The 113298-nt window shown below is 61.7% G+C and carries 113 protein-coding genes, 2 tRNA genes and 1 other RNA gene (1 of these 116 running past the window's edge); 69 read left to right on the forward strand and 47 right to left on the reverse strand.

The window, feature by feature from the left end; translation table 11 throughout:
- Window positions 1-93: 93 nt before the first annotated feature.
- The 3 genes from J2045_RS06535 to J2045_RS06545 form a co-directional block, all read right to left on the reverse strand.
- Window positions 94-552, reverse strand: coding sequence for a helix-turn-helix domain-containing protein (locus J2045_RS06535; RefSeq protein WP_307370728.1), 459 nt, complete (start codon window positions 550-552; stop codon window positions 94-96).
- Window positions 549-953: a helix-turn-helix transcriptional regulator gene (locus tag J2045_RS06540; protein WP_307370730.1), complete on the reverse strand. Its 405-nt coding sequence runs from the start codon at window positions 951-953 to the stop codon at window positions 549-551. The genes J2045_RS06535 and J2045_RS06540 overlap by 4 nt, the downstream gene beginning before the upstream one ends.
- A gap of 221 nt (window positions 954-1174) precedes the next feature.
- Window positions 1175-1264 (reverse strand) — tRNA-Ser (locus tag J2045_RS06545).
- Between the two features lie 173 nt (window positions 1265-1437).
- Between J2045_RS06545 and J2045_RS06550 the strand changes: the two genes are divergently transcribed.
- The 10 genes from J2045_RS06550 (at window position 1438) to deoA (ending at window position 10818) form a co-directional block, all read left to right on the forward strand.
- Window positions 1438-1755, forward strand: coding sequence for a hypothetical protein (locus J2045_RS06550; RefSeq protein WP_307370732.1), 318 nt, complete (start codon window positions 1438-1440; stop codon window positions 1753-1755).
- Between the two features lie 193 nt (window positions 1756-1948).
- Window positions 1949-2608: a peptide-methionine (S)-S-oxide reductase MsrA gene (msrA, locus tag J2045_RS06555; protein ID WP_307370734.1), complete on the forward strand. Its 660-nt coding sequence runs from the start codon at window positions 1949-1951 to the stop codon at window positions 2606-2608.
- Window positions 2609-2863: 255 nt separating this feature from the next.
- A complete protein-coding gene (locus J2045_RS06560; RefSeq protein WP_307370737.1) occupies window positions 2864-3856 on the forward strand; it encodes a BMP family lipoprotein in 993 nt (330 codons plus the stop codon).
- Window positions 3857-3922: 66 nt separating this feature from the next.
- Window positions 3923-5443, forward strand: coding sequence for an ABC transporter ATP-binding protein (locus J2045_RS06565; protein WP_307370740.1), 1521 nt, complete (start codon window positions 3923-3925; stop codon window positions 5441-5443).
- A 7-nt stretch (window positions 5444-5450) separates the two neighbouring features.
- Complete coding sequence (locus J2045_RS06570) at window positions 5451-6554, forward strand: ABC transporter permease (RefSeq protein ID WP_307370742.1); 1104 nt, start codon at window positions 5451-5453, stop codon at window positions 6552-6554.
- 10 nt (window positions 6555-6564) lie between these two features.
- On the forward strand, window positions 6565-7536 hold the full coding sequence (locus J2045_RS06575; protein WP_307370744.1) for an ABC transporter permease: 972 nt from the start codon (window positions 6565-6567) through the stop codon (window positions 7534-7536).
- Window positions 7537-7539: 3 nt separating this feature from the next.
- The gene (locus J2045_RS06580) at window positions 7540-7932 is read left to right on the forward strand and encodes a cytidine deaminase (RefSeq protein ID WP_307370747.1); all 393 of its coding nucleotides are present in this window, start codon (window positions 7540-7542) and stop codon (window positions 7930-7932) included.
- The gene (locus J2045_RS06585; RefSeq protein ID WP_307370749.1) at window positions 7929-8735 is read left to right on the forward strand and encodes a purine-nucleoside phosphorylase; all 807 of its coding nucleotides are present in this window, start codon (window positions 7929-7931) and stop codon (window positions 8733-8735) included. Before J2045_RS06580 ends, J2045_RS06585 begins: the two co-directional genes overlap by 4 nt.
- Window positions 8722-9498, forward strand: a complete 777-nt coding sequence (gene deoC, locus J2045_RS06590) for a deoxyribose-phosphate aldolase (protein ID WP_370873006.1) — start codon at window positions 8722-8724, stop codon at window positions 9496-9498. Before J2045_RS06585 ends, deoC begins: the two co-directional genes overlap by 14 nt.
- Before the next feature lie 3 nt (window positions 9499-9501).
- On the forward strand, window positions 9502-10818 hold the full coding sequence (gene deoA / locus J2045_RS06595) for a thymidine phosphorylase (protein ID WP_307370755.1): 1317 nt from the start codon (window positions 9502-9504) through the stop codon (window positions 10816-10818).
- Between the two features lie 278 nt (window positions 10819-11096).
- Here the strand turns inward: deoA and J2045_RS06600 are convergent, their stop codons facing one another.
- From J2045_RS06600 to J2045_RS06630, 7 genes are all read right to left on the reverse strand, one after another.
- Window positions 11097-11615 (reverse strand): TIGR02281 family clan AA aspartic protease, encoded by a 519-nt coding sequence (locus J2045_RS06600; RefSeq protein ID WP_307370757.1) that lies wholly within the window; start codon window positions 11613-11615, stop codon window positions 11097-11099.
- A 124-nt stretch (window positions 11616-11739) separates the two neighbouring features.
- Window positions 11740-12369 carry a uracil phosphoribosyltransferase gene (upp, locus tag J2045_RS06605; RefSeq protein ID WP_307370760.1) on the reverse strand — a complete coding sequence of 210 codons (630 nt, stop codon included), beginning with the start codon at window positions 12367-12369 and terminating at the stop codon, window positions 11740-11742.
- A 106-nt stretch (window positions 12370-12475) separates the two neighbouring features.
- Complete coding sequence (locus J2045_RS06610) at window positions 12476-13444, reverse strand: adenosine deaminase (RefSeq protein WP_307370762.1); 969 nt, start codon at window positions 13442-13444, stop codon at window positions 12476-12478.
- The gene (locus J2045_RS06615) at window positions 13441-14661 is read right to left on the reverse strand and encodes a phosphopentomutase (RefSeq protein ID WP_307370765.1); all 1221 of its coding nucleotides are present in this window, start codon (window positions 14659-14661) and stop codon (window positions 13441-13443) included. Before J2045_RS06615 ends, J2045_RS06610 begins: the two co-directional genes overlap by 4 nt.
- 93 nt (window positions 14662-14754) lie before the next feature.
- Window positions 14755-15351, reverse strand: coding sequence for a TadE/TadG family type IV pilus assembly protein (locus J2045_RS06620; protein WP_307370768.1), 597 nt, complete (start codon window positions 15349-15351; stop codon window positions 14755-14757).
- A 23-nt stretch (window positions 15352-15374) separates the two neighbouring features.
- The gene (locus J2045_RS06625; RefSeq protein WP_166600105.1) at window positions 15375-16013 is read right to left on the reverse strand and encodes a TadE/TadG family type IV pilus assembly protein; all 639 of its coding nucleotides are present in this window, start codon (window positions 16011-16013) and stop codon (window positions 15375-15377) included.
- 109 nt (window positions 16014-16122) lie between these two features.
- Window positions 16123-16494, reverse strand: coding sequence for a pilus assembly protein N-terminal domain-containing protein (locus J2045_RS06630; protein ID WP_166600260.1), 372 nt, complete (start codon window positions 16492-16494; stop codon window positions 16123-16125).
- Between the two features lie 511 nt (window positions 16495-17005).
- Between J2045_RS06630 and J2045_RS06635 the strand changes: the two genes are divergently transcribed.
- From J2045_RS06635 to J2045_RS06675, 9 genes are all read left to right on the forward strand, one after another.
- A complete protein-coding gene (locus J2045_RS06635; protein ID WP_307370772.1) occupies window positions 17006-17191 on the forward strand; it encodes a Flp family type IVb pilin in 186 nt (61 codons plus the stop codon).
- Window positions 17192-17334: 143 nt separating this feature from the next.
- Window positions 17335-17847 (forward strand): A24 family peptidase, encoded by a 513-nt coding sequence (locus J2045_RS06640; RefSeq protein WP_307370774.1) that lies wholly within the window; start codon window positions 17335-17337, stop codon window positions 17845-17847.
- 114 nt (window positions 17848-17961) lie between these two features.
- On the forward strand, window positions 17962-18774 hold the full coding sequence (cpaB, locus tag J2045_RS06645; protein ID WP_166600108.1) for a Flp pilus assembly protein CpaB: 813 nt from the start codon (window positions 17962-17964) through the stop codon (window positions 18772-18774).
- A gap of 13 nt (window positions 18775-18787) precedes the next feature.
- The gene (locus J2045_RS06650; RefSeq protein WP_370873008.1) at window positions 18788-20344 is read left to right on the forward strand and encodes a type II and III secretion system protein family protein; all 1557 of its coding nucleotides are present in this window, start codon (window positions 18788-18790) and stop codon (window positions 20342-20344) included.
- 59 nt (window positions 20345-20403) lie between these two features.
- Entirely contained in the window at window positions 20404-21081 is a 678-nt protein-coding gene (locus tag J2045_RS06655; protein ID WP_307370776.1) for a CpaD family pilus assembly protein, read from the forward strand.
- Between the two features lie 32 nt (window positions 21082-21113).
- On the forward strand, window positions 21114-22403 hold the full coding sequence (locus J2045_RS06660) for a CpaE/TadZ family protein (RefSeq protein ID WP_307370779.1): 1290 nt from the start codon (window positions 21114-21116) through the stop codon (window positions 22401-22403).
- A gap of 26 nt (window positions 22404-22429) precedes the next feature.
- Window positions 22430-23914: a TadA family conjugal transfer-associated ATPase gene (locus J2045_RS06665; protein WP_307370781.1), complete on the forward strand. Its 1485-nt coding sequence runs from the start codon at window positions 22430-22432 to the stop codon at window positions 23912-23914.
- A gap of 5 nt (window positions 23915-23919) precedes the next feature.
- The gene (locus J2045_RS06670; RefSeq protein WP_307370784.1) at window positions 23920-24936 is read left to right on the forward strand and encodes a type II secretion system F family protein; all 1017 of its coding nucleotides are present in this window, start codon (window positions 23920-23922) and stop codon (window positions 24934-24936) included.
- Between the two features lie 10 nt (window positions 24937-24946).
- On the forward strand, window positions 24947-25933 hold the full coding sequence (locus J2045_RS06675) for a type II secretion system F family protein (protein ID WP_307370786.1): 987 nt from the start codon (window positions 24947-24949) through the stop codon (window positions 25931-25933).
- A gap of 17 nt (window positions 25934-25950) precedes the next feature.
- Here J2045_RS06675 and J2045_RS06680 read toward each other — a convergent pair whose 3' ends face one another.
- The 11 genes from J2045_RS06680 to J2045_RS06730 all read right to left on the reverse strand — a co-directional run bounded on the left by J2045_RS06680 (window position 25951) and on the right by J2045_RS06730 (window position 36295).
- A complete protein-coding gene (locus J2045_RS06680; protein ID WP_307370789.1) occupies window positions 25951-26106 on the reverse strand; it encodes a hypothetical protein in 156 nt (51 codons plus the stop codon).
- A gap of 95 nt (window positions 26107-26201) precedes the next feature.
- Complete coding sequence (locus J2045_RS06685; protein ID WP_307370791.1) at window positions 26202-26666, reverse strand: SRPBCC family protein; 465 nt, start codon at window positions 26664-26666, stop codon at window positions 26202-26204.
- A 103-nt stretch (window positions 26667-26769) separates the two neighbouring features.
- Window positions 26770-28074, reverse strand: a complete 1305-nt coding sequence (pncB, locus tag J2045_RS06690) for a nicotinate phosphoribosyltransferase (protein WP_307370793.1) — start codon at window positions 28072-28074, stop codon at window positions 26770-26772.
- Window positions 28075-28255: 181 nt separating this feature from the next.
- On the reverse strand, window positions 28256-28552 hold the full coding sequence (locus J2045_RS06695; RefSeq protein ID WP_307370795.1) for a hypothetical protein: 297 nt from the start codon (window positions 28550-28552) through the stop codon (window positions 28256-28258).
- Between the two features lie 94 nt (window positions 28553-28646).
- Complete coding sequence (locus tag J2045_RS06700; protein WP_307370797.1) at window positions 28647-29609, reverse strand: 2-hydroxyacid dehydrogenase; 963 nt, start codon at window positions 29607-29609, stop codon at window positions 28647-28649.
- 13 nt (window positions 29610-29622) lie between these two features.
- Window positions 29623-31251 carry an ABC transporter ATP-binding protein gene (locus J2045_RS06705; protein ID WP_307370800.1) on the reverse strand — a complete coding sequence of 543 codons (1629 nt, stop codon included), beginning with the start codon at window positions 31249-31251 and terminating at the stop codon, window positions 29623-29625.
- A complete protein-coding gene (locus J2045_RS06710) occupies window positions 31248-31751 on the reverse strand; it encodes a type II toxin-antitoxin system VapC family toxin (protein WP_307370803.1) in 504 nt (167 codons plus the stop codon). Before J2045_RS06710 ends, J2045_RS06705 begins: the two co-directional genes overlap by 4 nt.
- Window positions 31748-32005: a hypothetical protein gene (locus tag J2045_RS06715; RefSeq protein ID WP_307370805.1), complete on the reverse strand. Its 258-nt coding sequence runs from the start codon at window positions 32003-32005 to the stop codon at window positions 31748-31750. Before J2045_RS06715 ends, J2045_RS06710 begins: the two co-directional genes overlap by 4 nt.
- 66 nt (window positions 32006-32071) lie before the next feature.
- Window positions 32072-33208 carry an ABC transporter permease gene (locus tag J2045_RS06720; RefSeq protein WP_112247118.1) on the reverse strand — a complete coding sequence of 379 codons (1137 nt, stop codon included), beginning with the start codon at window positions 33206-33208 and terminating at the stop codon, window positions 32072-32074.
- Window positions 33208-34302 carry a microcin C ABC transporter permease YejB gene (locus tag J2045_RS06725; protein ID WP_307370809.1) on the reverse strand — a complete coding sequence of 365 codons (1095 nt, stop codon included), beginning with the start codon at window positions 34300-34302 and terminating at the stop codon, window positions 33208-33210. Before J2045_RS06725 ends, J2045_RS06720 begins: the two co-directional genes overlap by 1 nt.
- Before the next feature lie 142 nt (window positions 34303-34444).
- Window positions 34445-36295, reverse strand: a complete 1851-nt coding sequence (locus J2045_RS06730; RefSeq protein WP_307370812.1) for an extracellular solute-binding protein — start codon at window positions 36293-36295, stop codon at window positions 34445-34447.
- 200 nt (window positions 36296-36495) lie between these two features.
- Here J2045_RS06730 and mepA point away from each other — a divergent pair, with 200 nt between their 5' ends.
- The 6 genes from mepA to J2045_RS06760 all read left to right on the forward strand — a co-directional run bounded on the left by mepA (window position 36496) and on the right by J2045_RS06760 (window position 42484).
- Window positions 36496-37557 carry a penicillin-insensitive murein endopeptidase gene (gene mepA / locus J2045_RS06735; RefSeq protein WP_307370815.1) on the forward strand — a complete coding sequence of 354 codons (1062 nt, stop codon included), beginning with the start codon at window positions 36496-36498 and terminating at the stop codon, window positions 37555-37557.
- 90 nt (window positions 37558-37647) lie between these two features.
- Window positions 37648-38028: a methylglyoxal synthase gene (locus J2045_RS06740; RefSeq protein ID WP_307370818.1), complete on the forward strand. Its 381-nt coding sequence runs from the start codon at window positions 37648-37650 to the stop codon at window positions 38026-38028.
- Between the two features lie 28 nt (window positions 38029-38056).
- Entirely contained in the window at window positions 38057-39097 is a 1041-nt protein-coding gene (locus tag J2045_RS06745) for a glucokinase (protein WP_307370820.1), read from the forward strand.
- 135 nt (window positions 39098-39232) lie between these two features.
- Complete coding sequence (locus J2045_RS06750) at window positions 39233-40996, forward strand: ABC transporter ATP-binding protein (RefSeq protein WP_307371163.1); 1764 nt, start codon at window positions 39233-39235, stop codon at window positions 40994-40996.
- A 6-nt stretch (window positions 40997-41002) separates the two neighbouring features.
- Entirely contained in the window at window positions 41003-41827 is an 825-nt protein-coding gene (gene dapB / locus J2045_RS06755) for a 4-hydroxy-tetrahydrodipicolinate reductase (protein ID WP_370873011.1), read from the forward strand.
- Between the two features lie 21 nt (window positions 41828-41848).
- On the forward strand, window positions 41849-42484 hold the full coding sequence (locus J2045_RS06760; protein ID WP_307370824.1) for a 2,3-bisphosphoglycerate-dependent phosphoglycerate mutase: 636 nt from the start codon (window positions 41849-41851) through the stop codon (window positions 42482-42484).
- Window positions 42485-42615: 131 nt separating this feature from the next.
- Here J2045_RS06760 and pcaD read toward each other — a convergent pair whose 3' ends face one another.
- Complete coding sequence (gene pcaD / locus J2045_RS06765; RefSeq protein ID WP_307370827.1) at window positions 42616-43404, reverse strand: 3-oxoadipate enol-lactonase; 789 nt, start codon at window positions 43402-43404, stop codon at window positions 42616-42618.
- Between the two features lie 62 nt (window positions 43405-43466).
- A complete protein-coding gene (gene polA / locus J2045_RS06770) occupies window positions 43467-46448 on the reverse strand; it encodes a DNA polymerase I (protein WP_307370829.1) in 2982 nt (993 codons plus the stop codon).
- Between the two features lie 425 nt (window positions 46449-46873).
- Here polA and J2045_RS06775 point away from each other — a divergent pair, with 425 nt between their 5' ends.
- The 7 genes from J2045_RS06775 (at window position 46874) to dnaJ (ending at window position 55850) form a co-directional block, all read left to right on the forward strand.
- Window positions 46874-47320, forward strand: coding sequence for a MarR family winged helix-turn-helix transcriptional regulator (locus tag J2045_RS06775; protein ID WP_102020580.1), 447 nt, complete (start codon window positions 46874-46876; stop codon window positions 47318-47320).
- A 106-nt stretch (window positions 47321-47426) separates the two neighbouring features.
- Window positions 47427-48815 carry a dipeptidase gene (locus tag J2045_RS06780; protein WP_307370832.1) on the forward strand — a complete coding sequence of 463 codons (1389 nt, stop codon included), beginning with the start codon at window positions 47427-47429 and terminating at the stop codon, window positions 48813-48815.
- Window positions 48816-49129: 314 nt separating this feature from the next.
- On the forward strand, window positions 49130-49588 hold the full coding sequence (locus J2045_RS06785; RefSeq protein ID WP_307370834.1) for a YbaK/EbsC family protein: 459 nt from the start codon (window positions 49130-49132) through the stop codon (window positions 49586-49588).
- 180 nt (window positions 49589-49768) lie between these two features.
- A complete protein-coding gene (locus J2045_RS06790) occupies window positions 49769-51997 on the forward strand; it encodes a transglycosylase domain-containing protein (protein WP_307370836.1) in 2229 nt (742 codons plus the stop codon).
- A 289-nt stretch (window positions 51998-52286) separates the two neighbouring features.
- On the forward strand, window positions 52287-54200 hold the full coding sequence (gene dnaK, locus J2045_RS06795) for a molecular chaperone DnaK (RefSeq protein WP_307370838.1): 1914 nt from the start codon (window positions 52287-52289) through the stop codon (window positions 54198-54200).
- Window positions 54200-54691 (forward strand): hypothetical protein, encoded by a 492-nt coding sequence (locus tag J2045_RS06800; protein ID WP_307370841.1) that lies wholly within the window; start codon window positions 54200-54202, stop codon window positions 54689-54691. Before dnaK ends, J2045_RS06800 begins: the two co-directional genes overlap by 1 nt.
- A 4-nt stretch (window positions 54692-54695) precedes the next feature.
- The gene (gene dnaJ / locus J2045_RS06805) at window positions 54696-55850 is read left to right on the forward strand and encodes a molecular chaperone DnaJ (protein ID WP_307370843.1); all 1155 of its coding nucleotides are present in this window, start codon (window positions 54696-54698) and stop codon (window positions 55848-55850) included.
- A gap of 65 nt (window positions 55851-55915) precedes the next feature.
- Here dnaJ and J2045_RS06810 read toward each other — a convergent pair whose 3' ends face one another.
- A complete protein-coding gene (locus J2045_RS06810) occupies window positions 55916-56065 on the reverse strand; it encodes a hypothetical protein (protein ID WP_307370846.1) in 150 nt (49 codons plus the stop codon).
- Here J2045_RS06810 and J2045_RS06815 point away from each other — a divergent pair.
- Entirely contained in the window at window positions 56059-56673 is a 615-nt protein-coding gene (locus J2045_RS06815; RefSeq protein ID WP_307370850.1) for a TetR/AcrR family transcriptional regulator, read from the forward strand. The genes J2045_RS06810 and J2045_RS06815 overlap by 7 nt on opposite strands.
- Here the strand turns inward: J2045_RS06815 and J2045_RS06820 are convergent.
- Both J2045_RS06820 and J2045_RS06825 read right to left on the reverse strand, forming a co-directional pair.
- Entirely contained in the window at window positions 56667-56876 is a 210-nt protein-coding gene (locus J2045_RS06820) for a SlyX family protein (protein WP_307370853.1), read from the reverse strand. The two genes, J2045_RS06815 and J2045_RS06820, sit on opposite strands and share 7 nt — an antisense overlap.
- A gap of 77 nt (window positions 56877-56953) precedes the next feature.
- On the reverse strand, window positions 56954-57241 hold the full coding sequence (locus tag J2045_RS06825; RefSeq protein ID WP_307370855.1) for a hypothetical protein: 288 nt from the start codon (window positions 57239-57241) through the stop codon (window positions 56954-56956).
- Between the two features lie 159 nt (window positions 57242-57400).
- Here J2045_RS06825 and recF point away from each other — a divergent pair, with 159 nt between their 5' ends.
- The 3 genes from recF to J2045_RS06840 are packed head-to-tail and all read left to right on the forward strand — an operon-like array spanning window position 57401 to window position 59802.
- Complete coding sequence (gene recF, locus J2045_RS06830; protein ID WP_307370857.1) at window positions 57401-58528, forward strand: DNA replication/repair protein RecF; 1128 nt, start codon at window positions 57401-57403, stop codon at window positions 58526-58528.
- Between the two features lie 42 nt (window positions 58529-58570).
- On the forward strand, window positions 58571-59329 hold the full coding sequence (locus tag J2045_RS06835) for a molybdopterin-synthase adenylyltransferase MoeB (RefSeq protein WP_307370859.1): 759 nt from the start codon (window positions 58571-58573) through the stop codon (window positions 59327-59329).
- Entirely contained in the window at window positions 59326-59802 is a 477-nt protein-coding gene (locus J2045_RS06840) for a GNAT family N-acetyltransferase (RefSeq protein WP_307370861.1), read from the forward strand. Before J2045_RS06835 ends, J2045_RS06840 begins: the two co-directional genes overlap by 4 nt.
- A gap of 5 nt (window positions 59803-59807) precedes the next feature.
- Here J2045_RS06840 and J2045_RS06845 read toward each other — a convergent pair whose 3' ends face one another.
- Complete coding sequence (locus J2045_RS06845; RefSeq protein ID WP_307370864.1) at window positions 59808-60812, reverse strand: 2-hydroxyacid dehydrogenase; 1005 nt, start codon at window positions 60810-60812, stop codon at window positions 59808-59810.
- A gap of 200 nt (window positions 60813-61012) precedes the next feature.
- On the opposite strand from J2045_RS06845, the gene J2045_RS06850 reads away from it, so the two are divergent.
- On the forward strand, window positions 61013-61555 hold the full coding sequence (locus J2045_RS06850; protein WP_307370867.1) for an SH3 domain-containing protein: 543 nt from the start codon (window positions 61013-61015) through the stop codon (window positions 61553-61555).
- Here the strand turns inward: J2045_RS06850 and J2045_RS06855 are convergent.
- Complete coding sequence (locus tag J2045_RS06855) at window positions 61548-62540, reverse strand: adenosine kinase (protein ID WP_307370869.1); 993 nt, start codon at window positions 62538-62540, stop codon at window positions 61548-61550. The genes J2045_RS06850 and J2045_RS06855 overlap by 8 nt on opposite strands.
- 322 nt (window positions 62541-62862) lie before the next feature.
- Between J2045_RS06855 and J2045_RS06860 the strand changes: the two genes are divergently transcribed.
- On the forward strand, window positions 62863-63807 hold the full coding sequence (locus tag J2045_RS06860; protein WP_307370871.1) for an AEC family transporter: 945 nt from the start codon (window positions 62863-62865) through the stop codon (window positions 63805-63807).
- A 66-nt stretch (window positions 63808-63873) separates the two neighbouring features.
- Here J2045_RS06860 and J2045_RS06865 read toward each other — a convergent pair whose 3' ends face one another.
- Window positions 63874-64431, reverse strand: a complete 558-nt coding sequence (locus tag J2045_RS06865; protein ID WP_307370873.1) for a c-type cytochrome — start codon at window positions 64429-64431, stop codon at window positions 63874-63876.
- A gap of 155 nt (window positions 64432-64586) precedes the next feature.
- Between J2045_RS06865 and J2045_RS06870 the strand changes: the two genes are divergently transcribed.
- Window positions 64587-65351 carry a 3-deoxy-manno-octulosonate cytidylyltransferase gene (locus J2045_RS06870; protein WP_307370875.1) on the forward strand — a complete coding sequence of 255 codons (765 nt, stop codon included), beginning with the start codon at window positions 64587-64589 and terminating at the stop codon, window positions 65349-65351.
- A gap of 4 nt (window positions 65352-65355) precedes the next feature.
- On the forward strand, window positions 65356-66207 hold the full coding sequence (locus J2045_RS06875; RefSeq protein ID WP_307370877.1) for a prephenate dehydratase: 852 nt from the start codon (window positions 65356-65358) through the stop codon (window positions 66205-66207).
- A gap of 113 nt (window positions 66208-66320) precedes the next feature.
- On the opposite strand, the gene nudC is transcribed toward J2045_RS06875, so the two are convergent.
- Both nudC and J2045_RS06885 read right to left on the reverse strand, forming a co-directional pair.
- A complete protein-coding gene (gene nudC, locus J2045_RS06880) occupies window positions 66321-67280 on the reverse strand; it encodes an NAD(+) diphosphatase (protein WP_307370879.1) in 960 nt (319 codons plus the stop codon).
- Window positions 67277-67684 (reverse strand): HIT family protein, encoded by a 408-nt coding sequence (locus tag J2045_RS06885; protein ID WP_307370882.1) that lies wholly within the window; start codon window positions 67682-67684, stop codon window positions 67277-67279. The genes nudC and J2045_RS06885 overlap by 4 nt, the downstream gene beginning before the upstream one ends.
- Window positions 67685-67776: 92 nt before the next feature.
- Between J2045_RS06885 and ffs the strand changes: the two genes are divergently transcribed.
- The 3 genes from ffs to J2045_RS06900 all read left to right on the forward strand — a co-directional run bounded on the left by ffs (window position 67777) and on the right by J2045_RS06900 (window position 70207).
- Window positions 67777-67873: signal recognition particle sRNA small type (gene ffs / locus J2045_RS06890), an RNA gene on the forward strand.
- Between the two features lie 80 nt (window positions 67874-67953).
- Complete coding sequence (locus tag J2045_RS06895; protein WP_307370884.1) at window positions 67954-69834, forward strand: DNA polymerase III subunit gamma/tau; 1881 nt, start codon at window positions 67954-67956, stop codon at window positions 69832-69834.
- A gap of 49 nt (window positions 69835-69883) precedes the next feature.
- Window positions 69884-70207, forward strand: coding sequence for a YbaB/EbfC family nucleoid-associated protein (locus J2045_RS06900; protein WP_102020558.1), 324 nt, complete (start codon window positions 69884-69886; stop codon window positions 70205-70207).
- 22 nt (window positions 70208-70229) lie between these two features.
- Here the strand turns inward: J2045_RS06900 and J2045_RS06905 are convergent, their stop codons facing one another.
- A complete protein-coding gene (locus J2045_RS06905) occupies window positions 70230-71120 on the reverse strand; it encodes an alpha/beta hydrolase family protein (RefSeq protein WP_307370886.1) in 891 nt (296 codons plus the stop codon).
- An 80-nt stretch (window positions 71121-71200) separates the two neighbouring features.
- The gene (locus J2045_RS06910; RefSeq protein ID WP_307370888.1) at window positions 71201-71821 is read right to left on the reverse strand and encodes an MOSC domain-containing protein; all 621 of its coding nucleotides are present in this window, start codon (window positions 71819-71821) and stop codon (window positions 71201-71203) included.
- Between the two features lie 56 nt (window positions 71822-71877).
- Here J2045_RS06910 and recR point away from each other — a divergent pair, with 56 nt between their 5' ends.
- Window positions 71878-72483 (forward strand): recombination mediator RecR, encoded by a 606-nt coding sequence (gene recR / locus J2045_RS06915; RefSeq protein WP_307370890.1) that lies wholly within the window; start codon window positions 71878-71880, stop codon window positions 72481-72483.
- Window positions 72484-72540: 57 nt separating this feature from the next.
- Window positions 72541-73770: a lytic murein transglycosylase gene (locus tag J2045_RS06920; protein ID WP_370873031.1), complete on the forward strand. Its 1230-nt coding sequence runs from the start codon at window positions 72541-72543 to the stop codon at window positions 73768-73770.
- 9 nt (window positions 73771-73779) lie between these two features.
- Here the strand turns inward: J2045_RS06920 and J2045_RS06925 are convergent, their stop codons facing one another.
- Window positions 73780-75414, reverse strand: a complete 1635-nt coding sequence (locus J2045_RS06925) for an MFS transporter (protein ID WP_307370893.1) — start codon at window positions 75412-75414, stop codon at window positions 73780-73782.
- 242 nt (window positions 75415-75656) lie between these two features.
- Here J2045_RS06925 and rimP point away from each other — a divergent pair, with 242 nt between their 5' ends.
- From rimP to J2045_RS06980, 11 genes are all read left to right on the forward strand, one after another.
- Window positions 75657-76253 (forward strand): ribosome maturation factor RimP, encoded by a 597-nt coding sequence (gene rimP / locus J2045_RS06930; protein ID WP_307371170.1) that lies wholly within the window; start codon window positions 75657-75659, stop codon window positions 76251-76253.
- 56 nt (window positions 76254-76309) lie between these two features.
- The gene (gene nusA, locus J2045_RS06935) at window positions 76310-77929 is read left to right on the forward strand and encodes a transcription termination factor NusA (protein WP_307370894.1); all 1620 of its coding nucleotides are present in this window, start codon (window positions 76310-76312) and stop codon (window positions 77927-77929) included.
- On the forward strand, window positions 77926-78612 hold the full coding sequence (locus J2045_RS06940; protein WP_370873013.1) for an RNA-binding protein: 687 nt from the start codon (window positions 77926-77928) through the stop codon (window positions 78610-78612). Before nusA ends, J2045_RS06940 begins: the two co-directional genes overlap by 4 nt.
- Before the next feature lie 101 nt (window positions 78613-78713).
- Window positions 78714-81416, forward strand: coding sequence for a translation initiation factor IF-2 (gene infB / locus J2045_RS06945; protein WP_307370896.1), 2703 nt, complete (start codon window positions 78714-78716; stop codon window positions 81414-81416).
- 160 nt (window positions 81417-81576) lie between these two features.
- Window positions 81577-81981: a 30S ribosome-binding factor RbfA gene (rbfA, locus tag J2045_RS06950; protein ID WP_102020550.1), complete on the forward strand. Its 405-nt coding sequence runs from the start codon at window positions 81577-81579 to the stop codon at window positions 81979-81981.
- 12 nt (window positions 81982-81993) lie between these two features.
- Window positions 81994-82923: a tRNA pseudouridine(55) synthase TruB gene (gene truB / locus J2045_RS06955; protein WP_307370902.1), complete on the forward strand. Its 930-nt coding sequence runs from the start codon at window positions 81994-81996 to the stop codon at window positions 82921-82923.
- Window positions 82924-83073: 150 nt separating this feature from the next.
- Window positions 83074-83343, forward strand: a complete 270-nt coding sequence (rpsO, locus tag J2045_RS06960; protein WP_112795577.1) for a 30S ribosomal protein S15 — start codon at window positions 83074-83076, stop codon at window positions 83341-83343.
- Between the two features lie 316 nt (window positions 83344-83659).
- Window positions 83660-85798, forward strand: a complete 2139-nt coding sequence (gene pnp / locus J2045_RS06965) for a polyribonucleotide nucleotidyltransferase (RefSeq protein ID WP_307370907.1) — start codon at window positions 83660-83662, stop codon at window positions 85796-85798.
- 75 nt (window positions 85799-85873) lie between these two features.
- Entirely contained in the window at window positions 85874-86890 is a 1017-nt protein-coding gene (locus tag J2045_RS06970; RefSeq protein WP_307370909.1) for a class I SAM-dependent methyltransferase, read from the forward strand.
- Between the two features lie 124 nt (window positions 86891-87014).
- Window positions 87015-88043 carry an AraC family transcriptional regulator gene (locus J2045_RS06975; RefSeq protein ID WP_307370911.1) on the forward strand — a complete coding sequence of 343 codons (1029 nt, stop codon included), beginning with the start codon at window positions 87015-87017 and terminating at the stop codon, window positions 88041-88043.
- A gap of 212 nt (window positions 88044-88255) precedes the next feature.
- Window positions 88256-88519, forward strand: a complete 264-nt coding sequence (locus tag J2045_RS06980) for a helix-turn-helix transcriptional regulator (RefSeq protein ID WP_307370914.1) — start codon at window positions 88256-88258, stop codon at window positions 88517-88519.
- Between the two features lie 87 nt (window positions 88520-88606).
- Here the strand turns inward: J2045_RS06980 and fabB are convergent, their stop codons facing one another.
- Entirely contained in the window at window positions 88607-89830 is a 1224-nt protein-coding gene (gene fabB / locus J2045_RS06985) for a beta-ketoacyl-ACP synthase I (RefSeq protein WP_307370916.1), read from the reverse strand.
- Window positions 89831-89873: 43 nt separating this feature from the next.
- Window positions 89874-90389, reverse strand: coding sequence for a 3-hydroxyacyl-[acyl-carrier-protein] dehydratase FabA (gene fabA / locus J2045_RS06990; RefSeq protein WP_307370919.1), 516 nt, complete (start codon window positions 90387-90389; stop codon window positions 89874-89876).
- Between the two features lie 300 nt (window positions 90390-90689).
- On the opposite strand from fabA, the gene irrA reads away from it, so the two are divergent.
- Complete coding sequence (irrA, locus tag J2045_RS06995; protein ID WP_166600165.1) at window positions 90690-91106, forward strand: iron response transcriptional regulator IrrA; 417 nt, start codon at window positions 90690-90692, stop codon at window positions 91104-91106.
- 7 nt (window positions 91107-91113) lie between these two features.
- Here irrA and J2045_RS07000 read toward each other — a convergent pair whose 3' ends face one another.
- Window positions 91114-91749 carry a trimeric intracellular cation channel family protein gene (locus J2045_RS07000; protein ID WP_307370922.1) on the reverse strand — a complete coding sequence of 212 codons (636 nt, stop codon included), beginning with the start codon at window positions 91747-91749 and terminating at the stop codon, window positions 91114-91116.
- 177 nt (window positions 91750-91926) lie between these two features.
- On the opposite strand from J2045_RS07000, the gene J2045_RS07005 reads away from it, so the two are divergent.
- Window positions 91927-92349 carry a hypothetical protein gene (locus J2045_RS07005; protein WP_307371172.1) on the forward strand — a complete coding sequence of 141 codons (423 nt, stop codon included), beginning with the start codon at window positions 91927-91929 and terminating at the stop codon, window positions 92347-92349.
- Window positions 92350-92355: 6 nt separating this feature from the next.
- On the opposite strand, the gene J2045_RS07010 is transcribed toward J2045_RS07005, so the two are convergent.
- Complete coding sequence (locus J2045_RS07010; protein ID WP_307370924.1) at window positions 92356-93147, reverse strand: YdcF family protein; 792 nt, start codon at window positions 93145-93147, stop codon at window positions 92356-92358.
- A 138-nt stretch (window positions 93148-93285) separates the two neighbouring features.
- Between J2045_RS07010 and J2045_RS07015 the strand changes: the two genes are divergently transcribed.
- A complete protein-coding gene (locus J2045_RS07015; protein WP_307370926.1) occupies window positions 93286-93483 on the forward strand; it encodes a hypothetical protein in 198 nt (65 codons plus the stop codon).
- A 98-nt stretch (window positions 93484-93581) separates the two neighbouring features.
- Here the strand turns inward: J2045_RS07015 and J2045_RS07020 are convergent.
- A tRNA-Ala gene (locus tag J2045_RS07020) sits at window positions 93582-93657 on the reverse strand.
- Window positions 93658-93812: 155 nt separating this feature from the next.
- Complete coding sequence (locus tag J2045_RS07025; protein WP_307370929.1) at window positions 93813-94199, reverse strand: TIGR02300 family protein; 387 nt, start codon at window positions 94197-94199, stop codon at window positions 93813-93815.
- A gap of 193 nt (window positions 94200-94392) precedes the next feature.
- Between J2045_RS07025 and cmk the strand changes: the two genes are divergently transcribed.
- Together cmk and rpsA are read left to right on the forward strand one after the other, a co-directional pair.
- Window positions 94393-95046, forward strand: a complete 654-nt coding sequence (cmk, locus tag J2045_RS07030) for a (d)CMP kinase (RefSeq protein ID WP_307370931.1) — start codon at window positions 94393-94395, stop codon at window positions 95044-95046.
- A 152-nt stretch (window positions 95047-95198) separates the two neighbouring features.
- Entirely contained in the window at window positions 95199-96902 is a 1704-nt protein-coding gene (rpsA, locus tag J2045_RS07035; protein WP_102020538.1) for a 30S ribosomal protein S1, read from the forward strand.
- Between the two features lie 73 nt (window positions 96903-96975).
- Here rpsA and J2045_RS07040 read toward each other — a convergent pair whose 3' ends face one another.
- On the reverse strand, window positions 96976-98673 hold the full coding sequence (locus J2045_RS07040; RefSeq protein WP_307370934.1) for a hypothetical protein: 1698 nt from the start codon (window positions 98671-98673) through the stop codon (window positions 96976-96978).
- A 240-nt stretch (window positions 98674-98913) separates the two neighbouring features.
- Here J2045_RS07040 and J2045_RS07045 point away from each other — a divergent pair, with 240 nt between their 5' ends.
- Window positions 98914-100311: a nicotinate phosphoribosyltransferase gene (locus J2045_RS07045; protein ID WP_307370937.1), complete on the forward strand. Its 1398-nt coding sequence runs from the start codon at window positions 98914-98916 to the stop codon at window positions 100309-100311.
- Here J2045_RS07045 and J2045_RS07050 read toward each other — a convergent pair whose 3' ends face one another.
- Both J2045_RS07050 and J2045_RS07055 read right to left on the reverse strand, forming a co-directional pair.
- Window positions 100312-100641, reverse strand: a complete 330-nt coding sequence (locus tag J2045_RS07050; protein WP_307370942.1) for a hypothetical protein — start codon at window positions 100639-100641, stop codon at window positions 100312-100314.
- A gap of 321 nt (window positions 100642-100962) precedes the next feature.
- Entirely contained in the window at window positions 100963-101586 is a 624-nt protein-coding gene (locus tag J2045_RS07055; RefSeq protein WP_307370945.1) for a ribonuclease D, read from the reverse strand.
- 608 nt (window positions 101587-102194) lie between these two features.
- Between J2045_RS07055 and J2045_RS07060 the strand changes: the two genes are divergently transcribed.
- Together J2045_RS07060 and J2045_RS07065 are read left to right on the forward strand one after the other, a co-directional pair.
- Window positions 102195-103619 (forward strand): phosphomannomutase, encoded by a 1425-nt coding sequence (locus tag J2045_RS07060; RefSeq protein ID WP_307370947.1) that lies wholly within the window; start codon window positions 102195-102197, stop codon window positions 103617-103619.
- Between the two features lie 52 nt (window positions 103620-103671).
- Window positions 103672-104427: an SDR family NAD(P)-dependent oxidoreductase gene (locus J2045_RS07065; protein WP_307370949.1), complete on the forward strand. Its 756-nt coding sequence runs from the start codon at window positions 103672-103674 to the stop codon at window positions 104425-104427.
- Between the two features lie 135 nt (window positions 104428-104562).
- Here J2045_RS07065 and J2045_RS07070 read toward each other — a convergent pair whose 3' ends face one another.
- The 3 genes from J2045_RS07070 to J2045_RS07080 are packed head-to-tail and all read right to left on the reverse strand — an operon-like array spanning window position 104563 to window position 107926.
- Window positions 104563-105780 (reverse strand): SAM-dependent methyltransferase, encoded by a 1218-nt coding sequence (locus J2045_RS07070; protein WP_307370951.1) that lies wholly within the window; start codon window positions 105778-105780, stop codon window positions 104563-104565.
- Window positions 105777-106571, reverse strand: coding sequence for a DUF1365 domain-containing protein (locus J2045_RS07075; RefSeq protein WP_307370953.1), 795 nt, complete (start codon window positions 106569-106571; stop codon window positions 105777-105779). Before J2045_RS07075 ends, J2045_RS07070 begins: the two co-directional genes overlap by 4 nt.
- Complete coding sequence (locus J2045_RS07080) at window positions 106568-107926, reverse strand: NAD(P)/FAD-dependent oxidoreductase (RefSeq protein WP_307370956.1); 1359 nt, start codon at window positions 107924-107926, stop codon at window positions 106568-106570. Before J2045_RS07080 ends, J2045_RS07075 begins: the two co-directional genes overlap by 4 nt.
- Before the next feature lie 242 nt (window positions 107927-108168).
- On the opposite strand from J2045_RS07080, the gene J2045_RS07085 reads away from it, so the two are divergent.
- From J2045_RS07085 to J2045_RS07105, 5 genes are read left to right on the forward strand one after another with little or no spacing between them, the layout of a single operon-like run.
- Entirely contained in the window at window positions 108169-108738 is a 570-nt protein-coding gene (locus J2045_RS07085) for a sigma-70 family RNA polymerase sigma factor (RefSeq protein WP_166600269.1), read from the forward strand.
- Window positions 108735-109412 carry a ChrR family anti-sigma-E factor gene (locus tag J2045_RS07090; RefSeq protein ID WP_307370960.1) on the forward strand — a complete coding sequence of 226 codons (678 nt, stop codon included), beginning with the start codon at window positions 108735-108737 and terminating at the stop codon, window positions 109410-109412. The genes J2045_RS07085 and J2045_RS07090 overlap by 4 nt, the downstream gene beginning before the upstream one ends.
- Window positions 109413-109452: 40 nt before the next feature.
- Entirely contained in the window at window positions 109453-109854 is a 402-nt protein-coding gene (locus J2045_RS07095; RefSeq protein ID WP_166600181.1) for a DUF2177 family protein, read from the forward strand.
- 39 nt (window positions 109855-109893) lie between these two features.
- Window positions 109894-110907: a ligase-associated DNA damage response exonuclease gene (locus tag J2045_RS07100; RefSeq protein ID WP_307370963.1), complete on the forward strand. Its 1014-nt coding sequence runs from the start codon at window positions 109894-109896 to the stop codon at window positions 110905-110907.
- Between the two features lies 1 nt (window position 110908).
- On the forward strand, window positions 110909-112528 hold the full coding sequence (locus tag J2045_RS07105; RefSeq protein WP_307370965.1) for a cisplatin damage response ATP-dependent DNA ligase: 1620 nt from the start codon (window positions 110909-110911) through the stop codon (window positions 112526-112528).
- A gap of 1 nt (window position 112529) precedes the next feature.
- Here J2045_RS07105 and glpK read toward each other — a convergent pair whose 3' ends face one another.
- Window positions 112530-113298, reverse strand: the 3' portion of a protein-coding gene (gene glpK / locus J2045_RS07110) for a glycerol kinase GlpK (protein WP_307370967.1). 725 nt of this gene lie beyond the right edge of the window; 769 of the gene's 1494 nt are visible here — the last part of the coding sequence; the start codon falls outside the window, past its right edge; its stop codon occupies window positions 112530-112532.

Raw genomic sequence — 113298 nt, forward strand, 5'->3', positions numbered from 1 at the left:
ATGGTGTGGCTGGAATGCGGTGCGAGCGCTGAGACGGCCCCGGATTCGAGACCGCCCGATTTGCACAAACGCGGAGTGAACTAGCGAAACATATTAGTCGCGAGTCTCGCGTCCGGGATTAGCTTCACGAAGCTTCCGGATCATATCGACCTCTTCGCTGCAAACGTATCTGTTGGCCCGTACCCCCGTGTCTGGACACGGGGTGGAAGCGCGGAACATCCCAGAGCTCCTGCCGGGATCGATCGAGATCTCGCCATCGATCAGCGAGTGGGCGCCCTTGCAGCCGAAGCAGTTGGCCATGAAGGGGGGAAGTGGCGCGCCCGAAGCCCTCTGTCTGCGACGCGCGTGAAACGCGTTGAGGTCTTTTCCGCGAAACAGGCGCACCTCGCCGTCGATGAAAGCGAGACCCGCGGCGATCCAGTTCCTGAGCGTATTGCGCGAGATCCCATAGAGCTTGATGACATCATCGCTTGAATAAAGCCGATGGCACCTTGCCTTCCGCTCACTCTGGAGATTGCGACGCTTCCTGCGAGGAGTGACGGGCGCGCTCATCGGCTAGCCTCCCCGCGCGAGACTTTAAAGGCGAGCACATCGGTCAGCCGCCAGCGGGTCGAACCGTTCAGGATCTTTATCGGCTTCGGAAACGCAGGATTCTGCTTGGTGTGGCGCCATACGGTCTGAATGCTGACAGCATAGCGGCGCGCGACGTCCTGCACGGACAGATAGCGCTCTTCAGCGCCGGGGTGGGCCGGCAAAAAAATCTTGCTCTTGCGCTGAGTATCAGCGCTTCCTGTGGCAAGCGGCTGCGAGACTGGAGTGCTCTCGGAGACTCCAGCAGAACTTGCGCCAGTAGCTTCTTCAGACTTTTGTGGATGTGTTGCTACACCATTTGATGGCGTAGCTTCGGAGATATGCGGACCATTGAATAGGCCCAACTGCGTATTTGAAGACATAACTGTCCCTTTTTGAAAGAGACCGCACGTCTTGCGCAGTGATTTCTGTTAACACGTCTTATGTAGCCGAATGAGATGACTATTGGCAACAGAGCGATTTGCATTTTTTTTGTTGGGGGAATATGAAAAAGTCGAGCCAAAATATCGTGGCGGGCTGACTGGCGGGCCGGAACAGTGGCGCCGAAAATAACCTAGTAAACTCAGATAGTTATCTGATATAGTGGCGGACAGGGTGGGATTCGAACCCACGGTACGCTTTCACGCACACACGCGTTCCAGGCGTGCGCCTTAAACCACTCGGCCACCTGTCCAGGGGGATCGCGGGGAAAACCACCGCGGTTGGTCGGGCGCGATATATACCGAGGAATTTCGAGGGATCAACCGAAATCTATCAGAATTTTGACATCGGTCGACAATTCCCTATTTATAGGGTCGCGCGCGGCGGATTGGAGGCCGTGGCGGGCTTCAGCCGGAGACATTGGTGGTGCGGTTCCTGTTCAGGGTCTTGAGTTTGCTTGCGCTTTGCGTCGGTGTTGTACTCGGCGTCATCGACGCGATCGCTTCAGTGTCGGCGTCGCAGGTTATCATGACACCGCTTTCGGTGGCCTGGATCAGCGCACACCCCGGTTCGCTGATGGCTCTTGAGGGTCTGGTGGTCACGCGGCTCGGTGATGGGGCCTGGCTTGCATTGCGAGACGTGGTCCTGCCGCAGCCAGCCTTTGCCGCGATGCTCCTCCTGTCGCTTGTGTTCTGGGTGATCGGCTACAAGAAGCCGTCGCCAGCCGGGCGATTTGCAGCCTAAGGGGACGGGACTGCCCGATACTGCGCCATTGCGGGTTGCATGAATGATCCGGCGGTTGGCGTAAGTCCGGGCGGGTTTCCGCGACAGATGGAATACAGACCGGCGCTCGCGGCCCACGCGGCCTTCGGTCACCGCCGCAAAGGCGGGTCTCTACACATCGTACAGGCCGACAAGCGGCCGCAGGAGGTTTCAAGTGTTCCTGATCGACATGTTCAACAAGAAGACAGTGATGCCCACGGCGGAAAATGCCCTGCCCGGGCGGCCAGAGCCGATCCCGACGGCTTCCACACATTTCGTCTCCGGCCTGCCGCTCAAAGGGCCGGCGCCGGACGGTATGAAGACGGTCTATCTCGGCATGGGCTGCTTCTGGGGGGCGGAGCGACTGCTCTGGCAGACGCCGGGTGTCTATCTCACGGTGTCCGGCTATCAGGGCGGAATCACCCCCAACCCGACCTACCAGGAGACCGTGACCGGCCTTACCGGCCATACAGAAATGGTCAAGGTCGTCTATGATCCGGCGACAATCTCGCTCGAAGGGCTGCTGAAGGTGTTCTTCGAAGCGCATGACCCGACCCAGGGCATGCGGCAGGGCAACGATATCGGCACCACCTATCGCTCGGCCATCTATGTCGAGGATGAGGCAGACATGGCGCTCGCGATCTCCGTTCGCGATCGTTTCCAGGAAGCGCTGGTAAAAGCCGGGCGCAACAGCCGGATCACGACGGAAATCACCAATGCGGGTCCGTTCTATTATGCCGAGGATTATCACCAGCAATATCTGGCGAAGAACCCGAATGGCTATTGCGGGTTGCGCGGCACGGGCGTCTCCTGCCCGATCACACCCGCAGCCTAGGGGCAATTGCTCAAAGCGACAGCATAAATCCCATTGATCTGACTGATTTTTCAGCGCCCGGCGCTGAAAAATCAGCAGCCGTGTGAATCTTTACCAGATGAAAAAAATCTGGTGAATTTTTGAACGAGCCATGCAAGGATGCCCCCAGCCAGGACCTCCGGAACAGGGGGCGGCGGTTCCGCAGACATGTCTTTCCCCAACGGAAAGGCTTGCGGGAGGACCCAACAAGATCAATAGAAACAACAGGGCTGCACAATGAAGAAAACCCTCCTCAGTCTCTTTGCCTTGGCCGCGATGTCGACGACCGCGCTTGCGGCCGATATCAAGCCGGCGCTGGTCTACGGCACGGGCGGCAAGTTCGACAAATCCTTCAACGAAGCCGCCTATGGTGGCGCCGAGAAGTTCAAGGCCGAAACCGGCATCGACTACCGCGATTTCGAGCCGACCAGCGACACGCAGGGCGAACAGGCGATCCGCAACTTCGCCTCGCGCGGTTTCAACCCGGTCGTCGCCGTTTCCTTCGCCTGGACGTCGGCCATCGAAAAGGTCGCCGCCGAATTCCCGGACACCCAGTTCGTGATCGTCGATTCCGTCGTTGACAAGCCGAATGTCCGTTCGGTTGTCTACAAGGAGCATGAGGGTTCCTACCTCGTCGGCCTGCTCGCAGGTATGGCTTCGACTTCCGGCAAGGTCGGCTTCGTCGGCGGCATGGACATCCCGCTGATCCGCAAGTTCGCCTGTGGCTACGAGCAGGGCGCTCGCGCTGCCAAGGCCGACATCGAAGTCTTCCAGAACATGACCGGCACGACGGGCGCTGCCTGGAACGACCCGGTTCGCGGCGGTGAGCTTACCAAGAACCAGATCGACCAGGGCGCGGACGTCGTCTACGCAGCTGCCGGTGCGACCGGCCTCGGCGTTCTCCAGACCGCTGCCGACAACGGCAAGCTGTCGATCGGCGTCGATTCCAACCAGAACCACCTACATCCGGGTTCGGTCCTGACCTCGATGGTCAAGCGCGTCGACCTCGCCGTCTACAACGCCTATGCCGATTCCAAGGGTGACAAGTTCACCCCCGGCCTGCAGGCGCTCGGCGTTGCCGAAGATGGCGTCGGCTACGCGCTCGACGACAACAATGCCAAGCTGATCACCGCCGACATGAAGGCTGCCGTTGAGAAGGCCAAGGCCGACATCATCGCCGGGACCATCAAGGTGCATGACTACATGTCGGACAATTCCTGCCCGAAGTGAGTGCAAATCCGGGCGCAGGACGGCTCATTTGTCGTCCTGCGCTTTTTTTATGTCTGGGAGACCGGAATGAGTACAGCGAGCCAGGCACCCGCGATCGAACTGATCGGCATCGACAAGAAGTTCGGTGCGGTGCATGCCAACAAGAATATCAATCTGACGGTCGCCAAGGGCTCGATCCACGGCATCATCGGTGAAAACGGCGCCGGAAAATCGACGCTGATGTCGATCCTTTACGGCTTCTATCAGGCCGACCATGGATCCATCCAGATCGACGGCAAGCCGATCACCATCAAGGACAGTCAGACCGCCATCAATTCCGGGATCGGCATGGTGCACCAGCACTTCATGCTGGTCGAGAATTTCACCGTGCTCGAGAACCTGATGCTCGGCGCCGAAGGCGGCGCCCTGCTCGGCAAGGGCACGGATGCGGCGCGCGCGGCGCTGAAGAAGCTGGAAGAAGACTATGAACTGGAAGTGGATCCCGATGCGATCATCGAGGAACTGCCTGTTGGTCTGCAGCAACGCGTCGAAATCCTGAAAGCGCTTTATCGCGGCGCCGAGATCCTGATCCTCGACGAGCCGACGGGCGTGCTGACGCCGGCGGAAGCCGATCACCTGTTCAAGATCCTCGGCGTGCTGCGAGACCAGGGCAAGACGGTCATCCTGATCACCCACAAGCTCCGCGAGATCATGGCAATCACCGATACGGTGTCGGTCATGCGCCGGGGCGAGATGGTTGCGACCCGCAAGACCTCGGAGACCACGGTCGAAGAGCTCGCCGAGCTGATGGTCGGTCGCCGCGTGCTGCTGCATGTCGAGAAGAAGCCGGCCAATCCGGGCGATGTCTTCCTCTCCGTGCGCAACCTGACGGTCAAGGACAACCGCGGCGTCGTCATGGTCGACAATGTCTCCTTCGACGTTCGCGATGGCGAGATCGTCGGGATCGCGGGTGTCGCCGGCAATGGCCAGAGCGAGCTTCTGGAAGCGATCACCGGCATCCGCAAGCCGACCTCGGGCGAGATCTGGATCAATGGGAAAAACGTCGCCGGCCTTGATCCGGCGGAACTGCGCGGCATCGGCGTGGCGCATATCCCCGAAGACCGCCATCATATGGGCTTGGTGCTTCCCTTCGAGGAGAGCCAGAATGCCATTCTCGGCTATCACCGCGACGAGCGCTACGGGAAAGGGCCGTTCCTAAACCCAGACCTGATCCGCAAGGCGGCGGTGGAAGAGATCGAGAAATACGACATCCGTCCGCCGAACCCGCGATTGAAGACGGCCAACTTCTCCGGCGGCAACCAGCAGAAGATCGTCGTTGCGCGCGAAATCGAGCGCGACCCGAAGCTTCTGATCGTCGGGCAGCCGACACGCGGCGTCGATATCGGGGCGATCGAATTCATTCACAAGCGGATCGTGGAAACGCGCGACGCCGGCAAGGCCGTGCTGCTCGTCTCCGTCGAACTCGACGAGATCCGCTCGCTCTCCGACCGCATTCTGGTGATGTTCGCCGGCAAGGTGGTCGGCGAGAAGACGCCTGACACAGGCGAACAGACACTCGGCCTGATGATGGCCGGTATTGCCGCTTGAGGATTTGATGAGCACTGCATCCGTACCCCTTCCGAACTGGATCAACTATGCGCTGCTGCCGCTGATCAACCTCACGCTCGCTTTTCTGATGTCGGGCCTCGTGGTCTGGATCATCGGGGAAAACCCGTGGGAAGCACTGAAGCTGATGATCGAGGGCGCACTCGGCAGCGGCGAAGGCATCGGCTTCACTCTGTTTTATGCGACGAGCTTCATTTTCACCGGGCTTTCGGTGGCGGTGGCCTATCATGCCGGCCTGTTCAACATCGGCTCGGAAGGCCAGGCCTATCTCGGTGGTCTCGGTGCAGCCCTCGCGGCACTCGCGCTCGATCACTATGTGCCGTGGTATGTCACCATGCCGTTCGCCATCATGGCGGCGGCACTCTTCGGTGCTGCCTGGGCGCTGATCCCGGCCTGGCTGCAGGCCAAGCGCGGCAGCCACATCGTCATCACCACGATCATGTTCAACTTCATCGGCGCAGCGCTGATGGTCTATCTGCTGGTCAACGTGCTGATCGTGCCCGGCAAGATGGCGCCGGAGACCCGCACCTTCCTCGAAGGCGGCCAGCTGCCGAAGCTCGACTGGCTGATCGCGATGTTCGGCGGCACGCTCGGGCCTGCCCCGTTCAACGTGTCCTTCCTGATCGCGCTCGTGATGTGCGTCGTCGTCTGGGTGCTGATCTGGCGCACGAAGCTCGGTTATGAGATGCGCACGCTCGGCATCAGTCGGTCGGCAGCCGCCTATGCGGGCATTCCCTATGTGAAGATTGTCATGATCACCATGCTGATCTCGGGTGGTCTGGCCGGCATGATGGCGCTCAATCCGGTGCTCGGGGCCTCTGCCCGCCTGCAAGTGGAATTCGTCGCCGGTGCCGGCTTCGTCGGGATTGCCGTGTCGCTGATGGGGCGCAACCATCCGCTCGGGATCGTGCTCGCCGCCATCCTATTCGGCGTGCTGTATCAGGGGGGCGCGTGGCTCTCCTTCGACATGCCGAACATCACCCGCGAAATGATCGTGGTCATCCAGGGTCTGGTGATCCTGTTTGCCGGCGCGCTGGAATTCATGTGCCGCCCGATGATCGTGCGGATCTACCAGACACTGACCAAGGCCTGAGGACGCGACCATGGAATCCTTTGACATGCTCATCAGCATCCTCGGCTCGACGATCCGTCTGTCGATACCGTTGATCCTCGCGGCACTCGCCGGCCTCTATTCGGAACGCGCCGGTGTCTTCGACATCGGGCTTGAGGGCAAGATGCTGGCGGCCGCCTTCGCGGCGGCCTGCGTCGCCTATCTCACCGGTTCGGCCTGGCTGGGTCTGTTCTCCGGCATCGCCGTTTCGCTGGTATTCTCGCTGATCCATGGCTTTGCCTCGATCACCAATCGCGGCAACCAGATCGTCTCGGGCGTGGCGCTGAACTTCGTCGCAGCGGGCCTGACCGTCGTGCTCGGCCAGGCCTGGTTCGGCCAGGGCGGCCGCACGCCGCAGATTTCCGGCGAAGCCCGTTTCGCACCGATCACCCTGCCGGGTGCCGACATGATGCGCGACGTGCCCTTCATCGGGCCGATCTATTCGAACGTGATCTCCGGCAACAACATGCTCACCTACATCGCGTTCCTCGCCGTTCCGATCTCCTGGTGGGTGCTCTATCGTACACGCTTCGGCCTTCGCCTGCGCGCCGTGGGCGAGAACCCGGGTGCTGTCGATACGGCCGGCATTTCGGTGACCTTCCTGCGCTACCGTGCAGTGCTGGTGGCGGGTCTGCTCTGCGGCATCGCCGGCACCTATCTCGCGATCGCCCAGTCGGCGGCCTTCATCAAGGACATGTCGGCGGGCAAGGGCTTCATCGCGCTTGCAGCCCTCATCTTCGCCAAGTGGAAGCCGGTGCCGGTGATGTTCGCCTGCCTGTTGTTCGGTTTCCTCGATGCGCTCGCCAACTTCATGCAGGGCAAGGAGATCCCCGTGATCGGCGAAGTGCCGGTGCAGCTCTTCCAGGCCCTGCCCTATATCCTGACATGCATTCTGCTTGCGGGCTTCATCGGCTCTGCCAACCCGCCGAAGGCCGGCGGCGTGGCCTATTCGAAGGAGCGTTAATCCATGGCTCACGACCTGTTTGAAGCGGCGCACGGCGCGATGAAATTCGCGCATGCGCCCTATTCCAAGTTCCCGGTCGGTGCTGCGATCCGAGCCGATGACGGCCGGATCTATACCGGCGCCAATATCGAGAACCTCTCCTTCCCGCAGGGCTGGTGTGCCGAACCGACGGCGATCGGCTGCATGATCATGGGCGGGGGGAAAAAGATCGTCGAGATGGCGGTGATTGCCGAGAAGCTGGCGCTTTGCCCGCCCTGTGGCGGCTGCCGCCAGAAGATCTCGGAATTCGCATCCGCTGACACGAAGATCTACCTCTGCGACGAAGTGGGCGTGCAAAAGACCATGACGATGGACGAACTGCTGCCGCTCAGCTTCAAGACGGACATCCTCGGATGAAGGCGGCCGTGGATCTGCTCGTCGAGCGGCTCAAAGGGCTCGTTCCGCGCCATGCGATCGTGCTCGGCTCGGGCCTCGGTTCGCTGGTCAACGAAGTCCGCGATGCGGTGCGCGTGCCCTATGCGGAGCTTCCCGGATTTCCGTTGAGCGGCGTGTCGGGCCATGCGGGCGAGATCGTTGCCGGCTATCTGGGACGCACGCCTGTCATCATGCTCGCCGGACGCATGCATTACTACGAACACGGCGATGCGAATGCGATGCGCAAGCCGATCGAGGTGCTGATGGGGCTTGGCGTCAAATCGCTGATCCTCACCAATGCGGCCGGATCGCTGCGGGAAGACATGCCGCCTGGTTCGGTCATGCAGATCACCGATCACATCAACTTTTCCGGCAAGAACCCGCTGATCGGCGAGCCGAGTGATGGGCGCTTTGTTGGCATGACCTCGGCCTATGATGCCGAGCTGCAGGCAGCCATGCGGGCGGCAGCGGAGGCAGAGGGCGTGCCGCTGTCGCAGGGCGTCTATATGTGGTTCTCCGGCCCGAGCTTCGAGACGCCGGCGGAGATCCGCATGGCGCGTGTGTTGGGCGCCGACGCCGTCGGCATGTCGACCGTGCCGGAGGTCATTCTGGCCCGTTTCTATGGCCTGAGGGTTGCAGCTGCCTCCGTGATCACCAATTATGGGGCAGGCATGACCGGTGGCGAACTCAGCCACGAAGAAACCAAAGACATGGCGCCGATCGGCGGCAAACGTCTGGCCACCATCCTGAAACGGATGATCGGCGGAGGAAATGACATTGGATAACCACGAACTGCGCGCTGTCGCTTCGCGGGCGCTTTCGCTGCTCGACCTCACCAACCTCAAGGACGACTGCACGCCCGAACAGATCGTGACGCTCTGCGGGCGCGCCCAGAGCGTCTTTGGACCGACGGCCGCCATCTGCATCTGGCCACGCTTCGTCATGCAGGCGCGCACCCTGCTTGGCCCCGATAGCCCGATCCGCATTGCGACCGTCGTCAACTTCCCCTCGGGCGAGATGAAGACCGAGGACGTGCTGGCCGAGACGCGCGATGCCGTGGCTGACGGCGCAGACGATATCGACCTCGTGATCCCCTATCGCGCGTTCGCCAAGGGTGACGAGAAGGCCGTGAGCGAGATGGTCGCGGCGGTCAAGGGCGCCTGCGGTCCGGCGATCCTGAAGACGATCCTGGAAACCGGCGAGCTCAAGGATATCGCACTGATCCGCCGTGCCTCGGATCTGGCGATCGCGGCCGGTGCCGACTTCATCAAGACCTCGACGGGCAAGGTTGGCGTGAATGCCACGCTCGAAGCCGCCGACATCATGCTGCAGGCGATCCGCGACAGCCGCAAGAACGTCGGCTTCAAGCCGGCGGGCGGGATCTCGACGGTAGCCGATGCCGCCCTTTACCTCAGCCTTGCCGACACGATCATGGGCGAGGACTGGGTGATGCCGTCGACCTTCCGCTTCGGTGCTTCGGGCCTTCTCGACAACATTCTTGCAGTCCTCTCGGGCGAGCGCTCGACCGCTGCTGCGTCGGGGTATTGAGCCATGCTTCCCCAGGAGATCATCCGGCGCAAGCGTGATGGCGCGACCCTCAGCCGCGAGGAGATTGCCGGCTTCATCGAGGGGCTGTCCAAGGAGACGATTTCCGAGGGGCAGGTCGCGGCATTTGCCATGGCTGTGTTCTTTCGGGGCATGACACCAGACGAGATCGTGGCCCTGACGCTTGCCATGCGCGATTCCGGTGACGTTCTCTCCTGGGCAGGCGTTGGCAAGCCGGTGGCGGACAAACATTCGACCGGCGGCGTCGGTGACAATGTCTCGCTGATGCTGGCGCCGATCGTGGCGGCCTGCGGGCTTGCCGTGCCGATGATCTCTGGGCGCGGGCTCGGCCATACCGGCGGCACGCTCGACAAGCTGCAGTCCATCCCCGGCTATGACGTGATGCCCGACAATGTCACCTTCCGCCGGACGGTGGACCGGGCCGGCTGCGCGATCATCGGCCAGACGGGCGATCTCGCGCCTGCCGACAAGCGGCTCTATGGGATCCGCGATGTGACCGCGACGGTTGAATCCATTCCGCTGATCACGGCCTCCATCCTGTCCAAGAAGCTAGCAGCCGGACTTGAAAGCCTTGTGCTCGACGTGAAGGTCGGCAATGGCGCTTTCATGGCGAAGAGCGAGGATGCGGAGGCCTTAGCCCGCTCGCTGGTTCGGGTCGCCAATGGTGCCGGCGTGAAGACCACGGCGCTTTTGACCGACATGAACGAGCCGCTCGCCGACTGTGCCGGAAACGCGATCGAAGTGCAGAATGCCGTCGATTTCCTGCAGGGCAAGAAGAGCGGCACGCGTCTCGAAGAGGTGACGCTCGCCTTAGGCGCCGAGATGCTGGTCAATGCAGGTGTCGAAACCGACCAGGCGGTGGCACTCGCCCGCTGCAGCGAGGCTCTTGCCTCCGGCAAGGCGGCCGAGATCTTCGGGCAGATGGTCAGCGAGCTCGGCGGACCCAAGGATTTCATGAAGAAGGCGGAAGGCTATCTGCCGCGCGCCAAGGTCGAAGTGGGCGTTCTTGCCGAGCAGGACGGTTATCTCAGCGGCTGCTACACGCGTGGGCTAGGGCTTGCCGTTGTCGCGCTTGGTGGTGGTCGTCAGCGTCCGAGCGACACGATCGATCACGGCGTGGGTCTCTCCGGCTTCAAGCCACTGGGAACGAAGGTCGCGAAGGGTGAGCCGATCGCCTTCGTTCAGGCCAATGACGAGGCATCTGCCAAACAGGCCGCGAAGACCGTCTCCGACTGCTATCGGATTTCGGAAACGAAGCCGGCTGCCACACCAGTCATCGGGCTCAGGATTGGCGCAGAGTAAAGGCCAAAGGCCTTATGCCAAATCTCGGTGATAGGAACCTATAGGATGGCTTATGGCGGGGCGCTGGTTAGGCGCGACGCGCCGGGCGATGCTGTCGCATCGACCAAGCGGCGCAACAACGTCAGAGGCCTGCCATAAGCCACCTTCGGTCGGCTACTCGTCCCTTCTGGCGTCGTCGAGATCCTCGACCAATGCGCAAAGCATCGCTCTTCGAACCTCTCCTAGCCAGCAGGAACGATCGAGCCGATCCTATAGGTCACTATCATCGAGACTTGGCATCACTGGATCATCCGCAGCGTGCGGTTCTCGGCCGTGTAGGACTTCAGCTTCTTCATGAAGCTCATCCCGACCAGTGTGGATGACAGCGCCTGATCGGAAAGCACGAAGGCATCCACCTCACGGACCCGGATGCTGCCGATCTCGATGCGGTCAAGCACGACATGGGCGGCCTTGATCGAGCCGTTGGCCGTGTTGACGTCGTAGCGGAAATCGAGTGCTGCCGGGCTGAAGCCGAGGCGACGGGCGGTGGAGACATTGATCGCGACCAATGAGGCGCCCGTGTCGACCATGGCGTCAACGGGCTTGCCATTCATCTTGAACGTGCCCTGGTAGTGGCCGCCCGGCCCCATCGTCAGCACTGTCTGGCCTGATGTTGTGTTGGAGGACTTGGCCGCGACTTCGTCGGGAGCAGTGGCCTCGCGCTCATCCAGCATGACCTGAACCTTCTCCGCGATTGTCGGCCACTGGCTGGCAGACAAAGCGAGCATCAGGACTGTGAACAGCGTGCGAGCGAACATCCGTTATCCCCGTGAGCGATCCGCTGATCGTAACAGGCGCTGATCAGAAATTGGATAAGGCACCACGCAAAACGGCCCGAAACCAGGGTTTCGGGCCGTCAAAGCTTGCGATCTGGTTAAGAAATCACTTCGTTCCGTACATGCGGTCGCCGGCATCGCCGAGGCCGGGCATGATATAGCCCTTGTCGTTGAGATGGCTGTCGATGGAGGCCGTGAAGATCGGCACATCAGGGTGGACGGCGTGGAAGTTCTTGATGCCTTCGGGGGCGGCCAGCAGGCAGAGGAAGCGAATGTTCTTCGCGCCGCGCTCTTTCAGCTTGTCGATGGCGGCGATCGAGGAATTGCCGGTGGCGAGCATGGGATCGACGACAATGACCAGGCGCTCGGCAAGTGCTTCGGGCGCCTTGAAGTAGTATTCGACGGCCTGCAGGGTCTCGTGATCGCGGTAGACGCCGACATGGGCGACGCGGGCGGCCGGAACCAGTTCCAGCATGCCTTCCAAGAGGCCGTTGCCGGCGCGCAGGATCGAGGCGAAGACCAGCTTCTTGCCCTCGAGGATCGGCGACTGCATCTCGGTCAGTGGCGTCTCGATCGTCTCCATGGTGAGCTCGAGGTCGCGGGTGATCTCATAGCAGAGGAGCGTCGAGATTTCGCGCAGCAGACGGCGGAAGCTCGAGGTCGATGTTTCCTTGCGGCGCATGATCGTCAGCTTGTGCTGCACGAGGGGGTGATCGATGACTGTTACGCCGTCCATGGTCGAGCCTTCTTTTCTTGTTTTCTGAGGTTCTTCTATTTTCACGTTCTCGGGCGGAGCCGCAAGAGCGATGCCGGATTTTGCCCGGTCTTCAACAGATGCGGTGTCACAACCGGGCGAGAAGCCGCGCGCGCGTCTCCTCATCCACGAAGGCCGCCTCGATGGCTGTGCGCGTCATGCCGTCGATCTCAGCATCCGTGAAGCCGAATTCGCTCGAAGCCCAGTCATATTCCTGGGCGAGTGACGTGTCGAAAAAGGGCGGATCATCGGAATTGATGCAGACCCTGACGCCAGCTTCGTGGAATTTCACGAGCGGGTGGCTGGCGAAATCGGGGAAGACCTTCAGCGCGATGTTGGAGCCCGGGCAGACTTCGAGCACTGTGCCCAAATCGACGAGGCGGCGGACGAGCTCGGGGTCCTCGATCGCGCGCACACCATGGCCGATGCGGGCGGGCTTTACGAGGTCGAGCGCATCGGCAACGCTGAAGGCGCCGCAGACTTCGCCCGCATGGATGGTGAGGCCAAGACCGGCTTCACGGGCAATATCGAAAGCACGGGCATAATCCGCGACGCGGCCCATGCGCTCCTCGCCGGCCATGTTGAAGCCTGTCACCAGCGGATTGTTGCTGCGGGCGGCATATTCGGCGGCCGCGATCACGCTTTCCGGGCCGAAGTGACGCTCACCGGTGACGATGATGCGCGCCTCGATGCCGGTTGCCGCTCTGGCGGCTTCGATGCCGGCGGTGATGCCCGCGAGATAGGTGTCGGCACCAAGACCGATACGGTCGCCATGATCCGGCGAGACGATGATCTCGCTGTAGATGGTGTCGACATCCGCGAGTTCGCGCAGGTAGGTCTCCGTCAGTAGGGCGTAGTCCTCCTCCGTGCGGAAGAGAGCCGCCACACGGTCATAGGCCTTGATGAACTCGGCAAAATCATTCCAGGCATAGCTGCCATCGCGCATGAAGGTCGCAGGGTCCACGCCATATTTTCCGGCCTGGGACAGCGCCAGCGCTGGCGCCGCCGCACCCTCGATGTGACAGTGCAGTTCGGCCTTCTTCAATCGTCTCGTCACAGGAAACTCCGTCCGATGCGGCCCGGTGCAATGCCCAGATGCGCCGCGATGGTTTCGCCGATGTCGGCATAGGTATTGCGCACGCCGATGTTGCGCGAGCGCACGCCCGGACCGAAGCACATGATCGGCACGCGCTCGCGCGTGTGGTCCGTGCCGCGCCAGGTGGGATCACAGCCGTGGTCGGCGGTCATGAGAACCATATCGCCTGGCTTCAGCTTGCGGTGGACTTCGGGCAGGCGGCGATCGAAGGCTTCGAGCGCAGCCGCATAACCCGGCACGTCGCGGCGGTGACCGTAGAGCATGTCGAAGTCGACGAAGTTGGTGAACACGAGGTCGCCGTCCTCGGCCTCGTCCATGACCTTCAGCGTCGCGTCCATCAGGGCCATGTTGCCGTTCGCCTTGATCACACGGGTCACGCCCTGGTGGGCGAAGATGTCGCCGATCTTGCCGACGGCATGGACCTTACGGCCCTGATCAACCAGGCGATCAAGCAGGGTCGGTTCGGGCGGCAGGACGGAATAGTCACGGCGATTGCCGGTGCGCTCGAAGCTCTGGACCGTCTCGCCGATAAAGGGGCGAGCGATGACGCGGCCGATGTTCAACGGGTCCACGAGACCGCGCACCGTCTCGCAGAGCTTCAACAGCCGATCCAGACCAAAATGGGTTTCATGCGCGGCAATCTGGAAGACGGAGTCGGTCGAAGTATAGCAGATCGGCTTGCCGGTTCGGATATGCTCCTCGCCGAAACGGGCGATCACTTCGGTGCCAGACGCATGGCAATTGCCGAGGATGCCGGGAAGGTGTGCTTCGCGACAAATGGAATCGACGAGGTCGGCAGGGAAGGCTTCTTCGCCTTGTGGGAAATAGCCCCAATCGAACATGACAGGCGTGCCTGCGATCTCCCAGTGACCCGACGGCGTATCCTTGCCCCTGGAGATCTCGCTTGCCGCCCCATGCAGGCCAAAGACGCGCTCGGGCACGGGCATGCCGTCCGGCGTCTTGCCGGTCGCAAGCTTTGCGGCTGCAAGAAGGCCGAGAGCAGACATGTTGGGGAGAACGAGCGGGCCCTGGCGCAGGCCCTTCCTGTCGCCGGCGCCGGCGGCACAGAACTCTGCGATGTGTCCGAGGGTATCCGAGCCGTCATCGCCGTAAGCGGGCGCATCCGGGGCGCCGCCGATGCCGAAGGAATCCAGAATGAAGAGAAAAGCGCGTGCCATGTCTGCGTACCATGGCCGGGTCAGGTTTGCTTGTTATGCCGGCCGTTGACAGCATCCATAGCGCCTGGGCGAGGCCTTGGCAAACGAAGGGCGTCAGCAGTCCGTGCAGGTCACTTCCGTGCCCAGACGCTGACGGAAATAGAATTCGCGTGCCAGGGTGAGGCTCTTGGCATCGGTGCCGGAAAGACCGGGAAGATACATCATCAATTCGTGCGAGATACTGAGTTCGCTGCGGATCAGGAAGGTATCCGCCACCAGCATGTCAGCCGGCACGGGTGCCGTTGTGCCCACGGCATAGGGTGCCACGCCGGTTGTCGACCAGGACCAGGTGACCTTGGCAGCCTTGGCCGAATCGATCTTGATCGCGCTCACCTTGATCAGCAGATTGTTGGAGGGATAGGGCACGAAGATGGCGCCGGTCACATCCGACATGGTCGTCAGGAAGGCCTTGTTGACCTTTTCCTGGCGGGCAATCAGATCGGCGACCGTGCTGCTGGCCATCGAGGTCTTCTTGGCGGCGCTGAGCCCCATGGTGAGCTCGAAAGCCATCAGGTAGAGAACGATCAGCATCGGCGCGACGATGGCGAACTCGACACCGCCGACACCCTGCCTGTCCCGCGCCAGACGGCGCAGTCCACGACCGGTGGCGATGGCAACCCGGTTTGCGCCGTCCACTGCCCTGCCGAACAAGGATCTCTCTTTGCCTCTTTCGGTCATGGATAATTCTCGTTCTGGAAGGCCGTCGTTGCCACGATCAGGAAGTCGGAGGGCATCGAACCATCGGAAGGCCGGATCGTCGTGATATAGGGGCGGACGAGGTCCGTGATCACCTGCCAGCGATAATAGGCGCGCAGCATGTTGATCGTGTCGGGCCCTCCGGGCGTGAATTTGAAGCTCGTCGGATCAATGTCGGCAAAGGTGGCCGAGGAAACGCGCGGTATGGTTTTCGGAATGGCGCCGAAACTGGCAAAGGTCCGCGCGTCGATATAGAGCTTGCTCGGCGTAGAGATCTCCGTCTCCGAGCACTGGATCATGATGTTCACTTCATCACAGAAGGCCTTGCGGAACTTCGTGACGTCCATGTCCGTGGTGCGGTTCAGCTGGTAGGTGATCTGGCCGGTCCGCAGCTGCCGTCCCAACGTATTGACCGCGTTGGTCACCAGCTGCTCGGCCGCGAAGGCGACGAAGGTTTCGATGATCGCGAAGATGATGATGAAGTAGGGAACCGCGAGGATGGCGAACTCGATGGCCGCGGCGCCGTCACGGGATCGCGCCAGTTTTGTCCAGAGACGAAACCGCGTCCTTCGGACGCGTTCAACCCGATGATGTTGATCGACACTCTGGCTTGTCATAGCCTCATCCATCTTCAAAGATGAGGAGAAGCTACGAGCCAAGTGTTGATTTTCCGTTTCCGGAATCTTTACACTTTGCTGCGGCGGAGAAACGCAAACGTGGCGTTTGTCACTGCGTGGCGCCGGTCTGGGCGTGTTCCTCGCAATTGGGCGTGCAAGACAGGACCGTGCGTGCAGTCGATTTGAAGACCCGGACCGTGCTCGATTCGTCGATGGATACCAGGATGCGCTCGTCAACGATGGCGTTGCCGTCCGCATCGAGAAGCACCAGATTGGTGGTTCCATAGGCCCGTCCGGTCAGCACAATGGTCTTTGCGTCGGCCACGGTTGCATCCGCGACCTCGGCATTGCCGACGATCACCTTGCTGACGGGGCGGTCGAGCTTCAGTACGCGCGCGCTGTTCATATAGACGCGCAGGATCCCTTCATCTTCCGCATGTGCGACGGGCGCGACCGAGACCGTGGCGAAGGCCAGGATCATGGTGGCGGTGGCGGCGAGACGACGGTGGAACATGGACATGCCTTTGGGTGCACGCGTGGAGGCTGGCCAAAAGGATGCCGGCTTTAGGTGAATGAAGAGTTAAGGGGGCATGAGAGCGCTTTTCATAGGCGCTCTGGCTGCGATTGTTTTCCGTCCTTGACCTGAAAACGGCTCCCTGCGGAGCAAACTGTCCCAATCGGATACATTTTTGCGGGCTTACACGGAGTTTTCAGGCCATGGCCGGCGGTCGAAGCCGTGCCCGCGCTTCACCGATTACGCGGGCGCTCCCGGCAACGCTTGGCCAAGGGCCTGCTTTCCTCGACAGAACCTCCATATTTTAGTGGTTTGCAGCGTCATTCGTTTACCACGCGAATGGCTTGCGGCGTTTCACGATCTGGTAACTCTTTTTCTTAAGTCGATGGCAATAGGCCGCCGTTTAGGTTGGCTTCATCCGAGCAACGGCAAACAGTTGCCGGCAGTGCTGATCAACCTCGCGGAGTAGGAGAATAACATGACCAAGCTTTTCGCACGTTTCGTCAAGGACGAGTCCGGCGCAACCGCCATCGAATACGGCCTGATCGCCGCCCTCATCTCGGTCGCCCTGATCACCGGCGCGACGACCTTGGGCGGCGCCCTGAACAACACGTTCGTCAACGTTGGCGCCAAGATGGGCCAGGGCGTGACGGCCAGCCAGTAATCTGCTGGCGGATCTTTCGGGATCAGAAGAAGCCGCCAGCTCATGGCGGCTTCTTCGCATTGCGGGATTAGCTAGATCTTAGCGTCGTCGGAAACTTCGCGACAAGAGATACGATCAACTCGAGCGCCACCGGAAAGTGAACAATGTACTTTGCGACCGTTTTCCTCGTGTTGCCGATCTGTCTGGCGCTTGCGGCGCTGACGGATTTCCTTGAGATGACCATCCCGAACCGCATTCCAGTCATCCTAGTCACAGCCTTCCTGGTCGCCGCGCCCTTCAGCGGGCTCAGTCTCGGTGATCTTGCCTGGCATTTTGCCGCCGCAGGCTCCGTCTTTGTCGTCGTCTTCGCGTTGTTCGCCCTGAATGTGATGGGCGGCGGGGACGCAAAGCTTCTTTCAGCAGCAGCGCTTTGGTTCGGGTTCAATGCGTCTCTCGCCGAGTTCCTGATCCTGACCGCCTACATTGGCGGCGCACTGACGATCCTCGTCATACTCGCCCGGGCTCACTGGCTGAAACTCGAGTTCGTGGGCATCAGGCTTCCACAGACACTGATGGTCGCCAACAAGATCCCTTATGCGATCGCCATTGGCGCTGCTGGACTGATCGCCTATCCCAGCTCTCCACTGGTCATGGCCGCCATCCGCAATCTCGGCTGACACGCCGGAGAAACTTTGCGTTAACCACGAACGTAAGCGGCTTATTAACCATAAGTACACCAATTCCTGATCAACCTTGCCGGCAGCACCTATTGCGTCGCCGAAGGATCGATCATGAAACCCGCCCGTCTCATCATACTCGCTGTCGCCGTCGTGGCTGCCGGTATGGCCGGTCTGCTCGCCATGCGGCTCACCGGCAACCAGACCGTGATCGTCCAGGATTCGGTTGTCGAGAAGGAGCCAACCGTCGACGTTCTGGTTTCGGCCCAGAATCTTCCCGTTGGTGCCCGTCTCGATGAAAACTCCATGCGCTGGATGCCCTGGCCGCAAGGCAGCGTGGTCGACGGCTTCATCACCTCCTCGACCCGGCCCGACGCATTGACCGAGCTCAACGGCGTGGTGGTACGCCTGCCGGTCTTCGAAGGCGAACCGCTGCGGCGCGAGAAGATCGCCGATTCCTCCTCCCGTATCCTCTCGGCGCTTTTGCCTTCCGGAAAGCGGGCGGTCTCGACCGAAATTTCGGTCGCCACAGGCGCCGGCGGCTTCATTCTGCCGAACGACCGGGTCGACGTGATCATGGTCCGCAAGGGTGACGAAGACAATTTCCTGACAGAGACCGTGTTGTCGAACGTGCGTGTTCTCGCCATCGACCAGCAAATCGAGGAAGCCCCCGACGGCTCCAAGTCCGTGATCGGCACCACCGCGACCCTGGAACTGACGCCGGAGCAGACAAAGGTGATGGCCGTGGCCCAGCAGATGGCCGACCGCCTGTCGCTCGCGCTGCGGTCGGTCGCTGATGCGCAGGAGGAAGACACTTCGGCTGCCGACCATCTGCTCAGTGGCGGAGATGGCCAGCCGACCATCCAGGTCATCAAGTCCGGCGAGGTCGTCAAGTCGACCTCATCGACCGCCAATTCCATGCAGTGAGTGGGGACACATCGTGGCCAGCCTGATGCAAACATTCCGTGTATCCCTGACAGGCAGCATCGCCTTTGCGATGGCCTTGACCGGATCGCCGACAGCCTTCTCCAGCCATGGCAGCCCGTTTACGGCAGCGGAAGCCGCGCAGGAGACGGTGCTCCGGATCACCAATAGCGGACCAGGTGCCCGCAGAACCGTCAAGCTCGGGCTGAACAAGGCGCTGGTCGTGGATCTGCCGGCGGACGCACACGACATTCTGGTCGCAGATCCGGTGATGGCGGATGCCGTGACGCGCTCCTCGCGCCGTATCTACCTGTTCGGCAAGATGGTAGGCCAGACCAATATCTTCATTTTCGGCGCAAATGGCGAGGAGATCGTCAGCCTCGACATCCAGATCGAGCGCGACATTTCGGGCCTGGAAGCCAATCTGCGCCGCTTCATTCCCGAATCCGACATCAAGGTCGAGATTGTTTCGGACAACATCGTTCTGACCGGCACAGTGCGCACGCCGCAGGACGCAGCCCGTGCAGCCAGCCTTGCCGAAGCCTTCCTTAAAGGCGGTGAAGCAACCACCCGCAATACGACCGCGACAAGCGAGAGCAGCGGCGACGGCGCCGTGGCTATCTACGCCGAACAGAGACAGACGTCGCAGATCGTCAACCTGCTGACCATCGAGGGCGAGGATCAGGTCACCCTGAAGGTCACTGTGGCAGAAGTCAGCCGCCAGGTTCTGAAGCAGCTCGGCTTCTCCGGCAGCATTTCCGATGGTTCGACCGGCATCAGCTATGCCAACCCGTCGAACCTCGGCAATGCAATCGATCCAACCGGGACGGCGACGATTTCGGCCGGCATCGGCGGTCTGGGGATCAACACCTATATCAATGCCATGGAACAGGCCGGCGTGATGCGCACGCTGGCAGAACCAAGCCTGACTGCGATCTCCGGCGAACCGGCGAAATTCTATGTCGGCGGCGAATTCCGTCTGGCAGGCGCCCAGGAAGTCAGCAGCGACGAAGAAGGCACGTCGATCGAACGAACCACGCAGACGGTCGACTACGGTATCGAGCTGAACTTCCGTCCGGTCGTGCTGGCTCCGGGCCGCATCAGCCTGCAGATCGAGACCAATGTCTCCGAACCCACCTGGGAATCGTCCCAGGTCACGGGCAACATCCTGAACCAGGTTCCTGGTTCCACCTTCCTTTCGATCCGCAAGCGCGAAGCATCGACCACGGTGGAACTGCCATCCGGCGGCTCGATCGTGATCGCTGGCCTGGTGCAGGACAACATTCGCCAGGCCATGTCCGGCCTGCCGGGGCTTTCGAAGGTTCCGGTGCTCGGCACGCTGTTCCGCAGCAAGGACTTCCAGCGCAATGAGACTGAACTGGTCATCATCGCGACACCCTATCTGGTGCGCCCTGTGGCGCGCGGGGCCTTGTCGCGACCGGATGACAACTTCAACCCCGAAAACGACGGCGCGACCTTCTTCCTGAACAAGGTGAACAAGGTCTACGGCCGCCGCGAGAACCCAGTTCCGCCCGGTCAGTACCATGGCGCGGTGGGCTTCATCTACAAATGAACGGCGCGAGGATCACGATGGAACACTCGTCACGTCAAGTCAGGGAAAGTTGGCCAGCCATGGCATCCGCACGTCATTCAGTCCAGCGTCTCGTCATCTCCAGCGTCCTCCTCGGTGCAGTCGCGGTGCTCAGCGGTTGCGGGGGCATGAAGGACCAGATGTCCACCTCGGCGATCCCGGACGACTACCGTACCCGACATCCGATCATGCTGAGCGAAGTCGAGCATACGCTGGATATACCGATCGCCTCCGGTGACCGGCGGCTGACCTTGAGCGTGCAGGATTCGATTGCCGGCTTTGCGGCCGACTATCTCTCGGCATCGACCGGCACCCTCCAGATCATCATGCCGCACGGATCGCCCAACAGCGGTGCCGCATCGGCCATGCGCAAGCAGATCCGTCAGGTCCTGACCACCCGTGGCGTGCCGTCCAACCGGATCATCGAGACGACCTATCAGGCAGAGGCGAACAGCAATGCCGCGCCGGTGCGCATCAGCTATGTGGCGATCACGGCGATGACCAACCCTTGCGGCGAATGGCCCGAAGATCTGCAGAACAACACTTTCAGCAACAAGAACTACCATAATTTCGGCTGCGCGACGCAGAGCAATCTCGCCGCACAGATCGCCAATCCGATGGATCTCGTCACGCCTCGCGACATGGCCCCGATCGATGCGACCCGGCGGTCGACCGTGATCGGCCTCTATCGCAGAGGCGCCGACACCTCCACGAACTGATGCGGGCGGGTCCAAAAGGACAGGATGAGAGCATGAACGCGATCGACTACGAAATCGGCGAAACCAATGGCGGACATCGCGGGACTTCCGAGGCGGTGATCGCTGGCGATGTCGAAAACCTGCGACCACTGCCGCGGATCTCCGTTCACGCCTTCTGCGTCAGCGATGCCGTGTATCGCGTGATGGAGCAGTGTGCGGCTGACCGGCGCCTGGCGCGGGTCAGCATGCGCATCACACACGGCAATATCGCGGCGGCGGCGAACATGTTTTCGTCCACGCCAACGCCGAACCTGATCATCCTTGAGACCGATGCCGGCCCGCGCGATCTGATGACCGAACTCGCGCCTCTCGCCGAGGTCTGTGATCCGAGCTCTCGTGTCATCCTCATCGGCCGGCACAACGATATCTCGCTCTATCGCGAACTGATCCGCAGCGGCATTTCCGAATACATCGTAGCCCCGTTCAGCATGGCCGACATCATGGCGGCGATGGCGTCGATCTTCGTCGACCCCGAGGCCGAACCGCTGGGGCGCAGCATCGCCTTTATCGGCGCCAAGGGCGGCGTGGGCTCGTCGACGATTGCGCATAACTGCGCCTTCGGCATCGCCTCGCTGTTCTCCACTGAAACCGTGCTCGCGGATCTCGACCTGCCATTTGGAACCGCCAATATCGATTTCGACCAGGATCCGGCACAGGGCATGGCCGAGGCGGTATTCTCTCCGGAGCGCCTGGATGAAGTCTTCCTGGACCGCCTCCTGACGAAATGCGGACAAAACCTCTCCCTGCTCGCAGCCCCCTCGATCCTCGACCGGGGCTATGACTACGAGCGCGGCGCGTTCCAGCCGATCCTCGACGTCCTCCAGCGCAGCGCGCCGGTCACCGTGCTCGACCTGCCGCATAGCTGGGCCGACTGGACACGTGCGGTATTGGCTGACGTCGATGAGATCGTCATTACCTGCGCACCCGACCTCGCAAACCTGCGCAACATGAAAAACATGATCGACGCGCTGAAGAAGCTGAGGCCGCAGGACAAGCCGCCGCATCTGATCCTGAACCAGGTGGGCATGCCCAAACGGCCGGAGATCGCGCCGTCTGATTTCTTCGAGCCGCTCGAGCTCGAGCCGGTCGCGATCATTCCCTTCGATGCTCAGTTGTTCGGTACGGCGGCCAATAGCGGCCGGATGATCAGCGAGATGGATGGAAAGTCACCGACGGCGGAGACCTTCTCGCAGCTTGCCCATCTCGTCACGGGCCGTGCGACGATCAAGAAACCCAAGAAGGCGGGCCTCGGCTCGTTCATCGAGAAACTGCGCAAGAAGTAGACCGGTAACAGGAACAGGTAGAGCTCATGTTTGGCAAACGCGGAAACGACGGTTTCGGCAAAGGCGGGGCGGGCGTCGGCACGATCCCGGCACAGCCCGCTGCTGCCGCGCCTGCGGCGCGTTCCAGCACGCTCATCGAACCCGGCAGCCCTGAGGTCAGCAGCCGACAGCAGGTTACCCCGCCGTCGATGCAAACCCCCGGGCGCAAGAAGCCGCCGCGGACGGAAGATTATTACGACACGAAAAGCCAGGTCTTCTCGGCACTGATCGACACGATCGACCTGTCGCAGCTGGCCAAGCTCGACGGCGAAAGCGCGCGCGAAGAAATCCGCGACATCGTCAACGATATCATCACGATCAAGAATTTCGCGATGTCGATCTCCGAGCAGGAAGAACTGCTCGAAGACATCTGCAACGACGTTCTCGGCTATGGTCCGCTTGAACCTTTGCTGGCCCGCGACGACATCGCCGACATCATGGTCAACGGCGCCGGCCAGACCTTCATCGAAGTGGGCGGCAAGACGATCGAGTCGGAAATCCGATTCCGCGACAATTCGCAGCTTCTGTCGATCTGCCAGCGTATCGTCAGCCAGGTCGGTCGCCGCGTCGATGAATCCAGCCCAATCTGCGACGCGCGTCTGCCCGATGGTTCGCGTGTCAACGTCATCGCCCCGCCGCTGGCCATCGACGGGCCGGCGCTGACCATTCGTAAGTTCAAGAAGGACAAGCTGAACCTCGCGCAGCTGGTCAAGTTCGGCGCGATCACGCCTGAAGGTGCCGAGGTTCTGCAGATCATCGGCCGCGTTCGCTGCAACGTCGTCATCTCTGGCGGTACCGGCTCGGGTAAAACCACGCTTCTCAACTGCCTTACGGGCTTCATCGACCAGGACGAACGCATCATCACCTGCGAAGACACGGCGGAACTGCAGCTGCAGCAACCGCATGTGGTACGTCTTGAAACGCGCCCGCCGAACATCGAAGGCGAAGGCGAGATCACCATGCGTGACCTCGTCAAGAACTGCCTGCGTATGCGCCCCGAACGCATCATCGTCGGTGAAGTGCGCGGACCTGAAGTTTTCGACCTTCTTCAGGCAATGAACACGGGTCACGACGGCTCGATGGGCACGATCCACGCCAATACGCCACGCGAGTGCCTGAGCCGTATGGAATCGATGATCGCCATGGGCGGCTTCTCGCTGCCGGCCAAGACCGTGCGCGAGATCATCTCCGGCTCCATCGACGTCATCATCCAGGCGGCCCGCCTGCGCGACGGTTCGCGCCGCATCACGCACATCACCGAGGTCATCGGGATGGAAGGCGACGTGATCATCACCCAGGACCTGATGCGCTACGAAATGGAAGGCGAGGACGCCAACGGCAAGATCATCGGCCGACACATGTCGACCGGCATCGGCAAGCCGCATTTCTGGGACCGTGCGCGCTACTACAACGAGGACCGTCGCCTGGCCGCAGCACTTGATACCATGGAACAGAAGTCAAAGGGGATCTGATCATCATGTTCGGCATCGATCCCACCGTCCTCGCCATCGTTGCTCTGGTCGCCGTCTCGACCGGTGCCGTGGCCTATGGTGTGCTCTATTCGAAGATCGAGACCGAGAAAAAGACGGCAACCCGCATCAACCGCGTGCGGTCTGCCGAAACCGACACCAACCAGATGAAGGCCGCCCGCGACCGCGTGCAGGAGATTTCCAAGCGACGCAAATCGGTGCAGGACTCGCTCAAGGAACTCGAGAAGAAACAACAGCAGGACAAGACCAAGAAGGCCAATGCCGCCAGCCTGAAGGCGAAGCTGGTGCAATCGGGCCTGGCGATTTCCCTGCCCCAGTTCTATATGGTGAGCGTGCTGATAGGACTGGTCGTGCTGGCGGTGACATTCCTCGCGGGCATGGGGCCGCTGGTGATCGCAGGTGCCACATTCGTCGCCGCTTTCGGCCTACCCCGCTGGTTCGTCGGGTTTCTCGTCGGCCGTCGCCAGAAGAAGTTTCTCGAAGAATTCCCCAATTCGCTCGACGTCATGACACGTTCCATTCGCTCGGGCCTTCCGCTGAACGACGCGATCCGGATGATAGCCTCGGATGGCCAGGACCCGGTCAAAACCGAGTTTCGGCGCATCGTCGAGTCCCAGCAACTCGGCCTGAGCGTGCCCGATTCCGTGGCCCGCATGCACCAGACCATGCCGCTGAACGAAGTCAGCTTCTTTGCCATCGTCATCGCGATCCAGGGCCAGGCGGGCGGCAACCTCTCCGAAGCGCTCTCCAACCTCTCGCGCGTCCTGCGTGACCGCAAGAAGATGAAGGCAAAGGTCAACGCGCTGTCGATGGAAGCGAAGGCCTCGGCCGCGATCATCGGCGCACTGCCCTTTATCGTGGCCCTGCTCGTCTACCTGACGTCACCGGGCTACATCATGATCCTGTTCACGGATTCCCGCGGACACCTGATCCTCGGCGTCTCGGCCGTCTGGATGAGCATCGGCCTTCTGGTCATGCGCAACATGATCAACTTCGAGATCTGAGGAGCGGGCGATGACGGAAGACTGGGCCGCACAACTGACAGATCCGACGCTGGTGATCGCCGTTCTCGTGGCGCTCGCGGTGTTCGGCACGTTCTACACGTTCGCCATGCCCTATCTGGAACGTGGCGACCTGAACAAGCGCATGCGTGCGGTCTCGACCGAGCGCGACCTGATCCGCGCACGCGAGCGGGCAAAGCTGAACGCCGAAGCTGCCCAGAGCCGCGCATCGCTCAGAACGACGAACAACAAGTCGGTGCGGCACATCGTTGAACGGTTCAACCTGCGCAAGGCGCTGGTGGACGACAACACGGTCGACAAGCTGAAGGCTGCAGGCCTGAGATCACAGAACGCGTTGAACATGTTCCTCGTGGCGCGTTTTCTCCTGCCTTTCGCGACACTGGCACTCACCGCCTTCTGGATCTTTGCTCTGGGAAATCTCGCAGAGAAGCCGCTTCCGATCCGGCTGTTTGCCACGATCGTCGGCGGCTATATCGGCTTCTATCTGCCGAACATCTATATCTCGAACCGCATTTCGAAACGCCAGCAATCAATCCGACGTGCCTGGCCGGATGCGCTGGACCTGATGCTGATCTGCGTTGAATCCGGTATTTCGCTGGAGGCATCAATGCGGCGGGTTTCTGAGGAGATCGGCGAGCAATCACCTGAACTGGCCGAGGAAATGGTGCTGACAACCGCAGAGCTGTCGTTCCTGCCCGACCGCCGACAGGCGCTCGAAAACCTGGGGACACGAACCCAGCTCGATGGCGTCAAGAATGTCGTCCAGGCGCTGATCCAGGCGGATCGCTACGGGACGCCCGTGGCTCAGGCCCTGCGTGTTCTGGCCCAGGAAGGCCGTGACGAGCGCATGAACGAAGCCGAGAAGAAGGCAGCAGCCCTTCCGCCGAAGCTCACCGTGCCGATGATCCTGTTCTTCCTGCCGGTGCTGATCGCGGTCATCCTGGGCCCTGCGGGCATCCAGGTCTCAGACCGGTTCTGATCCGGCGGAGCCGGACCTCAGTGAACGGTGGCGAGTTCTTCTTCGAGAAGCTTCAGCGCGTCCTGCAAGGCTTCCACCAGGATGTCTGTGAGTTCGTCGGACTTGTGTTCGAGAAGCATCAGCTTCACAGCCATGTCCTGCTGTTCGAAATACTGGTCAGGTCCTTCGTTCATCATCGTCATGTCCCCATAAGGCCGAATCATCTCGGCTGGTTCCACGATGACGACGCTTCCTTGTGCAAGGCTTTCAGCCTATCGGATGCAACTGGTCAAGCCTCGGCCTGAACGTCGCCGGCAGTCACGGCTGCACTGAAGTTGGAAAAGAATTCGCCAGCCAGCTTTTTCGAGGTGGATTCGATCAGACGGCTGCCGAGCTGGGCGATCTTGCCCCCGACTTCAGCCTTCACGGTGTAGGTCAGAAGGGTCGCGCCGCCTTCTTCGGGGGTCAGCGTGACATCCGCACCGCCCTTGGCAAAACCCGCGAGGCCACCCTTGCCCTCACCAGAGATGGTGTAGGAGTTCGGTGGGTTGAGATTCTGCAGTTCAACGGCGCCCTCGAACTTCGCCTTGATCGGCCCGATCTTGAGCACGACCCTGGCGGTCATATGGGTGTCCGAGGTCTTTTCCAGGCTCTCGCAACCGGGAATCGACTGGCGCAGAATCTCGGGATCGTTGAGCGCCAGCCATACGGTCTCGACCGGCGCCTCGATGCGCTCGCTGCCCTGCATGTCCATCCGGCATTCCTCCCTTGCAGATCGCGGGCTCCCTCCCGCAGCAGGGAGACTGCATGGCCTGCCCCCAGGATGCAAGACTGCCAAAGCATCAAAGGCGGGTCCCTTAGACGAGGACAGCCTGTTCGACGCGGTCCTGCGAACCGAAGAAGCGGAGATACCGTTCGACCTCGGCCGGATCACCCGTCGCCTTGCGCGGATTGTCGGAGAGCTTGACGGCCGGGCGGCCATTGGCTTCTGACACCTTGCAGACGATCGAAATCGGCTTCAGGCCGGCAATTTCGCGCGGGGCACAGCCGGCGAAATCATTGGTGAGATTGGTGCCCCAGCCGAAGGACATGCGAACACGACCGGCGAAGTGGCGATAGGTATCGATGATCGCGTCGACATCCAGACCATCGGAGAAAATCAGCAGCTTCTGGCGAGGGTCGCGGCCCATCTTCTTCCACCAGTCGATGATCTTCTCACCGCCTTCGATCGGCGGCGCGCTATCCGGGCGGAAGCCGGTCCAGTCAGCGACCCATTCGGGGGCATGTTCGAGAAACGACGTGGTGCCGAAAGCATCGGGAAGGACGATCAAAAGATTACCGCCATAGAGGCGCTTCCAGTCCTTCAGGACCTGATAGGGCGCGGCTGCAAGCTCGGCCTCGCTGTTGGCAAGCGCGGCGATGACCATCGGAAGTTCATGCGCATTGGTGCCAACCGCTTCCAGATCCGAATCCATAGCGAGCAGGACATTGCTGGTGCCGGTAAAGGCCGGGCCGATGCCTTCCTTCAGCGCTTCAACACACCAGCGCTGCCAGAGGAAGCTATGGCGACGGCGGGTGCCGAAATCGGAGATCCGCAGGCCCGGGAGTTCACGCAGCCGCTCGACCTTGGCCCACATCTTGGCCTTGGCACGGGCATAGAGCACATCGAGGGTGAAATAGCCGAGGGAGCGCATGGCAGCGCGCGAGCGCAATTCGTTGATGATCGCAAGCGCCGGAATCTCCCACAATGTGGTCTCCATCCAGCTACCGTGGAACGTCAACTCATATTGGCCGTCACGCTTGGCCAGCTCGTATTCGGGAAGTTGAAGGTTCCCGAGCCAGGCCAGAAATTCGGGTTCGAATATCTGGGCTCGGCCGTAGAAGGAGTTACCCGCAAGCCAGATCATTTCCTTCTTGGTGAGGCGCAACGAGCGAACATGATCGAGCTGGTCACGCAGTTCCTGTTCGTCGATCTCATCCGCGAGGCGCACGGAGGTGGTGCGATTGATCAGCGTGAAGGTGGCATTCACCTGCGGGTAAAGCTTCCAGATCATCTGGAGCATCAGCAGCTTGTAGAAATCGGTATCGAGAAGGCTGCGGATGATGGGATCAAGCTTCCAGGCGTGATTGTGAACCCTGGTCGCGATGTCTGTCTTTGTCATGATCCACTGCCTTCGTATCCGCAGCGGGCACTGCGGCGGGCGACCGCAATGCTTCGGTCGCTTCCGCAGCAGTTATCGGCAATCAATGTCGGATTGTCCAGTGAGCGACGTGGCATCGTTGCCAGCCGCGAGGCTTGTTCCAAATCTCGAAGACAGGAACCGATCGGATCGAGATTTGGCGTTACTGGCCCGGCGTCGGATTGGATCGAGGCACGTTCTGGTCCTGGCTCTCGTTTTCCATCGGAGCCGGCATGGTTTGCTCCTGCGCCCGATTGGTCGGATTGTCGGGTGCAATCGAGTTGCCCCACCACTCGATCGGAATCCAGACCAGCATGGCCAGGATGAGGCCCGCCAACAGGACGATCAGCACGGGCTTTCCGCGGGCCCCCTGGCGGGCTTCCGTCGCCGTGACCGGCTCGGGTCGAAGGCCGCGTGTCCGGCGATCGTTCGTGTCGGGCATGTCGGTTCTGCTGTTCATTGTCAGACTCCCTGTTCTGGCGCAGCAACTCGCTGGATGCACCTTCCAAGGACAAACGGGAGCTCTCGTGGTTTGTTCCGCGATTTGGCAGGCCTCAATAACCTGACGTGCGATCGACTACGAATTCCAACGGTTCACCGGCTTCAAGTCGTGCGATCTGGGCTTCGACATGGCGCAAGAGGGCGCGGACATCGGATGCGGCTGCCGCGTGGGGCGTGACGACCACGTTGGGCATCGACCAGAGCGGGCTTTCGCCGACAAGCGGTTCTTTTTCAAAGACGTCAAGGGACGCCGCTTTCAGGGTTCCGTCGGTCAGGCACTCGATCAGTTCGCTCTCCTTCTGGCTGCCACCACGACCGGCATTCAGGAAGACCGGGGCGCCCAGCGGGCCGGTGCGGCGCAGCTTCGAGAAGAGCGCGCGATCATAGATGCCGCGCGTATCATCGGTGAGCGGCAGCAGACCGACCAGGATGTCGGTTCGGCCGAGAAAGGTATCAAGACCGGCAGCATCAAAGGTTGCGATCCCGTCGATCACCTTTGACCGACGGGACCAACCGATGACGTCGAAGCCCATGATCTTGAGCTTACGGACGGCGTCTGCACCAAGAACGCCGAGCCCCATGACGCCGACGGTCACATCGCGAGCTTCGGGCTGTTCGGAGATCTCGTGCCAGATGCGATCCCGCTGTTGGCCGGCATAGGCGATGCCGTTTCGCAGGTGATGCAGGCACTGCCAGACGACCCATTCGCTCATGCGGTCAGTGAGGCTGCGATCGACGAAACGGACGATCGGCAGGTCGGGCAGCTCATAGGCGGAGAGGATGTGATCGACGCCGGCACCGCCGGAGAAGATAACCTTCAAGCCGGACGCCCTCTGGAACAATGCCGGGTCCGGCTTCCAGACGACGGCGAATTCGGCGTCCGAGAGATCCCGGTCGGCATTGGCCGGATCGCCCATGTCGATGACCGGACGATCCTTGAAGGCGGAACGGAGAGCGGAGACCACGCTTTCGCGTGCGAAACGGAGGTCGATGACGACGGGGCGTTTTTCGGACATCTGGAAACTCACATTATTGGCGGATGCCGCCGGCCTCGACGGCTTCGAGATCGAAAGCCGCAGCCATCAGCGCGCGGGTGTAATCGGCCTTTGGCGCGGCGAAGACTTCTGCGGCCGGGCCCTTTTCGACCACCTTTCCGCCGCGCATGACGATCAGCTCGTTGGCGAGCGCCTTCACCACCTTCAGGTCGTGGCTGATGAAGAGATAGGCGAGATCGTGTTTGGCCTGCAGATCGCGCAGGAGATCGACGACCTGGGCCTGGACGGTCATATCGAGCGCCGAGGTCGGTTCGTCGAGCATGACGAAACGGGGTTTCAGCACCATGGCGCGGGCGATCGCAATGCGCTGGCGCTGGCCGCCGGAGAATTCATGCGGGTAGCGCCAGCGGGTGGCGGGGTCGAGGCCGACCTCCTTGAGCGCCCAGGCGACACGGGCATCGCGCTCTTCCGCCGTGAGCTGTTTTTCGTGGACCTTGAGGCCTTCTGCGATGATTTCACCCACGGACATGCGGGGGCTGAGCGAGCCGAAGGGATCCTGGAAGACGATCTGCAGGCGATCGCGAAGCGGGCGCATCTCGCGATAGGAAAAGGCATGGATATCCTTGCCGATGAAGCTGATACGGCCCTTCGACGAGATGAGACGCGAGAGAGCGAGACCGAGCGTGGTCTTGCCGGAGCCGGATTCGCCGACGACGCCGAGCGTCTGGCCGGCGCGCAGCGTGAGATCCACACCATCGACGGCCTTCACGTGGTCGACGGTGCGGCGCAGGAAGCCGGCTTTGATCGGGAACCAGACGCGGATGTCCTCACCCTGCATCACGACGGGCTTTGTTTCGTCCAGTGCGGGCGGTTCGCCACGCGGCTCGGAGGCGAGCAGCTTCTTGGTATAGGCATGCTGTGGCCGTTCGAAGATGTCCTCGACGGCTCCGGCCTCGACGATCTTGCCCTTGGTCATGACGCAGACCCGATCGGCGAACTTGCGGACGATGCCGAGGTCATGGGTGATGAACAGCATGGACATGCCATGCTCGGACTTGAGGCGCCCCAGGAGTTCGAGGATCTGGGCCTGGACGGTGACGTCGAGGGCCGTGGTCGGTTCATCGGCGATCAGCAGCTTCGGCCTGTTGGCAAGCGCCATGGCAATCATCACGCGCTGGCGCTGGCCGCCCGAGAGTTCATGCGGGAAGGCGGTCAACCGCTTTTCCGGCTCGCGGATGCCGACCTGATGCAAAAGCTCAAGCACGCGGGCACGGGCGGGTGCGCCTTCAAGGCCCTGATGGAGGGCCAGGATCTCTCCGATCTGCCGCTCGATCGTGTGCAGCGGGTTGAGCGAGGTCATCGGCTCCTGGAAGATCATGGTGACGTCGTTGCCGCGCACGGCGCGAAGCTCGGGCTCGCTGGCCGTCATCAGGTCGCGACCGTCGAAGAGGATCTGGCCGGATGGATGGCTGGCAGCCGGATAGGGCAGAAGTTTCAGGATCGAGGCGGCAGAGACAGATTTGCCGGAACCGGATTCGCCGACCAAGGCAACGATCTCGCCACGGCCGATGTCGAAGGAGACGCGGTCGACCGCCAGGCTCTCGCGGCCACCCTGGTGGAAGGCGACGGAGAGATCGCGCACGGAAAGCAGGGGTTCGGTCATGCGGACAGGCTTTCGATCAGGGAGGTGAGCGTGGGTTCGTCGGGGCGGAGGATGGTCAGACTGGCGCTACCCGCTAGGGAGCCGTATCGCGTGTGAACCAAATCGTACCGATCTTTTATGCCTTGATCGTCGGTCAGGAAGTGAGAGCAGCCCTGTCCTAGCGCGCTCGATACATGGATAGCATCCGGCAGCTTCAAATGACCGTATTGGGCGCGGATGACGGCAGCGTAGTACAAGACACCGTGATCAACCGGGCGGACGTCAAGCAAGTCGCTGCTCTGGATCAGTGATTCGTAGCCTTCAATCAGCGTATCATCGCCCATCTGATGGGGTTTCACGAGAAGCTCAGACAGTGTCAGTTCGCTCGTCGCAAAGACTGGAGGGCTTCCCATAGGCTGAGCTGCAATCGCATTTGTAAGCAATCGCTGGAGTTGATGCGACTTTTCCGAAAGCATGATGAAGACGTTTGTGTCGAGATAGACACGCTTAACGGCAATCATTCCGCTTCCCATTCGTCTCGCAATGTCCGAATCCGCGTCACTGCTTCCGCCATGTCGCTGTCTGGGGCACGCGCTTGCCGCAGCTTTTCCAAACGCTCCAACGTCTCTTTGACCGTCCGCTGCTTCGGCGCGGCATCAGACTTCGCATCGTCGATCTCGATCACGACCCGCACAGTCGCACCATTGCCGAGCCCCTCCCTCAGGTCGGCGGGCAGATTCTCAACCGGATAATGCTCTCTGACGATCTTGTTCATCGCATTACGCTCCTGATCGGACTCGTAGCATCATGCCACATATGCGTCTCCATGACGAACCCGTGCTCATCGGAAGGTCTTCCTTGGATCAAACGCATCGCGCACGGCTTCGCCGACGAAGATCAGCAGGGAGAGCATGATCGACATGGTGAAGAAGGCAGTGAGGCCGAGCCAGGGGGCCTGGAGGTTGCGTTTGCCCTGGGCGATGAGTTCGCCCAGCGAGGGCGAGCCGGGCGGCATGCCGAAGCCGAGGAAGTCGAGCGAGGTCAGCGTGGTGATCGAGCCGGAGAGGATAAACGGCAGGAAGGTCAGGGTCGCGACCATGGCGTTCGGCAGGAGGTGGCGAAACATGATCGTCCAGTTGCCGACACCGAGGGCGCGGGCTGCATTCACATATTCGAAGTTTCGCGCGCGCAGGAACTCCGCGCGGACGATGCCGACGAAGCCGACCCATGAGAAAAGCAGCATGATGCCGAGCAGGACGAAGAAGCCGGGCGGCAGGATGGCGGCGATGATCAGCAGGATGTAGAGGACCGGCATCGAGGACCAGATCTCGATGAAGCGCTGCATCAGAAGATCGGTCCAGCCGCCGAAATAGCCCTGGACGGCACCGGCCGTCACCCCGATCGCGGCAGAGGCGAGCGTGAGTGCGAGACCGAAGAGGATCGAGATGCGGAAGCCATAGATCATGCGGGCCATGACGTCGCGCGCCTGGTCGTCGGTGCCGAGCCAGTTCATGTTGCCGAGCACACAGTTCGGGTCCTCGGCCTTCAGCGGATAGGCGGCGCAGCGGGTTTCCTTGTCCATCAGCCAGAAGGGCGCTGTTGGTGCCGAATGTGGCACCTCGGAATTCACCGTGCGGTAGGAATAGCGGATCGGCGGCCAGACCATCCAGCCATTGGCGTTGATCTCGTCTGATATGAAGGGCGAGCGATAATCGGTGACGGCAAGGAAGCCGCCGAATTTTTCTTCCGGATAATCGACGACCACGGGGAAGAGGATCTCGCCCTTGTAGGAGGCGATGATTGGCCGGTCATTGGCAATGAACTCGGCAAACATGCTGAGCACGAACAGGACCATGAAGATCCAGAAGGACCAGAAACCGCGCCGGTTGGCCTTGAAGTTTTCAAGGCGGCGAGCGTTGGTAGGCTTGAGCCAGGTCTTTTTCGGCGGCGTGATGGCGGTGGTTTCGACGGCGGACATCAGACATCCCTCCGGTCGAAATCGATGCGCGGATCGATCCATGTGTAGATCAGGTCGGAGATCAGGCCGACGACGAGGCCCATCAGGGAGAAGATGTAGAGCGTGGCGAAGACGATCGGGTAGTCGCGGTTGACGACCGCGAGATAGCCGAGACGTCCAAGGCCATCGAGCGAGAAGATGTTCTCGATCAGCAGCGAACCGGTGAAGAAGGCGGAGATGAAGGCCGCAGGGATGCCTGCAATCACGATCAGCATGGCGTTGCGGAAGACATGGCCGTAGAGCACCTGGCGTTCGCCGAGACCCTTGGCGCGGGCGGTCACCACATACTGCTTCTTGATCTCGTCGATGAAGGAGTTCTTGGTGAGCAATGTCGTCGTGGCAAAGGCCGAGAGCAGAAGGGCGGTCAGCGGCAAGGCAAGGTGCCAGAAGTAGTCGATGATCTTCTCCCACCAGGAGAGTTCGGCGAAATTGTCGGAGGTGAGACCGCGAAGCGGGAACCAGTCGAAGAAAGAGCCGCCGGCGAAAAGGACGATCAGCAGGATGCCGAAGAGGAAGCCCGGGACGGCATAGCCGATGACGATGACGCCTGACGTCCAGATATCGAAGCGGGAGCCGTCGGCGACCGCCTTCCTGATCCCAAGCGGAATGGAGATCGCATAAGAGATCAGCAGCACCCAGAGGCCGAGCGAGATCGATACCGGCATCTTTTCGATGATGAGATCGATGACGGAAGTGTTGCGGAAGAAGCTTTCGCCGAAATCGAAGCGAATGTAATTCCACATCATTTCGAGAAAGCGCTCGAGCGGCGGCTTGTCGAAGCCGAACTGCTTTTCGAGTTTGGCGATCAGTTCCGGATCGAGGCCCTGGGCGCCACGATAGCTTGAACCGCCCTCCTCCGTGCCCACCTGCTGGCTGAGCATATCGCCGCCACCGGACAGACGCGCATCGGCGCTATCGCCCTGGCCGCTCAGCTGCGCAATGACCTGCTCGACCGGGCCGCCGGGCGCAAACTGGATGACGATGAAGGAGATGCCCATGATGCCGATCATGGTCGGGATCATCAGCAGCAGACGCCGGAGAATATAGGCGGTCATGCGCGACGTCCCGCTTCAGGGTCGGGTCTCACCATGATGTCCAAGCTCGTTTCGTCCGCCAATATCCGCCGCTCCGTTGTCCAGCGATTCGTACCCTACATTCCTAGAGTCTCACGCTCCCGGCGCAAGCCCCGAGGCGGGGTCACGGGCTTTTCGCCCACCAGATCGAGGGGAAGCCGGTGCTGTAGGTCGGCAGTTCGGCCGGGTGCTCGAACTTGTCCCAGAAGGCATAGCGGGCAGTCCCTCCGTAGTAGAGGGGGATGACGTAATCGTGGGACAGAAGCACACGGTCCATGGCCTTGGTGGCAGCGATCTGCTCATCGCGATCGGCGGGGAAGATGATCTTTTCGATCAAGGCATCGACGGCCGGATCGGAAATGCCCGCGTAGTTCTGGGAGCCTTCACGGTTCACTGATGTCGAACCCCAATAGTCGCGCTGCTCGTTGCCGGGGTTGAGTGTCTGGGCCCAGACGGTCCAGGTCATATCGTAGTCAAAGGTGCGGGTTCGATTGGTGTATTGCGAGGGATCGACCGTGCGCACTGCCATTTCCACACCGATCTTGCGCAATTGCTGCTGATAGGGAACCGCCACGACCTCAAGCTGAGGATTGGACAGCAGGAGTTCGAAGCGGAAGGGCTGGTCGGTCTGCGAATTGACCATGGCATTACCACGGAGCTCATAGCCTGCCTGCTTAAAGAGCTCGACTGCCTTGCGCAGATTGTCTCGCGAGGCCTGCGGAGAACCGCCGACGGGGTTGGTGTAGGGCGTATCGAAGACAGAGGCCGGAACCTTGTCCTTGAGGGCTGTCAGGAGCTCCAGTTCCTGGCCTTGGGGCAGCCCGCTGGATGCAAGCTCCGTTCCGCTAAAAAAGCTACTGACGCGGAAATAGGCATTGTAGAAGACGGTGCGGTTCAGCTCCTCGAAGTCGAGGGCATAGTTGAGAGCCTTCCGGACCCGCTGATCCTTGAACATGTCGCGCCGCATGTTCGGCACCAGCGCCTGCATGACGCCTGTCGCCCGGTACGGATTCTCGTATTCTTCCTTCTTGATGCGGCCATCCTGGGCAGCAGGGAAGTCGAAACCGGTTGCCCAGCGGGCGGCACGTGTCTCCTGCCAGAAATCGGTGTTGCCGGAGCGGAAGGCCTCGAACTCGACGTCGCGGTCGCCGAACATCGTGTAGGTGACATTGCGGAAGTTGTTGTAGCCGACGTTGACGTTGAGATCCTTGCCCCAATAGTCGTCGCGCAGCTCGTAGCGGATCGTGGCGCCGGCATTGATCTCGGCGATCTTGTAGGGTCCGGAGCCCATAACCGGCTCGAGTGTAGTCCGCGAAATGTCGCGCGGCTTGCCGTCGGCGCCGTTTGCTTCCCACCAGTGTTTGGCGACGACCGGGAACTGGCCGAGGATCATCGGCAGTTCGCGGTTGTTCTTCTGATCGAAGCGGAAAGTCACATCTCGATCACCGGTCTTTTCGGCGGAGATCACATGGCTGTAGTAGCTCATGTAGAGCGGGTTCAACTCCTTGAGCTTTTCGAAGCTGAAGATGACATCCTCAGGCTTCACCGACTCGCCATCGGCGAAGCGCGCTTCGGCCCGGAGCCGGAACGTGGCGCTGGAGATATCCGCCGGGAAGGAGACCCCTTCGGCGAGAAGCCCGTAACCGGTGGAGATCTCGTCGCTGGTGTCCTTGAGGAGCGTATCGAAGACGTTGGCAAGGCCGGGGGCTGCCTCACCCCTGTCGAGCACGGGATTGAACGTGTCGAAGGTTCCGGTCGAGGACATGCGCAAGGTGCCGCCCTTGGGCGCCTCGGGGTTGACGTAATCGAACCGGGCAAAGCCCGGCGGATACTTGAGGTCGCCGAGAATGGAGACGCCGTGGCGGAACGGCTCCGCGGGCTCCTGCGCTTGGGCGACAGTGGGAGCCATCATGGGCGCCAGCCCCAGGCTGGCAATGACACCCCAAATTGCGACGCGCTTGTTCCTGAGACTCATCACCCAAGATCCCCTTATTCTTTTCCGTGGTTGCGAAGCAGAATAGGACAAATGGGGGCAAAATACAGACGACTGACAGAGAAGTGAGCGTGAGCCCTTCCGCAGATTCACCCCATTTCCGTTTCACGCTAGACTGACAGGTGATTCACCCGGCGACGATCTGCGGGGTGGAGTTCGGACAGACCGGGGACATACGCACAATGAAGAAGACCTGGGGCAGCCGCCCGATCGCCACGGCGCTGATACTTGCGTCGGCTTTCGCAAGCGTGATCAGTGACACCGCCCTTGCCGAGGGACGGCCTGCCAAGGAGCTGTTCGGCGGCATGGCGCTGCCGGCGAAGGCGGCCCCCTCGCCTTACGGCTCCTATGCCAAGGGCTGCATTGCAGGCGCTGTCGCCATTCCGACGGACGGACCGACCTGGCAGGCGATGCGGCTTTCGCGTAATCGTCGTTGGGGTCATCCGGACATGATCGCGCTGCTCGAGCGCTTCTCGAAGGATGCCGTGCAGCTTGGCTGGGGGTCGGGCATCCTGATCGGCGATATCTCGCAGCCGCGCGGCGGACCGATGCTGTCCGGCCATGCCTCACATCAGATCGGGCTTGATGCCGATATCTGGTTCACGCCGAAGCCGGCCAGCCCACTCTCTCCGCAGCAGCGCGAGGAGATGCCGTTCACCTCGATGCTGGTCAAAGACAAGTTCCTGACGGTCGATCGGCGCCTCTGGACCAATACCCACGCACGCGTCGTGGTGCAGGCGGCGAGCTACCCGCAGGTGGAGCGCATCTTCGTCAACCCGGCGATCAAGAAGAAGCTCTGCGATACCTGGACGGGCGACCGTGCCGTGCTCGGCAAGATCCGACCGATCTACGGACATGATGCACATTTCCATATCCGTATGCGCTGCCCCGAGGGAGCCAGCGGTTGCAAGCCGCAGGCGGCGGTGCCACCCGGAGACGGATGCGACAAGTCGCTCGCCTGGTGGTTCACCAAGGAGCCCTGGGCGGCGCCGAAGAAAGACCCGAACGCAAAGCCGGCGCCGAAGCCACGCGCCATGCAGGTTTCCGATCTGCCGAAGGCCTGCGCCATGGTGCTCGACGCACGCGGGCCGTCGAGCGAGCTTGAGGCTACCTATCAGGCAACCGGTGGCCTGCTGCCGACCGATGCGGCCTCGGCATTCGTCGCGCCCACGGTTGCTTCGGATCAACCGTTCGAAGTGCCGGCCGTGGTTCCGGTGCCGGCTGCCCGACCGGCCGGCTGGTGATCGCGACACATCCAAGGGTGCCTTTTCAAGTCCGCTTGCCTGCGCTAGATGGGTCTATCAAATCGATTTAAATGAGCTGGGGACCCTGTCGTGAGCCGCACCCGTTGCATCGCCCTGATTGCGCATGACCAGAAGAAGGACGACCTGGCGGACTTCGCCCGGCGCCACCAGGCCAAGCTGATGAACTGGCGGATCGTCGCGACAGGCACGACGGGCGGACGCATCAAGGACGCCGTTCCGGAGCTTGACGTGACGCGGCTCAAAAGCGGGCCGCTTGGCGGCGACCAGCAAATCGGTGCGCTGATCTCGACGGGGGAAGTGGACATGCTCGTCTTCTTCGTCGACCCCTTGACTCCGATGCCCCATGATGTGGATGTCAAGGCGCTGATGCGGCTTGCGACCGTCTACGACATTCCGATGGCGCTGAACCTCGCAACCGCCGACATCCTGATGCAGACCCTGACTGCCTGACGCAGCAGGGCCCAAGACCGGACAGACCATGGCCCAGACACAGCGTGACGACACCCTGCCCTTCCCGATCCTGATCGGCGATATCGGCGGCACCAATGCCCGCTTTTCCATCCTGATCGACGAGAGCGGCGAATCGATCAGCTTCCCGAATGTGGTGAACAAGAATTTCGCCACGATCGACGAGGCGATCCGCACCTGCGTTCTGGAAACCACGAGCCACAAGCCGCGCTCGCTCATTCTGGCGCTGGCCGGGCCGATCAAGGGCGACGAGGTGCCGTTGACGAATTGCCCCTGGATCGTCCGCCCGAAGGTGCTGATGGCCGATCTCGGCTTTTCGGAGGTTCTGCTGCTCAATGACTTCGAGGCGCAGGCACTTGCCGCCGCGACGCTTGGGGTCGATGACCGCCAGCATCTCGGCTCGCTCAGCGAAGCCCCGATCGGCTCGCGCGTCGTCCTCGGCCCCGGCACGGGGCTCGGCGTTGCAGGCCTGGTTCGGGCGCGCGACATGTGGTTCCCGGTTCCGGGCGAAGGCGGGCATGTGGATGTCGGTCCGCGCACGGTGCGCGACCACCAGATCTGGCCGCATCTGACCCCGGTGCGCGACCCCAATGCAACGCTCGGCCGGATCTCGGCGGAAGAGCTTCTGTCCGGGCGCGGGCTGATGAACATCTACCGCGCGCTTTGCAAGGCCGACGGCAACCTCACGCCACGCTATGAGGATCCGGCCCAGGTTTCGACCTCCGGCATTTCCGGGGCGGATGCACTGGCGGGGGAGGCGCTCAGCCTGTTTGCCACCTATCTCGGCCGGGTTGCCGGCGATCTGGCGCTGATCTTCATGGCCAAGGGCGGCGTGTTCCTGGCCGGCGGCATTTCGCCGAAGATCCTGCCGGCGCTGCAGAGCGGCGAATTCCGCGCCGCCTTCGAGGACAAGGCGCCGCATCAGGCGGTGATGCATGGCATCCCGACCTTTGTCGTGACCCATCCGCAGGCAGCCCTGCACGGGCTTGCTGCCTTTGCGATGGCGCCTGCCAATTTCGGGCTCGCGACCGAGGGGCGTCACTGGCGCTGACGGCCAGCCCGTCGGCCTATGGCCAAAGGCGCCGCGACTGGCTATAGAGCGGCGGCGCCTGCGCGGGGCGTCAACAGCAATCGCACAGGACTTTTCTTCTTGGACGCCAGGAACACCGATACCCGCACGACGGACATGGAGAGCGTCAGCGCCGTCTTGAAGCGCGTGATCGCCGAGAACGGCCGCGAGCATGTGAAGGGCTATGGCTTCGCCATCATCTGCCTGCTGACCGTGGCTGCGACGACCGCCTTTACCGCCTGGATCATGGAAGCTGTTATCAACGAGGCCTTCGCAAACCGGCGCGCCGACCTCGTCTGGATCATCTGCGGATCGATCTTCGCCGCTTTCGTCATTCGCGGCTTTGCCGGCTATGGTCAGGCCGTTACGCTGTCCAAGATCGGCAACAACATTGTTGCCCGATACCAGCGCCGGCTGTTCGGCCATCTGATGACGCTCTCTGTCGGCTATTTCAACGAGGCCCGATCTGCCCGCCTCGCCGCACAGATCAACGAGAACATCAACGGCGTGCGCGATGTCCTGAACCTGACCGTAACCTCGCTCGCCCGCGATCTGGTTACCCTGATCGCGCTGATCGGCGTCATGCTCTTCCAGGATCTGGTGCTTACCCTGATCGTCTTCACCGTCGCGCCACCGCTGCTTCTGGGCCTGCGCTACCTTTCCAAACGGCTGCGCAGCGCCACGAAGGAAAGTATCATCCTGAACTCGCATGTTCTGGGTGCCGTGCAGGAGACTGTGCAGGGCATTTCCATCGTCAAGGCCTTCACCATGGAGGCCGAGCTGCAGCGCAAGATCCAGTCGACTATCGATCAGGCTGAGCGGCGCTCCAACAAGATCGCACAGCTCAGCGAGCGCAACGGGCCGCTCACCGAGACGCTGGCTGGCTTCTCGATCGCCGGCGTCATGGCCTATGCCGCCTACCAGGCGATCTATGGCGGCGTTTTGCCGGGGGCATTCTTCTCCTTCGTCACTGCGCTGTTGCTCGCCTACGAGCCGGCCAAGCGTCTGGCCAGGTTGCAGGTTCAGATGGAGCGGGCGGCGGTCAATGCGCGAATGATCTACGAGATCCTCGACATGCAGCCCCATCAGCGCGACGAACCCGGTGCGACATCGCTCGCCGTTACGGATGCGACGATCGAATTCCGGAATGTCAGCTTCGCCTATGGCAGCAATGAACGCGTGCTGCGCAATCTCAGCTTCACCGCAGAAGGCGGCAAGACGACGGCACTGGTCGGACCATCCGGTGCGGGAAAGTCCACCGTCATCACGCTCGTTCCGCGCTTCTACGATCCGGCAGAAGGCGAAATCCTGATAGACGGACAGAACATCGCGCACGTGACGAAGTCCTCGCTGCGGCATCATCTCGCCTATGTCTCGCAGCAACCCTATCTCTTCGAAGGCTCGATCCGCGACAACATCCGCTATGGCCGCCCCGAGGCGACGGATGCCGAGATCGAGGACGCGGCGCGACTGGCGAATGCGCATGACTTCATTCTTGCCCAACCGCAGGGCTATGACACGCCCGTCGGCGAAAACGGTGTGACGCTGTCCGGTGGCCAGCGGCAGCGCCTGTCGATTGCGCGCGCTCTGGTGCGCAATGCGCCGATCCTGCTGCTCGACGAGGCAACCTCGGCGCTCGACACAGAGTCGGAAGCCGCGGTGCAGCAGGCGCTGGACGCCGCGATGGCAGGGCGCACCGTCATCGTCATCGCGCACCGCCTGTCGACCGTCGTCAATGCCGACAAGATCATCGTCATGCAGGTGGGCGAAGTGGCCGAGGAAGGCACGCATCAGAGCCTTGCACAGCAGCCGGGCGGTCTTTACGCTCGACTCAACAACCTGCAGGCCGCGCCCAACGGCCCGCTCAGCATTCAGGAATAGACCCGCATGGATACGCCCATGAAGCTCGTCGTCGTCGGTGCCGCCGGTCGCATGGGCAAGACGCTGATCAAACTGATCAGCGAGACAGAGGGCGTTGTGCTGCATGCGGCGGTCGAACGGGCCGGCTCTGCCGTTGTCGGACAGGATGCCGGCGAACTGGCAGGCGTGCCGAAGCTTGGCGTTGCCGTCACCGACGATCCGCTGGCGGCTTTTGTCCACGCGGATGGCGTGATCGACTTCACCACACCGGCTTCGACCGTTGAATTCGCATCCCTCGCCGCGCAGGCGCGCATCGTGCATGTGATCGGCACCACCGGCTGCCTGCCGGAGCATGAGGAGAAGATCGACGCGGCGGCACGCCATGCGCGGGTCGTGAAGTCGGGCAATATGAGCCTCGGCGTCAACCTGCTCTCGGTTTTGATCAAGCAGGCAGCGCGCGCGCTCGATGCCGCCGGCTGGGATATCGAAGTGCTGGAAATGCACCACAAGCACAAGGTCGACGCGCCTTCCGGCACGGCGCTTTTGCTCGGCGAGGCAGCGGCCGAAGGCCGTGGAATCTCGCTTGCCGATCATTCGGTCCGCGTGCGTGACGGTCATACCGGGCCGCGCGAAGAGGGTTCGATCGGCTTTGCCACGTTGCGCGGCGGCTCCGTCATTGGCGAGCACTCCGTGCTGTTTGCCAGCGAAGGCGAGATGGTCACGCTGTCTCACAGCGCGACCGACCGTTCGCTGTTTGCTCGTGGTGCGCTGAAGGCCGCCACCTGGGCCCGGGACAAGAAGCCCGGCCGCTATACCATGCTCGACGTGCTCGGGCTCAACTCCACCCCCTGATCGTCAAGAGAGGAATTGTCGATGACCGGTACACTCGTGCTCGTGCGCCATGGCCAGAGCGACTGGAACCTTAAGAACCTGTTTACCGGCTGGCGTGACCCGGATCTCACCGATCTCGGCGTCCAGGAAGCCAATGCCGGCGGCAAGGCGCTTGCCGATTACGGCATCAAGTTCGATATCGCTTTCACGTCCGTCCTCACCCGCGCGCAGAAGACCTGCAACATCATCCTCGAAAACGTCGGTCAGACGGGTCTTGAGACGATCAAGGACGAGGCGCTGAACGAGCGCGACTACGGCGATCTCTCCGGCCTCAACAAGGACGATGCGCGCGCCAAATGGGGCGAGGAGCAGGTGCATATCTGGCGCCGTTCCTACGACATACCGCCGCCGGGCGGCGAAAGCCTGCGCGACACCGGTGCGCGCGTCTGGCCCTATTACCTGACCGAAATCCTGCCGCGCGTGCTGCGGGGCGAGAAGGTGCTGGTGGCGGCCCATGGCAACTCGCTGCGTTCGCTTGTCATGGTGCTCGACAAGCTGACCAAGGAGCAGATCCTTAACGTCAATCTCGCGACCGGCGTTCCGATGGTCTACAAGCTGAACGCGGATTCGACGGTGGCTTCCAAGGAAGTTCTGGGCGACATGTCCGCCGCGCATTGAGCGCAAACTACCCTCCCCTTGAGGGGGAGGGTCGGGCTATAGGCCCGGGGTGGGGTGAGACCTGAGGGTTGCTGATATCACCCCCACCCGCCGCTTTGCGGCGACCTCCCCCCTCAAGGGGGAGGTGATTGTCACTGCTTGCGCATGAAGCTCTGCATCATTTCGGCGAGTGCCTCGGGCTGTTCGACGCAGGGGATATGGGCGCAGTCCGCGATAACTTCGAAACGGGCGCCGGGCACGAGTTGCGAGCCGGCTTCCACGGTGGCGGGCGGTGTCGAGCCGTCCTGGTCGCCGACGACGAAGAGGGTGGGGACCGTGATGGTCGGCAGGACATCGGAGAAATCGGTGTCGCGCAGGGCAGCACAGGTCGAGAGATAGCCGGAGAGAGACTGGCGGGTCATCATCAGGCGGTAGCCGGCGAGTTCATCGGCGCGGTCCTCGTGGAAGGCCGGTGTGAACCAGCGCGCCATGGCGTTGTCGGCAGCACTTTCCAGGCCGCCCTTCTCGATGCCGGCGATACGCTCGGCCCAGATTTCGGCAGACCCGATGCGGGGGGCGGTGTCGCAGAGGATGAGCTTGCGGAACAGATCCGGCCGCTCCTGCCAGAGGCCCTGGCAGACGAGACCGCCGACCGAGAGACCGCAGAAGGTGGCCTTGCGAATGCCGAGTTCGTCGCAGAGGGTCGCGAGATCCGAGACGAGATCGGCCATGCCGAAGGGCGTGTCGGCACCGCCGGACAGACCGTGGCCACGGCTATCGTAGAAGAGCACCGAGACGTCGTCGCCGAGTTCATCGAAGAGCGGCAGCCAGATGCGGAAGTCGGTGCCGAGCCCATTGGAGAAGACGATCAGGTTCTTGGCTTTCGCCTCGCCGATCAGCTCGTAGTGGACGACATTGCCATTGATGGTGGTGAAGGCCAAATCTCATACTCCTGTGGGCCGAACGGGCCCCTTGTTTCGATGTCCGGCCAGGCCGGGAATTCTCAGTGCGCCTCGTCCCAATTGTGGGCGGCGCGGGCGTCGACCTTGAGCGGCACGCGCATCGAGACGGCCGGCATCGCGGCATTTTCCATGATGTCGACGATCACGGGCATGGCGGCATCGACCGCCTCATCCTCGACCTCGAAGATCAGTTCGTCATGCACCTGCAGCAGCATACGGCAGCGTTCCGACAGGCCGGCAGCCACAAGTGCGGGTTCGATCTTGATCATGGCGCGGCGGATGACGTCGGCAGCCGAGCCCTGGATCGGGGCGTTGATCGCGGCGCGTTCGTTGAAGGCGCGCATTGAAGGGTTGGACGACTTGATCTCCGGGTAATGCGCCCGGCGACCGAAGATGGTTTCCACATAGCCGTGCTCGCGGGCGAAGGCTTTGGTGGATTCCATGTAGTCCTTGATGCCGGGGAAGCGCTCGAAATACTTCTTGATGTAATCGCCGGCTTCCGAGCGCTCGATGCTCAGCTGATTGGCAAGGCCGAAGGCGGAGATGCCGTAGATGATGCCGAAGTTGATCGCCTTGGCACGGCGGCGGACTTCCGACGGCATGCCTTCGACCGGCACGCCGAACATCTCCGACGCGGTCATGGCATGGATGTCGATGCCGTCGGCGAAGGCCTGGCGCAGCTGCGGGATGTCGGCGACATGGGCGAGGACACGCAGTTCGATCTGGCTGTAGTCGGCCGAAAGCAGCTTGTGGCCCGGGGTCGAGATGAAGGCTGTACGGATCTTGCGGCCTTCGGCGGTGCGGACCGGGATGTTCTGCAGGTTCGGCTCTGACGACGAGAGACGGCCTGTCGTCGTGGAGGCCAGCGAGTAGCCAGTATGGACGCGCTTGGTCTGCGGATGGATGTAGCCGGGAAGCGCGTCGGTGTAGGTGGACTTCAGCTTGGTGAGCTGGCGCCAGTCGACGATCTTGCGGGGTAGCGGTGCACCTTCGGCAGCGAGGTCTTCCAGAACCTGGGCGGAAGTGGACCACTGACCGGTCTTGGTCTTGGAACCCCCGGGCAGACCCATGCGACCAAAGAGGATATCGCCGAGCTGTTTCGGCGAGCCGATGTTGAAGCGCTCGCCGGCGAGTTCATAAACCTCGTCCTCGGTGGCGGCGGCCTTCTGGGCGAGTTCACCCGACAGGCGGGAGAGGATCTGGCGGTCGACGGTGATGCCGCGCTCCTCCATATGGGCGAGCACCGGCACCAGCGGGCGCTCCAGACGCTCGTAGATGCGGGTGAGGCCTTCTGCGGCCAGGCGGGGTTTCAGCACCAGCCAAAGACGCAGCGTCACATCGGCATCCTCGGCGGCATAGGCCGTGGCACGGTCGATATCGACGAGGTCAAAGGTGATGGAAGATTTGCCGGAACCGGCGACGTCCTTGTAGGGGATCGGCGTGTGACCCAGCCATCTCTCGGAGAGGCCATCCATGCCGTGATTGCCCTTGCCGGCGTCGAGCACGTAGGACATCAGCATGGTGTCGTCGAAGGACTGGAGCGTGACGCCGTGGCGCTTCATCACCAGGTAGTCGTATTTGAGGTTCTGCGCGACCTTGAGCACAGAGGGGTCTTCGAGCAGACCCTTCAATGCCGCGAGCGCATCCCTCATCGGGATCTGGCCTTCGGCATGGCCACCGCCGAGCAGATCGCCGATACCGGTCTTGTGGGTGAGCGGGATATAGGCAGCCCGGATGTCGGTCGAGCCGGGCGACAGGACATTGTCCTGGATGGCGAGCGAGACGCCGACGAGTTCGGCCTGCATGGGATCGAGCGAAGTGGTCTCCGTGTCGAAGGCGACGAGGCCGGTTTCGCGGGCAGCGGCGATCCAGAGCTCGAGGGTCTCGATATCGCGGATCGTCACGTAGGTGCTGGTGTCGATCGGCTTGCCGGCGAATGCGTTGGCGCGGCTTGCGACGAGATCGGCGGGTGTCTTGCCGTCGGGGCTGGCTGCCGGATCAGAGGACGCGGCGGCGGAGGGCGCCGAGGTCGGCGCAGACGAGGCGGGCGCTTCGCCGGCATCGAGATCGGGGCCACGGGCAGCGTCACCCCATTCGACCGGCACGATGGCCGGATCGATGGCGCCTGCGTCGCAATCGCAGACTTCGGCAACGCGACGGGTCAGGGTGGTGAATTCCATCGCCTTGAGGAAGCCGATCAGTTTCGGCCCGTTCTGCGGCTCGAGCACCAGCTCCTCAAGCTTCATGTCGATCGGCACGTCGGTGCGCAGCTCAACGAGCTGGCGGGAGAGCCGAGCGAGTTCGGCATTGGCGACAATGTTTTCGCGGCGCTTGACCTGCTTGATCTCACCGGCGCGGGCGAGCAGTGTTTCGAGATCGCCGAATTCTTCCAAGAGCTGGGCTGCGGTCTTCGGGCCGATGCCGGGAATGCCGGGAACGTTGTCGGTCGAATCGCCGGTCATTGCCTGCAGATCGATCATCTTTTCCGGCGGCACGCCCCATTTTTCGATGACATCGGGAATGCCGATCTGCTTGTCCTTCATCGCGTCGTACATGTGCACGTTCGCCGTGACGAGCTGCATCAGGTCCTTGTCGGAGGACACGATCGTGACGTCTGCACCCGTCGACTCCGCCTGGCGTGCATAAGTCGCGATGATGTCATCGGCCTCGAAACCTTCGGTTTCGATGCAGGGCAGGTTGAAGGCGCGCGTGGCATGACGGATCAGGCCAAACTGCGGAATGAGGTCTTCCGGCGGGGCCGAACGGTTCGCCTTGTAGAGCGGGTAGATTTCCTTGCGGAAGGTCGTCGACGAATAGTCGAAAATGACCGCCAGATGGGTGGGCGTCACCCCGACATCGGTGTTGCGGGCGTCGCGCAGGAGCTTCCACAGCATGTTGCAGAAACCGGAGACCGCATTGACGGGTAGACCGTCCGACTTGCGGTTGAGGGCCGGGATGGCGTGGAAGGCGCGGAAGATGAAACCCGAGCCGTCGACGAGGAAGAGATGATCGCCTTTTTTCATGTCGGCATGGATAGCGCGGGGCGGCTGAAACGTCCATGACGGTTTGCTGCCCGGCGCGCAAAATCACACGGCTAGGACGACGAGATCTGTTCGTCGGTTCACACCTAATCATCACGAAAAGCTTACCGATTTGTAATCTGGCTTTCCCTTGAAAAACCACATTCGAACCCACAAATCTCAGTCATCGGCGCCTGATCACGCCGTAGTCTGAAAGAGGCTCGTCCCCCGCCGCTTCAGACTCGGGCAAAGGCCTTATCCCCCTCTCCGGGCCTTTGTCCCCATATTCCGGAGCCGTCGTGGCAGTCCCCGCCCTTAGCCACGACGGCTTCCGTCCCCTCACCTGAAAACCCAAAATTAGTCAGCCTCGGAAATGGATCGCATGCGATCATTCCGGAACGACGAACCACGACGACGTGTCGAGTGCCATGGCCCATGACCGTACGATCCCCGACCGCTCCGAATCCGCCACCTGGCTGGCGAGCCAGCTGGCGCGCGGTTTCACGCGGGCGCTGCAGACGCGAGCCGCAAAGCTCGGCTTCTCGCCCGGGCAGTTTCCGATCCTGATCGAACTCTGGGAGGAAGAGGGGCTGACCCAAAGGCAGCTGCTCGATCGGGTCGATGTGGAGCAGGCGACGATCGCCAATACGCTTGCCCGCATGGAGCGCGACGGGCTGATCGAGCGTCGTGCGCACCCGAGAGACAAAAGGGCGCAGCAGATCTTCCTGACCGACAAAGCGCGGGACATGCGCGAGGAAGCGCTGGCCGCGGCCGAAGAGGCGGAACAGGCGGTCTTTCAAGGGTTTCGGCGCTTCGAGAAGGAATTGCTGAAAGAATATATCCGCTGGGCGATCGCCAATGCGCGCAAGCTGTGAACGGAAATCGATCCGGCATTGAGAAAAATTCGCGGTCCCGACGCCTCGAAACGTCAGGAGGTTTGGTCTATCGTCCGCCCCACTTTCAAATTTGCAGGACATGACCATGACCGATCTCTCCCCTATCCTCGCCAAGGCCGACGAGGCCCTGCCGCAGAGCCTCGAGCGCCTGTTCGATCTCGTGCGCATTCCGTCGATCTCGACGGATCCGGCCTACAAGGCCGATTGCCGCAAGGCCGGCGAGTGGCTGGTCTCGGCGCTCACCGAGCTCGGTTTCGAGGCCTCGCTGCGAGACACGCCCGGCCATCCGATGGTGGTGGCGCACCATGCAGCGGAAAAGGCCGACGCACCGCATGTGCTTTTCTATGGCCATTACGACGTGCAGCCGGTCGATCCGCTGGATCTTTGGGAAGACGATCCCTTTGCGCCTGCAATCAAGGAGAAGGATGGCCGCAAGGTGATCACCGGTCGCGGCACGTCCGACGACAAGGGCCAGCTCCTCACCTTCGTTGAAGCCTGCCGCGCCTACAAGGCGGTGAAGGGTTCGCTGCCGGTCAAGATCACCATCCTGTTCGAGGGTGAAGAAGAATCCGGCTCGCCGTCGCTCAAGCCATTCCTCGCTGCCAACGCCGACGAGCTGAAGGCAGACTTTGCGCTTGTCTGCGATACCAGCATGTGGGACCGCGAGACGCCGGCAATTGCTGCTGCCCTGCGTGGCCTTGTCGGTGAAGAAGTCACCATCATCGCGGCCGACCGCGACCTGCATTCCGGCCTGTTCGGCGGTGCCGCTGCCAATCCGGTTCATATCCTGACCAAGATCCTGGCCGACCTGCATGACGAGACGGGCGCGGTCACCCTTCCCGGCTTCTACGACGGTGTCGAGGAGACGCCGGCCAACATCAAGGCCTCCTGGGAGAGCCTGGGGCGGACAGCGGAAAGCTTCCTCGGTGAGGTTGGCCTGTCGGTCCCCGCTGGTGAGAAGGGCCGCTCCGTGCTGGAACTCACCTGGGCGCGTCCGACGGCGGAAGTGAACGGCATCATCGGCGGCTATACCGGCGAGGGCTTCAAGACCGTGATTGCGGCCAAGGCTTCAGCCAAGATCTCGTTCCGCCTCGTCGGCACGCAGGATCCGGCCAAGGTGCGGGAGAGCTTCCGCGCCTTCGTTCAGGCGCGCATTCCTGCCGACTGCATGGTGGAATTCCACGAACATGGCGGTTCGCCAGCGATCCAGCTTTCCTATGATTCGCCGGAACTGACCAAGGCAAAGAACGCGTTGTCGGATGAATGGCCGAAGCCTGCCGTGATCATCGGCATGGGTGGCTCGATCCCGATCGTCGGCGATTTCCAGAAGATGCTGGGCATGGATTCGTTGTTGGTCGGCTTTGGCCTGACCGACGACCGCATCCATTCGCCGAACGAGAAGTATGACCTCAACTCGTTCCACAAGGGGATCCGCTCGTGGATCCGTATCCTCGACGCGCTGGCGAACGGCTGAGGCCAGAAAAGCAAAAAGGCCGGTCAAAAACCGGCCTTTCCTTTACGCTTCTACGCTTGCCTGCCAGTACATCCGTGGTCAGGGACGGAAACGTGCCATTCGATGTCTCGGATGTTGGCCCACCTTCGTGAACCGCATCCCGGATCTTGATGATCGCTCTGGATGCTTAACAACCGGTTAAGCGTTTTGAAGTTCCTGAAACAGGATCTCTGCAAACGCTCTATCGTCTGGTGATCCAGAGATGGGGATGCTCGATCCGGCTTTCAAGATGCGTGCGCTTGAAAAGCCTTGAGGGCTCCGGTTAGACTTCGTCCATGAGCCTCGAATCCGTCCGACAGTTCTTCCGGGAAAAAGCACCCGACATCTCCGTCATCGTCACCGAGGCAAGCTCCGCCACAGTGGCGCTTGCAGCCGAAGCGCATGGCGTCGAGCCGGATCAGATCGCCAAGACGATCTGCCTGAGGATCGGCGAGGACGTGGTGCTGGTGGTCACGGCGGGCACGAAGCGGCTCGACAATCGCAAGTTCAAGGACCGTTTCGGCGTGAAGCCGCGCATGCTCGATGCCGAAGCGGTGGTCGAGGCAACGAGCCATCCGGTCGGTGGCGTGTGCCCCTTCGGCCTGCCCTCCCCGCTCAAGGTCTATGGCGATCTATCGCTCAAGGCCTTCGACGAAGTGGTGCCGGCGGGTGGCGCGACCAATGCTGCGGTGAAGATCGCGCCGGAGCGAATGATCGCCCTGGTCGATGGCGAATGGGCCGATCTCTGCCAATAAACTCACGGCACGTTCAAGGCTTGTTTACGGGGCTTTAACCACCCCTTAAATCGCCGCATTTACTGTGCAATTGCGCGATCATCCATCCGGGCGCCGGCGTGATCGACCGAGATTTCTTGAAGCAATTTTCGTGCGGGCTGCAAGCATCGCACAGCGAACATCTGGAGCAAGATCACCGCAATGGTGAGCCGAGGCAAATCCCGCGACCGCATTGAGCCGAGCTTCGACGACGAGCGCGAAGACGAGGATTTTCGGCTGGATGCGGATGACCGCGTCATTGGCGGACGGCAGGTTCGTTCGGGGGCTAAAAAGACCAAACCGACCGCGAAACGCGGGAAATCCAACAATCAGAGAGGTCGCAAGGCCAAAAGCAGTAGCGGCGGCGGTTTCGGACTGGGGCGGCTGATCTATTGGGGTTTCGTGCTGTCGATCTGGTGCGGCATCGGCGTCGTCGGACTGGTCGCCTATTACGGCTCGCAAATGCCGAGTGCCAGCAGCTGGTCGATCCCAGAGCGCCCGCCGAACATGAAGATCGTCTCCGTCGAGGGCACAGTCATTGCCAATCGCGGGGCAACCGGCGGAGAAGCCCTGCCGCTCGAGGAGATGTCGCCGTTCATTCCGCAGGCGGTGATGGCGATCGAGGACCGGCGTTTCTACTCGCATTTCGGCGTCGACCCGCTCGGTCTTGCACGCGCGATCGTGACCAATGTGACGAGCGGACGGGCCGTCCAGGGTGGCTCGACGCTGACGCAGCAGTTGGCCAAAAATCTCTTCCTGTCGCCGGAGCGGACAGTCGAGCGCAAGGTGCAGGAAGTGCTGCTCGCCTTCTGGCTTGAGCAGAATTACACCAAGGACCAGATCATGGCGATGTATCTGAACCGGGTGTTCTTCGGCTCCAACGCCTATGGCGTGGAGGCCGCGGCGCGGCGCTATTTCAACAAGTCGGCGCGTGATGTGAACCTTGGCGAGGCGGCGCTTCTCGCCGGGCTTCTCAAGGCGCCATCCCGGCTTTCGCCAGCGCGCGATCCGGAGGCGGCTGAGGCCCGCGCGCAGGTCGTGCTGCAGGCCATGCTGGAAGAGGGCTACATCACTGACGACGAAATCAAGACCGCGATGACGCAGCCGCCGACCAAGGCGAAGCGCTACTGGAGCGGGGCGGGCCAATATGTCGCCGATCTCGTGCGCGACGAGGTGACCCTGCTGATCGGCAAGGTCACCGAGGACATCGTCGTCGAGACGACCATCGACATGACGCTCGAAAAGAAGGCCGAGGCGGCGCTGACCGAATCGCTTTCGGCCGAGGGCGAAAAGGTGAATGCCTCGCAAGCTGCACTCGTTTCGATCGACGGCACCGGCGCGATCCGTGCGCTGGTGGGTGGGCGTGACTACGCCGAAAGCCAGTTCAACCGGGCTGTGAAGGCCAAACGCCAGCCGGGCTCGGCCTTCAAGCCCTTCGTCTATGCCGCTGCCGTCGAAAACGGTCTTCGCCCGAATTCGGTTCGCAACGATGCGCCGATCCGGATCGGCTCCTGGACCCCTGAAAATTATGACGAGAAGTATCGCGGGCCGGTGACGGCGACGCAGGCGCTGTCCGAATCGCTGAACACGATCGCCGCGCAACTGATGATGGAGGTCGGCCCGGATCAGGTGATCAAGCTGGCGCATCGGATGGGCATCGAATCAGAGCTGCAGAACAATGCCTCGATCGCGCTTGGTACATCGGAAGTCTCGCTGCTCGAACTGACAGCCGCCTATGCGCCCTTCATGAACGGCGGCTACAAGGCGACGCCGCATATCGTGCGCCGGATCTCGAAGGCCGACGGCTCGCTGCTCTACGAGAACAATTATCTCGAGCCGCCGAAGGTGCTGAACGACGGCGTGGTTGCCGCGATGAACGTGATGATGCGCAGCGTCATCGATCATGGCACCGGCAAGAAAGCACAGCTTGCGGGCTGGGAAGCGGCCGGAAAGACCGGGACGACGCAATCCTTCCGTGATGCGCTGTTCGTCGGCTATACGAGCAATCTGACCACCGGAATCTGGTTTGGCAATGACGACGGCCAGTCGATGAAGAAGGTGACCGGTGGCGGACTTCCGGCCAAGGCCTGGCACGACTACATGACCGCCGCCCATCAGGGGCTGGCGCCTGCCCCGCTGCCTGGCGGCGACTTCATCGAGCCGGCGCCCGCAGAGGACCCGATGACGATCGGGACCATCATCTCCGATGTGCTCCAGGGCGGCGGAGAAGAGCGCTACACCGGCGAGCCCATCTATGCGGAGGACACTCCAGCAGGGCCCGTTCCCTCGCAGGATGTGACCGGTTCGGCAGGGCCTGTTCCACCGGCAGAGGTCGGCGAAGCACAGGGCACCCGGCGGACAACGCTTCTCGACTTGATCCTCGGACAATGAGAGCCCACATCCAGGCTTCGAAACGGATCGGCCTGGCGCAAGGCGCATCAGCCAGGATCCCGGATCGTGGCAGGCCGGAGGGTGCAGCAAAACACCTGAAGCTGGCGCGCCAATCTATTCTTTTTTACCGGTTTTCGGCTGATTTCCAGCCTTGCAGTCAGAAATTCCGCTTCTTATATACGCGACATAGCCGCAGCGGCGCTGCAGTATATCCCAGACCATCTACGTCGAGGGGCTGTCAGGAATGCCTGATTGGGGTTCCGACGGCCTGCTTCAAGGAGAGAATGACATGGCAAAAGTAATCGGTATCGACCTTGGAACGACCAACTCCTGCGTCGCCGTCATGGACGGCAAGGATGCAAAGGTCATCGAGAATTCCGAAGGCGCACGCACCACGCCCTCCATGGTGGCCTTTTCTGACGATGGCGAACGCCTTGTCGGCCAGCCGGCCAAGCGCCAGGCCGTCACCAACCCGACCAACACCCTCTTCGCCGTAAAGCGCCTGATCGGCCGCCGCTACGAAGATCCGACGGTTGAGAAGGACAAGGGCCTCGTGCCGTTCCAGATCGTCAAGGGTGACAATGGCGACGCCTGGGTCGAAGCACAGAACAAGGGTTATTCCCCGTCGCAGATCTCGGCCATGATCCTTCAGAAGATGAAGGAAACGGCTGAAGCCTATCTTGGCGAAAAGGTCGAAAAGGCCGTCATCACCGTTCCGGCCTACTTCAACGACGCCCAGCGCCAGGCAACCAAGGATGCCGGCCGCATTGCAGGCCTTGAAGTTCTGCGCATCATCAACGAGCCGACGGCTGCAGCTCTCGCCTATGGCCTCGACAAGACCGAAGGCAAGACGATCGCCGTTTACGACTTGGGTGGCGGCACTTTCGATATTTCGGTTCTGGAAATCGGCGACGGCGTCTTCGAAGTGAAGTCGACCAATGGCGACACTTTCCTCGGCGGCGAAGATTTTGACATGCGCCTCGTCGAATATCTTGCAGCCGAGTTCAAGAAGGACCAGGGCATCGACCTCAAGGGTGACAAGCTGGCCCTGCAGCGTCTGAAGGAAGCCGCTGAAAAGGCCAAGATCGAGCTGTCGTCCTCGCAACAGACCGAAATCAACCTGCCCTTCATCACGGCAGACGCTTCGGGTCCGAAGCACCTGACGATGAAGCTGACCCGCTCCAAGTTCGAAAGCCTGGTCGACGACCTCGTCCAGCGCACGATCGCACCGTGCAAGGCAGCCCTCAAGGATGCCGGCGTTACCGCTGCCGATATCGATGAAGTCGTTCTCGTCGGCGGCATGAGCCGCATGCCGAAGGTTCAGGAAGTCGTCAAGCAGCTGTTCGGCAAGGAGCCGCACAAGGGCGTCAACCCGGATGAAGTCGTCGCACTCGGCGCCGCCATCCAGGCCGGTGTTCTGCAGGGCGACGTCAAGGACGTTCTGCTGCTCGACGTAACCCCGCTGTCGCTCGGCATCGAAACGCTCGGTGGCGTCTTCACCCGCCTGATCGATCGCAACACGACGATCCCGACGAAGAAGAGCCAGACCTTCTCGACCGCTGAAGATAACCAGCAGGCCGTGACCATCCGCGTTTCGCAGGGCGAACGTGAAATGGCCCAGGACAACAAGCTGCTCGGCCAGTTCGACCTCGTCGGCCTGCCGCCGTCGCCGCGCGGCATGCCGCAGATCGAAGTGACCTTCGACATCGACGCGAACGGCATCGTCCAGGTTTCGGCCAAGGACAAGGGCACCGGCAAGGAACAGCAGATCCGCATCCAGGCCTCCGGTGGTCTGTCTGACGCCGACATCGAGAAGATGGTCAAGGACGCCGAAGCCAATGCAGAGGCCGACAAGAAGCGTCGTGCCGTGGTCGAAGCCAAGAACCAGGCCGAAAGCCTTGTTCACTCCACCGAGAAGTCGGTGAAGGAGTATGGCGACAAGGTTTCGGAAACCGATCGCAAGGCGATCGAGGACGCGATTGCAGCCCTGAAGGGCGCCATCGAAGCCTCCGAGCCCGATGCCGACGACATCCAAGCCAAGACCCAGACCCTCATGGAAGTTTCCATGAAGCTGGGCCAGGCCATCTATGAAGCGCAGCAGGCCGAAGGCGGTGCAGGCGACGCGGATGGTGGCAAGGACGACAACGTCGTCGATGCCGACTACGAAGAAGTGAAGGACGAAGACGCGAAGAAGTCGGCCTGATGCAGGGCCGCTTCGGACGCCGTTCCACGCGCTGGCTGGCCTTCGGGCCAGCCGCCATTTCGTTGATGCTGGCGACCGGTGCCGTGGCACAGGACAGGGGGCAGGTGAGCGCCGTTCACCGCCAGGTGAGCGCCGTTCACCGCCAGGTGAGCGCCGCCGAGGCCAAGGTGGCCAAGGCGATTTCCGCCAAGGACAGCAACTCCCTTTCCAGCCTCGGCAATCAGCTCGGCAGCATCATCGAAGCTGCGCTGCAAAGGCGCGAGAACGGTGGCGAGGTCTCCTCCTGCGACATGGCCGCCCATTCTCTGGCCTTTGCGGCGGTGACGTCCGCAGACGGCCTGATCAGCAAGGGTGAGGCGCGCAAGCTTCTGATGCAGGATGCGATCTCTGCGGCAGCCGACTTCCAGAAAGACATGCAGGCTTGCGACAAGCAGGCCGGCAAGGCAACGGGCAGCCACACGAGCGTTGGGAAAGCTTTGAGAGCTTTGTAAGACCATGGCAAAAGCAGATTTCTACGAGACCCTCGGGGTTGGCCGGACGGCGGACGAGAAGGAGCTGAAGAGCGCCTTCCGCAAGCTGGCGATGAAATACCACCCGGACAAAAACCCGGGCGATGATGAAGCCGAAAAGAAGTTCAAGGAACTCAACGAGGCCTATGAAACCCTGAAGGATCCGCAGAAGCGCGCGGCCTATGACCGCTTCGGCCACGCTGCCTTCGAACAGGGCGGCATGGGCGGTGGCGGCTTCGGTGGCGGCGGCGGCGGATTTGCCGGCGGCGGTTTCTCCGACATCTTCGAAGACATCTTCGGCGAGATGATGGGTGGCGGCCGCGGCGGTCGTGCCCGCTCGACCGGCGGTCGCGAACGCGGTGCCGACCTGCGCTACAACATGGAAATCAGCCTCGAAGAGGCCTTCACCGGCAAGACGGCGCAGATCCGGGTTCCGACCTCGATCACCTGCGATGTCTGCACGGGGTCGGGCGCGAAGCCGGGAACGCAGCCGAAGACCTGCACGACCTGTCAGGGCTCGGGCCGTGTTCGTGCGGCCCAGGGCTTCTTCTCGATTGAACGCACATGCCCGACCTGTCACGGTCGCGGTCAGACGATCAGCGATCCCTGCGGCAAGTGCCACGGCCAGGGCCGCGTCACCGAGGAGCGCTCGCTCTCCGTCAGCATTCCCTCTGGTATCGAGGACGGGACGCGCATTCGCCTGCAGGGCGAGGGTGAAGCCGGGTTGCGTGGCGGTCCATCGGGCGACCTCTACATCTTCCTGTCGGTCAGACCGCACGAGTTCTTCCAGCGCGACGGGGCGGATCTCTATTGCTCCGTGCCAATTTCGATGACGACGGCAGCCCTCGGCGGCACCTTCGACGTGGTAACGCTCGATGGGACAAAGTCCCGCGTGACGGTCCCGGAGGGCACGCAGGCTGGAAAGCAGTTCCGTCTGAAGGCCAAGGGCATGCCCGTGCTGCGCTCGACGCAGGTGGGCGATCTCTATATCCAGATCCAGATCGAGACGCCGCAGAAGCTGACCAAGCGTCAGCGCGAACTGCTGCAGGAATTCGAACAGTTGTCGTCGAAGGAGAACAATCCGGAATCCACGGGCTTCTTTGCCCGGATGAAGGACTTTTTCGATACGCTCAGCGACTGAGTTGGAGAGATCGAAGACACGATTTGCAAGGGGCGGTCCTAAAGGGCCGCCCCTTTTGCATGGGTTCAGGCGAGCAACCGTGGGTGCCGCAGGATGAGCCAGGCGAAGTGCTTGTGGATCGCCGGCGCAATTCCATAGACGATCGTGAGCACCATGATGGGCGCCAGAAGCGCTGTGCGGGCCCAGATCGGCCAGAGGAGCAGCAACTGTGACAACGACTGCACACGACATCACAAAGCGCACATCGATTGGCGCGCAACGCAACCCTGCAAGCGAGGAGGCAATCCTCACCGCAGCCGCTGAGATCCTGAGGGAAGGCGGACTTTCGGCGTTTTCGATCGAAGCTGTAGCGAGGCGGGCGAAGGCCGGCAAACCGACGATCTATCGCTGGTGGCCTTCCAAGGCGGCGCTGCTGCTCGACATCTATCATCGCCAGAAGGGCGAGACCTTCTATCCCGACACCGGCAGCACGCGCGAAGACCTGATCGCCTTTCTCGAGACGCTGCTCGGTTTCTGGAAGACCAGCGGCGGCGAGGTCTTTCGGTCGATCATCGCCGAGGCGCAGAGCGATCCGGCGGCCCTGGGCGCGCTGCGGGACTATGCGGTGACGCGCTGCCGGGCGAGTGGCATCATCCTGGAACGGGGCGTGACACGGGGTGAAATCCGCGAGGCGCTCGACATCCCTCTCGTCATGGAGCTGTTTTCGAGTTTCTGCTGGCAGCGACTGCTGACCGGCCGACTCGACCCGTCACGGGATCAGATGGCGCATGTCGTCGATGCGGTGCTCACCGGCTTCGCGGCGAAAGATCGTGCCGCTCAGTAATGCGGCGGACGGGTGATGGCGGGGGCTTCGAGGCCCTGCTCTTCCAGAGACAGGAAGCGCTCCGTGAGCCGATCCAGCTTGGCCCGGGTCTGCTCGACCACCTTCCATTGTTCGGTGAGCTGATCGGAGAGCTCTTCGATGACCCGCATCTGATGGGCAACGGTCTCTTCCAGACGCGTGATGCGCTCGTCCTGCGTGTCCATGCTTCTCTCCATCGTCTCGATGCGGCCTAGATGCCGCAAGACGGGTGCGCGGTCAAACGCCGTCTGGCGTAATGCCTTCAGCGCTGCTTTTTCTTGCGATAGGGCATGGTCATGACGGCAGATGCCGTGACTGCGGCGGCAAACGTCAGCGCGAGGGGAACCGCCAGCATGAGAGCCGGCAGGACAGGGTGGCTGGAGCGGGAGAGCGAGGTGCCGATACCGCCGAGATCGAGCCAGAAGATGGCGAAAGCCACGAGCAGCCCCAGAAGGCCACCAAGACTGGCATTGAGTGCCAGGAAACCCAGCATCTCCCAATGGTCGCGTCGGGCTTCTTCGGGTGTCAGATCATCGGGCTGCAGGGACATGGCTCGGCCTCCGGGCTCGGCTATCTGCTCAAACTACCACGTTCGATGCATGGTTCCATGTCGCCAAGCGCCGCATGCCCTGATCGAGCAGAGATTGGCGCTTGCGCCTTGCCATCACCGATCAATCGTCCTAGCTCAGGGCGACAACGATTCCGACCGATGACCCAGAAGACACAGATCCACCGGCTCAAACTCAGCGACTTCCGCAACTACACGCAGGCCGGCCTGACGCTGGACGGGCGGCATGTGGTGCTGGTCGGCGACAATGGCGCCGGCAAGACCAATTTCATGGAGGCGATCTCCTTTCTGTCGCCGGGACGAGGTCTTCGCCGAGCGGTGCTTTCGGACATTCCGAGGGTCGGGGCCTCCGGAAGCTTCACGGTCTTCGCCGCCATCGAGGGCATGGCCGGCGAAGCCGATATCGGCACGGGCACCGAGACGACGGAAGAGGACAACCTCGTTCGCAGGCTGAGGATCAACGGCTCGCCTGCGAAATCGGTCGATGAACTCACCGACCATCTGCGTGTGCTCTGGCTGACGCCGGCGATGGACGGGCTGTTCACCGGCCCCTCTGCGGATCGACGTCGCTTTCTCGATCGCTTGGTCCTGTCGCTCGACCCCGCCCACGGGCGGCGTGCGAACGACTTCGAGCGCGCCATGCGCAGCCGTAACAAGCTGCTTTCTGAAGGGCGCTTCGATCCGACCTGGCTTTCCGGCATTGAACAGCAGATGGCAGCCCTCGGGGTCGCGATGGCCGCAGCGCGGCGGGAGATGCTCGGGCTGCTTTCCGGATTGATCGAGGCGGATCGGGAAACATCTGCATTTCCATCCGCATCTCTCGCCCTTTCCGGCTTCCTTGATGACCTCGCCGACCTGCCGGCCTTTGCGTTTGAAGAACGGTATATCGAGATCCTCGCCCAGTCGCGGCACCGGGATGCGGCAGCCGGGCGCACACTGGACGGACCGCATCGCGCGGACCTCATGGTGCGCCACATCGAGAAGGACATGGATGCTGAGCGCTGCTCGACGGGCGAGCAGAAGGCATTGCTGATCGGGCTCATATTGGCCCATGCACGGCTGGTGGCGACGATGACCGGGTTTGCACCGATCCTGCTGCTCGATGAGATCGCGGCGCATCTGGACGAAGGACGGCGGGCGGCGCTTTTCGAACGGATCGACGCCCTCGGAGGCCAAGCCTTCATGACGGGGACCGACAAGGCGATGTTCTCGGCGCTCGGGGACCGGGCGAAGTTCGTGACCATCAGGGACGGACAGATCGATGGCTGACACTGCTTTTCTTCAGACAGTCCCGGTGGCAAGGTGAGCCTCATGGATTCTCTGTCACCTGAAGAACTCTCCCGCTATCACCGTCATATCCTGCTGCCCGAAGTCGGTGGCCACGGGCAGCAATTGCTGAAAGCCGCCCGCGTGCTGGTAATCGGGGCGGGCGGGCTCGGTTCACCGGTGCTGCAGTATCTGGCCGCAGCCGGCGTCGGTACGCTCGGGATCGTCGATGACGACGGCGTATCGCTCTCCAATCTCCAGCGACAGGTGATCCACGACACGGGGACGCTTTCCGAGAAGAAGACGGAGAGTGCCGCGCGCGCCATTGCCCGCCTCAACCCGAATTGCCGCACGGTGCGCTATGAAGAGCGCTTTACTGCCGAGTTTGCCGGGGATTACCTGCCGCGCTACAAGCTGCTGATCGATGGATCCGACAACTTTACCACCCGCTATGCGGCAGCGGACGCGGCGGAGCGCGCGAAGGTGCCCTTGGTGACCGGAGCTGTCGGGCGCTTTGATGGCACCGTGACCGTTCTCAAACCCTATGAGATCGGGCCTGACGGCCTTCCCTATCCGCGTTACACCGATCTCTTCCCCGAACCGCCACCGGAAGGCCTTGTGCCAGCCTGTGCGGAAGCGGGCGTGATCGGAGCACTCACTGGCGTCATCGGCACGCTGATGGCCATGGAGGCAATCAAGGTGATCACCGGGATTGGCGAGCCGCTTGTTGGCCGACTTCTGATGTATGACGGGCTTGCCGCCCGTTTCGACACCATCCGCTACAAGCGTCGGGCAGGGACATGAGTGTGAGCATTCGCCGGATTGATGAGAGCTTTACGCGCTACGAGGACTTGCTGGCGCTGATCATGGGCTCGTTTGCCTATATGGACGGTGTCATCGACCCGCCCTCCTCCGCGCATCGACTGACGGTCGTTTCGCTCAAGGACAAGGCCCGTGACGAGATCGGGCTCATTGCCGAGATCGACGGCCGACTGCTCGGCTGCGCCTTCTTAAGGCCCGAGCCTGATTTCCTCTATGTCGGCAAGCTGGCGGTTTCGCCTGAAGCCCAGGGGGCCGGGATCGGCAGCCGTTTCCTTGTAGAGGCCGAGGCGATCGCTCGCCAGCTCGGCAAGCCGGCCTTGAGGCTCGAGACCCGGATCGAACTCACCGGCAACCACACACGATTTGGCGCCTGGGGCTTCATCAGGACCGCCGAGAAGAGCCATGCGGGCTACGACCGCATCACCTTCATCGAGATGCAGAAGCACCTGGCCTGAGGGCCTTAGCCGCGGTTCGGCAGGACACGGTTCGGCGGGCGATGGCCGTCGAAATAGGTGCGGATGTTGATGATCACCTTGTCGCCCATGTCGATGCGGCCCTCTATGGTGGCTGACCCGGTATGCGGCAAGAGCACCACCTTGCCTTCATTGGCGAGTTTCACCAGCTTCGGGTTGACCGCAGGCTCGTTCTCAAAGACGTCGAGACCGGCACCGGCGATCTTGCCGGCGCGCAGCGCCTGGATCAGCGCATCCTCATCGATGATGTCACCACGGGCGGTATTCACCACATAGCTCGTCGGCTGCAGAAGCGCGAGGCGACGGGCCGAAAGCAGGTGAAAGGTCGCAGGCGTTGAGGGGCAGTTGACCGAAACGATATCAACGCGGGCCAGCATCTGGTCGAGGCTGTCCCAATAGGTCGCTTCCAGCTCATCCTCGGTCGCGGGGTTGACGCGCTTGCGGTTATGATAGTGGATCGACAGACCGAAGGCCTTGGCGCGGCGGGCCACCGCCGTGCCAATGCGGCCCATGCCGATGATGCCGATCCGCTTGCCCCAGATGCGGCGACCGAGCATCCAGGTGGGCGACCAGCCCTCCCATTCGCCCGGCTTATCCATGAGCACGCGGGCACCCTGCACAAGACGACGCGGGACCGCGAGGATGAGCGCCATGGTCATGTCGGCGGTGTCTTCGGTCAGGACGTTCGGCGTGTTGGTGACGGTGATGCCCTTTTTCGCTGCCGCATCGATGTCGATATGATCCGTGCCGTTCGAGAAACTGGCGATCAGCTTCATCTGCGGGCCGGCTTCGGCGATGAGCGCCGCATCGATTCGGTCCGTCACGGTCGGCACCAGAACGTCCGCCGTCTTCACGGCGGCGATCAATTCTTCGCGCGTGCGCGGCTTGTCATCGACATTGAGTTCGGCCTCGAAAAGCTCACGCATGCGCGTTTCCACGGCATCGGGCAGTTTCCGCGTGATATAGACCTTGGGTCTTTTCCTGTTCGTCATGGGCCGCATCGATGCCTTCTTCAGAACTCGTTAACCAAGTCGCGGGATACTTCGCTCCTTAGGAAGGCAATTTCTACCAAACCCGTCGGCGAAGACAAACAAAACTCGTCGGCTCGCCACGGATTTGTCCCGGACTCACGCCATATGGTGTCGGCTCGGCAAGAAAGCACTTCATTTCCACAGCTTAGCCCGGAATGATCATGTTTCATAACCTGTGCCGCGTCAGCCTTGCCACCAGCGCCCTGCTCGTGTCCATCATGGCCGCGCCAGGTGCCGGCCAGGCGCAATCAACCACCAAGGGATCCAGCGGGCTGCCCCTGCCCCGTTTCGTCAGCCTGAAGGCGGAGAAGGTCAATCTGCGCATCGGCCCGAGCACCGATTATGCCGTTTCCTGGCGCTACATGAAATCGGGCCTGCCGGTCGAGATCATCCGCGAATACGAGAACTGGCGGCAGATCCGCGATGCCGACGGGACCGAAGGCTGGGTAAACCAGACCCTCCTGACCGGGGAGCGCACGGCGCTGGCCGCACCCTGGATGCGCGGCAATGGTGAGAACGTCTACGTCATGATGCGGCGCGATTCCAACGCGTCGGCCGCTGTCATCGCCAAGCTCGAGCCGGGTGTGGTACTCAAGCTCAGCGAGTGCAACGGCAACTGGTGCCAGGCCGAAACCAGCGGGGTCACCGGCTGGGTTTCGCAGAACGAAATATGGGGCGCCTATCCGGGCGAGGCCTTCAAATAAGGCCGATCGCCGCAGCCCCCTTCTTGAGAGACATCATCGGCCGTGGGCCGATCTGCTGGATGACGACACCTGCGGCATAGCAGCCGAGATGGGCGCAATCCTCCAGGCTGCGGCCATTGGTGTAGCCGAACAGGAAGCCGGATGCGAAGAGGTCGCCGGCGCCCGTGGTGTCGACCACCGTCTCCACTTTCGTTGCGGGCACCCGGATACGCTGGTCGTCCTTGACCACCACGGCACCCTGATCACCCATGGTGACAGCCGCCAGCTTGCAATCCTTTGCGATGCGATCCAGCGCTTCGGCAAAGTTGTCGGTTTCGTAAAGGGAAAGGGCCTCCTGCTCGTTGGCGAAGACGATGTCCACGGTGCCGGAACGCATGAGTTCGAGGAACTCGGCGCGGTAGCGCCCGACACAGAAGCTGTCGGACAGCGTCATCGCCATTTCCTGGCCAGCTTCATGGGAGATGCGGGCACAATCGAGGATCGCCTGCTTGGCGCGCGGCGGATCCCAGAGATAGCCTTCGAAATAGGTGACCTTGGATTTCGCCACGACCTCGGGTTCGACGTCTTCGGGGCCGAACTCGACGCAGGCGCCGAGATAGGTGTTCATCGAGCGCTCGCCGTCTTCGGTGACGAAGATCATGCTGCGGGCGGTCGGCGGCTGGCTGCCCAACGGACGGGTTTCGAAATGCACGCCCTGGGCACGGATGTCATGGGTGAAGATCTCGCCCAACTGATCCTCGGCGACCTTGCCGAAATAGGCGGCCTTGCCGCCAAAATTGGCAATGCCGGCAGCCGTGTTGCCGGCGCTTCCGCCGGAGGCTTCTACGGCGGGACCCATCATCGCATAGAGCCGTTCGGCGCGTTCCGCATCGATCAGATTCATGGCGCTCTTGGTGATGCCGTTGTCGATCAGAAACTGGTCGTCGCAGCGAGATATAATGTCGACGATCGCGTTTCCGACAGTCAGGACATCGAACTGGCTCATGGGGTCCGGGGCTCCGTTTGCTTCCAAAACGGTCATAGCCGTTTTTCCGGCGATGGGAAGGGGCAAGCGATCATCGTCATCTTGCCGTAACATCGACCGTCTAGAAGCGTTGCCGTGGATGGCCATCTCCCCTGGCCGTCCAGGGGACCGCAACCGGTTCCGCTCGGGAGAGCCGACCACGGATGTACTGGCGGCGGATCCCATCCCGGCGCGACCGGGCGTGGAAGCAGGCATTTGCCTGCTTTTGTCGTTTATGGCGGATTGGCCGAGAACGACAAGAGGCCTAAGAAGGTCTCATCTTTCCATTCCGAGCTGATTTTTAATGACCACCGTTGCCCAGGACGTCCTTCCGATTTTCATCCTCATTCTGTTCGGCTGGGCATTGGTCCGGCTGAAGATCCTGGCTGCCGAGATCGGCGACGGGCTGGGAGATTTCGTCTTCAAGGTGGCCGTGCCGCTATTGCTGCTTCGGACCATTGCCAATGCGGATTTCCACGGGGCTTCGCCTTTCCGATTGTGGATCGCCTATTTCTCCGGCGTTCTCGTTGCCTGGACAATTGGTCACCTGGTCGCGACACGCATCTTTGCCCGCGACGAGCGCCTGGGAGTGCTGGCTGGCGTTTCTTCCGCCTTCGCCAACAATGTCTTCATCGGGTTGCCCCTCGTGGAACGCACTGTGGGCCCGGAGGGGATCGTTGCCATGTCAATCCTGCTCGCCATCCACCTGCCGCTGATGATGATTGCTGGCGTGCTGGCCATGGAACGTGCCGAGCAGAAAAGCGGCGGCAGGAAGGCCGAGGGTGCTGTCGCCGTCATCAAGCAAGTGGGCACGAACCTGATCCGAAACCCGCTGATCATCGGACTCGCGGGCGGCGTTCTGCTCCAGATCGCCGGCACACCGGTGCCGGGACTGGTCGATGGCGTGGTCGCGCAGGTGGCCGGCATGGCGGCACCGGCGGCCCTGATCTCGCTCGGCATGACGCTGAACAAATACGGCATGGCCGGAAACGTGCGGATCGCGGGAAGCATCTCGCTCATCAAGCTCGGCCTGATGCCGGCAACGGTCTGGCTCGCAGCCCACCTGCTCGGTCTTTCGCCGCAGTGGACGGCTGCCCTCGTGCTCACCTCGTCCGTGCCAACGGGCATCAATGCCTGGCTGATCGCCAGCCGATTCGGAGTGGGACAGGGCCTCGCCGCTTCGGTCATCACCCTTTCTACCGCAGCCGGAGTGGTGACCGTTTCACTATGGGCTCTCCTGCTGCTTTGAGCTCGGTTGCCGGAAACAAAAAACCCGGCACTGGGCCGGGCTTTTGTTTCATCAATGAGCGAGCGATCAGTTTGTCGCTGCAGGATCCGGCAGAGCGACCGGCGTATCGGCCTGGGTGTGCAAATACAGGATCAGGTTGGCGCGCTCGTCATCCTTCTTCAGGCCGGCAAAGCCCATCGCGGTGCCCGGGATGTGCTTCTTTGGCGCGAGCAGGAATTCGTTCAGGTGATCCCATGTCCAGAGCACGGTGCCGCCCTGGGAGAATTCGGTCATAGCTGCTGAATAGCTGAAGCCTTCATGGCTGGCGATCGGACGATCGACCAAGCCCCACAGGTCCGGACCGACCTTGTTCGGGCCTCCCTTCTCGATGCTATGACAGCTCGCACACTTCTTGAAGACAGCTTCACCGGCCGTGGCGTCGGCACTGGCGAGAAGCACGGCGATCGGCGTTGCAGCAACCTCGGGGGCGGCTTCGGCCGGAGCAGCTTCCTCGGCAACGATGGCGAAGCCTTCCTTCTCTGGCGTTTCCGAATGGAAAATGCCTTCCGAAGCGATCGACACAGACATCAGGACGAACACGGTGCCGAGGAAGGCACCCACGCCCATGTTGGTATAAGAATTCATCTGCAAAGCTCCCCGTGCAGCCGGCCGATGAGCAACCGGACGATCTTGAAATCGCGCGGAACCTATGTCTTTTGCATAACACATGCAACACGATTATGGTCCCGCAACTGGGACTATTTGACACTTCTGTGCGGTGATTTGAAGGGGTTACGGACATGAATGAAGGCAGAACTGCCAAAACTTTGGTCCTGATCCCGGCCCGCATGGCATCGACCCGGCTCCCGGGCAAGCCGCTCGCCGATATTGCAGGCCTTCCGATGATCGTTCAGGTCGCAAAACGCGCGCAAGAGGCGGATGTCGGGCGAATCATCGTCGCCGTCGACGACCAGACTGTGTTCGACGCGGTTGCGGCTGCAGGCTTCGAGGTGGTGATGACGCGGGTAGACCACCAGTCGGGTTCCGACCGGATCTTCGAGGCGCTGACCAAGGTCGATCCCGATGGGCAGGCCGAGATCATCATCAACGTGCAGGGCGACCTGCCGACGATCGATCCGCAGACGATCCGGGCGGCATTGCGACCACTCGAAGACCCGGCCGTCGACATCGCAACGCTGACGGTGGAGATCGAGGACGAGCAGGAAAAGACCAATCCGAACGTGGTGAAGGTCGTCGGCTCGCCGCTCTCTGCCGACAGGCTTCGGGCACTCTATTTTACCCGTGCGACCGCGCCACACGGGGCCGGGCCGCTCTATCACCATATCGGGCTCTACGCCTATCGCCGCCACGCGCTCGAACGCTTCGTGTCTCTGGCGCCGTCAACGCTTGAAAAGCGGGAATCGCTCGAACAACTTCGCGCGCTCGAAGCCGGCATGCGCATCGATGTCGAGGTGGTAAAGACCGTGCCCCTCGGCGTCGACACACCTGCCGATCTCGAAAAGGCGCGTCGCATTCTTTCCGCATCCTCCAACGCAGGACACTGATCCCTTGGCACCGACGAACAAGATTTCCTTCCAGGGCGACTACGGCGCAAATTCCGACATGGCCTGCCGCGACATGTTCCCCAACATGGAGCCGCTTCCCTGCCCGACCTTCGAGGATGCCTTCGTGGCGCTGGAGACGGGCGAAGTGGATCTGGCGATGATCCCGATCGAGAATACGCTCGCGGGCCGCGTGGCCGACATCCACTATCTGCTGCCGCTGTCGCGCCTGCATATCGTCGGCGAGTACTTCATGCCGATCCGCTTCCAGCTGATGGTGCTGCCAGGCGTGAAGCTTGATGAGATCCGCACCGTGCACAGCCATATCCATGCGCTCGGCCAGTGCCGCAAGATCATCCGCAGCCATGGCTGGAAGGCGGTTGTCGCCGGCGATACGGCCGGGGCGGCAAAGCTGGTTTCCGAGAAGGGCGACCGCACCATGGCGGCCCTTGCGCCGCGGCTCGCTGCCTCTCTCTACGGGCTCGATATCCTGGCCGAAAATGTCGAGGATTCGGAAAACAACGTGACCCGCTTCGTGGTGCTCTCGCGCGACGAGGACGACCAGAAGCGCACAGCTGCCGACGAGCAGTTCATCACCACCTTCGTGTTCAATGTCCGCAACCTTCCGGCCGCGCTCTACAAGGCGATGGGCGGCTTTGCGACGAACGGGGTGAACATGACCAAGCTCGAAAGCTACCAGATCGGCGGCAAGTTCACGGCGACGCAGTTCTATGCCGATATCGAGGGGCATCCAGACGATGCACCCGTGCGGCGGGCCCTAGAAGAGCTACGCTTCTTCTCAGAGAAGGTGCGCATTCTCGGGGTGTACAAGGCGCATGCCATGCGCGGCAAGCTCTGATCAGAATGGTGGCGGCGTAGAGCATTTCCCGCGCAAAGGAGCGCCTCTAATGCTCTATCCGTTTGTTTCCATGCAATTCCAGCAAAACCGCTTCGCGCCTTTGCTGGAATTGCTCAGTGCCGCCACTCGAACCAGTCTTCGATCAGCCTGCGGGCGATCGTGCCGTTGATCGGTAGTGAGCGTCCGTCGAATGACCCCTCCGACAACATTCGGCCGATCTCGTCTCGGGTAAACCAGCGGCAATCCTCGAGTTCCACGGTGTCGAAGGCAATGTCGAAGTCGGTGGCCTCGCCGTAACAGCCGATCATCAGCTGGTGCGGCATCGGCCAGGGCTGCGAGGCGTGATAGCGGACGCGGCCGACGGTGATGCCCGACTCTTCTCGCGTTTCGCGCCGGACGGCGTTTTCGATGGTCTCGCCCGGCTCGACGAAGCCGGCGAGCGAGGAATACATGCCCGCCGGAAAGCGCGGGCTGCGGCCCATCAGGCAACGATCCTTCTTCTCGTCGACCACAAGCATGATGGCGACCGGATCGGTGCGCGGGAAGATCTCATGGCCGCAGGCGGTGCATTTGCGCTTGTAGCCGCCGATGAGGGCTTCCATCGTGCCGCCGCAGCGGCCGCAGAAGCTGTTATCTGCATTCCAGCGCAGGAGGCTCAAGGCCTGGGCGACTTCGCCCAGAAGTTCGTCACTCACAAGGGCGTCGCGGAAGAGCGCACGGGGGTCTGCCGGCTTGTAGTGCGCCGCGAGCGCTTCCGGCGCGACACTGACGGGAACTGCGAGGCGCGGTTCGCCGGAGGGCTGGTGGCCCAGCAGGATCGCGTCGTCAAAGTTCGGCTGCAACTCGGCGAGCTCGTAAGGGGCAAACAGCGGATCGAGCACCTGGCCGTCATGCTTCAGCACCAGTTGGGTCCCGGAGAAGGCGAGAATATGCATACCCTCGACCTTCAACGCCTTTTCGAGCGAGGTTTCGTCGCGATGTTCGCTGTCGCGGTCGAGCTTGTTGCCCGAGAAGGCCGTGAGTTCGCTGGGTTCGAGATGCGGGGCACGGTTGAGGAAAATCGAATTCTTCATTGGAATGCTTCAAGTATCCTGTGCTTCATGGCCTCGAAGGCCTTTTCCTCATAGGGGACAGACTGGCCAAAACCCCAGATCGGGCCGGGCCAGTTCGGGTCATTTTCGCTGCGCGCGACGACATGCACGTGAAGCTGGCGCACGATATTGCCGATCGCCGCGATGTTGATCTTCTCGGCACCGATCGCCTTCTTCAGCGCCGTGCCAACGGTCACCTGCTCGAAGGTCAGCATGGCTTGGTCGAGCGGCGTCAGGTCGAAGATCTCCGATACCTCAGGGCGCTGCGGGACGAGAATCAGCCACGGCCAGCGGCTATCCCGGGCAAGCCGCAGGTCGCAAAGGCCGAGTTTCAGGATCGACTCGCTGTCTCTGCCAAGACGCTCATCCAGGGTGAATGGCTGCACGGTGTTTCTCTCCGCTTTGTTTTCAATGACGCTAGCAGTTTTTTCGGCGCTTGGCTTGCATTTGGCAGCGTTATTGCCGATATGTCTCCTCGGGAGGTTGGTGGTGGACGAGCCACTCGCCAACCGGGTCAGGTCCGGAAGGAAGCAGCCCCAACGAGCGCGGCACGGGTCATCGTGCCAGCCTCCCACCTCATCTTCATTTACGGCCTCTCTTTCCAACAGGGGCCGTGCCATGCCCGGATGCGGGCGACGGGGAAGCTGGCAACGCGATGAGCGATTTCGAGCCGACTGCAGAGGCCAAGGCCGCCCCCGGCGGCTACCGCGTTCTCGCCCGCAAATATCGCCCCAAGGATTTCACGGACCTGATGGTCGGCCAGGAGCCGATGGTGCGGACGCTGACCAACGCGTTCGAGACCGGTCGTATCGCCCAGGCCTATATGCTGACCGGTGTGCGCGGGGTGGGCAAGACGACCACGGCCCGCATTCTGGCGCGCGCGCTCAACTACAAGACCGCTGAGATCGACAAGCCGACGATCGACCTTCGCATCCCCGGTGAACATTGCCAGGCGATCATGGAAGGCCGGCATGTCGACGTGATCGAGATGGACGCCGCTTCGCATACCGGTATCGACGACATCCGAGAGATCATCGAGCAGGTGCGCTATCGCCCGGTTTCGGCGCGCTACAAAGTCTACATCATCGACGAAGTGCATATGCTGTCGACGGCGGCCTTCAACGGCCTCTTGAAGACGCTCGAAGAGCCGCCGGAGCATGTGAAGTTCATCTTCGCGACGACCGAAATCCGCAAGGTTCCGATCACCGTCCTTTCCCGCTGCCAGCGCTTCGACCTGCGCCGGATCAGCGCCGGCGATCTCGTCGGGCTGTTCTCGACGATCGCGTCCAAGGAAGGCATCGAGGCGGATGAGGACGCGCTGGCAATGATTGCGCGCGCGGCCGAAGGTTCGGCGCGTGACGGTCTGTCGCTGCTCGACCAGGCGATTGCGCATGGCAGTGGCGTGGTGCATGCCGATGCGGTTCGCGCCATGCTCGGCCTTGCCGACCGGGCGCGTATCGTTGATCTCTTCGAGCATATCGTGCGCGGTGATGTGGCGGCAGCCCTTTCAGAATTCGGCAGCCAGTATGAGGCGGGTGCGAACCCGACGGTGGTGCTGACAGATCTTGCCGACTTCACCCATCTGGTGACCCGGCTCAAATACATACCGTCCGCCGCACAGGATCCATCGCTTTCCGAAGTGGAACGCGTGCGGGGCGCCGAGCTGGCTGATAGCGTGGCGGTGACGACACTGTCGCGTATGTGGCAGATGCTGCTCAAGGGCATTCCGGAGGCCGAGGCCTCTTCCCGGCCTGCCGGGGCTGCCGAAATGGTGCTGATCCGGCTTGCGCATGCCGCCCATCTGCCCTCGCCCGAAGATGCGGCGCGACGCCTGCTGGAGCTTTCCAATGGCGATGGCGGAGCAGAGGGCGGGCCATCCGCACCCCGTCCAAACGGCGGCGGTGGTGGCGCCTCGATGGCGATGCGGGTGCAGGCCGTGGGTCAACCCGCACAGGACAGCGCCCCGCGACCGGCGATGAGCCAACCGGTTGCGCATCTGCAGAGCGTGCCGGCTGGAGACGCCCTGCCGCAGATGATGGAACGCCGCGAACCCAAGGTCGAGGAAGCACTAGCCCCGGGTGTACACGTTGAGACGCTCGACGATATTGCGGATCTTTGCACCAAGAACCGCGCACCGGTCTTGCGTGCCCAGCTTCGCCAGTTCGTACATCTCGTGAAGATCGAGCCGGGCCGGCTGGAAATCCGGCTGGAATCGCAATGCCCGCCGACAATCGTCAACGAGCTCAAGATGAAGCTCAGCGAGTGGACCGGGATCACCTGGTGGGTGACGCTCTCCAACGATGCGGGCGCGCCGACGCTGGTCGAGGTTGAAAAAACGACTCGCGAGGCGCGGCTCGTCGATGCGCGGCAGGACCCCGATGTGGCGGCGATCCTCGCCCGCTTTCCGGGCGCCAAGGTGACCGACGTCCGGATCAAGGCAGCTGCAATCGAGGATGACGACATCGTGGCGCCACCGCCGGCGGCGGCGGAATCGGCCGATGGCGACATCCTGCCGGGCGACGACATCGAATTCTAGGGCCTGAAACCCTTCTCGCAAAACACGACAACAATCCAAGGAGATGACGATGCGCGACATCATGGGCATGATGGGCAAGGTCAAGGAAATGCAGTCCAAGATGGAGAAGATGCAGGAAGAGATTGCTGCACTCGAAATCGAAGGCAAGTCCGGCGGCGGCCTGGTGACCGTCGTCCTGACCGGCAAGGGCGAGATGCGGAGCATCAAGATTGACCCGTCGCTCTTCAAGGAAGACGAAGTCGAGATCCTGGAGGACCTGATCGTGGCTGCCCACAAGGACGCCAAGGACAAGGGCGAAGCCCAGGCGCAGGAAAAGATGGCGGCGCTGACGGCCGGCATCCCGCTGCCGCCGGGCATGAAGTTCCCGTTCTGATCAAGACGGCTGATCGGGTCTGTCAGGGATAGACCCGATCTCCCCAGGGGTTTTCTCCCTCGCGCAGAAACGCGAGGCTCTGGCGCCAGAAGCCATCCTGATGGCGGGCGTGGAAGAGATCGAAGTGGCCGACCTTGGCAAAGCCGAGGTCTTGCGGTGCCAGTAGCACCTTCGTCACCGGCGAGCGACGGTAGTAGCGCATGGCGCGGCTGATCGCTTTCGGGGTGGCGAATTCATCATCCGACATGGTGACGCTCAGGATCGGGCCGGTTGCTGTCGCGAAACGGTCGCACATGGCTTCGGCGGCCTCTTGTGACAGACCCTGCTCGGCCCTGCCCTGCTGCAATCCCCAGCCATAGGCGACGCCTTTCGGGAGGTCCTCGAGCCAGCCAAGGCGCTTGCCGGGAAAGTGCCCGAGTGCAAGCGTGATCGCGGGCATCGCGACATGCCATTTGAGGAAAAGCGGCAGGCGCCGCGCCGGCAGGTAGTCTCCCCAATAACCATATTGGCCGCCGACCGAGAGCATGGCCGAGACGCGTCCGACCGCCGGCGAATAGCCCGGCAGGAAACCGCCGATGCTGTGGCCGACAACGAGCACGCGTCCGGTCTCGTCCTTATGCAATGCATGGCGCAGGGCTGCGTCGAAATCCTGTTCGCCCCATTGGCGCCAGGTGAAGGTTGAGCCCTTAAGGGTCTCGGGGCGTGAAAGGCCGATGCCTCGGTAATCATAGGTGAGGACGCAGAAGCCGTTGGCCGCGAGATAGGCGGCGTAGCGGTGGTAATAGCGGGCGTGGACGCCGGTAGCCGGATTAATGACCACGGTGGCGGATGGCGACGCCTCCGCTGCCGGCCACCAATGACCGATCAGCCGCACGCCATCGGCCGCGGTCAGCTCTATTCTCCTCGGGTCCATCACTCCTCCAAGTGGGCGGCATGATGGCGAGAGGTGGGATGGGGGTAAAGCCTCGGAGACTAAGACCTTCGGCGGAGACCTCACATCTCCCCGGCGCGGATCGCATCCCTTACCTTGTAGTGGACGGGTGCGGCGAGATAACGGGCGCGGTCGGTCTCGCTCAGTCTGCGGCCGAAGGTCGCCATCATCTCGCGCATGGTGACGCGGTCGCCGCTCCAGGGCGTGAATTCGACGGCTTGGCCGGCTTCGACCATGCCGCCCTGCAAGACCCGCGTGTAGGCGCCCGGGCGGGCAGCGCGGGTGTAGCGCTTGACGATGGTTGGATCGTCCATCTTGGCGGCGAAGGTGGCGCAGGGCATGCGGGCGGAGGTGACTTCAAGAAGCACCTCGCCGATGGCCAGCCTGTCGCCGGCAGCCAGCATGGCGCTTTCAAGCCCCTCAATCACGAGGTTCTCACCGAAGGTGCCATAGGGCAGATCGCGGTCGAGCTCGGCCTGCCACCAATCGAGGTCGATGGAGCCCTCGATATAGACGGCCTGATCGACGCCGCCATGGTGCTTGCGGTTGAGGATCGCGTCGCCGACGAGGCCTTCGGCATCGACCATAACAGGACCCTGGATGGCGAGCTTATTGATGCCGGTCTTGTATTTCTTGCCGGGCAGGATCTCGGGTCGACCAAGGCAGACGGCGAGGATTTTCATGTCGGGCATCCCTTCGGCGATTCCGTTTCCCGACTATATGGGCTAGAAACGCCGCCATGGCAAAACGAGTCACCGGCCCCGAAATCGAGAAACTCATCCAGCTTCTGGCGAAAGTGCCGGGGCTTGGACCACGCTCGGCACGACGTGCGGCGCTGCATCTGATCAAGAAGAAGGATCAACTTCTCGGACCCCTGGGTCATGCCATGGGCGAGGCCTATGACAAGGTGAAGATCTGCTCCTGCTGCGGCAATGTCGACACCGTCGATCCCTGCACCGTCTGCACTGACGTCGCTCGCGACCAGACGGTGATCATCGTCGTTGAAGACGTATCCGATCTCTGGGCACTGGAACGCGCGGCCGCTATGAATGCCGCCTATCATGTGCTGGGCGGCACTTTGTCACCGCTCGACGGGATCGGGCCAGATGATCTCAACATCAAGGGGCTGATCGACCGGGTGGCAAAGGGCGGGATCCGCGAGATCATCATCGCGGTCAATGCCACCGTCGAGGGGCAGACCACAGCACACTATATAACAGACCACCTGACGGGGCTCGACGTGAAGATCACGCGGCTCGCCCATGGCGTGCCCGTGGGTGGCGAACTCGATTATCTGGATGAGGGCACATTGTCTGCGGCAATCAGAGCCCGCACCGCGATCTGACTGATATTCCGGGAGGAAACATCGATGGCACGAACCCGCAAGCGGCTCCCATGGCTGATGACCACCGTATCGCTAATGCTGGCGGTGAGTTTCGCCGCGCCGGCTGCGGCCGCTTCCCGGAGCGCCGTCGAAGCGCAATTCCAGCAATGGATCGCAAGCGATCTATGGCGCGCCGCCCAGGACGGCGGGATCAGCAAGGAAATTTTCGACCGGACCCTTCAGGGCGTGCAGCTCAATTGGGACCTGCCTGATCTGGTACCGCCGGGTACCGAGCCGCCGAAGGAGCGGACGCAGAGCCAGGCGGAATTCAGCTCGCCGGCCTCCTATTTCAACGAGAAGCGCTTGCAGGGGCTGGCCGCCACCGGCCGGACGCTTGCGAACCAGCATGCGTCGACGCTGCGCAAGGTCGAAGCGACCTATGGCGTTCCGGGTTCGATCATCGTTGCTATCTGGGGGCGCGAATCCGGCTATGGACGGGCGAAGCTGCCGCATTCGGCGATCGACGTGCTCGCGACCAAGGCCTTCATGTCGACGCGCAAGCCGATGTTCCAGCAGGAGCTGATCTCGGCATTGCATATCGTCGAAAGCGGGGATGTGAGTGCCGACCGGCTGATGGGCTCCTGGGCAGGCGCACTGGGACAGCCACAATTCATGCCGGGCAGCTACCTGAAATACGCCGTTGATTTCGATGGTGACGGCAAGCGCGACATCTGGAATTCCGTACCGGATACGTTGGCGTCCATCGCCAACTATCTGGTGAAGAGCGGCTGGCAGCGAGGTCGCGACTGGGGTTACGAGATCACCATTCCCGACGGCGTGTCCTGCGCGCAGGAAGGGCCTGACAGAGCACAGGCGGTCTCTGCCTGGGCGAGCGGCGGGCTGACCCGGATCTCCGGTCGGGCCTTCCCGTCGTCGGAGGGTTCGCAGCCGGCGATGATGCTGGTGCCGGCCGGGACATATGGCCCGGAATTCCTGGTGACGCCGAACTTCTACGTGCTGAAGGAATACAACAATTCCGACCTCTATGCGCTGTTCATCGGCAATCTTGCCGACCGGATCGCGAGCGGCGGCGGCGCATTCAAGGCGCCCTGGGGCGATGTCGGCAAGATGCTGCGCTCGGACGTGCTTGCCATGCAGCAGGCGCTGGTGGCAGAGGGCTATGATGTCGGCAAGGTGGATGGTCTGCCCGGCTTCAAGACGCGGAGGTCGCTCGGCGAATGGCAGGCGAAGAACGGGATGAAACCGACCTGCTATCCGAGTGCAGACCTCAAGGCCAAGCTGCGCTGATACCCGCCATCAGTGGTGATCGATATGCGACTGGTGGAAGACGTCGTCGGCCGGTGGGATTGCCTGACGTTCGATCATCCGGTGGACCTTGGGCGGTCTGTCACCGCGATGCAGCTCGATCAGACGGTCGGTGATCTCGGCGTCGGCCTTGGTGCGGCGCTGGTTGTGGCGGACGTAGTCCACCCAGGTCGGCACGTGATAGGTTTCCGTCCAGATGTCAGGGTTCTCCAGATCGCGCATCAGCGTCCAGTTGCGTGCGCCGTCACGCAGGCGAATGCGGCGACGCTCGACCATGATCCTCAAGAATTCGGGAACGTCTTCGTCGGTGATCTCGAAATCGACATGGATAACGATCGGGCCACTGCGCGGGCGGATGTCGAGCTTTAGAGCCGGTTCGTTGAAGCGGTTGAGCGGATCGAGATCGAGGGTGGCAAAGGCCGGCATGGGCAGAAAGAAGCCGATGAAGACGCCTGCTATCATCAAAAGGCTTGAGGCCACCAGCGCATGGCCGGAGCCATAGTTCTCGGCGACGCTGCCCCAGAGCCAGCTGCCTGTGGCCATGCCGCCGAAGGTGGCCGTCTGGTAAAGCGAGAGCGCGCGCCCCACCACCCAGCGGGGAGCAGAGAGCTGAACGACGGTGTTGAAGAGCGACAGTGCCAGCACCCAGCAGGCACCGGCAACCATCAGGGCCAGCGCCGTGATCCAGACGGAGGTGCTGATGCCCGTAACGCCGGCTGCTACGGCAAAGCCGGCAAAGGCGAAGCGGACGATGTCCTCACTCGATAGGAGTTCGCGGGCGCGCTGGTTGGAAAAGGCGCCGAAGATGGCGCCGAGGCCGAAGGCACCGAGGAGGCCACCAAAGGTGAGCGGTCCGCCCGAGAGTTGGTCACGGGCAACGATCGGCAGGAGCGAAAGAATGGCGGTCGCCTTGAGGCCGAAGACGAAGCCGCGGAAGAGAACCTTGCCGAGATTGGGCGACATCGCGACGTATCGCAGGCCCGCTGCGATGGCCGAGCCCAGATGCTCCCGCGGGAGCGGGCTCTTCGGAATATCGTGGCGCCAGCGGAAGAGCGCGTAAGTGATGGCAAAGTAGGAGAGTGTGTTGACCGCGAAGGCGGCAGCAGCCCCTGCAGCGGCGACGATGGCACCGCCGATCGCCGGGCCGACACTGCGGGTGATGTTGAAACCCATGCTGTTCAGTGAGACGGCGGCCGGCAGATCGGCGCGCGGAACGATATCGCCGACCGAGGCCTGCCAGGACGGATTGTTGAGGGCGGTGCCGCAGCCGATCAGGAAGGTGAAGGCGAGCAGTGCCCAGGGGGTGATGAGATCGAGCAGGGCAAACAGTGTCAGGAGCGCCGAGACCACGATCATGAAGAGCTGGGCGGCGATCATGACTTTGCGGCGATCAAAGCTGTCGGCGATCGCACCGGCGATCAGGGAGAGAAGCATGATCGGGCCGGTGTTGGAGGCCTGGACGAGCGCCACCATGTTCTCGGAGGTGGAGATCGACGCCATCATCCAGGCGGCGCCGACGCCCTGGATCAAACCACCCAGATTGGACGAGATGCTGGCGAGCCAGATCCGGCGATAGGCTTCATTGCGGAGCGGTAGAAGCGGGGAGCGGCGTTCTGATGTGGACATGTCTTGAACTTTTCTGGCCGCGGCGATGTCGAGAGACAACCGTGGTGAGCACGAGCTTGCCTTGCGCAACGCATGAATGGCAAGTTTGTTTTCACCCCTCACCGAAAAGCTTGCAAAAGTTGGGGCGCTCGCGTATACGAGCTTCAAATTCTTGATCGACAGATGAAGGGTGGGCCCGGAAGGACCCGCTCTTTTTTATTGGCGATCGCAGCCAATCGGGAGTAAAACGATTGTCCGAAGACATGCCGATGCCGGAACTCGGCGAAGCACGGATCATCACTGAGACCGGCCTTGACCGTCGTATCGCAGACATTATCGAGCCCGTGCTCGTCGCGATGGATTTCAAGCTGGTTCGCGTGCGTATGATGAACCAGAACGGAATGACGCTGCAGATCATGGCGGAACGCACCGACGGCACAATGACCGTCGAAGATTGCGAAGCCGTATCGATGGCCGTGTCGCCCGTTCTCGACGTCGAGGATCCGGTCGACAAGGCCTATCACCTGGAAGTGTCGTCGCCGGGTATCGACCGGCCCATGGTGCGCAAGTCGGATTTCAGCCGCTGGCAGGGCCATATCGTGAAGTGCGAGACGTCGATCCTGGTCGACAACCGCAAGCGCTTCCGCGGCAAGATCACCGACGTGAACCAGGACGGTTTCACCCTGGAACGCGATCAGGTGGCCTATGGTGAAGAGCCGAAGGTGGTCATCCCCTTCAATACGCTTGCCGAGGCAAAGCTCATTCTGACGGACGATCTGATCCGTGACGCGCTTCGAGCCGACAAGCTCGCCAAGGCGCAGGCCGCGAACCAGAACGACGAAGACGACAGCGAAGAATAACGTTTGACCTATAGCCCGAGGCCGATGCCCGGGCGTGAAGACGGAGACCTAAGACAATGGCAGTCAGTGCGAACAGGCTCGAGCTCTTGCAGATCGCAGATGCCGTCGCCCGTGAAAAGGTGATCGACCGCGAAATCGTGCTCGCCGCCATGGCCGACGCGATCCAGAAGGCTGCCCGGTCGCGCTACGGCAGCGAGACCAACATCCGCGCCGACATCAATTCCAAGACCGGCGAGATCCGTCTGCAGCGTCTTCTGGAAGTGGTCGAGAAGGTCGAAGACTACGCGACGCAGATCGCGCTCGAACTCGCCCGCGACCGCAATGTCGACGCCAAGCTCGGCGACTTCATCGCAGATCCGCTGCCGCCGATGGACTTCGGTCGTATCGCCGCCCAGTCGGCCAAGCAGGTCATCGTGCAGAAGGTGCGCGAAGCCGAGCGTGACCGCCAGTTCGACGAGTTCAAGGACCGCGTTGGCGAAATCGTCAACGGTACCGTGAAGCGCGTCGAATACGGCAACGTGATCGTCGATCTTGGCCGTGGCGAAGGCATCATCCGTCGTGACGAGATGATCCCGCGCGAAGCCTTCCGTTACGGCGACCGCGTGCGCGCCTATGTCTACGACGTTCGCCGCGAACAGCGCGGCCCGCAGATCTTCCTGTCGCGTACCCATCCGCAGTTCATGGTGAAGCTCTTCACCATGGAAGTGCCGGAAATCTACGACGGCATCATCCAGATCAAGTCGGTGGCCCGTGACCCGGGTTCGCGCGCCAAGATAGCGGTTATTTCGAACGACTCGTCGATCGATCCGGTCGGCGCCTGCGTCGGTATGCGCGGTAGCCGCGTTCAGGCCGTTGTCGGCGAGCTTCAGGGTGAAAAGATCGACATCATTCCGTGGAGCCAGGATCCGGCCTCCTTCATCGTCAACGCCCTGCAGCCGGCTGAAGTCGCCAAGGTAGTTCTCGACGAAGATGCAGAGCGCATCGAAGTCGTGGTTCCGGACGAGCAGCTGTCGCTCGCTATCGGCCGACGTGGTCAGAACGTGCGTCTGGCCTCGCAGCTGACCGGCTGGGACATCGACATCATGACGGAAGCCGAGGAATCGGAACGCCGCCAGAAGGAATTCAACGAACGCACCAACCTGTTCATGGATGCGCTCGACGTCGACGAAATGGTCGGCCAGGTTCTGGCGTCGGAAGGCTTCGCCCAGGTCGAGGAAGTGGCTTACGTCGACCTCAACGAAATCGCGTCGATCGACGGCTTCGACGAAGACACCGCACAGGAAATCCAGACCCGCGCCCGCGAATATCTCGACAAGATCGAGGCCGAAATGGACGCCAAGCGCAAGGCGCTCGGCGTTGCCGACGAGCTGCGCCAGATCGAGGGCATCACCTCGCAGATGATGGTCGCGCTCGGCGAAGACGGCATCAAGACGATCGAGGACTTCGCCGGCTGCGCCGCTGACGATCTCGTCGGCTGGAGCGAGCGCAAGGACGGCGAGACGAAGAAGTTCGAGGGCCTGTTCTCGAAGTTCGACATCTCGCGTGCCGAAGCCGAAGCCATGGTTGTGCAGGCGCGTCTTGCTGCTGGCTGGATCACCGAGGAAGACCTCGCGGTCGAAGCTGAAGCTGAAGCTGAAGGCGAACTCGAAGGCGAAGAAACCGAGCAGGAAGCGTGATGAGCGCCGAGAGGCCGGACGCGACAGAGGTCGAAGACGATTTCGACCTCTCCGAAGCGAACGGGCGGATGTGCATCGTTACCCGCGAAAGCGGATCGCCGGAGACGCTGTTGCGTTTCGTGGCGGCACCCGACGGGACAATCGTCCCGGATCTGAAGCGGGCGCTTCCAGGCCGGGGCTGCTGGGTCAGCCCCAGCCGTGAGGCTGTCGACAAGGCGGTGGCGAAGAAGCTTTTCGCCCGCGCCTTGAAGCGGGATGTGAAGGCGGATCCGGATCTCGGATCCGTGGTTGAGCGACTTCTGGTCGCGCAGCTGATCGGCATGATGAACATGGCCCGGAAGGCCGGACAGTTCATCACGGGATCGGCGAAGGTCGAGGCAGCCGTGCGGAGCGGCGAAGCCATTGCGGTGTTCCATTCGCAGGATGCCGCAGCGGATGGCGTGAGAAAGATCGACCAGGCCCGAAAGGCCTGGCACCTCGGAACGGGGGCGGATGCGGAAGTGCCCGCATTCCACCTGCTCACCGGGGCGGAATTGGAAGAGCAGATGGGCCAGAATGCGTTTATCCATGCTTGCGTGCTTGCAGGGCAGGCAGGTGAAGGTGTAGTGAAACGCGCAACTCTGCTCGAAACCTATCGCGGCCGCGCGCCGCAGGTATCGGGCGCTGGCCCGAAATCACAATGACGCGGTCACCGGCACAGGTCGGCCTCCGTGGTTTAGGACAGTATGTGAACGGCGTGGTCTGATGCTCGGCATCCGGCCCCGCTCGAAGGAACGGGAACGGAATGACCGACAACAAAGACGACAAGACAATCGGCGTGAAGAAGACTCTCACCCTGAAGCCCTCGGGGATGAGCCAGGGTACCGTGCGCCAGGACATGGGGCGCGGCCGTACGAAGTCGGTCGTCGTCGAGACGGTGAAGCGCCGCCCGACCCGCCCGCTGGACGAAAAGCCAATTACACCGATCGCAGCGCCTGTAGCACGTGCGCCGGAAGCCCCTGCGGCTCCCCAGGCTGCGCGTCCGGCTCCGACACCGCCTGCGGCGCCGGCTACGCGCGTCCACCAGCCTGTCTCTCAGCCACAGCGTCCGCAGCCACAAGCGCAGCGCCCTCAGCAGCAGCCGCAACGTCAGCCGGAACGTCCTCGCGGCGCCGTCCTTCACGACCTGTCGGCCGGTGAAATGGAAGCGCGTCGTCGCGCACTCATTGAAGCCCAGGCCCGCGAAGTCGAAGAAGCCAAGCAGCGCGCGATCGATGAAGAGCGCCGCAAGGTTGAAGCGGCCGAAGCTGCACGCGTTGCCGCCGAAGAGGCTGCCCGCCGTGCGCTGGAGCCCAAGGTTGAAGTCGTGGCTGAACCCGAGCCGGCTCCGGCTCCGGTCGCCGCTGCACCGGTCGCCGCCGCGCCGGTCGCATCGGTTCGTCCGGCTGCACCTGCCGCTCCGGCAGCGCCTGGCGCACCCGGCTTTGTTCGTGGTCGCAAGGCCAACGACGAGGACGATGATCGCGGCCCGCCGCGCGGCCTTCCGGGTCGTGGCAAGGTGGCTGCCCCCGCTCCTGCCAAGGTTCCAGCCCGCCCGAAGGCCGAGGAAGACCGTCGTCGCGGCAAGCTGACGGTGACCACGGCCAATGTTGACGATGACGGCACCGCCCGCGGTCGTTCGCTGTCGGCGATGCGTCGTCGCCAGGAGAAGTTCCGCCGCAGCCAGATGCAGGAAACCCGTGAAAAGGTCATGCGCGAGGTCATCCTGCCGGAAACCATCACCATTCAGGAACTGTCGCAGCGCATGTCCGAACGCGCCGTCGACGTCATCAAGTACCTGATGAAGGAAGGCCAGATGATGAAGCCGGGCGACGTCATCGACGCCGACCTCGCCGAACTCATCGCAACCGAATTCGGCCATACCGTCAAGCGCGTGTCGGAATCCGACGTCGAAGAAGGCATCTTCAACGTCAAGGACGACGAAGGCGAACTGGTTTCGCGTCCTCCTGTTGTCACGATCATGGGTCACGTCGACCACGGCAAGACCTCGCTGCTCGACGCCATCCGCAAGACCTCGGTCGTATCGGGCGAAGCCGGTGGCATTACCCAGCATATCGGTGCCTACCAGGTCGAACAGAACGGCCAGAAGATCACCTTCATCGATACCCCCGGCCACGCCGCGTTTACCGCGATGCGTGCCCGTGGCGCCCAGGCGACCGACATTGCCATCCTCGTGGTGGCTGCCGACGACAGCGTCATGCCGCAGACGATTGAATCGATCAACCACGCCAAGGCCGCCAACGTGCCGATCATCGTGGCGATCAACAAGATCGACAAGCATGAAGCCAAGCCTGAAAAGGTTCGCCAGCAGCTTCTCCAGCACGAAGTCTTCGTGGAATCGCTCGGTGGTGAAGTACTCGACGTCGAAGTTTCGGCCAAGAACAAGCTCAACCTCGACAAGCTGCTCGAAGCCGTGCTGCTGCAGGCTGAAATTCTCGACCTGAAGGCCGACCCGACACGAACTGCCGAAGGTACCGTCATCGAAGCCCAACTCGACCGCGGTCGTGGTGCCGTTGCAACGGTTCTCGTCCAGAAGGGCACGCTGAAGCCCGGCCAGATCATCGTGGCCGGCGATCAGTGGGGCCGTGTCCGTGCGCTCGTCAACGACAAGGGCGAACACGTTAAGGAAGCTGGCCCTGCCATGCCGGTCGAGATCCTCGGCCTGTCGGGCACGCCTGCTGCCGGTGACAAGTTCGCTGTCGTCGAAAACGAAAGCCGCGCTCGCGAGATCTCCGAGTATCGTCAGCGTCTGGCCCGCGACAAGGCCGCTGCCCGCCAGTCGGGTCAGCGCGGTTCGCTGGAACAGATGATGAGCCAGCTGCAGAACACCGGCTTCAAGGAATTTCCGCTGGTCATCAAGGCCGACGTGCAGGGTTCCGTCGAAGCGATCGTGGCTGCTCTCGACAAGCTCGGTACCGACGAAGTTCGGGCCCGCATCGTCCATTCGGGCGCCGGTGCCATCACGGAATCGGATATCTCGCTGGCCGAGGCATCCAATGCCGCGATCATCGGCTTCAACGTCCGCGCCAATGCCCAGGCCCGTACCGCTTCCGAGCGTGCTGGCATCGAGATCCGCTACTACAACATCATCTACGATCTGGTGGATGACGTGAAGGCAGCGATGTCGGGTCTGCTCTCGCCGGAGCGTCGCGAAACCTTCCTCGGCAATGCCGAGATCCTCGAGGTGTTCAACATCACGAAGGTCGGCAAGGTCGCGGGTTGCCGTGTCATCGAAGGCAAGGTCGAACGCGGTGCAGGCGTGCGCCTGGTGCGCGACAACGTCGTCATCCACGAAGGCAAGCTCAAGACGCTCAAGCGCTTCAAGGACGAAGTGTCCGACGTGCCGATGGGCCAGGAATGCGGCATGGCCTTCGAGAACTACGAAGACATCCGCGCCGGCGACACGATCGAGTGCTTCCGCGTGGAACACATCACGCGTACGCTCTGATCTCAGGCGTTTCGACCACGATCCCTTCGGGCGCCGGATCTTCCGGCGCTCGCTGTTTATGGGGATCATGACCTCCGACGTCTCGTTGGATGAACGGCAATTCACGGCATGATGTGAGCGGCGAAAGCTCCGATCCCTCATGCGAAAGGCAAAGTGAACCATGACAAAACCAACCTCATCGGCACCTTCGCAGCGCATGCTGCGCGTCGGCGAGCAGGTGCGCGCCGCCATCACCCAGGTGCTTCAGCGCGGGGAAGTGAACGACGATGTCATCGAAAAGACCGTGATTTCGGTCTCGGAAGTGCGTATGTCGCCGGACCTGAAGATGGCGACCGCCTATGTGGCGCCGCTTGGCGTTTCCGATCATGACGCTGTCATCGCAGCCCTCAACAAACATGCGAAGTTCATTCGCGGACGGATCGGCGGCCAGCTTCGGCAGATGAAGTACATGCCGGAGGTGCGTTTCCGCGACGACACGAGCTTCGACAACTATCAGAAAATCGATGCGCTCCTGCGCTCGCCGGAGGTCCAGCGCGACCTCGGCTCCGACGAAGACAAAGACTGAGAAAAGACCTAGATGTCCAAACCCAGAAAGCCCAAGGGCCGCCCGATTTCGGGCTGGCTCATCCTCGACAAGCCGGTGGATTTCGGCTCGACCGAGGCCGTCGGCAAGATCAAGTGGCTGTTCAACGCCCAGAAGGCCGGCCATGCCGGTACGCTCGACCCTCTCGCTTCCGGCATGCTGCCGATCGCGCTGGGCGATGCGACGAAGACCGTGCCCTACGTCATGGACGGACGCAAGATCTACGAATTCACGGTGACCTGGGGCGAAGAGCGCTCGACGGATGATCTCGAGGGAGAGGTCACGCAGAGCTCGGACAAACGGCCGACCGAGGAAGACATTCGCGCCCTGCTGCCGAACTACACGGGCACCATCAGCCAGATCCCGCCGCAGTTCTCGGCGATCAAGATCGCCGGCGAACGCGCTTATGATCTGGCGCGCGACGGCGAGACGGTCGAGATCCCCTCGCGCGAGGTGGAGGTCCACCGCCTGACGCTGCTCAACTGCGAAGCCGACAAGGCCCATTTCGAGGTTGAATGTGGCAAGGGCACCTATGTGCGCTCGCTCGCCCGCGATTTCGGTCGCGATCTCGGCTGCTATGGTCACATCTCCTCGCTCCGCCGCACATTCGTGGCCCCGTTTGCCGAGGAGATGATGGTGCCGCTCGCGGAGCTCGTGGCGCTCGAAGCCATCGAGGACCGCGAGGAACGGCTGGCTGCTCTCGATGCATTCCTCGGCGATACGGCAGAAGCGCTGTCCGCCCTGCCGCAGCTCAGGATCACGGATGACCAGGCGCATCGGCTGCGCATGGGCAACCCGATCATCCTGCGCGGGCGCGATGCGCCGGTCGCCGAACCGGAGGCAGTGGCGCTTGCCGGTGGCAAGCTGATTGCGATCGGCGAGATTGCCGGTGGCGAATTCCATCCGCGGCGCGTCTTCGCCTGACCCTTCCTGCCGCCTGCTCTTTCCTTTCATCAGGGAATAGAGTATAGGCGGCGGCAGCTGGCCCTTCGGGTGCCTGCATTCACGGCCAATGCTGGACGACATCCCGGCCTTTGGCGTCTCTTGTTTCCTGTTATCCAGAAAGGATTTCCGATGTCGATCACTGCAGAGCGCAAGGCTGCCCTCATCAAGGAATACGCAACCGTCGAAGGCGACACCGGTTCTCCGGAAGTCCAGGTTGCGATCCTGACCGAGCGGATCAACAACCTGACCGAACACTTCAAGGGTCACAAGAAGGACAACCACTCGCGTCGTGGCCTTCTGACCATGGTATCGAGCCGTCGTTCGCTTCTCGACTATCTGAAGAAGAAGGACGAAGGCCGTTACACGAAGCTGATCACCAGCCTCGGCATCCGCCGCTAACAAGTTCCCGGCGGATCTTCGCAAGCGAAGATCCGCCGGTTGCCTTTCCGGGTCAGGCCAGACGACCCGCGACCGGTTCCGTGCGACGATCGCCCGGAACGAACGACAGGCCGGATGGGCCGGATCTGTCGACCACAACCGATGACCTGTCATGGGGCAGGATTGTTGGACGCTTCCGCATCCCGAAGGATGCATATTCCGGCCGCGGCCGTTTCCGAAGCCTCCCACTGTCTTGCCCGTGATTGCGTCAGCACATTGCAGACCGACCGCCCCTGTCCATTCGGCAGGACGAAGGCCCGCATATGAAGGACAAGATATGTTTGATGTTCACAGCGTTGAGATCGAGTGGGCAGGCCGCCCGCTGAAGCTGGAAACGGGCAAGATCGCCCGCCAGGCCGACGGCGCCGTTCTCGCCACCTATGGCGAAACCGTTGTTCTGGCCACCGTCGTTTCGGCCAAGTCGCCGAAGCCGGGCCAGGACTTCTTCCCGCTCACCGTCAACTACCAGGAAAAGACCTACGCCGCTGGCAAGATCCCGGGTGGCTATTTCAAGCGCGAAGGTCGCCCTTCGGAAAAGGAAACGCTGGTTTCCCGCCTGATCGACCGTCCGATCCGCCCGCTCTTCCCGGAAGGCTACAAGAACGACACCCAGGTCGTCGTCACCGTCATCCAGCATGACCTCGAGAACGATCCGGACGTCCTGTCGATGGTTGCTGCTTCGGCTGCCCTCACCCTCTCCGGCGTACCCTTCATGGGCCCGGTCGGTGGCGCCCGCGTCGGCTACATCAACGGCGAATACGTTCTGAACCCGCATCTCGACGAGATGGACGAGTCGGTTCTGGACCTCGTCGTTGCCGGTACCCAGGACGCCGTCCTGATGGTTGAGTCGGAAGCCAAGGAACTGAACGAAGACGTCATGCTCGGCGCCGTCATGTTCGGCCACAAGGGCTTCCAGCCGGTCATCGATGCGATCATCAAGCTCGCTGAAGTGGCTGCCAAGGAGCCCCGCGAATTCGAGCCGGAAGATCATTCCGCTCTCGAAGCCGAAATGCTCTCGATCGCCGAGACCGAACTGCGCGCTGCCTACAAGATCACCCAGAAGGCTGATCGTTACACCGCCGTCGACGCCGTCAAGGCCAAGGTGAAGGCACACTTCTTCCCGGAAGGCGCAGATCCGAAGTATTCGAACGAAGTCATTGGTGCTGTCTTCAAGCACCTGCAGGCGAAGATCGTTCGCTGGAACATCCTCGACACCAAGAGCCGTATCGACGGTCGTGATCTGTCGACCGTTCGCGCCATCGTGTCGGAAGTCGGCATCCTGCCGCGCACGCACGGTTCGGCTCTCTTCACCCGCGGCGAGACCCAGGCGATCGTTGTCGCCACGCTCGGTACCGGCGAAGACGAACAGTATGTCGACTCGCTGACCGGAATGTACAAGGAACGCTTCCTTCTGCATTACAACTTCCCGCCCTACTCGGTTGGTGAAACCGGTCGCATGGGCTCCCCGGGCCGCCGCGAAATCGGTCACGGCAAGCTCGCATGGCGCGCCATCCGCCCGATGCTGCCGTCTGCGGAGCAGTTCCCCTACACGCTGCGCGTCGTCTCCGAGATCACCGAGTCGAACGGCTCGTCCTCGATGGCAACCGTCTGCGGCACCTCTCTCGCCCTGATGGACGCCGGCGTTCCGCTGGCCAAGCCGGTTGCCGGTATCGCCATGGGTCTGATCCTGGAAGGCGAGCGCTTTGCGGTTCTCTCCGACATCCTGGGTGACGAAGACCACCTCGGCGACATGGACTTCAAGGTTGCGGGCACTGCCGACGGCATCACCTCGCTGCAGATGGACATCAAGATCGCCGGCATCACCGAAGAGATCATGAAGGTCGCACTCGGCCAGGCACAGGGTGGCCGCAAGCACATCCTGAACGAAATGGCGAACGCCCTTTCGGAGAGCCGTGGCCAGCTCGGCGAATTCGCACCGCGCATCGAAGTGATGAACATCCCGGTCGACAAGATCCGTGAAGTCATCGGTTCGGGCGGCAAGGTCATCCGTGAAATCGTCGAAAAGACCGGCGCGAAGATCAACATCGAAGACGACGGCACCGTGAAGATCGCCTCCGCCTCCGGCAAGGAAATCGAAGCGGCCCGCAAGTGGATCCACTCGATCGTGGCCGAGCCGGAAGTCGGCGTGATCTACGAAGGTACCGTTGTGAAGACCGCCGACTTCGGCGCCTTCGTCAACTTCTTCGGTTCGCGTGACGGCCTCGTACACATCTCGCAGCTTGCTTCCGAGCGCGTTGCCAAGACCTCTGACGTCGTCAAGGAAGGCGACAAGGTCTGGGTCAAGCTGATGGGCTTTGATGAGCGCGGCAAGGTCCGCCTGTCCATGAAGGCCGTCGACCAGACGACCGGCAAGGAAGTCGTTGCCGAGAAGAAGGATGGCGAAGCCGCTGAATAAGCGGACGTCGCACCCGATCCGAGGCGCGGGAGAAATTCCGCGCCTTTTTTGTTCGCCGAGAGAGAAGACCGAGCCATGAGCCGCGAGACCCTGAAGACCCTGTTCCATCCCTTCGTCACCGAAGCCGTCGCGCTTCCGGATGCCGGAAGCCGATATCTCTTTCTCGGCGCGGAGGCGGGGTTCGCCAAGCCTGAAGGATTTGGCGCAGAGCTCACCGTCGTGCAGGACTTCCGTCCGGAATTCCGTCGGCTGGAGGCGAGCCATCAGCATCCGGTCCCCACCGTCGGGGGCGAAGGCTATGACGGCGCTCTGATCCTTTGCAGCAAGCACAAGGGCGTCAACGAGGACCGCATCGCAGAGGCCCTGCAGCGGGTGAGAGCGGGCGGTCTCGTTCTGGTCGCCGGCGCCAAGGAAGACGGCATCCTGCCGCTGCGCAAGCAGCTCGACCGCCTGGGCTTTGCGCCCGAATCCATGCCCAAGTATCACGGCGTGGTCGTATGGTTCACCGTTCCCCAGGATATCTCGGTTCAGGCTTCGACACTGGCAGCCAAGCCGGTCACCGTCGACGGTCGCTTCGAGACCCGTTCGGGCCTCTTCTCGCACGCCCATGCCGACGAAGGCTCCGAACTGCTGGCCAGCCGACTGCCGACGAATTTTGACGGCAACGCCGCCGATTTCGGCGCCGGCTGGGGATATCTTTCGGTCATGCTGGCCGAGGCCTCGCCACGCACCAACCGCATCGATCTCTTCGAGGCGAGCCACGAGGCGCTGGAGCATGCCAAGCGCAATCTGGCACGTAACTGCCCCGATCTCACCGCGCGCTTCTTCTGGCAGGATCTCGGCAATGAACCGCCGAAGGAAAAATACGACCTCGTCATCATGAACCCACCCTTCCATGAAGGCCATGCCGCCGAGCCTTCCATCGGTGCTGCGATGATCAAGGTCGCTGCGGATGCGCTTCGGGGCGGTGGCGAACTGCTGATGGTGGCCAATCGTGGCCTGCCATACGAGCCGATTCTGGGGGCGCATTTCAAGCAGCACACTGAGGTCTGCCGGAACGCCCGCTTCAAGGTCTTGTGGGCCAAGCGCTGACATCTTCTCCGGAAGGTCGGCCTGGTGGGGCAGAGTGAGATGCTCTGCGCCCCCCCTCGACTCTCAGGCATGCGTAGCTTAGCATCTGACGCCATCTACTTATCTTCTGGCGCCTGCGGTCCTGATGCCTCCTCGGAATCTCACCGATGAATTGACCACCGTGGCCGGCCTTGCCTCGGCCGTTATCACGCATGCACGTTCCTATGGCATCGACGTGACGCCCGTTTGCAGAGCGCTGGACATCGATCCGGAAATATTTCAGAGCCTGACCGCCCGGATCAGCCTGGATCGCCTCTGCCGCCTCCTGGAGGCCTGTGCGCTGCTTGCCGACGACGAGGCATTCGGCCTGACCAGCGCGCGGAGCTACGAGGCCGGATCGTCCGGACCTTTCGGCTACGGCCTGATGGCTGCTCCGACCGGACTGGACTTCGTCCGCTTCCTCGACGACCACATCCAATATGTCACCCATACCAGCTATTCCCGGCTGTTGATGGACGCACGAGGCGCCCACCTCGCCTGGACGTTTGCGCCTGTCATCGTGAAGCGTGATCAGTATGTCGACATGTCGCTGGCTTTGGTGATGCAGAGAGCGAAGGACCTCGCGCCTACCGGCAGCGACCTGGTCGAGCTCGAACTCGAGCGACCGCCACCGCGCAATCCCCAGCCCTTCCGACAATTCCTGTCGCGCCGCGTCAGCTTCGGTGCAGGGATGAACTGCGTGCATTTCCCGCGCAGTTTTCTCGATACACAAAACCCGACAGGTGATCGCAGACTCTTCGAACTGATGGACCTCCAGTGCCGAAACCTCAGGCCGCCTGTCGCGCAAAGGGGCGCCGATTTCCTGGAGCAAGTCCGCCACTATCTGCTGCTGCATGTTTCGGAGGACGATTATCCGCTGTCGGAGATCGCACCCTATTTCGGCCTGTCGGAACGAACCTTCCAGCGGCGGCTCGCAGCGCATGGCACAAGCCTCAACGAACTGCGCGACGGGATCCGGAAAGAAGTGAGCTTCAGCCTCCTCACCGAAAGCGAGTTGCCGATCTCCGAGATCTGCTATCGGCTGGGCTATTCCGCACCCAGTGCCTTTACCCGATCCGTGACCCGTTGGTTCGGCTCAAGCCCGACCGAAGTCCGCGAGCGAAAGACCGCCTGACCCGCGCCGGAACTTGACAAAATGAGAGCGGTTGCCACTAATGACATGCAGGTTTGCGGACACAAGATTCACATGCGCTTTTTTAGCGCCTGCGGATAAACTTTTGTCGTGCGCGGATAATGACTTCCCAAGATGACAAATGCTAAGAGCGCCGCCTGACGACGTGACGCCGCGAAGGCGCCGCGCATTTCTTCATTGCGGCAAAGATGATCATGAAAACCGATACCAGACGGGCCATCGAGCGCGAGCCAGCCTTTTCGTTCCTCACGGACCGAGAAATCCAGTGTCTTCAGCTCGTTGCCGAAGGCAAGCGCTTGGATGACGCGGCAAACGTCCTGATCATGTCACGGGAAGAGGTCGATATGATGCTGCTGTCAGCCCAGGCCAAGCTGGAGGCGAGCAATCTGATGCATGCGGTGAGCCTGGCCATGCTGATCGGCTTGATCGACCATTCCGATCCTCATCAGCCGAAGTAAGCCGTACTCCCACGGCTGGCGGACCACTTCGGATGAACGCCTGGCGCGGCAACGCGCCAGGCTTTTTTGTCAGATGACGTCTTCCGATCAGCCGTTGTGGCGCTGGAAGACGAGCGTGGCGTTGGTGCCGCCAAAGCCGAAGGAATTGGACAGCACGGTATCGATCTTGGCGTTGTCGATGCGCTTGCGCACGACCGGCACGCCCTCGAACTCGGGATCGAGTTCGGTGATGTGGGCGCTCTCGCCGATGAACTTCTCCTGCATCATCAGCAGGCCGTAGATCGATTCCTGGACGCCGGCAGCACCCAGCGAGTGACCGGTCAGCGACTTGGTCGACTGGACATGCGGGATCTTGGCGCCGAAGACTTCGCGGATTGCGCCGATTTCCTTCGAGTCGCCCACCGGCGTGGAAGTACCGTGGGTGTTGATGTAATCGACATCGCCCTTTACCGTGGCCAGTGCCTGACGCATGCAACGGATGGCGCCTTCGCCCGAGGGAGCGACCATGTCGTAACCGTCGGAGGTTGCGCCATAACCGACGACCTCCGCATAGATCTTGGCGCCGCGTGCCTTGGCGTGCTCGAGTTCCTCGAGAACCAGAACGCCAGCACCACCGGCGATGACGAAGCCGTCACGCGAGACGTCATAGGCGCGCGAGGCGGTCGAGGGCGTGTCGTTGTACTTCGACGACATGGCACCCATGGCATCGAAGAGGCTCGACATGGTCCAGTCGAGATCCTCGTGACCGCCGGCAAAGACCATGTCCTGCTTGCCCCACTGGATCATCTCATAGGCATTGCCGATGCAATGCGCCGAGGTCGAGCAGGCCGACGAGATCGAGTAGTTGACGCCATGGAGCTTGAACCAGGTGGCAAGGGTGGCGGACGCCGTCGATGACATCGCCTTCGGAACGGCGAACGGACCGATACGCTTCGGGCTGTTGTTCTGGCGGACGATATCGGCCGCTTCGACGATCTGCTTGGTGGACGGACCACCCGAACCCATGATGATGCCGACACGCTCGTTCTGCTGGTAGTCGGCCTCTTCGAGCCCGGCATCCGCAATCGCCTGCTTCATCGCCACATGGTTCCAGGCACCGCCCTGCGACAGGAAGCGCATGGCACGACGGTCGACCAGCTCGGTCGGGTCCAGGGTGGGCTTGCCCCAGACCTGGCACTTGAAGCCGTGCTCGGCGAAATCGGGAGAAAAGGTGATGCCCGACTTGGCGTCACGCAGCGATGCCGTGACTTCGGCGGCATCGGCCCCGATGGAGGACACGATGCCAAGACCTGTTACTACAACCCGTCTCATCTCTCAGACCTTCTTTATAAACTCAGGTGCGGACAGGGCCGGTTCAGGCCGTCTTGTCCTTCGACAGACCGACACGCAGATCGGTTGCCTGATAGATAGTTTCGCCATCAGCCTTCAACCAGCCGTCAGCCGTGCCAAGAACCAGGCGACCGCGCATGACGCGCTTGAAGTCGATGCCATATTCGAGAAGCTTGGTCTCGGGTCGCACCATGCCCTTGAACTTGACTTCGCCGGTGGACAGGGCCATCCCGCGGCCGGGCTCGCCCAGCCAGCCAAGGAAGAAGCCGGTCAATTGCCACATGCCGTCAAGGCCGAGGCAACCCGGCATGATGGGGTTGCCCTGGAAGTGGCAGGGGAAATACCAGTCGTCGGGACGAACATCGTATTCGGCGCGGATATAGCCCTTGTCAAAGGCACCGCCGGTCTCGGAGATGTCGGTGATCCGATGCACCATCAGCATCGGCGGCAGGGGGAGCTGCGCATTGCCGGGACCGAAGAGTTCACCACGGCCGCAGGTGAGGATTTCGTCGTAATTGTAGCTGGATTGTCTCGTTACCATCGTTCTTCTTCTTCCCCCCTCTGCTTCACGTGTCCCGACCCAATAGAGCAAGACGGCGGCGAATTGAAGCCCCGGAGCCTATCCGCCGGTTTCCAAGGGCCCAACAAGCAGGTCCTGGCATCATCGTCGCATACAGGAAGGAAAAGGCCATCACCAGACCCGAAGCAGCTAAAAAAGAGCGGGAGGGCCACGCGCGGCGGCTTGTCCCCACCCGAACTATTGAAACACCCTGATTTTGCAGCTATATCGAGATGATGCGGCCGTTGCGGCCCGCAAGAGGACTGGAGCGCGTCTTTGACGATGGCAACCTGCCAAACGGGTATAGAACTGAAACTGCGACGCTCGGGCCTTCGCCCGACGAAGCAGCGGATTGCGCTTGCCAGCCTTCTGTTTGCCAAGGGCGACCGCCACCTGACGGTCGAGGAGCTGCATGAAGAGGCGCTGACAGCCGAGTTCCCGGTGTCGCTGGCGACCGTCTACAACACTCTGCACCAGTTCACCGAGGCGGGCCTTATCCGGGTCCTGGCAGTCGAAAGCTCGAAGACCTATTTCGACACGAATGTGTCGGACCACCACCATTTCTTCGTCGAAGGCGAGAACAAGGTGCTGGATATTCCGGTGAACAACATCACCATCGACAACCTGCCTGCGGCGCCGGAAGGCATGGAAATCGCGCATGTCGATGTCGTGATCCGGCTTCGCCCCAAGCAAGGCTGAGAGCTCCTCACATCACCTCGTCCGGATGCCGGCCAGGCTTGTGCCTGTAGGTGGGAAACGTCCATCCGAAATAAAGCGCTCCGCCCCGGATGGCGAACGCCGCAAGCGCTCCTATGCCAGACGCCAGATAGAGCGGCACCCCGAATTCGTTCGCACCTGTGAAGACTGCAGCGCCGACCAACGCCGCCGTGATGTATATTTCCGGCCGTAACAGGACCGAAGGCTCGTTGGCGAGAAGATCACGCAAGACGCCACCGAGGCTTGCCGTGAGCGTTCCCGTCACAATCGCGATGGTGGGGGAACCGGTCGCCGCCAGTCCCTTGGCTGCGCCCATCACGCAATAGGCAGAAAGCCCGATCGCATCGAGCCAGATCAACAGGCGGTAGCGCGATTCCACGAGATGTGCGGTAAAGAAGACGACAGCTCCGATCGCACAACAGATCAAGATATAGTCGGGATTTAGAACCCAGAAAACAGGAACGCGACCCAAGACGATATCACGCACGGTGCCGCCGCCGAGCCCCGTGACCACGGCGAAGAACAGGAAACCGATCATGTCGAGCTGTTTGCGGGAGGCTGCGAGCGCACCCGTGGCGGCAAACAGGGCGATCCCCGCATAATCGAGATAGGACAGGAGCGACATGCTTGTTTCCCGGTTGGAGGAGGCTTGAGTCTGGGGTCAGATTTGGATCACGCCGTTAAGGGTGAGGCAAGACGCAACCGCTAGACTTCCTCCGTTCAGCACAGATCGCGATCCGGAGTCCAGACAGTGCCCTTGCTCTTCCGCCTCCTTCTCCTTTTCACCGTCGCTCTTTCGGCAATGCCGGTCGCAGCCCAGCAAGAATTGCTGCAAGATCCGGAAATGTATGAAAAGGACCACTACGGCAAGCGTTGCAATGTGGTGCAATATGGTGGCGACTTCATCGACCGTATCGACATCAACAATGACGGCATCACCGATGCCATCACCAACAGCAGCGAGATCGTCTGTGATGGCGTGCGGGGGCCCGACTGCAGCGCCGAAGGTTGCCCCTTCAACTTCTATCTGCAGGTAAAGGAGGGCGGCTATTTCATGATCGCCACCGCGCAGATGTACAGCTACGATTTCGTCAAGCGCTTCGGCAACATGGTGTTCGTGCTCAAGATGCATCCCCGCTATTGCGAACGCGAAGAGGGCCAGGAACCCTGCGCGATGACCGTGCGGGTGCGCGGCACGAAATTTCTAACGATCTCCAAGAAGTAAGATCGCTCACGGCGCCGGAAAGACCTCGTCGATCCGGCCGAGCGCCCGATAGGCGAAGAGCCCCACCCATTCCCGGACAGATGTCGACATCTGCTGTGCATTCAGGCTCGGCTGGGTGAAGTCGAGCCGGAAAGCGACATTGCCGGCGGTGCGATAATCGACCGGCCAGGGCACTACCTCGACGCCTGCCTTTCGAAAAAGGCCAACCGAGCGTGGCATGTGAAAGGCGGAGGTGATCAGCATGCACGGCCCAAGGCCGCTGGAGGCCAGGAGCTCCCGGCTGTTCTGAGCGTTTTCGTCGGTGTTTCTGGATGTGGTCTCGGCTATCAGCCTGTCGCGAGAAATTCCAAACGCCTCGAAAAAGCGGATCGATGCCGCGGCATCCCCTTCATAAGCGCCGCTCAGCGAGCCATCGCCGCCGGACACCAGGATCTTTGCCTCGGGATAGCGGATGGCGAGCCGCAGCGCTTCGACGAAGCGGTCAGCCGCCTGATTGAGATCCATGCCGCCGCGCTCAGTGGTCACCTCCGTTTCGAAGGCACCGCCCAGCACGATCATGCAGGACAACTCAGCCGGATCCGCCGTCTGACGCGGGAAGCGCGCTTCAAGGCTTTGCAGGAGCAGGGAGCCGAGCGACGTGTACAGCGTGAGGAAGAGGACAAGCAGGGAGACAAAAAGGGCGGATGCTGCCAGGCGCAGCCAGCGCATCCAGATTAGCACCAATGCGAGACCGCCGAGCAGGAAAACGAGGGACAGGGGCTGGACCATGTTCCAGAAAATCTTGGAAACGACAAACACTCTGCATTCTCCCAGTCCGAGATCCGGACGCGTCATCCGGGTGGCCGCCGCTTCAGGAGACCAGCTTCGCTCAAGGACGCGTTACTAAACCCTCGGGCCACTGTCATCAGTTCGATTCTGACTTTTCCGGGAGATACCATGCGATTTGCGATCGACACAGTGGACGATTCCGGTAACGACCGCCTCTATATCGGCACGCCGGTACGTGTCAGCGATGACAAGCTGCACCTCAAGTTGCGCGATGGCGAGGTGAATCTCGAGATTCGCAAGATCATCGACTGGTTCCAGATCGATCATTCCGATAGCGGCGAACGGGTGGAACTGTTTCAGCGCTGAATGTTTCGCAGCCGTGTTTCCGGATGAGCCGCAACCCTGCAGTACAGAATTTCTGCCGGGTCATCCTGACGATTTGCATCATTATCAATGGAAGATTTTGGTGGAGCTAAGCGGGATCGAACCGCTGACCTCTTGCATGCCATGCAAGCGCTCTCCCAGCTGAGCTATAGCCCCATCAGGGTACCGGGTAATTTCCGGCTCCGGGAACCCCGTTGAAAGCACCGCTTCCGTCGGGGTGGCGGCTTGATACTTCCGGTAATCGGAGATGGCAAGCCGAAAAATGAAAGCCCGGGCATTTTTTTAAGCCCGGGCTCGAAATCCTTGAAATATCAGACTTCGTCGTCGTCGCCGGTGACGCCGATCAAGCCGGTCATGTCATCGTCGTCATCGTCTTCGTCGGCTTCCAGGAAGGTGTCGTCGTCGTCGCCGTCGATCTCGACGTCATCGTCGCCCATGTCAGGGATGTCGTCGCCGCCAGCCGCGTCATCGGCGTCTTCAAGCGAGACGAGTTCGACGTCAGTGTTTTCGGTATCGACTTCCGCGACTTCCTCTTCCTCAGCCTTCTCCATGATGGCTGCGACCGAGGTTTCCTCGAAATAGGAAAGCGGCCAGGACTTGTTCGTGTACGGCGACACGATCGGGTCCTTGTTCAAGTCGTAGAATTTCTTGCCGGTGTCGGGGCAAGTCCGTTTCGTTCCAAGTTCTGCCTTCGCCACTGTCAAAGCCTCATGAAGTCGTGAAGAATAGGGGCATGCGCCTAGCGCCCGGCGCGAGGCCGGCCAAACTGTAGTCGGTCCCCTTAATCGCTGGCGCCCGTCCTGTCAAAGGCAATCTGCTCACGTGTTTTCGCAACCGCCGGATCGCATGCTTCGCTTGGCAAGGGCATCCAAGATTTGTATCAGCGATGGCATGACAGATAGATATGAAGAGGCCCGGATGATCATCGCCATCGACGGACCGGCCGCGGCCGGCAAGGGGACCCTTTCGCGCCGGATCGCGGAGGCTTACGGCTTCCACCATCTCGATACCGGCCTCACCTATCGGGCAACCGCAAAGGCATTGCTTGATGCCGGCCTGCCACTCGACGACGAGGCAATCGCAGAAGGCGTGGCCCTCAATCTCGATCTCGGCGGACTGGATCGGGACGTTCTGTCAGCCCATCATATCGGCGAGGCGGCTTCCAAGATCGCTGTCATGCCGGCAGTTCGCCGCGCTTTGGTCGAAGCGCAGCGCTCCTTTTCCACCCGCCTGCCCGGCACCGTGCTCGACGGGCGCGACATCGGCACCGTGGTGTGCCCGCAGGCCGCGGTGAAGCTCTATGTGACAGCCTCTCCGGAAGTGCGCGCGCGCCGTCGCCATGACGAGATCATCGCCAAGGGGCTCGATGCCGATTTCGATGCGATTTTCGCCGATGTGAAGATACGGGACGAGCGCGACATGGGCCGGGCCGACAGCCCTTTGAAACCAGCCGAAGACGCGCACTTGCTAGATACTTCCGAAATGAGTATAGAGGCCGCATTCTTGGCGGCGAAGACACTCATCGACGCTGCCCTGACGAAATGAAGTGACCAGGATCCGGCCAAGCCGGAGCCTTGAGGCCGACACCCAGTCCCCGCGCCGGATTGCTCTTCAAATGAGAGCGGATCGGATGCCGGCCAAGATCAACACCAACCCCCGGCGCTCACGCATCCAGTGGGATGCGACTAGGAGATTTCATGTCTGTTTCTACCCCGTCGCGCGAGGACTTTGCTGCCCTCCTCGAGGAATCCTTTGCCAAGACCGATCTGGCCGAAGGCTATGTTGCCAAGGGCATCATCACGGCCATCGAAAAGGACGTCGCTATCGTTGACGTCGGCCTCAAGGTCGAAGGCCGCATCGCGCTGAAGGAATTCGGTGCACGCGCCAAGGACGGCACGCTCAAGGTCGGCGACGAAGTTGAAGTTTACGTCGAGCGCATCGAAAACGCTCTCGGCGAAGCTGTTCTGTCGCGCGAGAAGGCTCGTCGCGAAGAAAGCTGGATCAAGCTCGAAGCCAAGTTCGAAGCTGGCGAGCGCGTTGAAGGCGTCATCTTCAACCAGGTCAAGGGCGGCTTCACGGTTGACCTCGACGGCGCCGTTGCCTTCCTGCCGCGTAGCCAGGTCGACATCCGTCCGATCCGCGACGTCACCCCGCTGATGCACAACCCGCAGCCCTTCGAAATCCTCAAGATGGACAAGCGTCGCGGCAACATCGTTGTATCGCGTCGTACGGTTCTCGAAGAAAGCCGCGCCGAGCAGCGTTCTGAAATCGTTCAGAACCTCGAAGAAGGCCAGGTTGTTGACGGCGTCGTCAAGAACATCACCGATTACGGTGCGTTCGTTGACCTCGGCGGCATCGACGGCCTGCTGCACGTCACCGACATGGCATGGCGCCGCGTCAACCATCCTTCGGAAATCCTGTCCATCGGCCAGTCGGTCAAGGTTCAGATCATCCGTATCAACCAGGAAACCCACCGCATCTCGCTCGGCATGAAGCAGCTCGAGTCGGATCCGTGGGATGGCATCGCTGCCAAGTACCCGGTTGGCAAGAAGATCTCGGGTACCGTCACTAATATCACCGACTACGGTGCATTCGTCGAGCTGGAGCCGGGCATCGAAGGCCTGATCCACATCTCGGAAATGTCCTGGACGAAGAAGAACGTTCATCCCGGCAAGATCCTTTCGACCACGCAGGACGTCGATGTCGTCGTTCTCGAAGTCGATCCGTCCAAGCGCCGTATCTCGCTCGGTCTCAAGCAGACCCTCGAGAACCCGTGGCAGGCATTTGCCTACAGCCATCCGGCAGGCACTGAAGTCGAAGGCGAAGTCAAGAACAAGACCGAATTCGGCCTGTTCATCGGCCTCGAAGGCGACGTTGACGGCATGGTTCACCTCTCGGATCTCGACTGGAACCGTCCGGGCGAACAGGTCATCGAAGAGTTCAACAAGGGTGACGTGGTCAAGGCCGTCGTTCTCGATGTTGACGTCGAGAAGGAGCGCATCTCGCTCGGCATCAAGCAGCTCGGCAAGGATGCTGTCGGCGACGCCGCCGCTTCCGGCGACCTGCGCAAGAACGCTGTCGTTTCGTGCGAAGTCATCGGCATCAACGATGGCGGCATCGAAGTGAAGCTGGTCAACCACGAGGACATCACGTCCTTCATCCGCCGCAACGACCTGGCCCGCGATCGTGACGATCAGCGTCCGGAGCGTTTCTCGGTCGGTCAGGTTGTCGACGCTCGCGTCACCAACTTCTCCAAGAAGGACCGCAAGGTCATGCTGTCGATCAAGGCTCTCGAGATCGCAGAAGAGAAGGAAGCCGTCGCTCAGTTCGGTTCGTCCGACTCTGGCGCTTCGCTCGGCGACATCCTGGGTGCAGCCCTGAAGAACCGCAGCAACGACTAATCGTCGCTGTTGGCAGAATTGAAGAACCCGCCGGGAGCGATCCCGGCGGGTTTTTCTTTGGCTTTGGGATACCTCAGACGAGGCCCGCCATACGAAGATAGAGTTCGTGCGCAGGCTCATTCGGTCGTGGCAGGGGCTCGGGCGAAGACAATGGCAGGGCCAGAAGCCCCGGCGCCCCGTCGGCGAGAAGACGGTCTATCGTCGAATCGCTGCCGGTGGTGGTGGCACCAGGCTCAGCCTCGTTCTCCTTGGCGCCCTGGCCTTCGTCACCGGCAGGGTCGTTCGCCTCATCCCGATCCTCACCTTGCAGGTTACGCCTGCCGTCTTCATCCTCGTCGTCTTTCTCCTCGACACGATCCGCCGTGACATCGTCGTCAATAAGGTAGGAGACGAAAGGCACAGGCATGCCTTCCCTCGGGACCAGGGGTCGAATCAACGTCTGCTCAACCAGCACCGTGCCTATAGGCGACGTGCGTTCTTCTGCGGCATTGCGGATCACTGCCGCGTCGAGTGCAGGCGCGGCGTCCTCGCTCTGCTCGGGAGGTGCGTTCGCCCCGGGCGTCTCCGGCTGGTCCGATGAGACCGGATCCGGACCAAACCTTGCAACTGTATCATCCGGCGTGAGGGAGGGCTTAGGATCCACCGCAATCGTCTTCCATTGCAGCAGAGTCTTCACGAGTGCCGTTTCGAGCAGTTCGGCCAACCAGGTTGCCGGCAAGGCTTGCGGAGACTTGTTACCGGGCAGCAGCGGCGGCCCGACAAGCGCCGGGGCCAAAGGGCCACGCTCCTCGATGCCGCTGGACGGTCGATCGCTGCGGTTTGCCATGGGAAGGTCCCGGCCAATGGCCAGAGGATCGGTGGCGGAAAGCCTGTCGGAGACGGCGCCCCGAACGGCGGAAGGCGCAGCAGCGGCGCGCAGATCGTCCGTGACGGATCCCAGGTCGGATGTCGTCGGACGCTGAAGGTTGTCTGCGGATCTCGCCCGACTGACGAGGCTTGCCAGTGGCATCTCCCCGCCCGGTCTCTGGCCCTCGGCGACCGATGCAGCCGGTGAGTTGGGTCGTATCGTGTCGGAAACCGCGCGCTTGGCTGTAGCAGGACCGGTGGACGAAAGCTCTGCGTCTCCTGCTCCTTCCGTTGGGGACATGCGGGAGGGCGGAGCAAGAGGTTGCGCTGGTTCCTGTCGCGTCATAACCGAAGCCGGTCGCGCGCCATCATTGGCTGCTGCGCGAACCAGAGGAGCTGCGGCGTTTGCGCGTGTCTCCTCCCCAAGCTCGCGGTAGGAGGAGATCACTGCACGCGTGACACCGTCGCTGTCCTTCTGGCGGTAGAGTTCGAGGTAGAGTGCAAGCGTCGCGCGTTCCGGCCCCGCCGGATTGGCCATGGCTTCCAGCAGCGTTCGCAGTTGCAAGCCAGCGAAGGACTGCATCAGCAGTTTCTGAAGCTTGAGCCGATCGACTGCCGGCAGGGTCGCGATGCCCTCAATCAACCTGGCCATATAATCACCAGGGGTTTCGTTGAGCCGCGGCTCGATCCTGAGTGCCGTACCCAGAACCTCCGCCAGGGCGCCGAGATTCTGCGACATGCGTTCCGGTCCGGAGAGCAACATCATGTTCAGTTGGCCGGCAATCGCGGCGTTCTGTCCCGTGGTGGCCGACGCAGCGGGCATCGGGGACGCCGGCAGCTGGGGGGCGCCAGCGTCATCCGGGCGCATCCTGACGTCCACCGCCGTGGCATATTGACTTGCAGACGCACGGACTGGAGGAAGCATGGACAACCTATCCGGTTCTGATGCCTTAAGGATTTCGTTTCGATCAGATAGCAGGGCGGTCATCGATAAGTTTACGGACGCCCCCTGCCGCGCCTGCCGATCCGTGATCGTCGCGCAACTTGGTTAACGAAACGCTAATCTGCCAGCGCACCGTGAAGACACCAGCCTCGCACATACATCGGCGCGCATCATGGTCACGGCGGTATGCTATCGCCGAATGGACCAATGACGGGCGCAGGCATGACACGCAACATTCTTCTGAACACGGACAGCTACAAGCTCGGCGTCTTTTTGCAGTATCCGAAGGACACACGTGCCGTCAGCGCCTTCGTGACCACGCGCGGCCATTCTTTCCGTCCAGAAGTCATGTTCTTTGGGCTGCAGATGTTCCTGAAGGACCACCTGTCCGCTCCGATCAGCCGTGAGGACATCGATGAGGCGCAGGACATTGCGATGGCGCATGGCCAGCCTTTCGACCGCGAGGGCTGGAACCATATCCTGAATCGCCATGGCGGCCTGCTTCCGCTCAGGATCGAGGCCCTGCCGGAGGGCGCTGCCATCCGGAGGGGCGTGCCGGTCATGCAGGTGGTAAACACGGATCCGCAGGTTCCATGGCTGACGTCTTACATGGAAACCTCCCTGCTTCGCGCAACCTGGTATCCATCGACGGTCGCTACGACCGCGTGGCGGCTTCGCATGGCCATCCAACCCTTCCTGGACCGCACGACCGACGATCCGATGGGGCTTCAGCCGAGCCGAATCAGCGACTATGGCTGCCGCAGCACCTCAAGCGTCGAACAGGCAGCGATCGGGGGTGCCGCGCATCTGGTCCACTTCAACAGTTCGGACTCGCTGCCGGCGATCCTTCAAGCGCGCCGATTCTACAAGACCTCCATGCCCGCCCGTTCCATTCCGGCGGCAGAGCACGGAACCATCATTGCCTGGGGCCAGCAGCACGAGGCGGAGGCCTATGCCAACATGATCGACAATTTTGCGAGTTTCGGCGCCTATTCGGTCGTCTCCGACAGTTTCGACCTGCACAACGCCGTCTCGGAAATCTGGGGCAAGAAGCTGCAGACCAAGGTGCGGGCCGCCGGCGGGATACTGGTCGTGAGGCCCGACAGCGGCGATCCGATCGACACGCCGGTCCAGGTCGTTGCGCAACTCGCCTATGCCTATGGTACGCGCCTCAACGGCAAGGGCTTCAAGGTGCTGGATGCCAATGTGCGGGTGCTGCAGGCCGACGGCGTCTCGATACAGGACATACAGATGATCCTTGGGCGCCTGGAAGGCATGGGCTTCTCGGCCGAGAACATCTCTTTCGGCATGGGCTCGGGACTGCTGCACAAGATCAACCGCGACACGATGTCGTTCACCATGCGGACGAGTGCCGTACAGGACGCCGACGGGCAGTGGCGCGCCGTTGTCCGACGCCCCGCCAATCCCCAGGAAAAAATACCAATGGCTGGGCGGATGGCCGCAATCGCAGATGGATACGACATCGCGACTGTCCCGCTCGACGACCTGGGTCCGCGGCAGAACCTGCTGCAGCCGGTTTGGCAGGATGGTCAATTGCTGGTGGATTGGAGCCTGGACGAGATCCGCGCAAGGGCGACCGCCGCGAGCCTGCCGCGCTGATCAGTCGACGAGCCGCATGAAGCGTGGGTAGAGCCCCGCCTCATCCGATGGCACAGGCACACGCTCGCCAAAGGCCTCGTCGGATCGACTGCGCTCATCCACGATGAATGCGTCCAACCAATTGGCCGGAGCATAGCGGGGGCCCTGGTCGTCGCCATCGGCGACATCGACAGGCGATTCGATCAGGTCGAGGTCGTAATTTGATGAACTACGCGATACAGAGTCGAGGAGGATACTGGATGCTTCCGTCATGGTCGCCTGATCAACGCCTTCATGTGGACGGGCGACTATAAAGGCCCGTTCCGTTACCGATTTGTATGCGAGGATCATGCGAATTGCCGGTTAACGAAACCTTGGTGGAAATCACCCGACCGTCCTGAATTATCACCTGTAAGAAGACGTAGGACGGTCTCTAGGCAGCCACTTCGCTGTGGCCCTCCTCCCCCTGCCAGGCCATCACCGTGATCACCCCGGGGCTTGGATGGCACGGGATTGAAGAGCTCGCCCGAGCCTGAGGCGAAGGCCGGAAATCGGCCAAGAGGTTTGCGCACCATGCGGTCGCGGCCGCAACGATTGCGCGGATGGGGATCAGCTGGATGGGCTCACGGAAGAGCAAGTAGATAACACGTGGCGCCGGAAGAAGCCGGTGGCTCAGCTATGTGCGAAGATGTCCGTCTCTTCCCAACCGAGCAGATCCAGCTTGGCGCGCGTTGGAAGGAACTGAAAGCAGGCCTTTGCGTGTTCGATACGCCCGTCGCGCACGAGGCGATGCATCAGGCGATCGCGAAGGGCATGCAAATGCAGCACGTCCGAGGCTGCATATTCGAGTTGGGCCTGGCTCAGGGTCTCGGCTCCCCAATCGGAGGATTGTTGAGCCTTCGAGATATCGACCTCCAGCAACTCCTTGAGATTGTCCTTCAGCCCGTGGCGGTCGGTATAGGTCCGCGTCAGACGCGAAGCGATCTTCGTGCAAAAGACAGTGGTGGTGGTCACGCCAAAGGTGTGGAACAGGACGGCGATGTCAAAACGACCATAGTGGAAAATCTTCTCGCGCTCAGGATCGGCGAGCATGGCCACCAGATTGGGCGCCTCGGTCTGACCTGCCGCAATCCGGATGACATCCGCAGTGCCGTCGCCGGAAGACAGTTGCACCACACACAGGCGATCACGACGCGGGACAAGACCGAGCGTCTCCGTATCGATTGCAATCGCGCCCACGTAGCGCTCGGCGCATTCTGCCGAGATATCCCCCTGATGGTAGCGAATCGTCGTCATCTCATGCCTCTCGAAACCTCTTGCCGCTCACCGCTCGCTATAGCGGAAACCTCGCAAGGGCACCATCCTGCAATAGCCGTGAGGGAGATCAGGCAAGAAGAGGATGATCTGCAATCGGGAGAATATCGTCACAGCCTTGTGATTCGCGCATGCGAGTCCGTTATGCAGGTCGAAAAACTGAACATTTCCTACGCAAACGCAGGTTCGTTTTCGAAAGCAGCGCAGGAATCGAAAGAGACGAAAGCAGTTTTCGGCGAAAATCGCCGGTTCGCGGTTCGGGGTACTTGAGTAGCTATGCGCTCTGCGCACTGCTGCGTTGCAACAACAGCCATTGGCAGACCAAAGCGATTTGAATATAACAAAAGCATCGAAGCGGCGCACTCCTCCTCCCAGTGCCGCTCGGTAGGATCGGCAATACTCCTCCTCCTCCCAATTGCCGATCAAGTTTAAGAGCCTGGCGCATCCTCCTCCCGCGCCAGGCTCTTTTCATTTGCGGACACCGCAGATTTCCTCCCCAGATAAATAGCTCTGCCCTCGTTTCGCTTGATGCCGATGGACACCGGCCCATATAACCGCATCTGCGCGCAAGCAAATCTGTAGGAATGGGCATGACAGTCAAATTTGGCACGAGCGGCCTCAGAGGCCTATCGACGGATCTGGTGGGCTCTGTGTCAGCGCTCTACTCCTTCGCCTTTGCACGCCACATGCTGGAAAGCGGCATTCTGAAACCGGGGGCGCCTGTCGTCATCGCCCGCGACTTCCGTCCATCGAGCCCGGAAATCGCCTCCACCATCATGGCTGCCATCAAACGCCTGGATCTGGTGCCGTTCGATTGCGGAACGATTCCTACCCCGGCGCTCGCGCTCTATGGCCAATCGATCGGTGCCGCCGGGATCATGGTCACCGGGTCCCACATTCCGGCCGATCGCAACGGCATCAAGTTCTACAGACCCGATGGCGAAATCGACAAGACCGACGAGGAGGCGATCACCCGGCTCGCCGCCGCGCTGGCATCGGATGACGCGGCAAACCGGGTCGAGGACGGCTGCGGCGAGCGTCGCGAGGCAGAGGCCAGCAAGCTGTTTCTCGAGCGAAATCTCGGTGTCCTTCCGGTGGACGCGCTTGCCGGGAAACGGATCGGCATCTACCAGCACAGCTCGGTCGCCCGAGACATGCTCGTGGAAATCTTCGAACAGTACGGCGCGACCGTCTTTCCGCTCGGACGCTCCGAGCATTTCATTCCGGTCGACACCGAGGCCGTCTCGCAGGAGACCGTTGCACAACTCGCCCGCTGGACCGACGAACTGGCCCTTGATGCGGTACTTTCGACTGATGGCGATGGCGACAGACCTCTGGTCGCTGATGAGCACGGCATGCCCCTGCGTGGTGACCTGCTCGGCCTGGTCACCGCACGCTTCCTGAAAGCGGACCTTGTCGCAACACCCGTCACCTCGAATTCCGGACTGGAGCAGGACGGCCACTTCGTCGTCAGACGCACCCGCGTGGGTTCCCCATATGTGATCGCCGCCATGGAAGAGGCGTTGGCGGCAGGAGCCGACCGAGTGCTGGGTTTCGAAGCCAATGGCGGACTGATGCTCGGCTCGGACTTCGCGATCGAGGATAAGGTGATCAGGGCGCTGCCGACACGCGACTGCGTGTTGCCGATGCTGGCCGTGCTCGGTACGGCAGCCGAAAGAGGACTTGCGCTGTCGGCTCTCGTCGCCGATCTCAACCTGCCCGTCGCTCTCGGTGATCGACTGGAGAACTATGCGAACGAGCGAAGCACCACGCTCATGGCGCATCTGCGCAATTCCGGCGATCAGCTCGCTGCGTTTCTCGCCCCCGTCGGAGCAGTACGATCAGTCAGTGACATTGATGGCCTGCGGGTCACGCTGGCCGACGACCGGGTGATCCATTTCCGTCCGTCCGGCAATGCACCCGAGATGCGTTTCTATGTCGAGGCGGCGGACGGGCAGGCGGCAAAGGCCCTGCTCGAACAGGGCCTTGCGCTGCTCGAACGCTGGGTCGTCTGAACCGGACAGCCCCACCAGACGTATTGGTCATGACACGACATGAGAGGATGACATGACCAAGATCGCCTGGATTACCGGATCAAGCACCGGCATCGGTCGAGCCCTCGCCGAACGGCTGGTTCATGACGGATATCGTGTGGCCGTGAGTGCAAGAAGTGCGGATGCGCTCGCATTGTTCGCGGCAAACCACCCCGGCAAGGTCGGGGTCTACCCGCTTGATGTGACCGATCCCGCCGCCGTCAAGCAGGTGTTCGCCGCGATCGAGAGGGAAATGGGGGCGATCGATCTCGCGGTTTTCGCGGCCGGATCCTATACGCGTGACTATGCCGAGGATTTCAGCAGCGAGCGCACCCGGCAGATGTTCGATTTGAACGTGCTTGGCACGGCATCCTGCCTGGAAACGGTGATGCCAGCCATGATTGCGCGCCGCAGCGGCCATATCGCGGTCGTCGCGTCGGTTTCCGGTTACCTGGGGTTACCGGGCGCTGCGACCTACGGAGCGACGAAAGCGGCTCTCAACGTGATGTGCGAGGCGCTCTATCCGGAGCTTGAGCGGCACGGGGTAAAGCTCACCATCATCAATCCAGGCTTCGTGGACACACCGCTCACCAAGAAGAACGATTTCCCCATGCCTTTCCTCATCTCATCCGAGGAAGCGGCGGATACGATCGCGAAAGGGCTGGCAAAGGGCAAGTTCGAGATCATCTTCCCGTGGAAGATGGCCGTCGCGATCCGACTGTTGCACGCCCTGCCCCACTCCCTGCGCTTTGCTCTCACACGCAAGATGCTTCGCCCACTTGATCGGTGAGCGAAGCCAAAACGCTAGAGCATTTCCGGTAAAGTGCGGATCACCGGAAATGCTCTATCTCCTTGTTGTAACGCAGTTCGGACGCAAAACCGCTGACGCAGTTTTGATGGGCGTGTTCCAGATCGCGTTTGTTATTCAGGCTGGCTTATCCAGCCTGAACTGCACCACGTCGATGCGACCGAACCGGAAGCCGACGGCGCAATAGTGGAGATAAAGACGCCACATGCGATAAAAGCGGCGGTCGAATCCGAGCGGCTCGATCTTCTGCCAATTCGCCGTGAAGGCGCTGTCCCAGGCTAGCAAGGTCCGATCATAATCCCGACCGAAGCGGAAACAATCGCCGATCTGCAGGCCAGCAGCCTTCGCATCGCGTTCAAACACCGTGACCGAAGGCAGCATGCCGCCGGGGAAGATGTAGGTCTGGATGAAATCAGCGCTGCGGCGATAGTAGTCGAAACGGCTCTCATCAATGGTGATGGTCTGAATCAGAGCCTTGCCGCCGGCGGCAAGCCGTTCCTGGACCGCCTTGAAATAGACCGGCCAATTCTCCTCGCCGACGGCCTCGAACATCTCGATCGAGACGATCTTGTCGTACCCGCCGCGACAATCGCGATAGTCCTCAAGGCGGATGTCTGCCCGGTCGGCCAGGCCGGCCTTCTCAAGCCGCTCGCGAGCAAACTTCGCCTGCTCAGTCGAAAGCGTCAGGCCAGTGACCCGACAGCCGGTCTTGCGGATCGCGTGTTCGGCGAAGCCGCCCCAGCCACAGCCGATTTCCAGCACGTGGTCATCTGGTCCGATCTGCAGTTCCTCGACAATGCGGGCATACTTAGCCTCCTGCGCGTCGGCCAAGGTCATGCCGGGGGTGCTATAGAGCGCCGAGGAATAGGTCATCGTCCGGTCTAGCCAGAGACCGTAGAAGGCGTTCCCAAGGTCGTAGTGGTAAGCAATGTTGCGACGGCTGCCCTTCCTGGAATTGCGTCGCAGCTTGTGTCGAAGCCGGGCCAGTCCCTTGAAGACGGAAGAGGACGCGAGCACCGCCCCAAGCTGCGCTTCATTCGACAATGCGAGTTCAAGGACCGCACCGATATCCGGCGAATCAAGATCGCCGTCGATGACGGATTGCGCAAAGCCGAGCGTGCCTCCGGTCAGGATCCGCAGAACGGGGCTCGCATTGCGAACGCACAAGACAGCATTCGGGCCGGGTCTTGCACCAATCGCGACATGCTCTCCATATCCCTCGAACTGGAGCGTCAAACGGCCGACGGCGATCCGGTCGGCCCAGCGGCACATCATGCGCTGCCAGAATGTGAGGGAGCTTATGACAGGGTGCATTTCCTGTTCAGCGTGACTCATGACTTCTTCATCCCATTCTGCACAACGATCGTCGACGCAACCCTGGTTGCTGCCGGCTGGTGACGATAGACGGGGACGCCCTTCCACCAGAGCCTCAGCGCTTCCCAGTGAATTCCTCCCATCACCTTCATGGTCATCAAGGGATAGGTTAACAGCATGCGCAATAAGGACCTGTCCGACAAGGGGCGCCGCTCGCCGGCGAAGCTGGCGAACAGCATGGGGCCTTCCGGATCGCTCTCGCCGATATGGATGGCGATATCGTCGGCAGGCGGGCTGATGCGGAAGCTATATTCGCAGTTCATCGGCATGAACGGAGAGACATACATTTCCTTGGCGCAACGATGACGCAGGATGCCGCTCTCTTCGTCCGATACTGGGATCACATAGGTATGACGCTCGTTGAAGGTGTTGCAGACTTCATAGAGCACGGCTGCAAGTTCGCCTCCGGGGCGATAGCAGAAATAGACGGTCAGCGGATTGAACACATAACCGAGGATGCGCGGATAGCAGAGCATACGGATGGTCCAACCGCCGCCCGTAAGCCCCGCAGCGGCCAGACGCTCCTCAACCCACTGACGCAGCTCTCCCGTTCGACCATTGCCGTGGTCGGCATCATGAACGGAGAAGAACGCCGCCTTGTTGTAGCCGAAAAGCCGAAGGTCGGCATTCAGATCACTGATTTCATCCAGGTCGACCAGGAGCGAAAACACACTGTAACGCAGGCTATGTTTCTTGGGCCGGCTGCGCACATGCAGTACGTGACCGGCATAAATTGCAGACGAAGAGATCATTCTGCCGCCTCAAGCTGACGGCTGATCACGATCCGCCCGGACTCGTTCTCGACCGACCACGGGCGACGGACACCGCCGAGCGCTTCTGCGACGGCAAGCCCCGCCTGAAGGCCATCCTCGTGGAACCCACTGCCGAAATAGGCGCCGCAGAACCACGTATTGCGACGGCCCTGAAGCTGCCATATCCGTCTTTGGGCGCGGATGGCTGCCACATCGAAGAGCGGGTGCTCGTAATTGAAGGTCCGGATGATCTTTGCGGGATCGATCGGGCGGCAGGGATTGAGCGTGACGAACAGCGGTGTCGCAGGATCCAATGACTGGAGCTTGTTCATCCAATAGGTCACGCACAGGGTCTCAGTGGCATCAGCCCGTTTGTCAGCCACATAGTTCCAGCTGGACCAGACGGCCTTGCGCTTTGGCATGAGGTTCTCATCTGAGTGAAGCACGGCGAGATTTGGCGTGTACTGGAAGGACTCCAGCACGTCGCGCTCTTCGCCGTCGGCATCTTCAAGCAAATCGATGCTCTGGTTGGCATGGGTCGCAAGCACCACGTCATCGAACGTCTCAACACCACCGTGAACATCCGTCACCTCAACGCCCGCGATGCCGCGGCGAACACCCGTAACGGCAGTACCCAGGCGAACCTCACCCTGAAAGTCTGCGAGGATGCGCGCGACATATTCGCGGCTGCCGCCCTTGACCGTGCGCCAGCTGGGGCGATCGGTCAGCGTAAGCAGCCCATGGTTTGCGAAGAAACGAATAAAGGCGTGGAGCGGATAGAGGCGCATCTCGGATGCCGTGGTTGACCAGATTGCCGCGCCCATCGGCAAAAGGTGGTCCTCGACAAAGGAAGGCGCATAGTCGGCAGACGCGAGATAATCGCCAAGTGAAACGCCTTCCAGTTCGCGTCGGTCAAGCAGGCCGGGAGCCTCCCTGTAGAAGCGCAGGATATCCTTCACCATGCGCCAGAAGCGCGGACGCAGAATATTGGATTTCTGACCGAGGAGGCCGCCAAGACCGGAGCCCGAATACTCGAAGGCCCCGGCATCGAGCGAGGCGGAGAACGACATGTTCGAAGGGAGCGTCGGAACATCGAGATGTTCAAACAATTTGACGAGGTTGGGATAATTGCGATCGTTGTAAACGATGAAGCCGGTATCGACCGGAACATCCTTCGTGGCCCCCAGCGCAAGCACGGTGTTGGAATGGCCGCCGGGCCTGTTTTCGGTTTCGTAAAGTACGACGTCCGCGCTCTTCGACAGCAGCCAGGCACAGGACAGACCGGAAATTCCCGAACCGATGACCGCGATCCTGCGCTTACCGCCGAACGCGGCCTTCGTGATACCAGTGTCCATTATCCGCCCTTTATCTTGTATATCAACCAAATGGATTTGCTGATGAATACGCAAGGCATTTCGCAATGGATCGATGATGACGAATAAATTCACACGCGGTGATCCGCCTGGACTGTGAGGGCGTAGAGCACTCCATGATGAACGCGATTCACATCTCGGCAGATGCGTGCCAGAATGACCCCGGGCGGACAGCACGGCACATGGTCGCTGCGCCGCTCCAACGAGGGAAAAAAAGCGTTTCGATGACCGAGTCGGTGGAAGATCTGGACCAGCGTAACTTCTCGCAGCTTTTGGCCGCCGTTGGGCGTGATCGTGATATCGAGGCCTTCGAGACGATTTTCAAATATTACGGGCCCAAGGTGCGCTCCTACATGGCCAAGCTTGCCCGCGACGGGCAAGCGGCGGAAGAGCTGATGCAGGAGACGATGCTCGCGGTCTGGAACAAGGCAGAGCAATTCGATCCATCGCGAGGCAATGTCTCAAGCTGGATCTTTACGATTGCCCGCAATCTGCGCATCGATGCCTTTCGCCGCGAAAAGCGACCGGTCTTCGACCCCACGGATCCGGCGTTCGTTCCGGACGACGTACCGCCTGCCGATGTCGAATTCGAAGGACGTCAGGAGGCCGACCGCCTCCGTCGCGCGATGGAAACCCTCCCACCCGAACAGCTCGAACTCCTCAAAATGTCATTCTACAGAGAAGCGTCCCATAGCACCATCGCTGCCGAACTCGGTCTGCCGATGGGTACCGTCAAATCGCGTATCCGCCTCGCTTTCGCGAAGCTGCGTGCAGCACTGGAGGAGCGGGCATGACGCTCCATGTACAACACCACATCAGCGACGAATTGCTGCTGGACTACGCCACGGGGAACCTGGCCGAAGGTTGGAGCATTGCTGTCGCCACGCATCTGGCGCTCTGCCCAGCCTGCCGTGACCGGCTTTCGTTCATGGAACATACCGGTGGTCAGCTCCTCGAGGCAACCGAGGTAACCGACAAAGAAGTCTCTCCGGCGGACAGTTGGGCCGCCATGAAGGCCAAGATGGCGGCTCAGGGATCAGTGCGGACGCCCGCTGCCAAGCCGGTCGCAGCGCCAAGGGACCTTCCCATTCTGCCAGAGCCCCTGCGCTCTTATCTTGGCGGTGATATCCACGATTTGAAGTGGAGAGCATTGGGACGCGGCGCGTATCATATCCCGATCAAGACGGGTGACAAGGAAAGTCAGGTTCGGCTCCTGAAGATCCCGGCAGGGAAACCGGTTCCGGAGCATTCCCATGGTGGCCGCGAACTGACTCTCGTGCTGAAGGGCGCCTTTACCGACGGAGCGACCGTGTTCAAGCGCGGCGACATCGAGGAAGCAGACGAGACCCTCACTCACCAGCCCGTGGCGACACCCGACGACGATTGTATCTGTCTTGCGGTCACAGACGCGCCACTGAAGTTCAAGAGCCTGCTGGTGCGCTTGGTTCAGCCGGTTCTCGGAATATGATTAGAGGCCGGGCACCCGCCTGGCTCGCTGGGGAAGACACATGAGCTATGTGATTGCCTATCTCTCGACGGCGCTGGTCTTCTTCGTGCTCGATTACTTCTGGCTGACGCGGATCGCAATCGGCTTCTACCGCGAGCACATTGGCAGCTTGCTGCTCGCGACACCGAACTTCGCGGCGGCTGGCATCTTTTACCTCTTTTATGTCATCGGCCTCGTCTATTTCGCCGTCATGCCTGCGGTTTCAGCTGGCAGTCTCGTCACGGCACTCGTCAACGGCGCCCTGCTCGGCCTTCTCGCCTACGGCACCTATGACATGACCAATCTGGCAACGCTGAAGGGCTGGTCCTTGCAGGTGAGCCTCGTCGACATGGCTTGGGGCGCATTTCTCTCTGCAACAGCGTGTGCGGCGGGTTACATTGCTGTATCCCGCCTCTCTGCCTGAGCGCTGGAAGCCGTACGGCCAACGGCCTATGTTCACGGCATGATCAAGCCGGACCTCCTCCTCCATCCGACGCCCAGCGGGCTCTATTGCCCGCTGGGTGACTTTTTCGTAGATCCGGTGCGGTCGGTGGGCCGGGCTCTTGTGACCCACGGCCATTCGGACCATGCGCGCGCCGGCCATGGCCATGTTCTTGCCACCCGCGAGACCCTCGACATCATGGCGATCCGTTACGGGGAGGATTTCTGCGGCACGTCGCAAAGGGCCGTCTTTGGCGAAACCGTTTGGATCAACGGCGTTGCTGTTCGCTTCCACCCGGCCGGCCATGTGCTTGGCTCGGCCCAGATCGAAATCGAGGCGCAGGGAACGCGTATTGTCGTTTCAGGCGATTACAAGCGCGGCGCCGATCCGACCTGCGCCAGTTTCGAACCCGTGCCTTGTGACGTCTTCATCACCGAAGCCACATTTGGGTTGCCAGTCTTTCATCATCCAGAACCGCGGCTTGAGATCCAGAAGCTGCTGACCTCACTTCAGCAATTTCCCGAGCGAAGTCACCTGATTGGTGCCTATGCCCTGGGCAAGGCACAGCGCGTCATCTCGCTGATCAGGCGCGGCGGCTATGACAAGCCCATCTATATTCACGGTTCCATGGCGCGGCTCTGCGACTACTATTGCGAGCAAGGCGTGGACCTGGGCGAGCTTCGACCGGCGACGGCAGAGAACAAGAAGTCGGGGAGCCTCAGGGGCGCCGTGGTCATTGGGCCGCCCTCTGCTTTCAATGACCGCTGGGCACGACGCTTCGAGGATCCTCTCGCCATCTTCGCCTCGGGCTGGATGATGGTACGCCAAAGGGCCAAACAGCGCGGTGTGGAGTTGCCGCTCGTCATCTCCGATCATTGCGACTGGCCGGAACTTCTCGACACGATCCGGGAGGTTGGGCCTCAAGAGGTCTGGGTCACCCACGGGCGCGAAGAGGCCCTGGTGCGCTGGTGCGAACTTTCAGGCATCAAGGCGCGACCGCTGCACCTTGTCGGCTATGAAGACGAGGGGGACTGAGATGAAGGCCTTTGCCCGCCTCCTCGACCGCCTGGTCCTGACACCCAGCCGCAACGGCAAGCTGACGCTACTGACAGACTATTTTCGCGCCACGCCCGATCCCGATCGCGGCTATGCACTGGCCGCGCTCACCGACGGTCTCGACATCAAGGGCGTGAAACCTGCGCTGCTGAAAGAATTGGTGCTGGAGCGGATGGATCCGATCCTGTTCCAGTATTCCTATGACTATGTGGGTGACCTCGCCGAGACCATCTCGCTCGTCTGGGAGCCGCAGGCGCTGGAGGCCGAGGACGAGCAGGATCTCGAAAGCCTGTCAAAGATCGTAGAGCGCCTGCAGCGTCTGGGGCGCAACGAGACGCGCTCCGTCATGCGCGATCTCCTCGACAGGCTCGACACATCCGAGCGGTTCGCGCTCATCAAGCTCGTGACCGGAGGCCTCCGGATTGGCGTCTCGGCGCGCCTCACCAAGCAGGCGCTGGCGCTCTACGGCGACAAGGATGTCGTTGACATCGAGAGCCTCTGGCATGGGCTGAAGCCACCCTATACCGAACTCTTCGCCTGGCTGGAGGATCGGATCGAAAAGCCTGTCTTGTCGACGCCGGCGATCTTCCATTCCGTCATGCTTTCGTCGCCGATCGAGGACAGGGATCTCTCCAATCTGAATCCCAAGGATTTTGCTGCCGAATGGAAATGGGATGGTATTCGCGTGCAGCTCTCCTGCTCCGGCGGGAAGAGCCGGCTCTATTCGCGCTCCGGCGACGATATCTCGGGGGCGTTTCCTGACATCATCGAGGCAGCGCAGTTCGAGGGCGTGATCGACGGCGAACTGCTCGTCGGCGGGACATCGCGCAGCAATGCACCGACGCGCACCTTTTCGGATCTCCAGCAGCGGCTCAATCGCAAGACGGTCACGGCCAAGATGCTGGAGGACTATCCGGTCTTCATGCGCGCCTATGACATCCTGTTCGATGGCGATGTCGACGTGCGGCCCGAAACCTTCCTCGCTCGGCGCGAACGGCTGGGTGCGCTTGTGGAGCGTCAGGAGCCACGGCGTTTCGATCTTTCGCCGCTCGTCTCCTTTTCGACCTGGGAGGAACTGGAGCAACTGCGTGCCACCCCACCTGATCCTGTGATCGAAGGGGTGATGCTGAAGCGCCTGGACAGCAACTATCAGGCGGGACGTGCCAAGGGGCCATGGTTCAAGTGGAAACGGGACCCGATGAATGCCGATGCCGTGCTGATGTATGCGCAGCGCGGGCATGGCAAACGGTCCAGCTACTATTCGGATTTCACCTTCGGGGTCTGGACGGCGATCCCCGGCGAAGGCGATGTCCTGGTGCCCGTCGGCAAGGCCTATTTTGGCTTCACCGACGAGGAGCTCGAGGTTCTCGACCGCTTCGTGCGCAACAATACGGTCGATCGCTTCGGCCCTGTGCGGGCGCTCAGGGCCGAGCCGGAACACGGGTTTGTCGTGGAAGTGGCTTTCGAGGGACTGGCGCGCTCGACCCGACACAAGTCAGGGGTCGCGATGCGGTTTCCCCGCATCGCGCGTCTGCGCCAGGACAAGCTTCCGAAGGATGCCGACCGGCTGGAGACGCTGGTCTCGCTGATCGACAAATAGTTTAGCGGGTGGTCAGGCAGCGGGAGACGCTGTCCTGCCAGCCGGCAATCGCTGCCTCGCGCTCACTTGCAGCCATGCCGGGCTCGAAACGGCGATCACGCCGCCAGGTCGCGGCAAAGCCCTTCTGGTCGGGCCAGAGACCGGCGCGGGAGCCGGCGAGCCAGGCGGCACCGAGGACGGTGGTTTCGAGAACCACGGGACGATCGACCGGGGCGGCGAGGATGTCGGCAAGCCGCTGCATCGTCCAGTCGGAGGCGACCATGCCACCGTCGACGCGGAGCACGGTCTTCGAGGCGCTGCCGTTCCAATCCTTCTTCATCGCCTCCAGAAGATCGTGGGTCTGGTAGGCGACGCTTTCGAGCACGGCGCGGGCGAATTCGGCCGGGCCCGTGCCACGCGTCAGGCCGAAGATGGCGCCCCGGGCATCGGCATCCCAATGGGGCGCGCCAAGGCCTGTGAAAGCAGGCACGAGATAGACCCGCTGATGCGGATCGGCCTTGCTGGCCAGCGCATCGGTTTCTGAAGCGACCTTCACGAAGCCCATCTGGTCGCGCAGCCACTGGACGGCCGCGCCAGCGATGAAGATCGAGCCTTCCAGGGCGTAAGTTGTCTCGCCATTCAGGCGATAGGCGATGGTGGTGAGCAGGCGGTTCGACGAGGCGACGCGATCTCGGCCGGTGTTCAGGAGCGCGAAGCAGCCCGTGCCGTAAGTCGACTTCATCATGCCGGGCTCGAAGCAGGCATTGCCGATGACGGCGGCCTGCTGGTCG

It is taken from the genome of Peteryoungia aggregata LMG 23059 (assembly GCF_030814435.1).
Classification (GTDB): domain Bacteria; phylum Pseudomonadota; class Alphaproteobacteria; order Rhizobiales; family Rhizobiaceae; genus Allorhizobium; species Allorhizobium aggregatum.

Bases quoted from the DNA above. Each gene is read 5' to 3' on its own strand.
- J2045_RS06535 (WP_307370728.1), bottom strand. From the start codon at position 552: ATGAGCGCGCCCGTCACTCCTCGCAGGAAGCGTCGCAATCTCCAGAGT.
- J2045_RS06540 (WP_307370730.1), bottom strand. From the start codon at position 953: ATGTCTTCAAATACGCAGTTGGGCCTATTCAATGGTCCGCATATCTCC.
- J2045_RS06560 (WP_307370737.1), top strand. From the start codon at position 2,864: ATGAAGAAAACCCTCCTCAGTCTCTTTGCCTTGGCCGCGATGTCGACG.
- J2045_RS06565 (WP_307370740.1), top strand. From the start codon at position 3,923: ATGAGTACAGCGAGCCAGGCACCCGCGATCGAACTGATCGGCATCGAC.
- J2045_RS06570 (WP_307370742.1), top strand. From the start codon at position 5,451: ATGAGCACTGCATCCGTACCCCTTCCGAACTGGATCAACTATGCGCTG.
- J2045_RS06575 (WP_307370744.1), top strand. From the start codon at position 6,565: ATGGAATCCTTTGACATGCTCATCAGCATCCTCGGCTCGACGATCCGT.
- J2045_RS06580 (WP_307370747.1), top strand. From the start codon at position 7,540: ATGGCTCACGACCTGTTTGAAGCGGCGCACGGCGCGATGAAATTCGCG.
- J2045_RS06585 (WP_307370749.1), top strand. From the start codon at position 7,929: ATGAAGGCGGCCGTGGATCTGCTCGTCGAGCGGCTCAAAGGGCTCGTT.
- deoC (WP_370873006.1), top strand. From the start codon at position 8,722: ATGACATTGGATAACCACGAACTGCGCGCTGTCGCTTCGCGGGCGCTT.
- deoA (WP_307370755.1), top strand. From the start codon at position 9,502: ATGCTTCCCCAGGAGATCATCCGGCGCAAGCGTGATGGCGCGACCCTC.
- J2045_RS06600 (WP_307370757.1), bottom strand. From the start codon at position 11,615: ATGTTCGCTCGCACGCTGTTCACAGTCCTGATGCTCGCTTTGTCTGCC.
- upp (WP_307370760.1), bottom strand. From the start codon at position 12,369: ATGGACGGCGTAACAGTCATCGATCACCCCCTCGTGCAGCACAAGCTG.
- J2045_RS06615 (WP_307370765.1), bottom strand. From the start codon at position 14,661: ATGGCACGCGCTTTTCTCTTCATTCTGGATTCCTTCGGCATCGGCGGC.
- J2045_RS06625 (WP_166600105.1), bottom strand. From the start codon at position 16,013: ATGACAAGCCAGAGTGTCGATCAACATCATCGGGTTGAACGCGTCCGA.
- J2045_RS06630 (WP_166600260.1), bottom strand. From the start codon at position 16,494: ATGATCCTGGCCTTCGCCACGGTCTCGGTCGCGCCCGTCGCACATGCG.
- J2045_RS06635 (WP_307370772.1), top strand. From the start codon at position 17,006: ATGACCAAGCTTTTCGCACGTTTCGTCAAGGACGAGTCCGGCGCAACC.
- J2045_RS06640 (WP_307370774.1), top strand. From the start codon at position 17,335: ATGTACTTTGCGACCGTTTTCCTCGTGTTGCCGATCTGTCTGGCGCTT.
- cpaB (WP_166600108.1), top strand. From the start codon at position 17,962: ATGAAACCCGCCCGTCTCATCATACTCGCTGTCGCCGTCGTGGCTGCC.
- J2045_RS06655 (WP_307370776.1), top strand. From the start codon at position 20,404: ATGGCATCCGCACGTCATTCAGTCCAGCGTCTCGTCATCTCCAGCGTC.
- J2045_RS06660 (WP_307370779.1), top strand. From the start codon at position 21,114: ATGAACGCGATCGACTACGAAATCGGCGAAACCAATGGCGGACATCGC.
- J2045_RS06665 (WP_307370781.1), top strand. From the start codon at position 22,430: ATGTTTGGCAAACGCGGAAACGACGGTTTCGGCAAAGGCGGGGCGGGC.
- J2045_RS06670 (WP_307370784.1), top strand. From the start codon at position 23,920: ATGTTCGGCATCGATCCCACCGTCCTCGCCATCGTTGCTCTGGTCGCC.
- J2045_RS06675 (WP_307370786.1), top strand. From the start codon at position 24,947: ATGACGGAAGACTGGGCCGCACAACTGACAGATCCGACGCTGGTGATC.
- J2045_RS06680 (WP_307370789.1), bottom strand. From the start codon at position 26,106: ATGAACGAAGGACCTGACCAGTATTTCGAACAGCAGGACATGGCTGTG.
- J2045_RS06685 (WP_307370791.1), bottom strand. From the start codon at position 26,666: ATGGACATGCAGGGCAGCGAGCGCATCGAGGCGCCGGTCGAGACCGTA.
- pncB (WP_307370793.1), bottom strand. From the start codon at position 28,074: ATGACAAAGACAGACATCGCGACCAGGGTTCACAATCACGCCTGGAAG.
- J2045_RS06695 (WP_307370795.1), bottom strand. From the start codon at position 28,552: ATGAACAGCAGAACCGACATGCCCGACACGAACGATCGCCGGACACGC.
- J2045_RS06700 (WP_307370797.1), bottom strand. From the start codon at position 29,609: ATGTCCGAAAAACGCCCCGTCGTCATCGACCTCCGTTTCGCACGCGAA.
- J2045_RS06705 (WP_307370800.1), bottom strand. From the start codon at position 31,251: ATGACCGAACCCCTGCTTTCCGTGCGCGATCTCTCCGTCGCCTTCCAC.
- J2045_RS06710 (WP_307370803.1), bottom strand. From the start codon at position 31,751: ATGATTGCCGTTAAGCGTGTCTATCTCGACACAAACGTCTTCATCATG.
- J2045_RS06715 (WP_307370805.1), bottom strand. From the start codon at position 32,005: ATGAACAAGATCGTCAGAGAGCATTATCCGGTTGAGAATCTGCCCGCC.
- J2045_RS06720 (WP_112247118.1), bottom strand. From the start codon at position 33,208: ATGTCCGCCGTCGAAACCACCGCCATCACGCCGCCGAAAAAGACCTGG.
- J2045_RS06725 (WP_307370809.1), bottom strand. From the start codon at position 34,302: ATGACCGCCTATATTCTCCGGCGTCTGCTGCTGATGATCCCGACCATG.
- J2045_RS06730 (WP_307370812.1), bottom strand. From the start codon at position 36,295: ATGAGTCTCAGGAACAAGCGCGTCGCAATTTGGGGTGTCATTGCCAGC.
- mepA (WP_307370815.1), top strand. From the start codon at position 36,496: ATGAAGAAGACCTGGGGCAGCCGCCCGATCGCCACGGCGCTGATACTT.
- J2045_RS06745 (WP_307370820.1), top strand. From the start codon at position 38,057: ATGGCCCAGACACAGCGTGACGACACCCTGCCCTTCCCGATCCTGATC.
- J2045_RS06750 (WP_307371163.1), top strand. From the start codon at position 39,233: ATGGAGAGCGTCAGCGCCGTCTTGAAGCGCGTGATCGCCGAGAACGGC.
- dapB (WP_370873011.1), top strand. From the start codon at position 41,003: ATGGATACGCCCATGAAGCTCGTCGTCGTCGGTGCCGCCGGTCGCATG.
- J2045_RS06760 (WP_307370824.1), top strand. From the start codon at position 41,849: ATGACCGGTACACTCGTGCTCGTGCGCCATGGCCAGAGCGACTGGAAC.
- polA (WP_307370829.1), bottom strand. From the start codon at position 46,448: ATGAAAAAAGGCGATCATCTCTTCCTCGTCGACGGCTCGGGTTTCATC.
- J2045_RS06775 (WP_102020580.1), top strand. From the start codon at position 46,874: ATGGCCCATGACCGTACGATCCCCGACCGCTCCGAATCCGCCACCTGG.
- J2045_RS06780 (WP_307370832.1), top strand. From the start codon at position 47,427: ATGACCGATCTCTCCCCTATCCTCGCCAAGGCCGACGAGGCCCTGCCG.
- J2045_RS06785 (WP_307370834.1), top strand. From the start codon at position 49,130: ATGAGCCTCGAATCCGTCCGACAGTTCTTCCGGGAAAAAGCACCCGAC.
- J2045_RS06790 (WP_307370836.1), top strand. From the start codon at position 49,769: ATGGTGAGCCGAGGCAAATCCCGCGACCGCATTGAGCCGAGCTTCGAC.
- dnaK (WP_307370838.1), top strand. From the start codon at position 52,287: ATGGCAAAAGTAATCGGTATCGACCTTGGAACGACCAACTCCTGCGTC.
- J2045_RS06800 (WP_307370841.1), top strand. From the start codon at position 54,200: ATGCAGGGCCGCTTCGGACGCCGTTCCACGCGCTGGCTGGCCTTCGGG.
- dnaJ (WP_307370843.1), top strand. From the start codon at position 54,696: ATGGCAAAAGCAGATTTCTACGAGACCCTCGGGGTTGGCCGGACGGCG.
- J2045_RS06820 (WP_307370853.1), bottom strand. From the start codon at position 56,876: ATGGACACGCAGGACGAGCGCATCACGCGTCTGGAAGAGACCGTTGCC.
- J2045_RS06825 (WP_307370855.1), bottom strand. From the start codon at position 57,241: ATGTCCCTGCAGCCCGATGATCTGACACCCGAAGAAGCCCGACGCGAC.
- recF (WP_307370857.1), top strand. From the start codon at position 57,401: ATGACCCAGAAGACACAGATCCACCGGCTCAAACTCAGCGACTTCCGC.
- J2045_RS06835 (WP_307370859.1), top strand. From the start codon at position 58,571: ATGGATTCTCTGTCACCTGAAGAACTCTCCCGCTATCACCGTCATATC.
- J2045_RS06840 (WP_307370861.1), top strand. From the start codon at position 59,326: ATGAGTGTGAGCATTCGCCGGATTGATGAGAGCTTTACGCGCTACGAG.
- J2045_RS06845 (WP_307370864.1), bottom strand. From the start codon at position 60,812: ATGACGAACAGGAAAAGACCCAAGGTCTATATCACGCGGAAACTGCCC.
- J2045_RS06850 (WP_307370867.1), top strand. From the start codon at position 61,013: ATGTTTCATAACCTGTGCCGCGTCAGCCTTGCCACCAGCGCCCTGCTC.
- J2045_RS06855 (WP_307370869.1), bottom strand. From the start codon at position 62,540: ATGAGCCAGTTCGATGTCCTGACTGTCGGAAACGCGATCGTCGACATT.
- J2045_RS06860 (WP_307370871.1), top strand. From the start codon at position 62,863: ATGACCACCGTTGCCCAGGACGTCCTTCCGATTTTCATCCTCATTCTG.
- J2045_RS06865 (WP_307370873.1), bottom strand. From the start codon at position 64,431: ATGAATTCTTATACCAACATGGGCGTGGGTGCCTTCCTCGGCACCGTG.
- J2045_RS06870 (WP_307370875.1), top strand. From the start codon at position 64,587: ATGAATGAAGGCAGAACTGCCAAAACTTTGGTCCTGATCCCGGCCCGC.
- nudC (WP_307370879.1), bottom strand. From the start codon at position 67,280: ATGAAGAATTCGATTTTCCTCAACCGTGCCCCGCATCTCGAACCCAGC.
- J2045_RS06895 (WP_307370884.1), top strand. From the start codon at position 67,954: ATGAGCGATTTCGAGCCGACTGCAGAGGCCAAGGCCGCCCCCGGCGGC.
- J2045_RS06900 (WP_102020558.1), top strand. From the start codon at position 69,884: ATGCGCGACATCATGGGCATGATGGGCAAGGTCAAGGAAATGCAGTCC.
- J2045_RS06905 (WP_307370886.1), bottom strand. From the start codon at position 71,120: ATGGACCCGAGGAGAATAGAGCTGACCGCGGCCGATGGCGTGCGGCTG.
- J2045_RS06910 (WP_307370888.1), bottom strand. From the start codon at position 71,821: ATGAAAATCCTCGCCGTCTGCCTTGGTCGACCCGAGATCCTGCCCGGC.
- recR (WP_307370890.1), top strand. From the start codon at position 71,878: ATGGCAAAACGAGTCACCGGCCCCGAAATCGAGAAACTCATCCAGCTT.
- J2045_RS06920 (WP_370873031.1), top strand. From the start codon at position 72,541: ATGACCACCGTATCGCTAATGCTGGCGGTGAGTTTCGCCGCGCCGGCT.
- J2045_RS06925 (WP_307370893.1), bottom strand. From the start codon at position 75,414: ATGTCCACATCAGAACGCCGCTCCCCGCTTCTACCGCTCCGCAATGAA.
- rimP (WP_307371170.1), top strand. From the start codon at position 75,657: ATGCCGATGCCGGAACTCGGCGAAGCACGGATCATCACTGAGACCGGC.
- nusA (WP_307370894.1), top strand. From the start codon at position 76,310: ATGGCAGTCAGTGCGAACAGGCTCGAGCTCTTGCAGATCGCAGATGCC.
- infB (WP_307370896.1), top strand. From the start codon at position 78,714: ATGACCGACAACAAAGACGACAAGACAATCGGCGTGAAGAAGACTCTC.
- rbfA (WP_102020550.1), top strand. From the start codon at position 81,577: ATGACAAAACCAACCTCATCGGCACCTTCGCAGCGCATGCTGCGCGTC.
- truB (WP_307370902.1), top strand. From the start codon at position 81,994: ATGTCCAAACCCAGAAAGCCCAAGGGCCGCCCGATTTCGGGCTGGCTC.
- rpsO (WP_112795577.1), top strand. From the start codon at position 83,074: ATGTCGATCACTGCAGAGCGCAAGGCTGCCCTCATCAAGGAATACGCA.
- pnp (WP_307370907.1), top strand. From the start codon at position 83,660: ATGTTTGATGTTCACAGCGTTGAGATCGAGTGGGCAGGCCGCCCGCTG.
- J2045_RS06970 (WP_307370909.1), top strand. From the start codon at position 85,874: ATGAGCCGCGAGACCCTGAAGACCCTGTTCCATCCCTTCGTCACCGAA.
- J2045_RS06975 (WP_307370911.1), top strand. From the start codon at position 87,015: ATGCCTCCTCGGAATCTCACCGATGAATTGACCACCGTGGCCGGCCTT.
- J2045_RS06980 (WP_307370914.1), top strand. From the start codon at position 88,256: ATGAAAACCGATACCAGACGGGCCATCGAGCGCGAGCCAGCCTTTTCG.
- fabB (WP_307370916.1), bottom strand. From the start codon at position 89,830: ATGAGACGGGTTGTAGTAACAGGTCTTGGCATCGTGTCCTCCATCGGG.
- fabA (WP_307370919.1), bottom strand. From the start codon at position 90,389: ATGGTAACGAGACAATCCAGCTACAATTACGACGAAATCCTCACCTGC.
- irrA (WP_166600165.1), top strand. From the start codon at position 90,690: ATGGCAACCTGCCAAACGGGTATAGAACTGAAACTGCGACGCTCGGGC.
- J2045_RS07000 (WP_307370922.1), bottom strand. From the start codon at position 91,749: ATGTCGCTCCTGTCCTATCTCGATTATGCGGGGATCGCCCTGTTTGCC.
- J2045_RS07005 (WP_307371172.1), top strand. From the start codon at position 91,927: ATGCCGGTCGCAGCCCAGCAAGAATTGCTGCAAGATCCGGAAATGTAT.
- J2045_RS07015 (WP_307370926.1), top strand. From the start codon at position 93,286: ATGCGATTTGCGATCGACACAGTGGACGATTCCGGTAACGACCGCCTC.
- cmk (WP_307370931.1), top strand. From the start codon at position 94,393: ATGACAGATAGATATGAAGAGGCCCGGATGATCATCGCCATCGACGGA.
- rpsA (WP_102020538.1), top strand. From the start codon at position 95,199: ATGTCTGTTTCTACCCCGTCGCGCGAGGACTTTGCTGCCCTCCTCGAG.
- J2045_RS07040 (WP_307370934.1), bottom strand. From the start codon at position 98,673: ATGCTTCCTCCAGTCCGTGCGTCTGCAAGTCAATATGCCACGGCGGTG.
- J2045_RS07045 (WP_307370937.1), top strand. From the start codon at position 98,914: ATGACACGCAACATTCTTCTGAACACGGACAGCTACAAGCTCGGCGTC.
- J2045_RS07050 (WP_307370942.1), bottom strand. From the start codon at position 100,641: ATGATCCTCGCATACAAATCGGTAACGGAACGGGCCTTTATAGTCGCC.
- J2045_RS07055 (WP_307370945.1), bottom strand. From the start codon at position 101,586: ATGACGACGATTCGCTACCATCAGGGGGATATCTCGGCAGAATGCGCC.
- J2045_RS07060 (WP_307370947.1), top strand. From the start codon at position 102,195: ATGACAGTCAAATTTGGCACGAGCGGCCTCAGAGGCCTATCGACGGAT.
- J2045_RS07065 (WP_307370949.1), top strand. From the start codon at position 103,672: ATGACCAAGATCGCCTGGATTACCGGATCAAGCACCGGCATCGGTCGA.
- J2045_RS07070 (WP_307370951.1), bottom strand. From the start codon at position 105,780: ATGAGTCACGCTGAACAGGAAATGCACCCTGTCATAAGCTCCCTCACA.
- J2045_RS07075 (WP_307370953.1), bottom strand. From the start codon at position 106,571: ATGATCTCTTCGTCTGCAATTTATGCCGGTCACGTACTGCATGTGCGC.
- J2045_RS07080 (WP_307370956.1), bottom strand. From the start codon at position 107,926: ATGGACACTGGTATCACGAAGGCCGCGTTCGGCGGTAAGCGCAGGATC.
- J2045_RS07085 (WP_166600269.1), top strand. From the start codon at position 108,169: ATGACCGAGTCGGTGGAAGATCTGGACCAGCGTAACTTCTCGCAGCTT.
- J2045_RS07090 (WP_307370960.1), top strand. From the start codon at position 108,735: ATGACGCTCCATGTACAACACCACATCAGCGACGAATTGCTGCTGGAC.
- J2045_RS07095 (WP_166600181.1), top strand. From the start codon at position 109,453: ATGAGCTATGTGATTGCCTATCTCTCGACGGCGCTGGTCTTCTTCGTG.
- J2045_RS07100 (WP_307370963.1), top strand. From the start codon at position 109,894: ATGATCAAGCCGGACCTCCTCCTCCATCCGACGCCCAGCGGGCTCTAT.
- J2045_RS07105 (WP_307370965.1), top strand. From the start codon at position 110,909: ATGAAGGCCTTTGCCCGCCTCCTCGACCGCCTGGTCCTGACACCCAGC.